The organism is Paludisphaera mucosa (genome assembly GCF_029589435.1).
GTDB classification, from domain to species: domain Bacteria; phylum Planctomycetota; class Planctomycetia; order Isosphaerales; family Isosphaeraceae; genus Paludisphaera; species Paludisphaera mucosa.
The window spans coordinates 1,493,501-1,608,843 of record NZ_JARRAG010000001.1 but is presented as its reverse complement, the minus strand read 5'-3'; the positions used below and the strand labels follow the sequence as shown (position 1 = coordinate 1,608,843).

93 protein-coding genes and 1 pseudogene (2 of these 94 running past the window's edge) are annotated in these 115,343 nt (G+C 68.4%); 48 read left to right on the top strand and 46 right to left on the bottom strand.

From position 1 onward, the window contains the following. From PZE19_RS06585 to PZE19_RS06570, 4 genes are all read left to right on the top strand, one after another. Positions 1 to 110, top strand: the end of a protein-coding gene (locus PZE19_RS06585) for an SDR family NAD(P)-dependent oxidoreductase (protein WP_277859777.1). The gene continues 652 nt to the left of window position 1, outside the view; 110 of the gene's 762 nt are visible here — the last part of the coding sequence; the start codon falls outside the window, past its left edge; it ends in the stop codon at positions 108 to 110. 116 nt (positions 111 to 226) lie between these two features. Further along, complete coding sequence (locus tag PZE19_RS06580) at positions 227 to 1,981, top strand: hypothetical protein (RefSeq protein ID WP_277859776.1); 1,755 nt, start codon at positions 227 to 229, stop codon at positions 1,979 to 1,981. Between the two features lie 324 nt (positions 1,982 to 2,305). After that, a complete protein-coding gene (locus tag PZE19_RS06575; protein WP_277859775.1) occupies positions 2,306 to 3,097 on the top strand; it encodes a LuxR C-terminal-related transcriptional regulator in 792 nt (263 codons plus the stop codon). Positions 3,098 to 3,210: 113 nt separating this feature from the next. Beyond that, entirely contained in the window at positions 3,211 to 4,017 is an 807-nt protein-coding gene (locus PZE19_RS06570) for a vWA domain-containing protein (RefSeq protein WP_277859774.1), read from the top strand. Between the two features lie 13 nt (positions 4,018 to 4,030). Here PZE19_RS06570 and PZE19_RS06565 read toward each other — a convergent pair whose 3' ends face one another. The 4 genes from PZE19_RS06565 to PZE19_RS06550 all read right to left on the bottom strand — a co-directional run bounded on the left by PZE19_RS06565 (position 4,031) and on the right by PZE19_RS06550 (position 9,144). Then, positions 4,031 to 5,101: a hypothetical protein gene (locus PZE19_RS06565; protein ID WP_277859773.1), complete on the bottom strand. Its 1,071-nt coding sequence runs from the start codon at positions 5,099 to 5,101 to the stop codon at positions 4,031 to 4,033. Continuing rightward, complete coding sequence (locus tag PZE19_RS06560) at positions 5,095 to 7,524, bottom strand: hypothetical protein (RefSeq protein WP_277859772.1); 2,430 nt, start codon at positions 7,522 to 7,524, stop codon at positions 5,095 to 5,097. Before PZE19_RS06560 ends, PZE19_RS06565 begins: the two co-directional genes overlap by 7 nt. A gap of 163 nt (positions 7,525 to 7,687) precedes the next feature. Beyond that, entirely contained in the window at positions 7,688 to 8,842 is a 1,155-nt protein-coding gene (locus PZE19_RS06555; protein ID WP_277859771.1) for an iron-containing alcohol dehydrogenase, read from the bottom strand. Further along, positions 8,839 to 9,144 carry a putative quinol monooxygenase gene (locus tag PZE19_RS06550; RefSeq protein ID WP_277859770.1) on the bottom strand — a complete coding sequence of 102 codons (306 nt, stop codon included), beginning with the start codon at positions 9,142 to 9,144 and terminating at the stop codon, positions 8,839 to 8,841. Before PZE19_RS06550 ends, PZE19_RS06555 begins: the two co-directional genes overlap by 4 nt. A 207-nt stretch (positions 9,145 to 9,351) precedes the next feature. Here PZE19_RS06550 and PZE19_RS06545 point away from each other — a divergent pair, with 207 nt between their 5' ends. Further along, positions 9,352 to 13,059, top strand: coding sequence for a hypothetical protein (locus PZE19_RS06545; protein WP_277859769.1), 3,708 nt, complete (start codon positions 9,352 to 9,354; stop codon positions 13,057 to 13,059). A 24-nt stretch (positions 13,060 to 13,083) separates the two neighbouring features. Here PZE19_RS06545 and PZE19_RS06540 read toward each other — a convergent pair whose 3' ends face one another. Continuing rightward, a complete protein-coding gene (locus PZE19_RS06540) occupies positions 13,084 to 13,479 on the bottom strand; it encodes a response regulator (protein ID WP_277859768.1) in 396 nt (131 codons plus the stop codon). A gap of 514 nt (positions 13,480 to 13,993) precedes the next feature. Here PZE19_RS06540 and PZE19_RS06535 point away from each other — a divergent pair. Continuing rightward, entirely contained in the window at positions 13,994 to 14,248 is a 255-nt protein-coding gene (locus PZE19_RS06535) for a hypothetical protein (protein ID WP_277859767.1), read from the top strand. 71 nt (positions 14,249 to 14,319) lie between these two features. Here PZE19_RS06535 and ggt read toward each other — a convergent pair whose 3' ends face one another. After that, positions 14,320 to 16,086 carry a gamma-glutamyltransferase gene (ggt, locus tag PZE19_RS06530; RefSeq protein ID WP_277859766.1) on the bottom strand — a complete coding sequence of 589 codons (1,767 nt, stop codon included), beginning with the start codon at positions 16,084 to 16,086 and terminating at the stop codon, positions 14,320 to 14,322. Between the two features lie 128 nt (positions 16,087 to 16,214). After that, a complete protein-coding gene (locus tag PZE19_RS06525) occupies positions 16,215 to 17,213 on the bottom strand; it encodes a DUF3500 domain-containing protein (protein WP_277859765.1) in 999 nt (332 codons plus the stop codon). Positions 17,214 to 17,470: 257 nt separating this feature from the next. On the opposite strand from PZE19_RS06525, the gene PZE19_RS06520 reads away from it, so the two are divergent. The 4 genes from PZE19_RS06520 (at position 17,471) to PZE19_RS06505 (ending at position 21,555) form a co-directional block, all read left to right on the top strand. Further along, entirely contained in the window at positions 17,471 to 18,826 is a 1,356-nt protein-coding gene (locus PZE19_RS06520; RefSeq protein ID WP_277859764.1) for a peptidylprolyl isomerase, read from the top strand. 101 nt (positions 18,827 to 18,927) lie between these two features. Then, positions 18,928 to 19,710 carry a DUF6655 family protein gene (locus tag PZE19_RS06515; RefSeq protein WP_277859763.1) on the top strand — a complete coding sequence of 261 codons (783 nt, stop codon included), beginning with the start codon at positions 18,928 to 18,930 and terminating at the stop codon, positions 19,708 to 19,710. A 146-nt stretch (positions 19,711 to 19,856) separates the two neighbouring features. Next, a complete protein-coding gene (locus PZE19_RS06510) occupies positions 19,857 to 20,387 on the top strand; it encodes an adenine phosphoribosyltransferase (RefSeq protein ID WP_277859762.1) in 531 nt (176 codons plus the stop codon). A 43-nt stretch (positions 20,388 to 20,430) separates the two neighbouring features. After that, complete coding sequence (locus PZE19_RS06505) at positions 20,431 to 21,555, top strand: pyridoxal phosphate-dependent aminotransferase (RefSeq protein WP_277859761.1); 1,125 nt, start codon at positions 20,431 to 20,433, stop codon at positions 21,553 to 21,555. Positions 21,556 to 21,567: 12 nt separating this feature from the next. Here PZE19_RS06505 and clpX read toward each other — a convergent pair whose 3' ends face one another. Beyond that, complete coding sequence (clpX, locus tag PZE19_RS06500; protein WP_277859760.1) at positions 21,568 to 22,929, bottom strand: ATP-dependent Clp protease ATP-binding subunit ClpX; 1,362 nt, start codon at positions 22,927 to 22,929, stop codon at positions 21,568 to 21,570. Between the two features lie 420 nt (positions 22,930 to 23,349). After that, a complete protein-coding gene (mutY, locus tag PZE19_RS06495) occupies positions 23,350 to 24,462 on the bottom strand; it encodes an A/G-specific adenine glycosylase (protein ID WP_277859759.1) in 1,113 nt (370 codons plus the stop codon). 437 nt (positions 24,463 to 24,899) lie between these two features. Between mutY and PZE19_RS06490 the strand changes: the two genes are divergently transcribed. Both PZE19_RS06490 and PZE19_RS06485 read left to right on the top strand, forming a co-directional pair. Continuing rightward, positions 24,900 to 25,307 carry a hypothetical protein gene (locus tag PZE19_RS06490; RefSeq protein WP_277859758.1) on the top strand — a complete coding sequence of 136 codons (408 nt, stop codon included), beginning with the start codon at positions 24,900 to 24,902 and terminating at the stop codon, positions 25,305 to 25,307. A gap of 56 nt (positions 25,308 to 25,363) precedes the next feature. Then, positions 25,364 to 26,143 (top strand): sigma-70 family RNA polymerase sigma factor, encoded by a 780-nt coding sequence (locus PZE19_RS06485; protein WP_277859757.1) that lies wholly within the window; start codon positions 25,364 to 25,366, stop codon positions 26,141 to 26,143. A gap of 95 nt (positions 26,144 to 26,238) precedes the next feature. Here PZE19_RS06485 and PZE19_RS06480 read toward each other — a convergent pair whose 3' ends face one another. Both PZE19_RS06480 and PZE19_RS06475 read right to left on the bottom strand, forming a co-directional pair. Continuing rightward, entirely contained in the window at positions 26,239 to 27,417 is a 1,179-nt protein-coding gene (locus PZE19_RS06480) for a DegT/DnrJ/EryC1/StrS family aminotransferase (RefSeq protein ID WP_277859756.1), read from the bottom strand. A 108-nt stretch (positions 27,418 to 27,525) separates the two neighbouring features. After that, the gene (locus PZE19_RS06475; RefSeq protein ID WP_277859755.1) at positions 27,526 to 28,053 is read right to left on the bottom strand and encodes a sirohydrochlorin chelatase; all 528 of its coding nucleotides are present in this window, start codon (positions 28,051 to 28,053) and stop codon (positions 27,526 to 27,528) included. A gap of 86 nt (positions 28,054 to 28,139) precedes the next feature. Here PZE19_RS06475 and PZE19_RS06470 point away from each other — a divergent pair, with 86 nt between their 5' ends. Both PZE19_RS06470 and PZE19_RS06465 read left to right on the top strand, forming a co-directional pair. Further along, a complete protein-coding gene (locus PZE19_RS06470) occupies positions 28,140 to 28,589 on the top strand; it encodes an EamA family transporter (RefSeq protein ID WP_277859754.1) in 450 nt (149 codons plus the stop codon). 870 nt (positions 28,590 to 29,459) lie between these two features. Further along, positions 29,460 to 30,497, top strand: coding sequence for an esterase/lipase family protein (locus tag PZE19_RS06465; protein ID WP_277859753.1), 1,038 nt, complete (start codon positions 29,460 to 29,462; stop codon positions 30,495 to 30,497). A 24-nt stretch (positions 30,498 to 30,521) separates the two neighbouring features. Here the strand turns inward: PZE19_RS06465 and PZE19_RS06460 are convergent, their stop codons facing one another. Further along, complete coding sequence (locus tag PZE19_RS06460) at positions 30,522 to 33,266, bottom strand: hybrid sensor histidine kinase/response regulator (RefSeq protein WP_277859752.1); 2,745 nt, start codon at positions 33,264 to 33,266, stop codon at positions 30,522 to 30,524. Between the two features lie 103 nt (positions 33,267 to 33,369). Beyond that, the gene (locus PZE19_RS06455; RefSeq protein WP_277859751.1) at positions 33,370 to 35,397 is read right to left on the bottom strand and encodes a polymorphic toxin-type HINT domain-containing protein; all 2,028 of its coding nucleotides are present in this window, start codon (positions 35,395 to 35,397) and stop codon (positions 33,370 to 33,372) included. 305 nt (positions 35,398 to 35,702) lie between these two features. Between PZE19_RS06455 and PZE19_RS06450 the strand changes: the two genes are divergently transcribed. From PZE19_RS06450 to PZE19_RS06435, 4 genes are all read left to right on the top strand, one after another. After that, positions 35,703 to 36,755 (top strand): tetratricopeptide repeat protein, encoded by a 1,053-nt coding sequence (locus PZE19_RS06450; RefSeq protein ID WP_277859750.1) that lies wholly within the window; start codon positions 35,703 to 35,705, stop codon positions 36,753 to 36,755. 72 nt (positions 36,756 to 36,827) lie between these two features. Further along, positions 36,828 to 37,853 (top strand): RluA family pseudouridine synthase, encoded by a 1,026-nt coding sequence (locus PZE19_RS06445; RefSeq protein ID WP_277859749.1) that lies wholly within the window; start codon positions 36,828 to 36,830, stop codon positions 37,851 to 37,853. 141 nt (positions 37,854 to 37,994) lie between these two features. Continuing rightward, positions 37,995 to 38,492, top strand: coding sequence for a TspO/MBR family protein (locus PZE19_RS06440; protein ID WP_277859748.1), 498 nt, complete (start codon positions 37,995 to 37,997; stop codon positions 38,490 to 38,492). Positions 38,493 to 38,586: 94 nt separating this feature from the next. Continuing rightward, a complete protein-coding gene (locus PZE19_RS06435; protein WP_277859747.1) occupies positions 38,587 to 39,750 on the top strand; it encodes a Gfo/Idh/MocA family protein in 1,164 nt (387 codons plus the stop codon). An 11-nt stretch (positions 39,751 to 39,761) separates the two neighbouring features. Here the strand turns inward: PZE19_RS06435 and PZE19_RS06430 are convergent, their stop codons facing one another. The 10 genes and pseudogenes from PZE19_RS06430 to nuoB all read right to left on the bottom strand — a co-directional run. Then, complete coding sequence (locus PZE19_RS06430; protein ID WP_277859746.1) at positions 39,762 to 40,166, bottom strand: HEPN domain-containing protein; 405 nt, start codon at positions 40,164 to 40,166, stop codon at positions 39,762 to 39,764. Positions 40,167 to 40,178: 12 nt separating this feature from the next. Next, positions 40,179 to 41,876 carry an NADH-quinone oxidoreductase subunit N gene (locus tag PZE19_RS06425; RefSeq protein ID WP_277859745.1) on the bottom strand — a complete coding sequence of 566 codons (1,698 nt, stop codon included), beginning with the start codon at positions 41,874 to 41,876 and terminating at the stop codon, positions 40,179 to 40,181. Between the two features lie 34 nt (positions 41,877 to 41,910). Continuing rightward, entirely contained in the window at positions 41,911 to 42,240 is a 330-nt protein-coding gene (nuoK, locus tag PZE19_RS06420; RefSeq protein WP_277859744.1) for an NADH-quinone oxidoreductase subunit NuoK, read from the bottom strand. 61 nt (positions 42,241 to 42,301) lie between these two features. After that, positions 42,302 to 42,958: an NADH-quinone oxidoreductase subunit J family protein gene (locus tag PZE19_RS06415; protein WP_277859743.1), complete on the bottom strand. Its 657-nt coding sequence runs from the start codon at positions 42,956 to 42,958 to the stop codon at positions 42,302 to 42,304. A 29-nt stretch (positions 42,959 to 42,987) separates the two neighbouring features. Next, positions 42,988 to 44,244, bottom strand: coding sequence for an NADH-quinone oxidoreductase subunit NuoH (nuoH, locus tag PZE19_RS06410; RefSeq protein ID WP_277859742.1), 1,257 nt, complete (start codon positions 44,242 to 44,244; stop codon positions 42,988 to 42,990). Positions 44,245 to 44,304: 60 nt separating this feature from the next. Beyond that, a complete protein-coding gene (locus PZE19_RS06405) occupies positions 44,305 to 44,664 on the bottom strand; it encodes an NADH-quinone oxidoreductase subunit A (RefSeq protein ID WP_303652521.1) in 360 nt (119 codons plus the stop codon). Positions 44,665 to 44,701: 37 nt separating this feature from the next. Then, positions 44,702 to 44,971, bottom strand: a complete 270-nt coding sequence (locus tag PZE19_RS06400; protein WP_277859740.1) for a hypothetical protein — start codon at positions 44,969 to 44,971, stop codon at positions 44,702 to 44,704. A gap of 166 nt (positions 44,972 to 45,137) precedes the next feature. Continuing rightward, positions 45,138 to 45,842, bottom strand: a complete 705-nt coding sequence (locus tag PZE19_RS06395) for a 4Fe-4S binding protein (RefSeq protein ID WP_277859739.1) — start codon at positions 45,840 to 45,842, stop codon at positions 45,138 to 45,140. Positions 45,843 to 45,858: 16 nt separating this feature from the next. Further along, positions 45,859 to 46,941, bottom strand: coding sequence for an NADH-quinone oxidoreductase subunit D (locus tag PZE19_RS32880; protein ID WP_368411278.1), 1,083 nt, complete (start codon positions 46,939 to 46,941; stop codon positions 45,859 to 45,861). Positions 46,942 to 47,184: 243 nt separating this feature from the next. Beyond that, positions 47,185 to 48,303: pseudogene (gene nuoB / locus PZE19_RS32875) on the bottom strand (NADH-quinone oxidoreductase subunit NuoB); the annotation flags it as partial. A 489-nt stretch (positions 48,304 to 48,792) separates the two neighbouring features. Here nuoB and PZE19_RS06380 point away from each other — a divergent pair. From PZE19_RS06380 to PZE19_RS06365, 4 genes are all read left to right on the top strand, one after another. Then, positions 48,793 to 50,712 carry an ABC-F family ATP-binding cassette domain-containing protein gene (locus tag PZE19_RS06380; RefSeq protein WP_277859738.1) on the top strand — a complete coding sequence of 640 codons (1,920 nt, stop codon included), beginning with the start codon at positions 48,793 to 48,795 and terminating at the stop codon, positions 50,710 to 50,712. Between the two features lie 49 nt (positions 50,713 to 50,761). Beyond that, entirely contained in the window at positions 50,762 to 51,319 is a 558-nt protein-coding gene (locus tag PZE19_RS06375; RefSeq protein ID WP_277859737.1) for a hypothetical protein, read from the top strand. 5 nt (positions 51,320 to 51,324) lie between these two features. Continuing rightward, the gene (locus tag PZE19_RS06370; protein ID WP_277859736.1) at positions 51,325 to 52,176 is read left to right on the top strand and encodes a metallophosphoesterase; all 852 of its coding nucleotides are present in this window, start codon (positions 51,325 to 51,327) and stop codon (positions 52,174 to 52,176) included. A gap of 136 nt (positions 52,177 to 52,312) precedes the next feature. Then, entirely contained in the window at positions 52,313 to 54,748 is a 2,436-nt protein-coding gene (locus tag PZE19_RS06365; RefSeq protein WP_277859735.1) for an alpha/beta hydrolase family protein, read from the top strand. A 7-nt stretch (positions 54,749 to 54,755) separates the two neighbouring features. On the opposite strand, the gene PZE19_RS06360 is transcribed toward PZE19_RS06365, so the two are convergent. The 4 genes from PZE19_RS06360 to PZE19_RS06345 form a co-directional block, all read right to left on the bottom strand. Further along, the gene (locus PZE19_RS06360; protein ID WP_277859734.1) at positions 54,756 to 55,418 is read right to left on the bottom strand and encodes an SdpI family protein; all 663 of its coding nucleotides are present in this window, start codon (positions 55,416 to 55,418) and stop codon (positions 54,756 to 54,758) included. Beyond that, entirely contained in the window at positions 55,415 to 55,696 is a 282-nt protein-coding gene (locus tag PZE19_RS06355) for an autorepressor SdpR family transcription factor (RefSeq protein ID WP_277859733.1), read from the bottom strand. The genes PZE19_RS06360 and PZE19_RS06355 overlap by 4 nt, the downstream gene beginning before the upstream one ends. A 101-nt stretch (positions 55,697 to 55,797) precedes the next feature. Further along, complete coding sequence (locus tag PZE19_RS06350; RefSeq protein ID WP_277859732.1) at positions 55,798 to 56,388, bottom strand: LOG family protein; 591 nt, start codon at positions 56,386 to 56,388, stop codon at positions 55,798 to 55,800. Positions 56,389 to 56,413: 25 nt separating this feature from the next. After that, positions 56,414 to 57,166 carry a hypothetical protein gene (locus PZE19_RS06345; RefSeq protein WP_277859731.1) on the bottom strand — a complete coding sequence of 251 codons (753 nt, stop codon included), beginning with the start codon at positions 57,164 to 57,166 and terminating at the stop codon, positions 56,414 to 56,416. 296 nt (positions 57,167 to 57,462) lie between these two features. Here PZE19_RS06345 and PZE19_RS06340 point away from each other — a divergent pair, with 296 nt between their 5' ends. Continuing rightward, positions 57,463 to 58,458 carry an NADPH:quinone reductase gene (locus PZE19_RS06340; protein WP_277859730.1) on the top strand — a complete coding sequence of 332 codons (996 nt, stop codon included), beginning with the start codon at positions 57,463 to 57,465 and terminating at the stop codon, positions 58,456 to 58,458. Between the two features lie 70 nt (positions 58,459 to 58,528). After that, positions 58,529 to 59,479, top strand: a complete 951-nt coding sequence (locus PZE19_RS06335; protein ID WP_277859729.1) for a 6-phosphogluconolactonase — start codon at positions 58,529 to 58,531, stop codon at positions 59,477 to 59,479. A gap of 50 nt (positions 59,480 to 59,529) precedes the next feature. Here PZE19_RS06335 and PZE19_RS06330 read toward each other — a convergent pair whose 3' ends face one another. The 6 genes from PZE19_RS06330 to PZE19_RS06305 all read right to left on the bottom strand — a co-directional run bounded on the left by PZE19_RS06330 (position 59,530) and on the right by PZE19_RS06305 (position 68,463). Continuing rightward, positions 59,530 to 61,425, bottom strand: coding sequence for a redoxin domain-containing protein (locus PZE19_RS06330; protein WP_277859728.1), 1,896 nt, complete (start codon positions 61,423 to 61,425; stop codon positions 59,530 to 59,532). Between the two features lie 139 nt (positions 61,426 to 61,564). Continuing rightward, positions 61,565 to 62,941 carry an OprO/OprP family phosphate-selective porin gene (locus PZE19_RS06325; protein ID WP_277859727.1) on the bottom strand — a complete coding sequence of 459 codons (1,377 nt, stop codon included), beginning with the start codon at positions 62,939 to 62,941 and terminating at the stop codon, positions 61,565 to 61,567. A 959-nt stretch (positions 62,942 to 63,900) separates the two neighbouring features. Continuing rightward, entirely contained in the window at positions 63,901 to 64,710 is an 810-nt protein-coding gene (locus tag PZE19_RS06320) for a ZIP family metal transporter (RefSeq protein WP_277859726.1), read from the bottom strand. Between the two features lie 103 nt (positions 64,711 to 64,813). Further along, positions 64,814 to 65,011 carry a small basic protein gene (locus tag PZE19_RS06315; RefSeq protein WP_277859725.1) on the bottom strand — a complete coding sequence of 66 codons (198 nt, stop codon included), beginning with the start codon at positions 65,009 to 65,011 and terminating at the stop codon, positions 64,814 to 64,816. Positions 65,012 to 65,100: 89 nt separating this feature from the next. Next, complete coding sequence (locus PZE19_RS06310) at positions 65,101 to 67,044, bottom strand: chloride channel protein (RefSeq protein ID WP_277859724.1); 1,944 nt, start codon at positions 67,042 to 67,044, stop codon at positions 65,101 to 65,103. A 12-nt stretch (positions 67,045 to 67,056) separates the two neighbouring features. After that, entirely contained in the window at positions 67,057 to 68,463 is a 1,407-nt protein-coding gene (locus PZE19_RS06305; RefSeq protein WP_277859723.1) for an APC family permease, read from the bottom strand. A 131-nt stretch (positions 68,464 to 68,594) separates the two neighbouring features. Between PZE19_RS06305 and PZE19_RS06300 the strand changes: the two genes are divergently transcribed. Together PZE19_RS06300 and PZE19_RS06295 are read left to right on the top strand one after the other, a co-directional pair. Then, positions 68,595 to 69,224, top strand: coding sequence for a cysteine hydrolase family protein (locus tag PZE19_RS06300; RefSeq protein ID WP_277859722.1), 630 nt, complete (start codon positions 68,595 to 68,597; stop codon positions 69,222 to 69,224). A gap of 77 nt (positions 69,225 to 69,301) precedes the next feature. Then, positions 69,302 to 70,081 carry a tetratricopeptide repeat protein gene (locus PZE19_RS06295; protein ID WP_277859721.1) on the top strand — a complete coding sequence of 260 codons (780 nt, stop codon included), beginning with the start codon at positions 69,302 to 69,304 and terminating at the stop codon, positions 70,079 to 70,081. Here the strand turns inward: PZE19_RS06295 and PZE19_RS06290 are convergent. Together PZE19_RS06290 and PZE19_RS06285 are read right to left on the bottom strand one after the other, a co-directional pair. Further along, positions 70,062 to 71,498, bottom strand: a complete 1,437-nt coding sequence (locus tag PZE19_RS06290; protein ID WP_277859720.1) for a DUF1501 domain-containing protein — start codon at positions 71,496 to 71,498, stop codon at positions 70,062 to 70,064. The two genes, PZE19_RS06295 and PZE19_RS06290, sit on opposite strands and share 20 nt — an antisense overlap. Positions 71,499 to 71,514: 16 nt before the next feature. Further along, entirely contained in the window at positions 71,515 to 74,661 is a 3,147-nt protein-coding gene (locus PZE19_RS06285; RefSeq protein ID WP_277859719.1) for a PSD1 and planctomycete cytochrome C domain-containing protein, read from the bottom strand. A gap of 420 nt (positions 74,662 to 75,081) precedes the next feature. On the opposite strand from PZE19_RS06285, the gene PZE19_RS06280 reads away from it, so the two are divergent. From PZE19_RS06280 to purQ, 6 genes are all read left to right on the top strand, one after another. Next, positions 75,082 to 76,695, top strand: a complete 1,614-nt coding sequence (locus PZE19_RS06280; protein ID WP_277860349.1) for an AMP-binding protein — start codon at positions 75,082 to 75,084, stop codon at positions 76,693 to 76,695. A 112-nt stretch (positions 76,696 to 76,807) separates the two neighbouring features. Continuing rightward, positions 76,808 to 78,148 (top strand): protein kinase domain-containing protein, encoded by a 1,341-nt coding sequence (locus PZE19_RS06275; RefSeq protein ID WP_277859718.1) that lies wholly within the window; start codon positions 76,808 to 76,810, stop codon positions 78,146 to 78,148. Between the two features lie 150 nt (positions 78,149 to 78,298). After that, positions 78,299 to 79,165 (top strand): prephenate dehydrogenase, encoded by an 867-nt coding sequence (locus PZE19_RS06270; RefSeq protein ID WP_277859717.1) that lies wholly within the window; start codon positions 78,299 to 78,301, stop codon positions 79,163 to 79,165. 105 nt (positions 79,166 to 79,270) lie between these two features. Then, entirely contained in the window at positions 79,271 to 82,126 is a 2,856-nt protein-coding gene (gene purL / locus PZE19_RS06265) for a phosphoribosylformylglycinamidine synthase subunit PurL (protein ID WP_277859716.1), read from the top strand. 83 nt (positions 82,127 to 82,209) lie between these two features. Next, on the top strand, positions 82,210 to 83,052 hold the full coding sequence (locus PZE19_RS06260) for an NYN domain-containing protein (protein WP_277859715.1): 843 nt from the start codon (positions 82,210 to 82,212) through the stop codon (positions 83,050 to 83,052). Positions 83,053 to 83,104: 52 nt separating this feature from the next. Further along, positions 83,105 to 83,881, top strand: coding sequence for a phosphoribosylformylglycinamidine synthase I (gene purQ, locus PZE19_RS06255; protein ID WP_277859714.1), 777 nt, complete (start codon positions 83,105 to 83,107; stop codon positions 83,879 to 83,881). 42 nt (positions 83,882 to 83,923) lie between these two features. Here purQ and PZE19_RS06250 read toward each other — a convergent pair whose 3' ends face one another. From PZE19_RS06250 to ispE, 3 genes are all read right to left on the bottom strand, one after another. After that, positions 83,924 to 84,859, bottom strand: coding sequence for an alpha/beta hydrolase (locus PZE19_RS06250; protein WP_277859713.1), 936 nt, complete (start codon positions 84,857 to 84,859; stop codon positions 83,924 to 83,926). 194 nt (positions 84,860 to 85,053) lie between these two features. Beyond that, positions 85,054 to 85,689: a septation protein SpoVG family protein gene (locus PZE19_RS06245; RefSeq protein WP_277859712.1), complete on the bottom strand. Its 636-nt coding sequence runs from the start codon at positions 85,687 to 85,689 to the stop codon at positions 85,054 to 85,056. 31 nt (positions 85,690 to 85,720) lie between these two features. After that, positions 85,721 to 86,599, bottom strand: a complete 879-nt coding sequence (gene ispE / locus PZE19_RS06240) for a 4-(cytidine 5'-diphospho)-2-C-methyl-D-erythritol kinase (RefSeq protein WP_277859711.1) — start codon at positions 86,597 to 86,599, stop codon at positions 85,721 to 85,723. A gap of 467 nt (positions 86,600 to 87,066) precedes the next feature. On the opposite strand from ispE, the gene PZE19_RS06235 reads away from it, so the two are divergent. Further along, on the top strand, positions 87,067 to 88,428 hold the full coding sequence (locus PZE19_RS06235) for a sn-glycerol-1-phosphate dehydrogenase (RefSeq protein WP_277859710.1): 1,362 nt from the start codon (positions 87,067 to 87,069) through the stop codon (positions 88,426 to 88,428). 68 nt (positions 88,429 to 88,496) lie between these two features. Here the strand turns inward: PZE19_RS06235 and PZE19_RS06230 are convergent, their stop codons facing one another. The 3 genes from PZE19_RS06230 to PZE19_RS06220 form a co-directional block, all read right to left on the bottom strand. Further along, positions 88,497 to 91,583, bottom strand: coding sequence for an efflux RND transporter permease subunit (locus PZE19_RS06230; RefSeq protein WP_277859709.1), 3,087 nt, complete (start codon positions 91,581 to 91,583; stop codon positions 88,497 to 88,499). A 58-nt stretch (positions 91,584 to 91,641) separates the two neighbouring features. Then, a complete protein-coding gene (locus PZE19_RS06225) occupies positions 91,642 to 93,201 on the bottom strand; it encodes an efflux RND transporter periplasmic adaptor subunit (RefSeq protein ID WP_277859708.1) in 1,560 nt (519 codons plus the stop codon). Positions 93,202 to 93,380: 179 nt separating this feature from the next. After that, positions 93,381 to 93,908: a hypothetical protein gene (locus PZE19_RS06220; RefSeq protein ID WP_277859707.1), complete on the bottom strand. Its 528-nt coding sequence runs from the start codon at positions 93,906 to 93,908 to the stop codon at positions 93,381 to 93,383. A gap of 133 nt (positions 93,909 to 94,041) precedes the next feature. Between PZE19_RS06220 and PZE19_RS06215 the strand changes: the two genes are divergently transcribed. From PZE19_RS06215 to PZE19_RS06200, 4 genes are all read left to right on the top strand, one after another. Further along, positions 94,042 to 94,734: an HAD-IB family phosphatase gene (locus PZE19_RS06215; protein ID WP_277859706.1), complete on the top strand. Its 693-nt coding sequence runs from the start codon at positions 94,042 to 94,044 to the stop codon at positions 94,732 to 94,734. After that, positions 94,731 to 95,777: an iron-containing alcohol dehydrogenase family protein gene (locus PZE19_RS06210; protein WP_277859705.1), complete on the top strand. Its 1,047-nt coding sequence runs from the start codon at positions 94,731 to 94,733 to the stop codon at positions 95,775 to 95,777. Before PZE19_RS06215 ends, PZE19_RS06210 begins: the two co-directional genes overlap by 4 nt. Positions 95,778 to 95,908: 131 nt before the next feature. Next, the gene (locus PZE19_RS06205; RefSeq protein WP_277859704.1) at positions 95,909 to 97,030 is read left to right on the top strand and encodes a dienelactone hydrolase family protein; all 1,122 of its coding nucleotides are present in this window, start codon (positions 95,909 to 95,911) and stop codon (positions 97,028 to 97,030) included. A 182-nt stretch (positions 97,031 to 97,212) separates the two neighbouring features. Continuing rightward, complete coding sequence (locus tag PZE19_RS06200; RefSeq protein WP_277859703.1) at positions 97,213 to 98,055, top strand: sensor histidine kinase; 843 nt, start codon at positions 97,213 to 97,215, stop codon at positions 98,053 to 98,055. A gap of 9 nt (positions 98,056 to 98,064) precedes the next feature. Here PZE19_RS06200 and PZE19_RS06195 read toward each other — a convergent pair whose 3' ends face one another. Both PZE19_RS06195 and thiS read right to left on the bottom strand, forming a co-directional pair. Further along, positions 98,065 to 100,056 carry an ATP-dependent DNA helicase gene (locus PZE19_RS06195; RefSeq protein ID WP_277859702.1) on the bottom strand — a complete coding sequence of 664 codons (1,992 nt, stop codon included), beginning with the start codon at positions 100,054 to 100,056 and terminating at the stop codon, positions 98,065 to 98,067. 56 nt (positions 100,057 to 100,112) lie between these two features. Further along, positions 100,113 to 101,144, bottom strand: a complete 1,032-nt coding sequence (thiS, locus tag PZE19_RS06190) for a sulfur carrier protein ThiS (RefSeq protein ID WP_277859701.1) — start codon at positions 101,142 to 101,144, stop codon at positions 100,113 to 100,115. Positions 101,145 to 101,806: 662 nt separating this feature from the next. Between thiS and PZE19_RS06185 the strand changes: the two genes are divergently transcribed. The 9 genes from PZE19_RS06185 to PZE19_RS06145 all read left to right on the top strand — a co-directional run bounded on the left by PZE19_RS06185 (position 101,807) and on the right by PZE19_RS06145 (position 109,426). Further along, a complete protein-coding gene (locus tag PZE19_RS06185; protein ID WP_277859700.1) occupies positions 101,807 to 102,868 on the top strand; it encodes a DUF1559 domain-containing protein in 1,062 nt (353 codons plus the stop codon). 53 nt (positions 102,869 to 102,921) lie between these two features. Further along, positions 102,922 to 103,149 carry a hypothetical protein gene (locus PZE19_RS06180; RefSeq protein ID WP_277859699.1) on the top strand — a complete coding sequence of 76 codons (228 nt, stop codon included), beginning with the start codon at positions 102,922 to 102,924 and terminating at the stop codon, positions 103,147 to 103,149. A gap of 153 nt (positions 103,150 to 103,302) precedes the next feature. Beyond that, the gene (locus tag PZE19_RS06175; protein ID WP_277859698.1) at positions 103,303 to 103,782 is read left to right on the top strand and encodes a DUF2780 domain-containing protein; all 480 of its coding nucleotides are present in this window, start codon (positions 103,303 to 103,305) and stop codon (positions 103,780 to 103,782) included. A gap of 413 nt (positions 103,783 to 104,195) precedes the next feature. Further along, the gene (locus tag PZE19_RS06170) at positions 104,196 to 104,573 is read left to right on the top strand and encodes a response regulator (protein ID WP_277859697.1); all 378 of its coding nucleotides are present in this window, start codon (positions 104,196 to 104,198) and stop codon (positions 104,571 to 104,573) included. A 60-nt stretch (positions 104,574 to 104,633) separates the two neighbouring features. Further along, positions 104,634 to 106,028, top strand: coding sequence for a bifunctional folylpolyglutamate synthase/dihydrofolate synthase (locus PZE19_RS06165; RefSeq protein WP_277859696.1), 1,395 nt, complete (start codon positions 104,634 to 104,636; stop codon positions 106,026 to 106,028). Between the two features lie 47 nt (positions 106,029 to 106,075). After that, positions 106,076 to 106,513 carry a DUF423 domain-containing protein gene (locus PZE19_RS06160; protein ID WP_277859695.1) on the top strand — a complete coding sequence of 146 codons (438 nt, stop codon included), beginning with the start codon at positions 106,076 to 106,078 and terminating at the stop codon, positions 106,511 to 106,513. A 23-nt stretch (positions 106,514 to 106,536) separates the two neighbouring features. Continuing rightward, complete coding sequence (locus PZE19_RS06155) at positions 106,537 to 107,136, top strand: glycine cleavage system transcriptional repressor (protein WP_277859694.1); 600 nt, start codon at positions 106,537 to 106,539, stop codon at positions 107,134 to 107,136. After that, positions 107,123 to 108,499, top strand: coding sequence for a PFL family protein (locus tag PZE19_RS06150; RefSeq protein WP_277859693.1), 1,377 nt, complete (start codon positions 107,123 to 107,125; stop codon positions 108,497 to 108,499). The genes PZE19_RS06155 and PZE19_RS06150 overlap by 14 nt, the downstream gene beginning before the upstream one ends. Before the next feature lie 147 nt (positions 108,500 to 108,646). Further along, entirely contained in the window at positions 108,647 to 109,426 is a 780-nt protein-coding gene (locus tag PZE19_RS06145) for a hypothetical protein (protein WP_277859692.1), read from the top strand. Positions 109,427 to 109,444: 18 nt separating this feature from the next. Here PZE19_RS06145 and PZE19_RS06140 read toward each other — a convergent pair whose 3' ends face one another. The 3 genes from PZE19_RS06140 to PZE19_RS06130 form a co-directional block, all read right to left on the bottom strand. Next, on the bottom strand, positions 109,445 to 110,191 hold the full coding sequence (locus tag PZE19_RS06140) for an amino acid ABC transporter ATP-binding protein (protein ID WP_277859691.1): 747 nt from the start codon (positions 110,189 to 110,191) through the stop codon (positions 109,445 to 109,447). Then, entirely contained in the window at positions 110,188 to 111,783 is a 1,596-nt protein-coding gene (locus PZE19_RS06135) for an ABC transporter substrate-binding protein/permease (protein WP_277859690.1), read from the bottom strand. Before PZE19_RS06135 ends, PZE19_RS06140 begins: the two co-directional genes overlap by 4 nt. 119 nt (positions 111,784 to 111,902) lie before the next feature. Next, a complete protein-coding gene (locus PZE19_RS06130; RefSeq protein WP_277859689.1) occupies positions 111,903 to 113,150 on the bottom strand; it encodes a glycosyltransferase in 1,248 nt (415 codons plus the stop codon). 343 nt (positions 113,151 to 113,493) lie between these two features. Between PZE19_RS06130 and PZE19_RS06125 the strand changes: the two genes are divergently transcribed. Next, positions 113,494 to 114,330 (top strand): protein-L-isoaspartate(D-aspartate) O-methyltransferase, encoded by an 837-nt coding sequence (locus PZE19_RS06125; protein WP_277859688.1) that lies wholly within the window; start codon positions 113,494 to 113,496, stop codon positions 114,328 to 114,330. Between the two features lie 32 nt (positions 114,331 to 114,362). Further along, positions 114,363 to 115,343 carry the start of a hypothetical protein gene (locus PZE19_RS06120; RefSeq protein ID WP_277859687.1) on the top strand. The gene runs 1,908 nt beyond the window's last position, so only the first 981 of its 2,889 coding nucleotides appear in the window; the start codon lies at positions 114,363 to 114,365; the stop codon falls past the right edge of the window.

The window sequence follows — 115,343 nt, the reverse complement described above, 5'->3', positions numbered from 1 at the left end:
GCTCGCCCGACGACGTCAATCGGCTGATCGCCTACTTGCTCGATGGGACGAACTTCGTCACGGGGGTCTGCTACCGGGTCGACGGCGGCCGCTTCCTCGGCGAGGGCTGAGCCCGACCGTTCCTCGGGCCTCTTCAGGCGGTTGTGGCGCGGGTTGGTACGGCGGTACACTGAAGGCCCACGAGACGCCTTCCACCCGCGCCCTCTTCTCCTGTCGAGGCCCACACATGATTCGAGTCCACTCGTCGAGATCCTGGCTCGCCCGCGCGACGGCCGGCCTCTGCCTTGCGGCGTTTTTGGCCGCGCCCGCTGCGGCGGCCGAGCCGGCGGGGATCTGGAAACTGGTCGTCCTGGCGTTCGGCGACGAGGATTTCGCGATCGTCGACCTCCACCGCCAGGACGGCGAGGCGAAGGGCGTCCTGGTCGACGGCCGGAAGGGACTGTTGGAAGGCGGCAAGGTCCTGGACCTCAAGCTCGAGGACGATCGGGCCTCCTTCGCCGTCAAGGGGCCGGCCATGACGATGAAATTCGCCGGCGGCCTGGCCAAAAACGGCCCCTATGCCGGCCAGGTCCTCGGGACGATCCAGCTGCAGAACAACATCTTCCCGGCCAAGCTGGAGAAGACCCGCGACGAGAAACTGGGCGCGGCCAAGCCGAACGCGATCGGTCAGGACTTCTTCAAGGCCCGCAACGAGCAGGACCCCAAGGCCCAGGTCGAGAAGTTCAAGGCGATCCTCGCCAAGAACGCCGGCGCCCCCGTCTGCCAGCTCGCCTACACGGGCATCCTCGGGGCCGCCGGTGCCGCGGGACTGCCGTCCGCCGAGGTCGAGAAACTGATCGCCGCATGGCGCAGCGAGGCCGAGCCGTTCGGCCCGGCCTGGGCGCAGGAGATCGCCATCCGGTCGTTCGGGCTGATCGCCCCGCAAAAGACTTATGCCGACACGGCGCTCCGGCTTGGCCAGGAGCTGGAAAAGTCGCTGACGCCCGAGGTCACGACCGAAAACCGGCACGCGATCGCGGGCCTGCTCGCCTTCGCCGCCCGCAACGCGGGCAAGGCGGACCTCGCCGCCGACGCCGAGGCCCGCGCCGCCAAGCTCGACGCCCAGCTCGACGAGGAGTATCAGAAGAAGGTCCCCCCCTTCTCGTTCACCCCGTTCGAGGGCCGCAAGAAGTCCGACGCGGGCCAGACCGTCGTCTTCGAGCTGTTCACCGGCGCGCAGTGCCCCCCCTGCGTCGCCGCCGACGTCGCTTTCGACGCCCTGCTGAAAACGTACAAGCCGACCGAGTTCATCGGCCTCCAGTACCACCTGCACGTCCCAGGCCCCGACCCGCTCACGAACCCCGACTCGGAGGCTCGCCAGAAATACTACGGGGACCAGGTCCGCGGCACACCCTCGACCTTCTTCAACGGCCGCCCCGAGGCCCCCGGCGGCGGCCCGATGGCCGCCTCCGAGGATAAGTACAACGAGTACCGCGGGCTCATCGACGGGATGCTCGAGAAGAAGCGAACGGCCGACGTGACCGTCTCGGCGAAGCGGACGGGCGACGAGATCGCCATCCTCGCCGAGGCGACGACGCCGGCACCCTCGGACGCGGCCAAGGCCGACGCCGCGAAGCCGAAGGCCGGCGACAAGGCCGCCTCGACGATCAAGCTCCGGTTGGCGCTCACCGAGGAATCGATCCGCTACGTCGGCGGCAACAAGTTGCGGTTCCACCATCACGTCGTGCGGGCCCTGCCGGGCGGCGCCGAGGGGGCTACGATCGTCGGCGGTAAGGGGAAGGTCGAGATCAAACTTGATCTCGCCGACGTCCGCAAGCGGATCGACGAATATGTCAGCGACTTCGCCAAGCAGCAGCCCTTCCACGCTCCCCCGCCCGCTGTCGCCCTCAAGGACCTCAGCGTCGTGGCATTCGTCCAGGACGACCTGGACAAGACGATCCTGGGCGCGGTCTCCGTGCCGGTCGCCGAAGCGACGCCCTGAAGCCGTTCCGATCGGGCGGCGTGGGCCCCATGCGCCGCCGCGTTGGGGCGGAATCCGGCTATCTTTGTAAGGTTTTCCTGGTGGTGAACGTATTCTACTTGGACGACCATTTACATGCATGATATCATTTCAGTGGGTGGCGAGAATTGGCCTCGAAGGGGTCTCGGGATTCGATTAAGTTGAGCGCCCGCCAGAGGTCACATGGCGGGCCAAACATCCTATGGTCCTGATATCGGGCCTCGACGTGATGCGACGCGTGGAGGAGACCGACTGACGGCAAAGGAGGGGACGGGCGTGGCGGGCGGCACGAGGCGAGAACGTCGGGTGCATCGGTCTTATAAACCGGCCGTCGAGGCGATGGAGGTGCTGCGCCTGCTCTCGGGCGCCGCCCACGCCGCGGCGATGCCCGTGCTGACGATCGAACATTCGGCGCTGCTGGACGCCCCTCCTTCGGCTTCGACGCTCGCCGACCTCCCCGGCCTCTCGGGCGACGCGTGGGACGCCGCCCTCCTCGACGCACGGCTCGACGGCCTGCTGTCGAGCTTGCGGACGACGACCGCCGAGCCCGAGGTCATCGCGCCGGTCGATTCGCAGGCGATGGCCTCGGGCCTGAATCAGCTCGACCGCTACCTGAGTCGCTCCTGGCAACGCGCGGGGCTCCCCGCGCAAGCGTTCGAGGATTCCTCGCAGGCCGTCTACACGACCTTGCTCGAACAGCTCGGCCGCAGCCGGTTCGACGCCATGTTGAACGACGTCGGCCGCTGGGGCGTCAAGGAGGTCTTCACCAAGGAGACGTCCGAGGGCGTCGACTTCTTCCGCGCTGTGGACATGGTCAAGAAGCGCGTCCAGCGCGAGCGGACCTACCAGCCTCTGGACGACGTCGCCGCCGTCGGCTTCGACGACGCCGAGACCCAGGGCCGCCGCGACGCCCTCCGCGAGGCCATCGACCGCTCGCTCACCCCCCGCGAGGCCAGCCTCATCCAGGAATCCCTGATGGGCCGCACCCCCGCCGAGATCGCCCTCCACTGGGGCGTCGCCCCCAAGACCGTCAGCAACGAGAAGACCCGCGTCCTCAACAAGCTTCGCGAGGTTCTCCAGACTCAGGTCGCCGACTGACGGAATCGTCTGGCCGTGGGATGGCGGTTCTCGTAGTCTCGGCTGACGGGTCTTGTTTCCGAGGGACTTCCACCCTCGTGTCACGTCGGCCGTCTCGAAGCCGGGGGCCTCGGATGCGAGCGACACGTCGAACCACCGTCGCCTTGCTCGGTCTGGTCCTATTCGGCATGACGCTGCGCGCGTCCGCGCAGCAAGCCCCGCCGGCCGACGCTTCCAAGGTCGAGAAGCCGAAGCCCGAAGCGAAACCTCGCCGCGAGCGTGACCAAGCGCCGAAGGTTCGTACGCCCGAGGAAGACGAGGCCCGCAAGCGCAGCCCCTTCCTACAAGGACCCGGCGGGTCGGAGAAGGATGCGAAGTACGACGGCGAGAACCTTCGCGACTTGCCGCCGTGGAGCCGGGCCAGCTTCTTCGGGATCGCGGTCCGCGGGCGGTTCGTCGTGTACGTACTGGACCAGTCCGGCAGCATGATCGACGACGACCGGATGAGCCGGGCCACGATCGAATTGCGAAAGAGCGTCGCGGCGCTCCAGAGCCCACAGCAGTTCGAAGTCTTCTTCTACAACGAAGAAGCGACGACCATGCCCGGCGGCCCCATCCCCCGCTCGGCCGACCAGCGGAACAAAGACCTCCTACGGACCTGGCTCCGGATGATCGAGCCCGACGGCGGCACCAGCCCCCGCGAGGCGGTCGTGCAGGCGCTCTCGCTGCGGCCCGACGCGGTCTTCCTCCTGTCCGACGGCGACTTCCCCGACGGGACCGTCGAGGCCGTCGCCAGGGCGAACGGCCGCAAGATCCCCATCCACTGCGTCGACATGGCCGGCGGACTGGCCGGAGACGCCCTCCAGCGGATCGCGCGCGACAGCGGCGGGCGCTACGCCTCGCGTCCCGGGAACCTGCACGACGTAGGCTCGGGGCGCTGAGCCGTATGGCGTCTCACTGGCTCGCCGAGAGCGAGCCGAGCGGGCTGCCGCGGATCGTCATCCCCTCGGGCAACGGTCGCGCCGCGACGCTGTAGCCGCGGTCGTTCAACTCGTCGCGGAGCCTGCGGAAGAGCCCGAAGCTGTCGGGATAGACCCACATCGTCACCACCACCCGCCCGGGACTGAGGCGGTTGATGGCGCGGGCGTATTCGGAGATCGGGTTGCGGGTCGCGTCGTAGGTCTCGCCGCGCGATTCAACGGTCGGCACGACCTCCCAGCCTCGCAGGTCGAAGCGGATGCTGTGTCGCTCCAACAGCTCCTCGATGCTCGACTGAGCCCGGCCCAGGACGTAGCTGAGCGAGAACCAGCCGACCGGCCCGACCTGGGACGAGAGCACGCCCGTCCGGTCGGCCATGCGGAGCTTGACCTGTGCATCGGACTTGGCCAGCTCCAGGAGCCGGTCCAGGTCGATGAAGCTGATCCGATCGTGACGCAGCTCGAAGTGGAACTCGTCGGCCTTCGCGGGCCGGGCGACCGGGTTCTTGGACAGGATCGAAGTCGCCTTGGGCAGCGGCAGGCTGCGGAGGGCGGCGACCTCGCTCGCCAGCTTGTCGCGATCGGCCTTGAGGAACCCGCCCTTCGCCGACACGCGGGCGATCTGCGCCGAGGGGTCGCGGACCCGGAAGGCCAGCTTGCGCGCCTTGGACGCCTCCAGCGCCGCCTGGTTGGCCGACGCCGCCAGGGCCCGCTTCGCCTCGGCCGCGCGAGCCTCGGCGCGGGCCCGGTCGCGGCTGGCGGAATCGAGGTCGGCCTCGGCCTTCGCGACCGCCGCGCGATCCAGCACCGGCGGCGGGGACGGCGACTCGACGGCCGGCTCGGGTGCCGGCTCAGCCGCGGCTTCCGCAACTTCCGTCGCCGCGGGGGCCAGCGGAGCCGGCTGCGGGGCGGCCGCCGGGATCGGCGTCGGCGTGACCGAGACCGGCCTGGCGACCCGCGACCGATCGACGAGGAAGATCAGAAGGAGGATCCCGGCGAGCACGCTGGGGATCGGCAGCGCCTGTCGAAATTTCGACGTCATCACCATGTCCCCCGTTCCAGGGGCCGGGGATTCTGGACCCCCGCGACCTGGAGCGTCATCGGCCAGTTGAGGCCCGAGAACAGGACCTGCCGACGCGCCTCCCAGAAGTTCGGCGCGCCGTCGTCCTCCACCAGGAACTTGACCCGCGGCCTGGGCCGGATGAGGGGATCGACCTCGGCTCGCTTCAAGGCGACGGCCTCCAGGTTGCGGACCAGCAGGTCCTCGCCCTTGCGGTCTTTAAGCGCCTGGCTGGTGATCCGGTAACCCCCCGGCTGAATCGTCACCCCGTCGGCGCCGCAGGCCAGGACGATCTCGAACGGGACCTCGATCGCCGTCGGACGTTTCTTGTCCGGGTCCTTGATCAGCGGCTCCATCTCCACCTTGTCCGAGGGCGACTTCGGGGCCGCGCCGCCCGACCCCGAACCGCCGCCATGGCTCCCCGCGTCCGGGTCCGCCCCCAGCATCAGGCCTGGCGAAGCCGCCCCGTTCGTCGTGGAGGCCGAAGATGACGAAGACGAGCCGATCCCCAATCTCGCGGCGGCCTTCGCCGCGGCGATCGCTGCGGGTGACGACGGCACTATCCCCTTCGCTCCCGTCGGTTTCCCGGCCGGGCCGTCACCGGTCGCCCTCGTCTCCGCGCCACCCGCGGCCGATGCGTCGTTCACGCCCGACACGGAGGCCTCCTGAGGCGTTCGCGGACCGGTTGGAGCGTCGCCGCCACTGCCGCCCCACATCAGGCCCCCGGCCCCTCCCGCCCCTGTCGCAGGGGCCGCAGCCAGTGGCGCGGGCTGGAGATCCGTCGGGAGCGAGCCCGCCCCGCCTGTCGACCTCCTTCCGGTGCCGTCAGACTTCCAGGATCGTCCCGGGACGGTCCCGCCCGAAATCGGAGAGCCGCCCGTCGCATCTGTCGATCGGATCGGCCTGCGGCCGCCGCTGGCGTCGCCGAGCAGGTTGCCGGTGCCGGCCCCCTCGCCTAGCTCGTTGGCACCGGGCTTGGCTCCAATGACGTCACCCGTATCGGCTCCGCCACCGGATCGCTCGAAATCCGGCAGTCGGTCGAGGACCGAGCCCAACGCGGCCCCGTCGCCATTCGGCGCGGATCCCCCTGATCCCGTACCGGATCCTGGGCGACGACCTGGGTTCAACGACCCCCGCCCACCGCTTGCAGAGCCTAGAGCGGCCCTGCCACGCCCTCCGCCGCCCGCCGACCCGCCGCCGTGCTCGGGAGACCCGGCAGGGCCGGCCCCTGGGCGACCCGACGGCCAGACGAACTCATCGGGCGACCCGCCTTCACCGCCTACTCCATCTCCGCCGCCATCCCCTGCTCCCTGACCTCGGCGCAGGTCGAATGCGCCCGCAAGCACCCCGCCTCGGTCGTTCCCACCTTGCCCGGGGCTCGTGCCGCTACCCGGCCATGACAACCCGCCACTCGCAAGCGGAGAGCCTCCGGGCTTATCGTTCCCCCCGCCAGTTGGTCCGGCACCAGCGCCGACCAGCCCGGACGGCTTGACGCCGATCGAGGGCGAGCCGTCCCAGGTGTCCACGTCGTCGAAGTTGGGGACGTGGATTTTGAGGTCCTTCTCGACCAGTTCGTAGCCGAAGGCGATCCCCAGGGGTTCCAGCCGGGCGCGCGCCTCGTAGTAGGCGCGGATGCCGTCGGGCCGGACGAGGAAGACGAAGTAAGGCGTAACGGGCGATCCGTCCGGGGATGCGGACGTCTGGATCTTCAGCAGCTCGCGAGCGATCGCCACGACGACCGGGCTCGACCGGGGATTGATGAGACCCGAGAGGTCGAGCAGGCTGAACGTCGGGCCGTCGGGGCGGATCGTGACGGAGCCGGCGTTGCACTCGATCACGATCGGCCGTTTCCAGGTGCCGTTTTCCCCCTGATAGGGCAAGACGGCGTAGCTCCCCTCCCCCGGGGCGTTGGCGACCGCCGCCTTGAGGGCGTCGCGTTCGCGGGCCAAGACGTCGCGCTGGGCCGCGTAGGCGTCGACGTCGCGGGCGATCTTCTGGGCCTGCCTGTCGAGCAAGGCGACCTGCTGCTTGACCAGCATCTCCCGCCGCCGCCACTTCTCGGCCTCGGCGGACGCCGCCAGCCGAGCCTGTTCCAGGCTGCCGACCTCGCGATCCAGTCGCCGGGCCTCCTCGGCCTCGTGGGCCGCCGCCTCGTTGAGCTGCGCCAGGGCCTTCGGCGTCGGATCTTCCGCCGGTGCCTGAGGAGGCGGGGGCTTCGGTTTTTCCACCGCCTTCAGCGTCGCCGCGACGACTTTCGGCGGCTCTGGAGCCGGCGCGGGGGCCGTCTCGACGACAGGCCGCGCCGCAACCTCCAGCGCCTTCGCCAGTCGCGCCGCACTCAGGCTGCGCCGATGGATGACGACCACGAGGTGCAGGGTCCCGCCCAGGCTCGCCACGATGAGGGCGACCATTGCGAGTTCCGCCCCGATCCTGCGCTTCCCACTCGCCAACGCCCACCTCCGCATCCATGCGCACCGCGCAGGGTTGGGGATCCAGCGCTTTTATGCAACGTAAGCTCTAGATCGGATGCAGGGGGCGTAAGCCTTGAATCGGCCGCCGGCGCGGTCCGATCCGTTAGTCGGCGGATCGGAGGATCGCCCGTAGGTCGTCGTCCGACAGGGCGACCGGGTTCCCCTTCATGCTGCTCGCTCGCTGGGCGCCGGCGATCACGGAGTCGAGATCCGCTTCGGCCGCGTCTTCCAGGGCAAGACGCGGAATGGCTAGCTCCGCGCAAAGACTTCGCACCCATTCGACTCCGTCCCGAGGTCCGGCCCCAGAGTCGCCGGTGAGCATTCGCGCCACTTCGCGGTAACGCTCCAGCGTCGTCGTATCGGTTGATCCCCGTTCGAGTTGCGTGATGTTCGCGTCCATGACGAACGGCAAAAGCCGGGCGCAGATGGCCCCGTGTGGGAGGCCGAAGGTTCCGCCCAGAACCCCCGCCAGGCCGTGAACGGCCCCGAGCTTGGCGTTGGCGAGCGCCAGGCCCCCCAGCAGCGAGGCCGCCGCCATGTCTTCACGCGCATCACGATTCGAGCCGTCGTGGTAGGCGACGACCAGCGACCGCGCCGCACGGGCGATCCCCTCGCGACAGAAGCCGTCGGTCATCGGATTGGCGGCGAGGCCGACGAAAGGTTCGATGAGCTGCGTCAGCGCGTCCATCCCGGTGAACGCGGTGATCTCGGGCGGAAGGGTCAGCGTCAGGGCCGGGTCGACGACCGCGACGCGGGGGAGCAGGCTCGGGTGCCGGAGACTCACTTTCACACGGCGCTCAGGGACGTCGAGGACGGCGTTGCGCGTCACCTCGGCCCCGGTGCCGGCCGTCGTGGGGACGGCGATGAACGGCAACGCAGGGGCGGTCAGGGGATGTCCGTCGCCGACGACCTCCAGGTATTCGAGGACGTTCCCGGGCTGCATCGCCATTCCGGCCGCGGCCTTGCCGGCATCGATGACGCTGCCGCCGCCGACGGCGACGACCAGGTCGCAGCCTTCGGCCCGGGCCAGGCCCACCGCGGTCTCGACGGTCCGCACCTTGGGCTCGCCGTCGACGTGGAAGCTGAAGCTGCGGACGCCTCGCCCCGCGAGCAGGCCGGCCAGGGCTTCGCCGTGCCGGCCCTCTCGACCCAGGACGAGCAGAGCCGTGCGGCCGAGTGACCTCGCCAGGGCGGGCGTCTGTTCGAACGCCCCCCATCCGAAAAGGATCCGGCCGGCTGTCGCGAACTCGAAGTTCATAAGGCGGCGTTGACGGGGAAGACCTTGTGGAATTTCGCAGAGGATCGCGAGCCTGCCTGCATCGCGGCGGCCTTCTCGGCCCACGCGGCGTAGTGCGACGTTTCTTTGTGAGCGGCGAAATCGTCGGGCCCACGGTAGATCTCGAACAGGGCGAACTTCGTGGGGTCGTCCTGCTGTTGCAGGACGTCGAACTGCAGGCAGCCCGGCTCCTGGATGCTCCCTCGCGAGTTCTCGACGCACGCCTCGCGGAAGGCCTCGATGGATTCGGGCTTCACCTGGATGTTGGCGATCACGACGAACATGGACGGCGCTCCCGAGACATCAAGGATCAGGCGGATATCTTAGGCTGGGCCTCCGTTACGCATCAAGCGCAGGAAGTCGGCTAGGCTCGCGTGAGCCGGGACACGCTTGCCCCGCCCCCCGGCCGGACTTACGATGCGGGCCGCGGGGCGTGGCTCGAGCCTCCTCGATAAGGGTGCCGCGACCGCCGGATCGCTAAGGATCTCGTCGTGCGGACCAAGCGCCTCGTGGCGGTCCTCGCCCTGTCTCTGTTCTCGACCGCTTCTCGGGCCGAAGAGCCCGTCGCTACTCCCGTCGACGCCTCGACCATCCGGGGCAAGGTCTTCTGCGGTTATCAGGGATGGTTCCGCTGTCCAGGCGACGCCGACGGTGGCGGTTGGGTTCATTGGAGTCGTCGGGTCGACCGGCTCGACGAGCAGGATCTGACCTTCGAGATGTGGCCCGACGTCGCCGAACTCGGCGGCGAGGCGACCTCTGCGGCGCCCGGCTTCGTCCTTCCCGACGGCAAGCCGTCTAGGCTTTTCAGCGCTGCGACCCCTCGGACCGTGCTACGACATTTCGAGTGGATGCGGACCTACGGGATCGATGGCGCGTTTCTCCAACATTTCTTCGTCGACCTGCCTGGCGGTCCCTTCGCCGACCGAGAAGCGTCGCGACGACGGGTGCTGGAGTCGGTCGCGAAAGCCGCCGAGAAAACAGGTCGCGGCTGGGCCATTTCCTTCGACCTCGCCGGCATGCCCGCCGACGCAATCTTCGACTTGCTGACGACCGAATGGAGGCGGCTCGTCGCCGAGCGCGTCGTCGAACGCCCGGGTTACCTGCATGAAGCCGGGAAGCCGGTCGTCCAGGTCTGGGGCTTCTACCGCGACAACGCGAGCAACCGTATGACGCCCTCGTGGGCCGACCGCCTGATCGACTTCTTCAAGGCCGAGGGCCCTCTTCAGGCCTATCTTATGGGAGGCGGCGACTGGAACTGGCGCGAAGCGCCGGCCGACTGGCGGGCTTTCGTTCTGCGGTTCGACGCCTATTCGCCCTGGAACATCGGAAACTGGAGCCGGGACGAGGACGGCCTGGTGCACGCCTCCACCGGCTGGTGGCGGGACGACAAGGCATTGTGCGAGGCCCACGGCGTTTTCTGGCTTCCTGTCGTCTACCCTGGATTCGGCTGGGACAACCTGACGCGTCGGCCCTCGGGCTCGTCGTCGATCCCCGGCCGCGGCGGGGCGTTCTACTGGAAGCAATTCCACCAGCTTGCAGGCCTCGGTGCGTCGAGTGCTTGCGTTGCAATGTTCGACGAGGTGGACGAGGGGACGGCTGTCTACAAGGTGACCAACGAACCGCCCCGCCCAGGCCGTTTCCTGACGTTCGAAGGCCTCCCTTCCGACTGGTATAACCGCCTGACCGGTGAGGGAGCGAAGGTCGTCCGTGGCGAGCGAACTTCGCAAGCCGCCATCCCGATCCCGCCTCGAAGAACGAGGACCTCGCTTCACCTCCCCGCTCGCTCCTTCAACCCCCGAGACGCCATGACCTTCCTCCTCCTGATGTCGACGGCCCTCCTTGCGGTTCCCCTCGAAGCCCCCTCGCTGGAACCGGTCGCCCCGAGCACCTTCCACGTCGCGCCCGATGCGCCGGCGACCCTCGAATGGAAACGATCGGGAACGCTCGCCGGGGAGCCTCTGGATTACCGGGTCCGCGATTATCGGGGCTCCGAGGAGACGGAAGGGAAGGCCGTGGCCGCGGCGGGGGGCGTCCGCATCGAGCGGGCCTTCCCACAGGGGTATCACGAGATCGAATTTCCGTCGACCTCGCAGCGGTTCGGGGTGCTCGCGCTTCCGAAGCCCGACGGGACGCCCGACCCATTCTTCGCGATGGACGCCGGACTGTCGTGGCTCGTCCAGGACGATGAGGCCCGCGATGAGCTGGTCGCGTTCGCAAAGGGAGCCGGCTTCGCCATGATGCGCGAGCGCCTGACGTGGGGGGCGATCGAGCCCGCCGTCGATCGCTGGGATTGGCAATCGGGCGCGCGGTTCGAGAGGCTCCGCGAGTCGTATCATCGCGCCGGAATTCCGATCCTGGAGATCAGCCACGACGCCCCCGCGTGGGCGGGGCGCGTCGGCAAGTATCCCCGCGACCTGCCGGCGACGGCCGCCGCCTGGCAGGCGGTCGGCCGCCGCTGGGACCGGTTTTGGGGCGGGGTCGAGATCTGGAATGAGCCGGAGATCAGCTTCGGTGCGGATATGCCGGGCGACCAGTACACGGCCTATGGCAAGGCGGTCTCGTTCGGCCTCCGCAGGGCCGGGACGCACGCGCCGATCGTGGGCGGCGTAATGTCGCACTACACTCCGGAATTCCTGCGGACTTGCGTCGAGTCCGGCATGCTGGAGCGCGTCGACGCTTTCAGCTTCCACGACTACGGCCCTGCGCTGGCCTTCGAGGACGTCAACGCTCGCTTCCGGGAGTGGCTTCGGGCCTCGGGACACGGCGACATGCCGCTCTGGATCACGGAATGCGGCTGGCCCTGGAAGCGCGGACCGGAACGTCCGCCGGCCGACCAGGACCGCGGGAGCGCCTCGCAGATCGTCATGAAGGCCGTCGAGGCGCGAGCCTGCGGCGTCGAGCGGTTCTTCACGTTCGTCTACCCGTTTTACGAGGAGAACACGAGCAACTTCAGCGTCATGGACCGCTGCGCGACCCCTCTGCGCAGCGTGGCCGCCTACGCCCAGGCGATCCACGCACTCAAGGGCCTGTCCTACCGCGGCGACCTCCGCCGCGACGACCCGCGCCTCACCCGCGCCCGGGTCTTCGCCGACAACGCGCGGGCCGTCGCGGTCCTCTACTCCACCGCCCCTGAAGCCGAGCTGCGCGAGCCGATCCGGCTGGATGCGGTCCCGAGCCGCGTCGAGGCCGCCGACGGCCGCGCCACGCCGATCCGCGACGGGCGTTTCTCGCTCGATGACGGCCTTGCTTTCGCCTGGTTCGACGCCGCGACGATCGCCCCCCTGATCGAACCGCAGTCCCGGGCGAAGGGGCTCAACCCGGGGCTCGTCAGGGTGGCCAGGGCCGAGCCTTCGCCGATCGTGCTCCGCCACCGGTTCGACCCAGCGGTCGCAACGCCGACTTCGATGGGTTATCACCTCAAGGCGGGCGTTACGGTGCTGCCGGTGGTCGTCGAGGTGATCAACCTGGGCGACGCGACCGAGACGCTCGACGTCAGCCTGAAGATCGGGCGTCCTAAGAACTCCGGAGATCCAATCCGCCGTGTCCAGGTCGGACCTCGCTCGGAGGTCGATGTGGAATGGAAGGTCGACGCGGCGGGGGCGTTCGCCGATTTCGCGCCCCTACGCGTCTTCGTGACGGCCCGAAGCGAGAAGTCCGAACGCGACCGGCTCTCGCTTGCGTTCCTCGGCGAGCCCAAGCTCGAACAAGCGCTCGCCCATCTCGGCCGCTCGGAGAGGCTTCCGATCGAGGATCTCGACCGCTGGTCCGACAATATCGGCCAGGGGGGCAAGATGCGAATGGAGGCCGCAAAGCCCGCCGGCTGGCACCTGGTCTGCGAGCACGCACCGAAGGCCGATCGGTGGGTCTATCCCTATTTCCGCCTGCCCAATTCGGTCGACCTGATCGGGGCCCAGGCGCTCGTCGTCCGCGCCCGCAGCAAACGCCCGGGCGACGTTCGCTTCTTCCTATGGGAGGGCGAAACGGGCGTCGGCTACATCAACGGGACGAGCCTGATCCCCGCGGACGGCGAGTGGCACGTCACCCGACTGGACCTCGACGCCCTCGATCGCAGCAACGCCAACGCCCCCGATCCGAACAGCAAGCTGGACCGGGGCCTGGTGCGGAAGATCAGCGTCGGCCTGAACAGCGACGTCGACGCCGGCGACCTGGAAGTGAGCGACCTCTACGTCGCCTGGTGACGCGCCCGGGCGTCGTCAGAAGGCTCAGCGCGAGCAGGACTTCTCGACCTGGACCCGCGCGAGCAGCGAGACCAGGGCGTCCTTGCCCACCGGCTTGACCAGGTGGTCCGAGAAGCAGGTGTTAGCCCAGGCCTCCTCGTCGGGCGCGTGACCGGAGACCGCGATGAAGGAGGCGCGGTCGAGGCCCTCTTTCCGCAGGCTCTCGGCCACGGCGTAGCCGTCGATATCGGGCAGCGAGAGGTCGAGGAGCACGACGTCGGGGTCGTAGCCCTTGGCCGTCCTGAGCGCCGTCTTCCCGTCGTACGCGACCGCAACGTCGAAGCCGTGCATACGAAGGAGCATGGCCGTGGTGTCGGCGGTGTCGCGGTTATCCTCGACGATCAGGACGCGCGAAACTCCGGTGGGCTCTAGGCTCTTCATGGGCGGAACTCCTACCGACTTCGGAGGGACCCCCAAAACGAATCCGCTCACTGGACCTCGGCTTGCAAATCCGGAGCCGCGGCCGAGCTCGACCGTTTCGCGCCTCGACGCGCGACCTTGACGCTCGATTCTTCGAGGGCCCGGGCGGGCCAGATCCGACGACACCTGTCGATCTTCGGCCCCTGATGCCGTCACGGGTCGTCACACGGGCGGAATCGTGCATACTAAGGAATGGCCGCGGGCCGTTATTCAGCGCCCACGTCTTAATGGGTGTACCAAGGATATCATTTTCCTGCAACGATCAAACACAAAATTCGATCTGGAATCCTCACAAGGGCATGAATGAGGGACGATCGCTAGGAATCCGCGACGACGTTCGTCAGAATCGTGGAGTAGCGGGCCCGCGGCCGATTTCCGCGAATCCGGGGCGGCCCACGACGAATACCCCCTGCCACGACGGGACGGCGGAGCAAATCGCGTCCCATCGATCGGCGACGAGACTCGGGAGCCTGACATGAGACCCATGTTCATCGAAGTTCGATCCGGAGTGAAGTACATCCTCTGGGCCAAGTTCATCCTCTTCGCGACGGGCGTGATCCTGCTGCTCGCCCTGCTGGGCGAAGCCGTAGCCTATCTGGCGATGGGCCGGTTCGGCCTGGCGGCGCCCGCGGCTGGGGCGATCCTGGGTTTCTTGGGCGTGACCCGCCAACTCCTTTCGATCCTGGCGTACCAGCCCACCGAGAGGGACGACGTCGTCACCACTCCCTGATCCCTCGATCGTTCGGACTGCCCCCGACGAACGCCGAGGGCCCGGTCCGAGATAAGCGGCCGAGCGGCGGCTCAGTCGCCAGAGGCCTTGACCGTCGCACGGCGCGCGTCGGGGGCTCCGAACAGCCGACCGTCGGCCAGGTCGACGACGACCGAGTTCGCATCCCCCTGGCGGTCGGCGATCCGCCACTTGTGGCCCATGTCGGAGAGCGCCTTCAAGGTTTCCACGGGCCAGTCCCGTCCTTCAAGGACGAGGACGTCCGGGAACCACTGATGGTGCGTGCGGGGGGCGTCGACGGCGGCCTGGGGCTCGAGGCCGAACTCCAGCACGTTGAGCACGACCCAGAGCGTCGTATTGGGGATCGTCCGCCCGCCCGGGGACCCGGTGACCAACCGGACCTTCCCGTCTTTGAGGACGAGCGTCGGGCACTGCGAGCTGAGCATCCGCTTGCCGGGGGCGATCTGGTTGGGATACGTGCCGATCGACCCCGCGTCGTCGGTCCGGCCCGGCCGCAGGTTGAAGTCGCCCATCTCGTTGTTGAGCAGGAAGCCCGCGCCCTTGACCACGGCCTTGGCTCCGTAGCTGTCCTCCAGCGTGTAGGTCATCGCCACCGCGCCGCCGTCGCCGTCGACCACCGAGAAATGCGTCGTGTGATCGGGCTCGGTCGCCATGATCGGGAACGGCGCCAGCTCGGCGCTCGGGGTCGCGCGCGAGTCGTCGATCGACTTCGCCAGCTCGTCGGCCGTCGCCTTGGAAGCCAGCTCGGCGAAGGGGACGTCGACGAAGTCGGGGTCGCCGATCCGGGTCGACCGGGTGTAATACGCCCGTCGCATGGCCTCGGTCACGCGATGCAGGGTCCGGGGCGATTTGGGGCCGTCGGCCTTGAGGTCGTAACGCTCCAGGATGTTGAGCATCTGGCAGAGGACGATCCCCCCCGAGGACGCCGGACCGATGCCGTAGACGTCGCAGCCGCGGAAGGTCGTATGGACCGGAGACCGCTCCTTTGCGCCGTAATCGGCCAGGTCCTTGTGGGTCACGCTGCCGCCGTTCTCGAACATGTAGCCGGCGATCAGGTCGGCGGTCCGCCCGGTATAGAATTCGTCGGCCCCGTTCGCGGCGATCCGATCGAGGGTCGCCGCCAGATCCGCCTGGACGAGTCGCTCGCCGCCCTTCCAGGGTTGACCGTCGGGCTTGCCGTAGGCGGCGACCGATTCGGGGAAATCGACGAGACGGTTCTGGAACGCCGGCCGGCCCGGCGTCCCGGTGGGGGCGTCAGGGTTGCGCGGTCGGAGCTGGCCGTTGAGCGCCGAAGCCAGCTCCTCGGAGAGCGGGAAGCCCTCGCGGGCCAGCCTCGCGGCGGGCTTCACGAGGTCGCGCCAGGGGAGCTTGCCCCATTTCGCATGCGCGTCGCCCAGGCCGCGAACGGTCCCGGGGACTCCGGCCGCCCAGGCTCCCGCGCGATGGCGAGGCCGAAGTTTGCCCTCGGGATCGAGGTACATGCGGGGCGTCGCGGACCCCGGCGCGGTCTCGCGGAAGTCGAGGGTGACGACCTCGCGAGAACCCGGCAGGTAGGCGACGATGAACCCGCCGCCGCCGAGGTTGCCGGCCTCGGGCAGGGTCACGGCCAGGGCGAACGCCGTGGCCACCGCCGCGTCGATCGCGTTGCCGCCGGCGCGCAGGGCGTCGCGGCCGACGTCGGCCGCGTGCGCCTCCTGGGCGGATACGACATACTTGGAGAACGTCCCGCCCTGTCCGAAAGCCGCGGCCGGGAGGGCCGTCAGCAAGAGCCAGCCCGTCGCGCGTGCGACGGGGCGGCAACGATTCCCGAGATTCACCATCGGCTCGTCCGTCTCGCCCTGAGGGTGCCGTTCGTCATCAGGCGTCGTCGACCGTCGCGGCCGGCCGGCCGCGACGGTTATGCTCCCAGGGGAGACAGCTTAACAACTTCGGATTCGGGCCGGCACCCTCACTTGGCGGCGGGCAGGCCGAAATCTCCGCTCGCCGTCCGGAAGAACGTGTGGATGTGGTTCGCGCCGTTCTGCTTATCGTTGAAGTCGATCAACACGGTCGGCCCCTGGATCCGGAAGGCGTGGGCCTTCGAGGGATCGATGGGGCCGTACCAGGCCAGGTGGGCCTCAGGCTTGCCGCCCGCGTGGAGCTGCTCCATGATCAGCCCGCCGATCTCCGCGGGGAAAGTTTCGAGATAGGCCTTCAGCGCCTCGCCGAGGAGCTTGTGCTGTTCGGGGTTGAGCCGGCCGATGTCGATGCCGAGCGCTTCAGGGGCCGGTGGCTTGGGCGCGTTCGGCGTGGTGGTGACGTCGGGGACCTCCTCCGAGACGATGGCCGCCTTGCGCTGGCCCTCGTCGAGCGAGGCGACGAGGGCGTAGATCGGATCCTGGATGGCGGCCAGGTTCCGCAGCCCCTTCCTCGGCCCCGAGGCGACCTTGGCGGGGTTGGCCCCGAGCATGAACGGCGTCGCCGAGACGACCTTGTCCCCGCTGAGCGTGAAGTTCAGCGCCAGGTGATGGCCCTCCCACCGCCAGCCCCACGAACCCTCTCCGGGGGTGCCGAAGACGCTGATGAAATACAACTCGGGGTTGCGGACCGTGCCGTTCTCGTGCTCCTCCTCGCGGATGATCTCTTCGTAGCTCATCGTCGTGGCGGCCGTGACCATGCCGCGGTTCGAAAGGCCGGTGTTGAGCAGGGCGAAGGCCAGGACGCGCTGGTCGGAGGCCAACTCCTTGATCGGCAGGCCCTTGCGGGGCCGGGGGATCCAGTGCCAGTTCAGGCGTTCGGGGTCGTCAAAACCGAAGGTCGCCTTGTCGCGCTGGGCGTCGTCGAGCGAGCCCAGGAAGCGGCGGGCCGTCTCGGCCATGAGCGTCCCGGTCTCCTCGCCGCGGGCCGGGGCGTTCAGCGACGAGGACGCGAGCAGGATCGCCACAAGGGCAGGAAGCAACCGCTTCATGGTTCGTTCTCCGGGGTGACTTCGTCGGGCGTGCGCGTGAGTGTCGCACAATTCTTGAATAACCAGACGTAGCCGACCGGAGGGGGCCCGCCAAGGGGGGATCGAAGGAAACCGCGGGAGGCGTCGAATTCGCGTGGCGAGTCGGCGCGGGATCTGAGGTTGACCGATCAGGGGGTAACTAATAGATTCTCGGCCGTTTCGTCCGGGGACTTGAGTCGATCTCGCAAACGAACCTACGGAATGGGAGACGCAACACGATGATCGCAAAGGATGGCGGTCGGACCGCCCACGCTTGGGTGGTGGGCCTGACGCTTCTGGGGGCCGCGACGACCGCCCCCGCCTTCGGTCAGCAAGCCCCACGCGGCAAGTCCGCGGCGTCAGCCGCCAAGGCCCCGGCCGGCAAGGCGACGGTCGGCAAGGACGACGCCCCCTCGGTCCGTCGGGACCAGATCGAAGTCCCGCCGATGAAGGAGACGGCGATCCCGGTCAACCCGACCGACGCCATCGCCATCGTCAACGACCAGGTCATCTCCCGTCAGCAGCTCGCCGACGAGTGCGTCGCGCGGAAGGGTAAGGAGATCCTCGAGACGCTGATCAACCGGTCGCTGATCGAGCAGGCCCTCAAGGCCCAGAAGAAGGAAGTGACCGCCGCCGAGATCGACCAGGAGATCGACACCGTCGCCGTCCGCTTCGGCATCGGCCGCGAGGCCTGGCTCCGCACGCTCGACAAGGAGCGCGGGATCAGCCCGTTCCAGTACGCCCGCGACGTCATCTACCCCGCCCTGGCCATGCGCAAGCTCTGCGAGGGCCGGGTGCAAGTGACCGACGAAGACCTTAAGCAGGCGTTCGACGCCCAGTACGGCGACAAGCTCCGCTGCCGCCTGATCATGGTCGACAAGCTGGCGAAGGCCCAGGACATCTGGGAGGCGCTCCGCAAGAACCCGGGCGGGTTCGAGAAGATGGCCCAGGAGCAGTCGATGGACCTGGCCTCGCGATCGCTGGGCGGCCTGATCGGCGAGCCGATCACCCGCAACTTCCAGCCGGCCAACGTCGCGTCGTCGGCGTTCAGCCAGCTCCTCGACGGCGATCCCGCCGACAAGGACCCCGCGCACAAGCCCAAGGACGGCGACATCACCGGGCCGATCCAGGCCACCGAGGGGGCCTGGCTGATCCTCCGCCGCGAAGGGGTCATCCCGGCCATGCCGAACGTCTCGATCAAGGACGAGGCGATCCGCAAGCGGCTCCAGGAGATCGTCTACGAGGTCAAGCTCAAGGAGACCATGGGCGTGGTCTTCGAGGAGATGATGAAGAAGTCGGCCATCGAGAACAAGCTCGTCGGCACCATGAAGATGGCCAACGAGGAGCAGCAGCCCGACTTCCGGGTCGACGACAAGGTCAAGCTGATGAGCAACCCCGAGTCGAACACGCCCGAGACCTCGGGCCAGGCGGCCGGCAATGGTTCCGGATCCGCCCCGACGGCCCGCAAGTCGGTGACCCCCGCCGGCGTCTCGGCCGAGGCCGCCGCGCAATTCGAGAAGCTCAAGGAGACGAAGAAGGTGCAGACGCCGACCGCGCCTTCGCCGGTCACGCCGACGCCCGGCTCGCCCCGCTGACCCGACCGATTCGCACCGACCCCGCTCCCCGGCCCCGCGCCGGGGGCGGGCGTCGCGCCGTCGGACTTTCCTGATCGCTTACCTCGCGGTGATCGAAGCGAATGACGAAGTCCGCCCGGCCATACCCGTCCTCGCCCCGCACCTTGGGCCTCTTCGGCCTCGGCCTCGCCCTCGCGGCGACGCTCGCGGGCTGCGGGACCGTCAAGACGACGAATACGGCGCGTACCGGCACGGAGCAGCTCCTGCTGACCGACGCCTGGGACGCCGCCCTCGCGCGCATCGACTTCCGACCCCTGACCGGAGTTCCCTGCTACCTCGACACGACCAACGTCACGGCCGTCGACCTGGGCTGGGTCGTCTCGAGCCTCAAGCAGGCCATGCTCCAGCAGGGCGTGCTGCTCCGCACCAAGGCCGAACAGGCCCAGTGGGTCGTCGAGGCTCGAGTCGGGGCCTACGGCACGGACCAGTACGAGCTGCTCTTCGGCATCCCCCAGACCACCATCCCGATGACCATCACCGGGCTCCCCGCCGGTACGATCCCCGAGATGTCGCTGGCCAAACGGACCGACCAGCACGGGGTCGTGAAGATGGCGCTCTTCGCCTACGACCGCGCCTCGGGTCAGCTCGTTTGGACGTCGGGCACCTCGCAGACCAAGTCGAACGCCAAGGACGTCTACGTCGGCGGCGTCGGCCCGATTCAGAGCGGCACGATCCGCAAGAGCACCGAGTTCAGCGGCATGAAGATCCCCGTCGCCCACGACCTGACCGGCGGCCTCGTCGGTCAGCCCGCTCCCGACTCCGACGGCACACGGGGCACCGAGGCCGTGCCGCCCCCCCTCCCCCCTTCGGCGACGACCACCGACATCGACTCGTTCTCGCCCTGAGCCCGGCCGCCGTGTGCCGCACCCGCGTCTGGACAACGGCGGGGCCGATGCCGCATAGTGGTCGTGGTCCGGCCGGATCCGCGGCCCCCCCTGCGCGGACCGCGACCGCCAGCCCCGCCCTCCGTCGAGCCTGGAGCACGCGTATCATGTCAGCGTCCGCGCCCGTGGACCTTCGGAACTGGATCCGCGATATCCCCGACTTCCCGAAGCCGGGTATCCAGTTCAAGGACATCACCCCCCTGCTCGGGCACGCGGAAGCCTTCCGGACGTCCATCGACCTTCTGGAGGCCGAATTCCGGCACAAGGGGATCGAGGTGATCGCCGCCGCCGAGGCTCGCGGGTTCATCTTCGGCGCGCCGCTGGCCATGAAAATGAACGCCGGCTTCGTGCCGATCCGAAAGCCGGGCAAGCTCCCCTACGCGACGATCGCCCAGGAGTACGCTCTCGAGTACGGCAACGACCGGCTCGAAGTGCATTCCGATGCACTGGCGCCCGGCCGTCGCGTTTTGTTGATCGACGATGTCTTGGCGACCGGCGGCACGATGTGCGCCTGCCGCGACCTCGTCCGGTCGACGGGCGCCGACCTCGTCGCCTGCGCCTTCGTGATCGAGTTGTCGTTCCTCGGCGGCCGGTCGAAGCTGGAGCCCTGCGAGATCTTCAGCCTCGTCACGTACTGACCGCACCCGTCCGCAATTCTCACCCCCTCCACGGAATTCGATCGTGAACGAGCGCTGGATCGCCGAACGGATGAGTCGCATCGACGCCTCGGGCATCCGCAAGGCCTTCGAGATGGCCAAGGCGATGAAGGACCCGATCAACCTGTCGATCGGGATGCCCCACTTCGACGTCGACCCGTCAATCAAGCAGGCCGTCCGCGAGGCCGTCGACGAGGGGTTGAACCAGTACTCCGTCACCCAGGGCGTCCCCGAGCTTCGCGACGCGATCCGGGAGTCGTTGCAGGATTACGGCCACGCCGACCGCGAGGTGCTGGTGACCTCGGGGACGGCCGGCGGCCTGATGCTGGCGCTGAGCGCGGTGGTGAACCCCGGCGACCAGGTGATCGTCTTCGACCCCTACTTCGTCATGTACAACCACCAGGTCACCCTGGCGGGGGGCGAGACGTTCCTGATCGACACCTATCCCGACTTCCGCATCGACGTCGCCAAGGTCGCCGCCGCGATCACCCCGCGCACCAAGGCGGTGATCGTGAACAGCCCGAACAACCCGACGGGCGTCGTCGCCTCGGCCGAAGAGTTGAAAGACCTCGCCCTCCTCTGCCGCGAGAGAGGCGTCTTGCTCATCAGCGACGAGGTCTACAACGCTTTCGCCTTCGACGGCGAGTTCCATTCGCCCGCCGAGTGGAGCGAGGACGTCCTGGTGGTCGACGGCTTCAGCAAGTCGTTCGGCATGACCGGCTGGCGGCTCGGTTTCGCGCACGGGCCGGGCCGGCTCATCCAGGAGATGACCAAGCTCCAGCAGTTCACCTTCGTCTGCGCGCCGACCCCCCTGCAAGTCGGGCTCGCCCGCGTGCTCGCGAAGCACACGATCGACCTCAGCGGGCAGATGGCGGAATATGAGCGAAAGCGTGACCGCGTCGTCGAGGCGCTCGACGGCCTCTACGACCTGCCCCGTCCCGAGGGGGCGTTCTACGCCTTCCCCCGGGCTCCGTGGGGGACGGCCTCCCAGTTCGTCGCCGCGGCGATCGCGCGCGAGCTGCTGATCATCCCCGGCAACGTCTTCAGCCGCCGCGACACCCACTTCCGGGTCTCGTACGCGGTGGCCGACGACGTGCTGGATCGGGGCCTCGAGATCCTCCGCGGCCTGGCGATCCGCGGCTGCGCCTGAGCGAGCAGACGCTCAGGCGCTCTCCTTCTTCCGCTCGGCCTTGGTCATCGGCGTCGGCTGGACCTCGAAGAGGTTCTTTTCCTTGCGGACGATCTCGGGGGTGACGACGTATTTCCCCTTATCCTTGCCGACCCGATCGGGGAGCTCGTACATCACGTCGAGCATGATCTCCTCGACGATTGAACGCAGGCCGCGGGCGCCGGTGTCCTTCGTCTTGGCCAGCTTGGCGACCTCGACGAGGGCCTCGTTGGTGAACTCTACGTCGGAGCCTTCCATCTCGAAGAACCGCTTGTACTGCTTGACCAGCGCGTTGCGGGGCTCGGTCATGATCCGGACGAGGGTGCTCTCGTCGAGCGGCATGAGCGGACAGAGAACGGGCAGGCGTCCGATGAACTCGGGGATCATGCCGAATTCGAGCAGGTCGTCGGAGGTGGCCCTCGAAAGCAACTCGCCGAGGTCGGTGTGCTGCTCCGCCTGCGACTGGCTGCCGAAGCCGATCGTCTTGCGGCCCACCCGCTTGGCGATGATGTTCTCCAGGCCGACGAACGTGCCGCCGCAGATGAACAGGATGTTGCTGGTGTCCATCTGGATGTACTGCTGTTCCGGATGCTTGCGGCCCCCCTGGGGCGGGACGTTGGCCACCGTCCCTTCCAGCATCTTCAGCAGGGCCTGCTGGACCCCCTCGCCCGAAACGTCCCGGGTGATCGAGACGTTGTGGGTCGTCTTGCCGATCTTGTCGATTTCGTCGATGTAGATGATGCCCCGCTGCGCCGCCTCAAGGTCGAAATCGGCCGCGTGCAAGAGCTTCAGCAGGATGTTCTCGACGTCCTCGCCGACGTATCCGGCCTCGGTCAGGGTCGTGGCGTCGCCGATCGCGAACGGAACGTTGAGGATCCGGGCGAGCGTCCGCGCCAGCAGGGTTTTGCCGCACCCGGTCGGGCCGATCAGCAGGATGTTCGACTTGTCGAGCTCGACTTCCTGCTCAGGGTCCTCGCCGTGGACGAGTCGCTTGTAGTGGTTGTGCAGCGCGACCGAGAGCACCTTCTTGGCACGGTCCTGGCCGATGACGTAGTCGTCGAGCTGCGTCTTGATCTCGCGAGGGGTGGGGATGTCGGTGAAGAGCGTCTTGGGGACGCCTCGCCGCCGCCGTTCCTGGTCGAGGATCGACTGGCAGAGCTCGATGCACTCGCCGCAGATGTAGACGTCGCCGGGGCCTTCGACGAGCGGGCCGACGTCGCGATAGCTCTTCCGGCAGAAGGAACAGTAGGCGTTCTTCTTGGTGCTGCCCGCCGTGCCGGAGGAGAGGCCTCCGCCGCCGGTCCGCTTGCCACCGCCCCCAGAGCCCCCGCCCGTGACGTCCTTACCTGACGGCATACCAAGCCCTTTCATCCCTAGTCGAGGGATCAAGCCGCATCCACACCGCGACCGTCGCCGACGCTGAACCGAGAGCCGAGTACGCCCCACCGACTTCCGTGATCGACGTCGCCGTCGTCCGCGAGGTATTTTCCAGAAGAGGAGAGAGAGCCCGCGGCCGCGACCGGCCAGGGGCCGTCAAGCCGTCGGCGACGATCGACATCATCACCGACGAAAGAACGGGAGGAACGGAACGTGGGAGGAACCAGATGCTCATCGCCCGCCCTTCCCTGTGGCGGACCGCCCCCAGCTTCCCTATTTTAGAGCGCCCTTCCGGTCCAAGCAAGTCCGCTCGCGAAACCCTCGCTCCCGCGACTCCCTGCACACAGATCCTAGCGGTTGGATCAATCCGCCCGCCGCATACAGGCCCACGAATCTCGGTCAGCCCGGGGAGCGGCCCCACGACGCCGGCTCGGCGAGGATCGCCGCGGCCAGTCGCCGTCCCGCCGCGCTCAGGGTGAGATCGCCCAGTTGCGTCGCCTCCACCCAGGCCGCCTCCGACATCCCCGGCCCAGGCTTCGGCTTGGCCCGCGACTTCTTTGATCGCGGCGCCGCGGCGAAGGCGTCGAGTCTCACGCGGTAGCGAGTCACTCCGTAAGTGAGCGACCTGATCAGGCCGACGGCCGTGATCGGCACCCCGGCGAGCCGCTTCACCCCCTCCTCGAGCCCCACCGGGACGCCGAACGACCGTCCCGCCGGGTCTGGGCCTTCAAGGTGGATCGTCGGGAATTCCCAAAATCCCGACCAGAGGCCGGGGGAGCCTCGCCGCACCAGGAGGAGTCGGCGTCCGCAGGCCACAACGGCGCAGGCTTCCACCACGGCGAGCGGCGCGGCTTTGGGAGTTGCCCGGGGGATCTGGTCCTGCACCCCGAGGCGCCGGGCCTCGCATATTGCGGCGAGCGGGCAGATGAGACAACGCGGCGTCCGCGGCGAGCATACTAAGGCGCCAAGTTCCATCATCGCCTGGTTGAAATCGCCAGCCTGACGAGGAGGAACCAGGCGGGCCGCGGCATTCCAGAGACGCCCCTGGGCGTCCCTTGACGTTAGGTCGTCGGTGCAAGCGAGCAAACGGGCCAAGACGCGACGGGAGTTGGCCTCGACGATCGGCTCGGGCCGATCGAACGCCTGAGAAAGGATCGCTCCCGCCATATAACGGCCAACCCCCGGGAGAGCCCGCACGGCGTCGGCGTCGTCTGGCATCATGCCGCCATGCTGCACCACGATCGTTTTCGCCGCCGCGTGCAGCTGCCGAGCACGCCTATAATAGCCGAGCCCCTCCCAGGCCTTGAGGACGCGATCCTCGTTCGCCGCCGCCAGGGACGCAAAGTCGGGGAACGCGTCCAGAAAACGCTCGAAGAACGGCACCACGGCCGCGACCGTGGTCTGCACCAACATCATCTCCGACACCAGGATGCGGTAGGGATCGCGATCCGTCCGCCAGGGCAGCGAGCGTTTCTCGGAGTCGAACCAGTCCAGCAGCCGCTCTCGGATCATCTCCGTGCACTCTGGATCCAAAACGCGACTCATAATCCCCGCTCCCGACAAGCTCGATCAGCCCCAGGTTTAATTACGACTTACGGCCGGATCAGGAAACTTCTCGGCTCACTCACGACTGTCGTTCGAAAACGAGCGAGTTGTCCCATTGTTGAAAATAGACGGGGAGGGAAACCATAAGCCGCCAAGCCTGGAAAAGCCACTGAATGTCGCCAAATTTTTCCTTTCAACTGTTGACATCCACTATGTGCTTGCTAAATTTGCATTGGCGGGATGATTGCTCCCAAGAAATCCCGCAAACGCAACGCCCTCCAAGCCTCGACGGCATCGGTCAGACTCATCGAGCGGACGACCCTTTGAGGATTTCGCCTCGAATCCGAGTCGACTCGCCGCCACGAACTTCATCTACACATTCACGACCTATCAGGATGGATGTCATGAATCCGATGATCATGCCGGCGCGCCGCCTTGCGCCGGCCTCCGTGGGTTCTCCCTCCGAACGCGACTCCCACCAGGCGACGTCGCCGACACCGGATGAGCTTCAGGCTCTATCCTATTTTGAGCTGGCCGATCGGCTCGTCCAGGCCTGGACCCGGAATGCGAAGCGACTCCAGACGCTGGACGCGCTTCGCGACGCGATCGCGTCGGCGCGGCGTCAACTGGCGAGCTTACCGGCTCGCCCCCAGCTTGCCGAGGCGCACCTGGCCGGGCTCCTCGAGAAACGAGACGCGTGCATCATCGCCGCGCAGGTCGACCAGGAGTTGGCCCTCGCCCTCGCCCACGAGTGCGAGGAGCGGACTCGGGTCGCATCGGAGCGACCCTTCCGTCGCGCCGTCGGCGGCTGACGAGCCGTCCCCTTCCCGCACACTTCCGAGCCGGCAACCAGGATAGAGCGAGGTGGATGACCATGGACACGATCCCGATGCGCCGAAATTTCTCGGCCGACCGTACTCGCCAGGCCCCGTCGTTCCCGAGCCGCACCAACCCCATGCGGCCGCCGGCCGCCCCGGGCTCCGCCTCCGCACCGATGCCGCGCCGTGGTGAGGCGTGCTACCCGGCGAAGTGCAACCCGAACCCGCCGAAGCCTCCGTTGAGCGACCCCCAGCGAGAACTGGCGGCCCGGTACGTGCCACTGGCCCGTTCCATGGCGCAGGGCTTCGCCAAATCCTGGCCCGCCGGCGGCGACGACTACCGGGCGACCGCTTGCCTGGCCCTGGTCGAGGCGGCGCAGTCATTCGACGAGTCGAAGGGGGTCGATTTTGCGACCTTCGCCCGCCATCGGATCCGCGGGGCCTTGATCAACGCCCAGCGCGGGTTTTTCTCGGACGGCTGGAGGGGATCGGCCGAATTCGCCCCCAAGTTCCAACCGCTGGCGCCCGATTCCGAGGTCCGAGGCCGCGTCGTCGGCACCCACCCCGACCAGCCCGTCGGGGCCCGCCTGGAAGAGCAGGACTCCCTCGAACATTGCCTCCGCAGGCTCCCCTCGCGCCACGCCGCCGCCTTCCGCCACATCTACCTCGACGGAAAGACGCAGGAGGAAGCCGCCGAGCTTCTGGGATGCTCGAAGGCCTCGATGTGCCGCCTTCACCGCGAAACCCTCGACCGCATCGACCAGACCCGCGAGGGAGGCCGACGCGTCGTCAAGCCTCGCGAGAGGAGACGCCTGCTCGTCGCGATTTGATCAGCCCTGTCGCTTTGGCGACGACGGGCCCGGCGGATGCGACCTTGATCGCTTCCGCCGGGCCCGTCGAATTGGCAGCCAGGTTGATCGCGAGATCAGGCCGCGCGGTCCGTGAAAAGCGACGGATACGCGCGATCGTGGAGGAACTGATTCATCGAGCCGACGACGAACCGCTGCTCGGCCTCGGAAAGCTCGGGGTAGATCGGCAGCGCGACGGTCTCGCGGGCGGCCGACTCGGACTGGGGGAAGTCGCCGTACTTGTAGCCGAGCGAGGCGAAGCAGGGCTGGAGGTGGAGCGGGATCGGATAGTAGATCTCGGTCCCGATCTTGCGGTCCATCATGTGCTGCCGAAGCTCGTCGCGGATCGTCCCGGGGACCCGGACGACGAACTGGTTGTAGACGTGGAAGTTGCCGGGTCGCTCGATCGGCAGCTGCACCATCTCGTCGAGCCCGTGCGAGGCGAAGAGATCGCGGTAGCGGTCGGCCACGTCGCGGCGGGCGGCGGTCCAGTCGTCCAAATGCCGGAGCTTGACTCGCAGGACGGCCGCCTGCAGGGCGTCGAGTCGCGAGTTGAGCCCGACCTCGTGGTGGTGGTACTTGGGCTCCATACCGTGGACGCGGATCCGGGCGATGCGGCGGGCCAGGACCGGATCGTCGGTGGTCACCATGCCGCCGTCGCCGAAGCCGCCCAGATTTTTCGAAGGATAGAAGCTGAAGGCCGAGGCGGTCCCCAGAGTGCCGGCCCGGGCGCCCTGGTAGGCCGCGCCGATGGCCTGGGCCGCGTCCTCCAGGACCATGAGGCCGTGGCGCTCGGCGATCTCGCGGATCGGGGCCATGTCCGCGGTCTGGCCGTAGAGATGGACGGGGATGATCGCCCGGGTGGCCGGCGTGATCGCGGCCTCGATCTTGGCCGGGTCGATGTTGTAGGTGTCGGGCTCGATGTCGACGAAGACCGGCTTCGCTCCGGTCCGCCAGATCGACCCGCCGGTGGCGAAGAACGTGTATGGGCTGGTGATCACCTCGTCGCCGGCGCCGAGGTCGATCGCCATCAAGGGGAGCAGCAGAGCGTCGGTCCCCGAGGCGCAGCCGATCGCGTGCGAGGCCCCGCAGTACTCGGCGATCTCGGCCTCCAGGCTGCCGACCTCGGGCCCCATCACGAACCCCTGGCTTTCCAGGACTTCGCGGACGACCGGCTCGATCTCGTCGCGGATCGTTCGGTACTGGGCGCGCAGGTTGAGCGCAGGAACCCCCATCGGTTCGTAGGCAACGGCCATCACTAGTCACTCCTTCAACGCCCTGTGCGTTCGCGCCCTGGGGGCACGCGCGTGCGAAATGCACTCGAGGGGGCGTCTCCCTCCTTGGAGTAGATCGGCGGAAGTCTTCTATCCCTTCCCTGAATTTTCGTCAAGCCGTTCCGCCGCCTCCCGGCGAACGCCCTGACCTCCCGATCTGGCGCGACCGGCCCAGTTTTCCATCGGGCGAAAGCGGTCCGCCGCCTCCGCGGAGGCAACCTCCACGGCGCCGACGCCGCTCCACAGCTCCTGGACGCGGGCGTCGACCAGGAGATCCAGCAGCGGGTGCGGGCCCAGGGGCGGGCCGAGAACGAAGACGATCCCGGGATGTCGCGATGCAAGGTCGTCGCGAGCCGCCGTGAGGTCTCGCAGCAGGTGAACTCCCGCCGACAGGAAATAGGGGATCAGGAAGACACGCATCGCGCCTCGGGCCACGCACCGGGCCCCGCCCGACGAGATGTCGGGCTCCGCCAGTTCCAGGAAGCAGGCTTCGACGATGCAGTGCCGGCCTCCGGCCGCGAGCCGCTCGGCCAGGTCGCGGAGGTCGGCGTTGGCCTCCTCCCTCCGGCTGCCGTGCGCGATGAGGAGGACGGCCGTCGTGTCGCGGGGGTCGTTCAATGCGGTATCCTCGGGCGGGTGTGAGCTGACGACGACCATTCTAGCGAACGATCCCGATCGAACGAACGGCGGCGGGGGCGAACCTCATGACCTGGGTCCACTACGCCTTGTTCTCGGCCTTCTTTGCGGGCCTGACGGCGATCCTGGCGAAGATCGGAGTGGCCGACGTATCCTCGAACCTGGCGACGCTGATCCGGACGATCGTCGTGGTCGCCTTCGCGTCGGCGATCGTGGCCTCGACAGGCGAGATCCGCGGCCTCAGGTCGCTGGCCGGCCGCGACTGGCTGGCGCTGGTCGCCTCGGGTCTCGCGACGGGCGCGTCGTGGCTTTTCTATTTTGCGGCGCTCAAGAGTGGGCCGATCTCGGGCGTGGCTCCGATCGACAAGCTGAGCTTCCTCATTGCCATGTTCCTCGGATTCGTCATCTTGAAGGAGCCGGTCAGGCCCTTGACCCTGCTGGGGGCGGGATTGATCGGAACCGGCGTCGCATTGACGCTCCCCTCGGTCCAGGAATCGCTGCGCCGCCTGTTCTCCTGAAACGGTCGCAACGGTCGTTCAGACTGGGCCCGGACGCCTCGAAAATGGGGCTCATGCTCGCGACGTCGCCGGCCGATGGGAGAAGTGAACCATCGTATCGACCGACTCGACGCACCCCCCAGACGAGCACCGAGGTCCACCTTGATCGGCATCCCTGGAGCTTCCCGGCTCCAGTCGCCCATGCCCGTTCCGCGCATCGGCCGACGATTCCTCGTCGTCGCCGTCCTGTTCGTCTGCGGTTGCCGCGCGGTCGACGTGGGGCCGATGATCACGCCATCGGCCAGTTCGATCCCAACGGGCGAGTCGCTCGTCCCCCGCGCCTGCAAGGCCCGCCGAGAGGGACGGAAGCTCGAGCGAAAGGGAGATGACGCCAGCGTCGACCGCTTTTATGAGGCGACCGTCTACGCGGCGGCGGCCCTCGCTGCGACGTCGGCGGTGGGTTCGGTCGACACCGAAGAATTCACACGGATCCGAGATCTCTACAACGGCTGCCTCGGCGACTGTCTGCGGGCCGGGCAGAAGTTCGGCCGACTCGACCCCAAGACGTCGCTGGTCGTCAATACGCCGGCGGGCTCCCAGTCCATCCCGATCAGGCACAGCGGCTTCGTCTGGAAGGTGGATGATTTCGGCCAGGTCGTGGATCCCGCCGCGGTTCCACCGAATCCGAATGCTCACGCTCCGGCCGATTTCCCAGGCCTCGGAGCGAATCTAGCCGTCGAGCGCCCCAATCCGAAGCGAGACAGGCCGGACGACTTTTTGCCACGGATCGCGGTCTTCAACACCACGGCCATCTTGCGACCCGATTTGGACACCTGGTTAATGGGACCGACTCGGCGGGCCCCATCGGACGTTCTGGAATTTCATGACCCCTTGCGAACCCGGTCCGTCGCCTTCGGCGCGGACCCCGCCCTTCCGTTGCGGGCGGACCTGGGCGTCGCCAGCGCCCAGGCGAGGGCGATCCAGGAGGAGCGTGGGCCGTTCGCCCTCGCCGGCTTCGCCCGGCCCGAGTTGATGCTCGACAAGGCCGACATCCGGATGCTGGAGCCCTACCAGAAAGGCAGATCGCCGATCCTGTTGATCCACGGACTGCTCGACGACCCGTTCCTGTTCAACGACATGATCGTGGCCTTGCAGCGGACGCCGGGGTTTCTCGACCGCCACCAGATCTGGGTCTTCCGCTATCCGACAGGCGTCACCTTCATTCGCAGCGCGTCGATCCTCCGGGCAAAGATCGAAGAGATTTCCGCTGCGGTCGACCCGGGGGCCGCGGATCCAGCCATGTCCGACTGGACGCTGCTCGGCTACAGCATGGGTGGGCTCCTGACAAGGCTCCAGATCTCGTGGAGCGACGACGCCGTGTGGAACGTGGTGTCGAACCGGCCCGTCGACGGCCTGACGATGTCCGACGACGCGCGGAAGACGGTCCGCAACCTGTTCTTCTTCGAGCCTTCGCCGCGTGTCAAAAGAGCCGTCTTCATCGCCACGCCCCACGACGGCGCCTCGCCGGAGATCGCGGTGGCGAGCTGGCTGGCGACCCGGATCATCCAGCGGCCGGCCGACACGCGCCAGCTCGTCACCGAGATCGAAAACGCCAACCCCGGCGCACTCAAGCCCGGCCTTCGCGACCTCCCCAGCAGCGTCGATACGCTGGCGTCTTATAGCCCGCTGCTGCCGGCGATCCGCCGGCTGACCATCAACCCCGAAGTGACGATCCACACGATCGCCGGCACCGGACTGCACTCCCCCGAATCCGGTCGGGGTCGCGGCGACCTGGTCGTGCCCCTAACCAGCGCCCATCTTGATGAGGCCGTCTCCGAGCATCACGTCCGAGCGACGCATTCCGACATCTACTACAACCGGGACACGATCGACGAGGTCCGGCGGATCCTCGGCTTCGCTGATCCCTGATTTCTCAGAGGCCGGGCGGAAGGCTCACGCGTCGGCCGAGGCGGATTCGATCGCGGCCAGGATCGCCTGAAAGTCCACGGGCTTGATCATGTGGCGATCGAACCCTGCGTCGAAGGCGCGGCGGCGATCGACTTCGCGTCCATACCCGGTCAGGGCGACGATCAAGGCGGCGCGGCCCTCGGGGAAGCCGCGAAGTCGGGTCGCGACCTCGTAACCGTCCAAGCCGGGGAGGCCCAAGTCGAGGAACACGACGTCGGGCCGGAATTCGGCCACGGCGTCGAGGGCCCCGGGCCCGTTAGAGGCCGTCCGGACCTCGTGACCCGCCAGGCGCAGCATCCGGCCGAGCGACTCGACCGCGTCGACGTTGTCGTCCACGACGACGACCCGGCGCGGCTTCACCGACGATACGGTCGGCTGCCACGACGCGTTCGACATCGGATGAGGCCGGTCGAACGCCGGCAGGCGGACGGTGAAGACGCTGCCGCGGCCGGGCCCGGGGCTGGTGGCGGCGATCGACCCGCCGTGCATCTCGACGAGAGACTTGCAGATCGTCAGGCCGATCCCGAGCCCCCCCTGAGAGCGGTCGATCGAGCTCTCGGCCTGGGCGTACATGTCGAAAACCCGGGCGAGCACCTCGGGCGTCATGCCGACTCCCTGATCCTCGACGCGGACCATGGCTTCGCCGCCTTCGCGGCCGACGACGATCGCGATCGTCCGACCTTCTTCGCTGTACTTGGCCGCGTTTCCGAGGAGGTTCACGACCACCTGCTCCATGCGCGCAGGGTCGGCGACGACCGCCAGCGGATCGTCCGGGAGGCGGACCTCCACGCGATGCCGCTTCTCCTCCACCATCGGCCGGGTCGTCTCAACGGCCCGCTCGACGACGCCGCGAAGGTCGACCGGCTCACGCCGCAGGACGATCTTGCCCCGCGAGATCCGCGATACGTCGAGCAGGTCGTCCAGAAGTCGGGCCAGCCTGCGAGTCTGGCGCTGGATGACCTCGCTGCACCAGAGGACGTCGGGATCCTCCTGCCCCTTCATCAGGAGGATCTGGGCGGCGTTGCCGGCCGCGGAGAGCGGGCTTCGCAACTCGTGGGCCAGCATCGCCAGGAACTCGTCCTTGCGGCGGTCGGCGTCGCGTAAGTCCATCAGCAACCGCTCTCGCTCCTGCTCGGCGAGCCGGCGCTCGGTGACGTCGAGGAAGGCCCCGACGCTGCCGCGCGGGTTCCCCCGCTCGTCGAACAGGGGGGCGACGTGCTCCAGCAGGTGGACCACCCGGCCGTCGTCGAAGCGTACGTCGATTCCAACGTTGCGGAGGTTGGCCCCGTCCCGGGCCGAGACCTGCATGGGCAGCTCGTCGGTCGTCAGCTCGCGGCCGTCGCGGAAGAGCCGGAACGAGGTGGGGCGCTCGGGCTCAGGCGCCGACATCGAGACGTTCGCGCCCGTCGGCCGACGCAGCATCTCCGAGAGGGTGGGATTGGCGCGGATCGAGCGACATTCGGGATCGTCGGCGATGCCGATGCCGATGGGCAGAACCTCGAACACCGTCTGCAACTCGGCGGCCTGACGTTCGAGCGAACGGTTAAGGCGGAGGATCTCCTCCTCGGCCCGCTTCCGTTCGGTGATGTCCTCGGCGATGTAGCAGAACCGCTCGCGGCCCCCGGCGCCCGGGCCCACGTGCGACACGACGACCCCCAGCCAGCGGGGCCCGCCTCCCTGGTCGTGGCAGTCCTCGAAGTGGACAGCGTGTCCCAGCCGCTGGCTGGCGCGGTAGGCGGCGATCCACGTGTCCAGGGTCGACCGCGAGACGCCGAAATCGGCGCCGTCCCAACGGCCGGCGGTGGCGCCCAGGTCGAGTTCGAGCGAACGGCAGGTCGCGGGATTGTCGAGGACGTGAAGGACGTCGCGGTCGTCCGTCGCCAGCTCGACGATCCCCATCGGCAGCGGGGCGCAATGGAGGATCTGCCGGACCAGGGCGTCGTGACGGGCCTTGTCCTCGGCCGCCTTCCGCAAGGGTGTGACGTCCTGCCAGATCGATTGCACGACGCTCCGGCCCTCGGAGCGGATTCGACGCGAGTGCACCGTGACCTGGCGGACCTCGCCTTGCTTCGTGCGGTGTCGGGCCTCGAATCGCCCCTGCCCCTGCTCCATGACGAGGTCGATCCGCATCCGGATCGCATCGCCCTCTCCCGCGGCGTAGACGTCGGTGAGGCACAAACCGGCGAACTCCGGCCGCGTGTACCCCAGCGCATCGCAGGCGGCGTCGTTGAAATCGAGGAACGTCTCCGTCTGTGGGTCGACCACGACGACGCTCAGCGGCGACTGCCCCATCAGGGCGCGATAACGGGCGGCCTCGTCGGCCTCCTCGCTTCGGTCGGCGATCGGCAGGACCACGGAGGCCCGCCAGGGCTCGGCCTCGCCTCGGTCGACGAGCGAGACGTCGATCTCGACACGGAACCATCGGCCGTCGTTGCGGAGGAGCCTTTTCTGCATCCCGTAGTGCGACGACTCGCCGTCGAGCACGCGCCGGAACAGCACCCGATCGGCCTCGGCGTCGTCGGGATGACTGAAGTCCTCGACGAGCCGCCCCACCAGCTGTTCGCGGGGCATCCCCAGCAGTTCGCAGAGCCGGCCGTTGACGTCGACCCAGCGGCCTTCGGCGTCTACGAGGTCCGCGCCGATGAGCCGGTTGTCGAAGAGGGCGCGGAGATGAGCGGCGGCGATCGCGGGGCGTGCGATCGCCTCGCCGTTCGGCTCGGTACTCTGCATCGATGCCTCGGTCTTCATCTCGATGGGCCCCGGGGGCTCTCCCGCGCCCGGACTGCCGCGACTCCAATGTCGACGGCGTCCGCCTCGTCAATTTCACCGTCCCTCAGCGCCCGCTGGCGACCTCAAGTCCCGTCGCGCCGACCGCGTCGAACGGGCGGGTGGGCTCGCGGACGATGCTGAAGTCGTGGACGAGGAAACCGTTGCGGCCGACGAAGAAATCGAGGTTGTCGGCGACGTCCAGATTGTAGACCGGCCTTGCCAAGCCGGGTTCGATCGCCGCGACGAGCTGCGTTCCCCCCATCACCCGCACCACGTCCCCGACCCTGAGGTCGCGCGCCATGGTCCAGCCCCAGCTCGCACGCCAGAAACGGTGGATGCCGGTCGCCGTGACGGTCTCGGCCCCGATCGTCAGCTTCACCGTCGCCGCCGGCGGATTGTGGTGCGTGACCAGGACCGGCTTGTAGGTCACTGCGCCAGTCCGGACGTCCTGAGAGAGCACGAGGTCGCCCACCCGGACGGCCTCGATCGGGACCAGACCGGCCATCGTGTGGACGGGCGTTCCGGCGACGAAGCAGGATCCCGTCTGGACCGTCAGCCTCGGCACTTCGTAAGCGATCACCTCGGTGTAGGTCGGCTTCGTCTCGGACTGCGACGAACGGTATGCGTAGCCGAGCTGGTCGGACCACCACCCCTTCCACGAGTCGCCGGCGTCCCCGAAGTCCTGACCCGTGGCCTTTTTCACCAGCGGGAGGATGCGATCGTTGAGGTCCACGATGGCCCGGTTGCGCCGCTCGATCGACGCGACGTCTTCGCTGAGTCGCTGTCGGGCCTGCTCGACACGGGCGCGATCCTCCTCCAGCGCGATCGCGATTTGCTGGTCTTGCTGAACGGCCGACTGGACCAGCGGATCAGCCAGCGGCGAGGGCTTGGGGACGAGGGCGGGGGCCAAGAGTCCGGCGGCGGGGCCGGAGAGTCCCGGTATGGCAGGCAGGGCCGGCGGTGGCGTGGGGGCCTGAACCGCCGACGCCCAGGAAAGAGCCTCCGGGAGGAACGGCAGGGCGGCCGCTTGCAGCGGGATGTCATCCGTGAAGATGCGCCGCGGCATCCGCGCGGGGTCGATCGCGGGAAGGTTGTAGATGCGTTCGATGTTAAAGCTCTCGCCCTCCGCGAAAAGCCCTCCCCGCGTACCGCTCCCGACGATCGGGTTGACCGTATACTTGAATGGCTTGTGGATCAGGTCCAGCAGCGGGTCGAGGTAATCGCGGGGGTCGCGGCGGTCGAGCAGTTGGGCCGCCAGGCCGCGAACCTCGGCGATGGGGCTGAAGACGGCCAGCTCGGCGAGGGCGAGCGAGGCCGAACGGCCGTCGATCCGAGCGAGGGTCTCGGCGAGGCGACGCTGAAGGCGGGCGTCGTCGCGGACGAACACGGCCCAGAGCGTCGGCACGGCGGACGCTTCGGCGATCGCGTCGAGGGCCGAAGCGGCCTTCGCACGAGTTTGCGGATCCTTGGCCGTGCACTGGTCGCGGAGCTTCTCCAGGATCGGCTTCCAGCGGCGGACGGCGAGGCGGCGAGCCTCGGCCTCGGCCTTCTCAACCCTCAAGTCTTCCGGACGCGCCCAACGCCCGTCGGATCGTCGGTAGCCGAGTTTCTTCCAGACCGATTCGCGCGTGGGCTCCAGCCGCACCACCGCCTGGTAGTGCGCCGAGGCCTGGGCGTCGAGCCCGTTCTGGTTGCACCATCGGGCCAAACGGTGGTGGGCTTCGGCCGTATCGGGGGAAGAAGTCCGGCGTTCCAGGTATTCTCGCAGCAACGCTTGGGCGCGGGGGTCGTTTTCCAGTTTAGATCGGACGTCCTCGGGGCGCACCCATTTCCCGTCGCGGGCGATCATCCCCAGAAGGCCGCGGGCGGCCTGGTTCTCGGGATCGATCAGCACGGCCCTGGTCAGGTGCTTGAGCCGCTCGGCGGCGAGGCCGCGGGACTCGCACCAGAGGGCCAGCCTCACATGGGCGTCGGCGTCGCGGCCTAGTTCGGCGGCGGATTCGCGGTAGTCCTGGAGATCCCCGGCGGTGGGACCATGGCCGTCGGTCGGCTGCAGGACCACAGCTGCGCTGAAGAGTATCGCGACGATCATGGCCGCCCTCGGCGCAAGGGGTGGGAGAAGACGCTGGGCACGCCCGGTTCGACTAATCATAGAGGCGTCTCCCGGGGATTCGAAGCGGAAGCCCGAATTTTCACGTTTCCGGCGGTTCCTGCACGATCTCCGACGCGGCCTCGAACCCGGTTCGGCTCCTTCCCGCACGACCGACGGACTTGCGCGCCAGGTCGCAGTCCGCTTGACCGCCCGGCCGGCGAAACACTAAGATTCTGTTTGATTTAAGGTCCGAACGAGGGAGTCCGTCTCGCGGGGACCGCGAGCCGTGGCGCGAGGTGAGCAGGATGAAGAACGAACCGACCCCGCATCATAATCCCGGCGCCGCGTCGCCCGCCCGCCACCAATTCGAGCACGCGACGCCGACGGTCATCCACGACCCGGAACAGGACATGATGCTCCTGGCCCGCTGGGTGCACCGGGCGATGCAGGACCCGGCCCGCTTCTGGGGATGGGTCGGCGGCGTGACGGCCGCGGTCCTCGCCCTTGTGGTCGTCGTGAACCTCTTCGCGGCTCGGACCGGCGTGCAGAACAACGTCTGGGGCAAGCTCGACGAGGCCCGGACCGCCGACGACGAGATCGAGGTCGCCAAGGCGAACCCCCAGTCGCCGGCCGCCCCCTGGGCCCTGCTCCAGGCCGCTTCGCGACTCTATACGTCGGGCGTCTCGGACCTCCCCAGCAACTCCGACGCGGCGCTGCCGACGCTGAAGAAGGCGCTGGATCTATTCGATCAGCTCGGCAAGAGCGAGCCGAAGGATTCGCCGATCGCCGTCGCCGCCGCCTTCGGCAAGGCCCGCGCCCTGGAAGCTCGCAACGAGCTCCCCAAGGCCGTCGACCAGTACAAGTTCGTCGCTGACACCTGGCCCGACTCCGCTGAAGCCGTCGAGGCGAAGAAGCTCGCCGCCGCCCTCCAGAAGCCCGACGCGGCCGACTTCTACAAGCAATTGTACGCATACAAGCCCACAAAGGTATCTTTGCCGCCCGGCGGGTCCGAGTCGCTCGACTTCCCGGCCGTCGTCCCGGCTCCCCCCACCGACGCCGTGTCTCCCGGCTCGCTGGTGATCCCCCCGCCGCCGTCGGACGCCGCCAAGCCCGAGGCCCCCAAGGCGGACGCGCCGAAGCCCGAGGAGCCGAAAGCCGCGCCGAAGGTCGAGGAGCCCAAGGCCGAGCCCGCAAAGCCCGAGGAACCCAAGTCGGAAGCCCCCAAGCCGGAACCGGCGGCCCCGGCCGAGGCTCCCAAGCCGGAAACGACCCCAGCGCCGTCCGAAGCGCCCAAGGCCGAAGCGGCTCCGGCCCCCGCGCCGGCCGAAGCGCCCAAGCCCGAGGCTCCGAAGTCCTGAGCCCTTCCCGCCCGCCCACGCTTCGCGTGATCCCTCCGACGTCGCCTCTTTCGAGTGATCCACGGCCCGACCATGACGGAGACGCCGCTTTCGGAGACGCCCCAGGAGTTCGAGGTCAAGCCGCGCACCGACGGCAAGCGGATCGACGCCTACCTGGCCAGCCGATTCATCGACTACTCCCGGAGCGTCTTGCAGCGGATCATCGAGGCGGGGGCGGTCGAGGTCAACGGCCGCGTCGTGCGGGCCTCTTACAAGATCCGGGCCGGCGATCGCGTCAAGCTCTCGCTGCCGCCGTTGCATGACACGACCCCGACGGCCGAAGAAATCCCGATCGAGGTCGTCTATGAGGACGAGCACCTGACGGTCGTCAACAAGCCGGCCGACATGGTGACCCATCCCTCGCGCGGCAATTGGCGGGGCACGCTGGTCAACGCGATCCAGTTCCACTTCGACCAGCTCTCGACCGTCGCCGGTGAGGATCGGCCGGGCATCGTCCACCGCCTCGATCGCGACACCACCGGTCTGCTCGTCGTTGTCAAGAACGACCTGGCCCATCGCCGGCTGGCTCTCCAGTTCGAGCATCGCACCGTCAACAAGGAATACCTGGCGATCGTCTACGGCGTCCCCGAACGCGACAGCGATTACATCGAGCGCCCCATCGGCTTCCACCCCATCGTCCGCGAGAGGATGGCCGTCCGCACGATCGAAGACGGCGGTCGCGAGGCCGCTACGTTCTATGAGGTCGTCGAACGGTTCCGGGGTTACGCCCTGGTGCGCTGTAAGCCGAGGACCGGACGCACTCACCAGATCCGCGTCCACCTGGCCAGCATCGGCCACCCGATCGTCGCCGACAAGCCGTATTCGGGCCGCGACCGTCTCACCCTGGCCGACCTGGAAGTTGCCGGCGCCGTCGCCGACGACCCGGCCTCGCTACTGATCGACCGACAGGCCCTCCACGCCCACGCCCTCCGATTCGCCCATCCGATGACCGAAGCCGCCGTCGAACTGTGCGCTCCCCTACCCCCCGACATGGCCCGGACCCTCGACGCACTTCGCCTCCACCGGCAGCCGGAAATCCCGACGAGGCGACTGCGCTGAGATCGTCGCCGACTTCCAGGACCCGTGGCGAGGAGGACCTGGGCTTCGTCTGGCTTGACGCCGCGTGACGGGCGACCGATGATCGCCCATCGGCGAGGCGGGCGATGGCGGCCCGGATACGCAAAAACGGGGAGACGAGTCGTGTCGGGGAAACGATCGCTGGTCGTCCAATTCCTAGGACTGCTGGGCTTCCTGGCCCTCACGGCCGCGGCGGCGGGGATCGGTTCGTGGGCGACGATCCCGAACATTGATTCCTGGTACGCCCAAGTCCGCAAACCCTCCTGGACCCCGCCCAACTGGGTCTTCGGGCCGGCCTGGACGACCCTCTACCTGCTGATGTCGGTCGCGGCCTGGCGGGTGTGGAGACGAGTCGACGCCGATCCCGAAGCGCGGAAGAACGCACTGGGCTGCTGGCTCTTCCAACTCCTGCTCAACGCGGCCTGGTCCTGGCTCTTCTTCGGGATGCACGACACCGGCCTGGCGTTCGTCGAGTTGATCTCGATGTGGCTCGTGATCCTCGCCACGCTCGTCGCCTTCGTGAGGATCGACCGGGTTGCCGCCGTTCTGATGGCCCCTTACCTACTCTGGGTGACGTACGCCGGCAGCCTGAACGGGGCGATCTTCTGGTTGAACCGCTGAGCCGAAAGCGGGAATGGTTCGCGGATACGGCGTGCGAGGGATAGAATGAGCTGAGTCGCTTCAAGTCCCCGATCCCGACCGGAGTTTGCGCCTCATGCCCCCGATCGCCCTCAATCGGCGCCGATTCCTCGGCTGCTCGGCGGCCAGCCTGGCCCTGACTCAGGGGCCGGCGGCGCAGGCCGCGGCCGCGGGCTCAGCGGTCGGGCCGATCCGCGTGGGGCTGATCGGCGTCGGAGGCCGCGGAACGACCCTGCTGCGTACGCTCCTCGAACTCCCAGGGGTTGTCGTGCCGGTCGTCTGCGATCCCGAGTCCCGTCACCGGGCTCGCGGCGAGGGCGTCGTCGAAAAAGCCTCGGGCCGCCGACCGGAATCCGTCGCCGACCCCGCGCGGGTCCTGGAGCGAGGCGACGTCGATGCGATCGTCGTGGCCGTGCCGTGCGACCTCCACGAGAGAATCTCGACCGAGGCCATCAAGGCCAACAAGCATCTCTACGCCGAAAAGCCGCTGGCGATCACCGTGGAGGGCTGCGATCGCCTGATCGCGGAATCCGGCCGGGCTACGGGCGTCGTCGTGCATGTCGGCTTTCAGCGACGGTCGAACCCACGGTTTCAAGAAGGCGTCGCCCTGATCCGGTCCGGCGGACTAGGACCCTTGATCGAGGCCCGAGCCTCCTGGACGAGCAGCAACGGCCCGCTCACCGGCCACGACGGCTGGCTCGGCAGCCGCCGCCGCTCGGGCGACTTCATGGTCGAGCAGGCCGTCCACATCTGGGACGTCTTGAACTGGATCCACGGCTCGCCCCCGGTCTCGGCCTCCGGCTGGGGCCGACGCGGGCTTTTCGCCAGACAAGACCCCGGGCGCGACGTCACCGACCATTACGGGGTCGAACTCGCATGGGCCGACGGCTTCCGGGCCTCGTTCGTGCAGAGCTACATCGCCCCGGCCGACGAGAACTTCACCGGCTCCCACCTCCGCGTGCTGGGCGTCGACGGCGGCTTCGACTTCGGTTCCGGCGCGCTCACTTATCGTGATCGCGACCGCCCTCGCCGGGCCATCCAGCCCGGCGCTCGCAACGACACGAGGCTTGCCATCGAGGCCTTCCTGGCCGCCGTCCGCTCCGATGGCCCCACTCCGCCGCCGGTCACGCTCCAGGAGGCCCGCGCCGCCACGCTCACCGGGCTGCTCGTCCGAAAGGCCGTCGACGAAGGTCGGCTCGTGACGATCGACGAAACGGCCGGTCATACGCCGGTTTCCTGAGCAATCCCAGCTCAGCCTATCAGTTCGAGGACGCGCTTCACGAAGGCCGATGCGTACGCCACGGCCTCGGCGGGCGTCGGCTTCAGCCGCTGGGCCTGTTCGAACCGCCGCAGATGCTCGGCGTCCAGGTCGCCCGACTCGACGTAGAGCGACTCGCACGCCAGCAGCAGGCAGCGCAGGCCCATCTCGCGATACCCCCTGGCATAGACCAAGGCGCGCAGACAGCAGAACATGGACTCATAACTGAAGAAGAGCACGTCGGCCGGATCGCCCTGCCCCGATTCGTGGATGTTCGCCGCGGCTTCGAGTCGGTCGGCGGCCTTGGCCAGCAGCTCGCCGATTCGCGCCGAGGCCTCGGGATCCGCAACGAGGTAAGGACTCTCCAGGCATTTCTGGAACGTGTTGATGATGGCCATGGCCGCGACGTCTCATTCGGTTCGTGATGGGGGGGCCCAGGCGACGGGTCGTGGTCGGACGTCGGCGGCCGCCGCGGCCGGGGTCTCAAGTCTCGCCGCGGTCAGCATCGGCTGGGCGATCGATTTCATGACGTCGACCAGCGGCCCAGGCGCGACTCCCAACGCGGTCACGACGACGGCCGACAGCGCGATCGGCCAGGCCAGTGCTGCTTCAGCCGGTTGGAGGGGCTTGCCCTTCGGCTCACGCAGATAGATCGCTTTCAGCACCCGGACGTAATAAAAGGCCGAGACCACCGAGTTGAACAGGCCCAGGGCGACCAGCCAGGTCAGCACGATCCGGCTGCCGGACGGCCCCTGGCGGAGCGCCTCCATGAAGATGTAGAGCTTGCCGAAGAACCCTCCGAACGGCGGCACTCCGATAAGCGAGAGCATCAGCACCACGATGCAAAGCGCCAGGATGGGCGACCGACGACTCAATCCGTCGAGGTCGCCGATCGTATCGTCGCCGCGATCGCGGGCCAGCCAGGCCGCGACCGCGAACGCGCCGACGTTCGCGAAGGCGTAGACCACCAGGTAGTAAAGGACGGCCCCGGCCGCCGAGGGCCCTTCGGCCGAGACGCTCGCCGCCGCGACGCCCACGAGCAGGTATCCGGCGTGCGCGATCGACGAGTAGGCGAGCATCCTTTTGAAGTTCTTCTGTGCGAGGGCCGCGAAGTTGCCGTAGGTCATCGTCGCCGCGGCCATCACGATCACGACCCCCAGCCAGCCGGGACCCATCACTTCCTTCGACGGGTGCGACCAGCCGCCCAGGGCGTGGAGGAAGACCTTCAACAGGGCGACGAAGCTGGCGATCTTCGAGCCCGTGGCGATCCAGGCCGCCACCGGTGCCGGCGCCCCTTCATAGACGTCCGGGGCCCACGAGTGGAACGGCACGGCCGCAATCTTGAAGCCGAAGCCGACCAGCATCAGTAGCAGCGCCGCCCCGCCGACCAGGTTCCCCGCCAGGCCCGCGGGGCTGGGGCCGGACATCAAAACACGGCCGACGGCGTCGAAATAGGTCGTCCCGGTCAGGCCGTAGACGAAGCTCAAACCGTAGAGGAAGAGGGCCGAGGAGACCGAGCCGTACACGAAATACTTGAGCCCCGCTTCGGGCGAGCGTCGCCTCGTCTTCTCGAAGCCGGCCATGAGATAGAGGCAGATCGTCATCGTCTCGAGCGCGATGAACAGGGTCGCCAACTCCTCCGAGGCGGCCAGCAGCATCATGCCGACCGTGGCCCAGAGCAGGAGCGCGAAGTATTCGCCCAGGTCGTCCGTGAACGCGTAAGCGGTCGACATCCAGACGACCATCCCCAGCAGGACCAGGAACAGGACGTTGAGGACGTCGGTGGGCAGCCCCCGCGCCAGGGTTCCCACGAAGATCAACCCGTCCGTCCGGGCGAAATACGTCCCGAGCGAAGGCCCGAAGATCCACTCGAGTCGAGGGGAGTCCGACTGGGCCAGCGAGTCGATCCCGAGGAGGATCGACGCGAACCCCAGCGCGATTCCGACGCCCGTCAGCGTCAATCGGCCGAGGGCGAGCCGTCGGGCCGCTGCGTCGAGACGATGGAATCGGGCCAGGTCGGCGGCGACGACGACGAAGCCCCAGAAGGCCAACGCGAGGGCCGGGGCGACGCACCAGAAGTCTCGGTAATCCAGGAGGTAAACGTTCACGGTCGTCCTTCGAGCGTCCAGGGGGCGGGTCGCTTCAGCCCGACATCGAGTCGTAGCGGTCGACGTCCACCGCCCGCCAGCGGCGATAGCAGAGCAAGATGAGGCCGAGTCCGACGGCCACCTCGGCGGCGGCGATGGTGATGACGAGCAGGGCGATGATCACCCCGGGCAAGGGGCCCGAGCCGGCGGCGGGCGTGCCGTAGCGCCAGAAGGCCACGAGGTTGACGTTCGCGGCGTTCAGCATGATCTCGATCGCCATCAGCACGGCGATCGCATTGCGGCGCAGCAGCACGCCGACCAGCCCGGTCGCGAAAGCGGCCGCCGCGAAATAGAGGAACCAGCTCAGGGGGATGTCGTTCGCCATGTCGCCTTCAGGGTCGTCTCACAGGCTTCGTCGTAATGGATTCGGACGGATCGCTTCACGCTCACGAAGGGGCCGAACCGACGGGTTCCTCGACGGTCTCCTCGCGAGAATCGTCCTCCGAGCCGCTCGCCGACGGATGCTCGTCGCGATGAGCCAGGGCCACGGCGCCGACGAGGGCGGCCGTGAGCAACAAGCCGGCCAGCTCGAACGCCATCGCATAGCGGGTCATGAATTCCACGCCCACCACCCGCGCCATGTCGTCGATCGCCCGTCGCCGCTCTGATTCCCAGGCCGGTTCATCGTCTCGCGGGACGAGGGCCGGTCGAGTGGTGGTCTCGACCCAGAGGCCCTTCCCCGCCGGCGAGACGGCGTTGTTGATCCCGAAGACGAGTACGGCGAAGACGCAAAGGCCGGCCAGCAGTCCCGGCGTCCGCCAGGGGCCCGAGAGGCTGCTCGCGTCGTCGCCCCTCGTGTTCCGCGTGAGCATGATCCCGAACATCAGCAGGATCGCCACGGCGCCGACGTAGACCAGCACCTGCACGGCGGCCAGGAACTCGGCTTCGAGCATCACGAAGAGGCCGGCGACGCACAGGAAGAAGCCGACCAGGTGGATCGCGGCGTGGACCAGGTTGCGGGAGAGGACCGTCCCCAGCGCGGCGAGAAGTCCCAGGGCGGCGATCGCCAGAAACAGGATCCGGGCCACGACGGCGACTCCCATGCGGCGATTTCGCCGCGACGAATTCCACTTCAGCGGGCGGCTTCGGCCGCGCCGAGTTTCGGCCAGTCGGCGTCGATCGGGCCGGCGGCGGCGAGCCTGCGATTCGACCAGAAGACGAGTTGCACGGCGGCGACCACGAGCACGCCGGTCGCCGTCATCCCCAGCGCCCAGTTCGTCGCAGTCGGCCCGCCGGGACGCACGACCAGCTCATACCAGACGGCCGCGAACACGACGTTGAGAACGCTGAGCGGGACGAGGTATTTCCATGCGAAGTTCATCAGCCGGTCGATCCGGAGCCGCGGCAAGGTCGCCCGCACCCAGAACATCGTGGTGATGAACATCAGGACCTTGAGCAGGAACACGGCCAGGAGGATCGCGTCGACGAACAGGTACGAGGCGACCGAACCGGTGAGGAGATTCACCGGGAACGAGGAGAACGGCAAGGGCGTCCCGCCCCCCAGGAAGAGAACGGTCCCCACGCAGCTGATGGAGAAGAGGCTCAGGTATTCGGCCAGGAAGAAGAGCCCGAAGCGCATGCCCGAATACTCGGTGTGGTAGCCGGCGACGATCTCCGACTCGGCCTCGGGCAGGTCGAACGGCGCGCGGTTGACCTCGGCGAGGCTCGCGATGAAGTAGATCATCAAGGCCAGCAGGCCGGGCGGATTGAAGGCGTTCCAGCCGAACCTCGTCTGATGGTCGAAGATCGAGACGAGACTCAGACTCCCCGCCCAGAGCACGATCGGGATGGTGGACAGCACCTGCGGGATCTCGTACGAGACGAGCTGGGCGACCGACCGCATCGCTCCCAGGAGCGAGTACTTGTTGCGACTCGACCAGCCGGCCAGGAAGAGGCCCAGCGGGCTGATGCTCGAAACCGCGATCAGGTATATCAGGGCCGAGGGCGGGTCGATGGGGACGAGCCCGACCGCGAAGGGGACGACCGCCAGCGTGAGGAAAGCCGAGACCAGGACCATGACGGGAGCCAGTAGGTGGACGACCTTGTCGGCCGATCGCGGGACTAGGCTCTCCTTGATGATCAGCTTGATGGCGTCGGCGATCGGCTGCAGGAGGCCCAGCGGGCCGACGCGATTGGGGCCGATCCGGTCCTGGAACCGCGCGGCGACCTTGCGCTCGAGCCAGACCATGTAGGCCACGATTCCCGGGAAGACCGCGACGAAGCCGATCAGCAGCCAGGCCGTCCAGATCAATGCGGTACTCAGGCTCAGGTCGACGCGATGCGACTGGGCGATCAAGGCCGTCCCGTCCCCGAGCTTCCCGACGTCCACGCCCGCCCTTCCTTTCCTGCCGTCCTCGTCGACGGCGACCCCTCGCGCGATCCGCGCGGCTCAGACCCAGCGAAGCGCGCCCTTGGCCCAGGCGTAAGCCAGGCCCGCGAACAGCAGGGCGAGGAAGACCGCCATCTCCACCAGGGCGAACGGGCCCAGCGACCCGTATGCGACCGCCCAGGGGTATAGGAACACCGTCTCTACGTCGAAGACGACGAACATGATGGCGTAGATGTAATACTGGATCCGAAAGCGGACCCAGGTCTCGCCGTGCGTCCGCACGCCGCACTCGTACGTGTCCGCCTTGGTCAACGACCGCTTACGCGGCGCGACCAGGGCGACGATCGCCAGCGGGGCCGTCGCGAACCCGGTCGCAACCAGCAGCAGGAGCCCGACGAAGACGTAGTTGGTGGCGACCATGCTCGACGCGACCTTTCGCCCGATCACGGACTTCCGCTCAGACGGCGCCCGGGGAGAGCACGTCGACTTCAGTGTTCTCGTCGAGGGCGACGACGGTGATCTCGCCGTCGGCCCGGCGGATTTGGAGGGTCCCCTGATGGCAGGCCGACGCCTTGCCACCCATCTCGATGCCGCCGACGGGGCGGCGGCCTTCGCGCTCGACGACCCCTTCGAACTGCGTCTTCCAGCGGCGATGGCCGACCCGGACGAACTGGACCACGCGGACCGACGCGCCGGGCGTGTACTTGGGGGTGCGGATGGGGATCATGTCGGGATGTCGCTTGCGATGGCGGCTCGCGCCGCGGAGGGAGGTGCGGGTGCGAGGAATCGGCCGGCCCCCGCGATGCCGACGTGACGGGGCCTCGTGATGCGCCCGTCGCCTGATCTTAAGGGAGAGGACTCGTCGCGACAAGGCCCTCCCGCGCGTCGATCGGTCACGCCTCGACGGCTTGCGGGGACGCCTTGGCCGCCGTCCTGGCGACGCCTCCGAGGGCCTTCTGCAGCCGCTGGTCCTTCTTCTTCGCGACCTTGGCGCGCTCGGCCGTCTCCTCGGCCCCGGACCACGCTTCGGGATGCGTCTTGGAGTAATAGGCGCTCGAGACGAGGAGGTCCTGGAGGCTGAAAATGTGGGTCTGATGCCGCTCGTAGTTGGCCAGCTCGAAATTCTGATCCATCTTGATCGCGTCGAACGGGCAATACTCGGCGCACAGGCCGCAGTTCATGCAGACGTCCATGTCGATGAAAAAGTCCTCGGGGAGCGGGACGACGGTCCCCTTGGGGCTCTTCGCCTGCGACATCCAGATGCACTGGGGCGGGCAGACCTTCGCGCAGATGTTGCACGACGTGCAGCGGACGTTGCCGTCCTCGTCGTCGTACACGAGTACGGGCAGCATCCGGAACCGCTCGTAGACGGGGAGACGCTCCTCCGGATACTCGACGGTGAACAGGCCGTCGGTCGCCGCGTCCTGTCGGACGACCCTCTCCTCGCCCCGCGCCGGGGCCTGGAAGAAGTCGACGAGCAGGCTCCCGCCCGCCCGACGCTTGAAGGCGAAGCCGTCGCGGAAGTCCCTCGTGAACGTGAGTATGAATCGACTGAGGGTGACCCAGTGGCCCCGGAGCACCCCTTGACCTATGGACATGGAACTCCGCCCTTCCCTACCGATCGACCTCGCCCAGGACGATGTCGAGGCTGCCCAGGATGCCGACGACGTCCGCGATCGTGTGGCCCAGGCACATGCGCTCCAGGGCCGTCAGGTTGATGAAGCTCGGGCTGCGGACGTGATAGCGGTAGGCCGTGCTGGTCCCGTCCGACACGACGTAGAACCCCAGCTCGCCCTTGGGGTTCTCGACGCGGCCGTAGGCCTCGCCCGCGGGCACCTTGATCTGGTAGCTCTTCTTGCCGGCCATGATCGGCCCCTCGGGGATCTGTCGCACCGCCTGCTTGAGGATCTTGACGCTCTCGCGCATCTCCAGGATGCGGATGTAATACCGATCGTAAAGGTCGCCCCGGCGACCCGTCGGGATCGCGAACTCGAAACGGTCGTAGATGCCGTAGGGCGCCGCCCGGCGGACGTCATAGGGGACGTTCGACGCGCGCAGGACGGGTCCGGACGTCGAGTAGTTCACGGCGTCTTCCGGGCTCAGGATCCCGACCCCCTTGGTCCGATCCAGGAGGATCTCGTTCCCCGAGAGGTAGCGATCGAGCTCGTCGATCCGGCGGTCGATGCGGTCCTCGACGATCGCCCGACAGCGCTCGATCCAGCCCGGCGGGAGGTCGGCAGCGAGGCCGCCGAACCGGAAGTAGTTGCACATCATCCGGCTGCCGGAGGCCCACTCGAAGAGGTCGAGGATCAGCTCGCGCTCCTCGATCGCGTAGAGCGCCGGGGTGAAGAAGGCGCCGAGGTCGTTGAGCAGGAATCCGACCGACCACATGTGGCTGGCGACGCGTGTCAACTCGGCCATGATGACCCGGATGTACTCGGCGCGTTCCGGGGGCTTCGCCTCGTCGCCCATGAGCTGTTCGACGGCCAGGGCGTAGCCGAAGTTGTTGCCCATGCTGGTCAAGTAGTCGAGCCGGTCGGTGAACGGCATGTTCATCAGGAACGTGTTCCGCTCGCCGATCTTCTCGTGGTTCCGATGCAGGTAGCCCATCACCGGCTTGAGGCCGACGATCGTCTCGCCGTCGACCCGGACGTTCATCCGGAAGACGCCGTGGGTGCTGGGATGCTGCGGGCCCATGCTGACGACGAACTGGTCGGACTCCAACTCCTCGACCTGCACGCCCCCCGGCGGGACGGCCTCGCCCTTGGGATCGTAGCTACTCGACAGGCTCGCCCAGTCCGTGAAGGCTTGCGGGACCTTGAAGTTCGTGCCGTGGGGGTTGATCTCCTCGGACCGGAAATGTCGGCCGAAACCCTCGTCGACGCGGCTGGGGAAGACCTTCGTGGGAGCCTCGTAATACGGCTCCAGGTAGTCTTTTCGGAGCGGGTAGTAGGCGAAGCCGTCCCACATCAGGATCCGCTTCAGCTCGGGGTGGCCGGCGAACCGGACGCCCATCATGTCGTAGACTTCCCGCTCCTGGAAGTCGGCCCCGCGGTAGACCTGGTAGAGCGAGGGGACCTCGCCAACCCCCTCGGCCTCGGCGATGCGGACGCGGAGCAGGACCAGCGAGCCGGGCCTGCCCGTGCAGTCGAGGTGGTAGTTGACCTCGATGCAGTCCTCGTAATGGACGCTTTGGAGGCTCACCAAGTAGTCGAAGCGGATGGCGTTCCGGTCGCGAAGGAAAAGGGCCGCGGCAACGATCCTGTCGGCCGGGATCAGAAGGCCGGCCTGGACGATCTCGGCCGTCCCCGCGCCGATCTCGGCGTTCAGGCGATCGGCCAACTCGGCCAGCAGGCCGTCGCCGAGCCAGACGGCGCTGGGCCGGGCGATCGCCTGTTTGACCTTCTTGGCAGGCTTGGCGCCGGGTGCGGGGGCGGGTTCCGCGACTCCGACGCCGCCTCGGAGGGCGGGGATTTTCGAGGGTTTGGGGAGCCCCGCCTCACGCTTCTCCATCAGACCCTGGGCGGTGCGTTCGGCCGCCAGCTCGACGGTCCGGAGGTCGACGAGGTCCGGCCCCAGAGCCGGGATCGGCATGTCGCGCTCGACGTCGCCGCGATACCAGGGCGCCTGGACGATGGTCTCGCCGTCGATCTTCTTCTGGAGGGCGATGATGCCGTTGATGAGCGCCTGGGGCGTCGGCGGGCAGCCCGGCACGTAGACGTTGACGGGCAGGAACTTGTCCACGCCCGAGACGACGTTGTACCCCTCCTTGAACGGGCCCCCGCCCGAGGCGCAAGCGCCCATCGCCATGACGTATTTGGGCTCGGGCATCTGGTCGTAGAGCCGGACGATCTGGGGCATCATCGTCTTGGTGACGGTCCCCGAGACGATCATCAGGTCGGCCTGGCGGGGCGAGCCCCGGAAGACCTCGGCGCCGAACCGGGCGAGGTCGAATCGGCTCGACGCCGTGCAGATCATCTCGATGGCGCAGCAGGCCAGGCCGAAGCCCAGCGGCCAGAGGCTCGAACGCCGGCCCCAGTTGTAGACCGTGTCGACCATCCCCAGCAGGCCGTCCCAGTTGGTCACGAGGACGTAACGCTCCAGCTCTTTCTGGAGGATCGGATCGATGGTCGACGTCCACTCGGGGCGGACGATGGGCGAATTCGTCATGGCGGGGGTCTGCAGCGAATCGGCCCGGTCGTCCGGGCCCGGTGCGAATGGGACCGGCCGAGCGGCCGGTCGCGTCGCGCCCGCATCTTCGCGACGGGACGACGACGTGGGAGCGATCGCGGCGCGGGCCTTTTGGCCGGCGTCGAAGATCGATGGTCATCGTAAACGGCTCACCCCGCCGACGCCAGGGGGAGCCCGCTCCGCGTCCCGGCTCCGGCCCGCGTTCCGACTGGTCATCTCGGCCGTCGCCGGGGTATGATCGAGCCTGTCGCGGAGCCGAATCGTCTCGGCGGCGACCCTCTCGACGCCGGCCCCCCGCGCCGGCCCGCCGACGCCCTGAACGGGGTCTCGCGGCGTTCCTCCCACACGATCGATGACATGATCCTGATCTCCGCCCAGGGCCTGGGTCGACAGTACGCCGGCGACCCGATCTTCACCGACCTCGCGTTCGAGGTCCGCGCGGGCGAGCGCATCGGCCTGGTCGGCCCCAACGGCGCGGGCAAGACGACGCTCATGAAGTTGCTCGACCGCACCGAGCAGCCGGAGTACGGCCAGGTCCACACTCGGGCGGGCGTCCGGGTCAGCCTGCTCCGCCAGCAGCCCGATTTCGCCCCGGATCAGACCTTGATGGACGTCGCACGCCAGGGCCTGGCCTCGCTGCTGGACCTCCAGCGCGAACTGGAAGAGGCCGCCCAGGAGATGGCCGAGGCCGAGGACGAGGCCGACCGCCAGCGGGCCGGCCTCCGCTACGACCAGATCCACGAGCAGATCATCCACCAGGACGCCTACGACGTCGACTACCGGGTCGAGGAGATCCTCTCGGGCCTGGGATTCGTAGCGGCCGACCACGATCGGCCCGCATTGACCTTCTCCGGCGGCCAGCAATCGCGGCTCATGCTCGCCAAGCTATTGCTGGAGAGCCCCGACCTGATGCTCCTGGACGAGCCGTCTAACCACCTCGACATCGAAACCACCGAGTGGCTCGAGAACTACCTCTCGCGCCAGCCCGTCGCGATGATCGTGGTCAGCCACGACCGGTACTTCCTCGACAAGATCGTCACCAAGATCTGGGAGCTGAACGAGGGTACGCTCGAGAGCTATCCGGGCAACTACACGCAGTACTGGAACCTGCGGGCCGAGCGGGCCAAGGTCCTCGAACGCCAGGCCGAGCGATTCGAGGAGAAGACCGAGAAGCTCGAAGCCTACATCCGCAAATACGGGGCGGGCCAGCGCGCCAAGCAGGCCCACGACCGCGAGCGGAAGCTCGACAAGCTCCAGGCCGAGAAGGTCGAGACCATCCGCGACATCGTCGGCCCGGTGATGAAATTCGAGGAGGTCGACCGCTCGGGCGACATCGTCATCCAGGCCCGCGAGCTGTCCAAGGCTTACGACAAGCCCCTGTTCTCGGGCCTCAACCTGTCGGTCGAGCGTGGCCAGTGCGTGGGCGTCATCGGGCCCAACGGCGCCGGCAAGACGACGCTTTTGAAGACCTTGATCGGCCGCGAGCTGCCCGACTCGGGCGAGGTCAAGCTCGGCCACCGCGTCTCGGTCGGCTATCACGACCAAGGGCTGCAGTCGCTGGATTACGACACGACGGTCATCCGCGCGGTCTGGCCGGAAGACGACACCGACTGGGTCGAGGGCGACGTCCGGTCGCTCCTGGCCCGTTTCGGCCTCACCGGCGATCAGGCCTTCCGCAAGGTCGGCAAGCTCTCGGGCGGCGAGAAGGCCAAGGCCGCGCTCGCCCGCCTGTGCGCGACCGGCGCGAACCTGCTCGTCATGGACGAGCCGACGAACCACCTCGACATCTGGTCGTGCGACGCCCTCGAACGCTCGATCCGCGATTTCGAGGGAACGGTCCTGGTGGTCAGCCACGACCGTTATTTCCTGAACAAGGTGGCGGATCGGATCCTCGTCGTGGCCGACGGCAAGGTGAAGGTGATCGAGGGCGACTACGAGGCTTATCAGGCCCTCATGCAGCGGGGCAAGGAGGCCGAGAAGGCCAAGCCCGCGGCGGCCGCCCCGCCCCCGCCGCCGACTCCGCGGCCCGCGCCGGCCGCCGCCAACGGCAAGTCGAAGAACAAGAAGAAGTTCTCCTACCGGCCGGCGGTCGAGCTGGAGAAGGAGATCGCCCAGACCGAGGCCGAGGTCGCCGATCTTGAGGACAAGCTGGGCCAGCCGGCCACCTGGCGCGACCCGGGCACGGCGGTGCGCGTGCAGGACCGCCACGTCGAGCTGAAGGAGAAGCTGGAAACCCTCTTCCAGCACTGGGAGTTCGCGATCGAGTCGGAATGGTGAGGTCTCTGGAGGTCGCCGACAGAGTCGAACCGTCGACGGGAGGCGGGCCATGAGCGTCGACGTATCTCATTCCCGTCACTTCGGTTTAATCGCAGCCGCCGCCTCGATCCTGCTTCCCGGATGCCTGGCGGCCCAGCTTTTCGAGGGTCGTCTGCTGATCGTCAACACCTCGGGCGGGCCGCTGAAGTCGCTCAGGTTGTTCCACGGTCCGCCCGGAATCGACCAGAGCATCGCACTGAATGACATGGATGAAGCAGACGTGCAGATTCTTGATTGTCGGGTGGGTCGCCATGCGCTCTCCGATACAGGAATCTTCAAACTCTCGTTCATCGACCGAAGCGGCGTCGACCAAATCAGACCGATCCCTCTGGCTGAGGAAATCGCCGGTCATTCCGATGACGATTTCGTCGTCGAGGTGGAGTCCAGCAACGGAGTGCTGCTGAGACGCGTCGCGTCTCAAGAACCCTGGACGGTCTGGTATAAAGAAGTCGGTTCCTTCGCCGCGGCGGTCGGCGTCGGTATGCTCCTCGGACGATTCGCCTGGCCACGACGCCGATCGGGGCGGGAACCGCGCTGCGAGATCCGATCAGCCACTTTCCATCCTTGATTTTTATGGCCGACCCCAACAAGATCCTCGCCACCGTCCATAAGGCCGCCGACCTGTCGAGGCGTACGCCCGGCCGCGCCGGCTCGGTCGTAAGACTCGACGCCGATGAGGTGATGGTCGTCGGCGACCTGCACGGCAACCTCAGGACCTTCAAATGGGTCCTGGCCGAGTCGGCCCTCGACCGCAACCCGGGCCGGCACCTGGTGCTCCAGGAACTGGTCCACGAGATCATCAAGGACGACGACGACCGCCCCGACCTTTCGCACAGGTTGGTCGACGTGGTCAGCGCGCTCAAGTGCCAGTATCCCGATCGCGTCCACGTCATCCTGGGCAACCATGAGCTTTCCGAGTTGACCGGCCGGGTGATCGGCAAGGACGGGCGGACGCTGAACGAGCGGTTCCGCCAGGGAATCCGCCGCTCCTACGGCGAGGCGGCCGACGAGATCTACGACGCCTATCTGCGGCTCTTCGCCGACATGCCGCTCGCCGTCCGCACCCCGAATCGCGTGTTCGTCTGCCACACGATCCCGGACGGCGACTGGCTCGACGACCTCGACCTCGGCGTCCTCGACGCCGAAGCCTGGCCTCCGGAGGCGCTCAAGCGCCGGGGCGCGGTTTACGCCCTGACCTGGGGCCGCGACACCGCGGACGAGACCGCCGACCGTTTCGCCGAGATGGTCGACGCCGACCTGTTCGTCACCGGCCACCAGCCATGCGACGATGGTTACCGGCAGGCGAACCGCCGCCAGCTCATCATCGACGGCACGGAACCTTATCCGACCTACTGCCGCTTTCCGGCGCGCTCGCCGATCGGCATCGATGACCTCGTGAACGGGGTGAAGGTGCTGGGCCGCTAGCCAGGCCGGCCTCTCCGGGAAACGCGAACCGCCGCACGCGTCGGCATCTTGAGTCGGCCGACCTGCCCGATACGATGGGGCTCTCCCGGGCGTCGCTCGACGGCTCGGTCCCCGTCCCTGGTGCGGAGTGGTCTCCATGAAGCGTCTCGCACTCGCGTCCGCGTCCTACGCCCTCGCGTTCCTGGCGATCGGCCCCCAACCGCCGGCCCTTTGTGCGGATACCCCAAACGCAACGGACGCGATGGTCTACTCGGCGAGCGACATGCCGCGACTGGCCGACGGCATCGCGCTCGCGGCCGGGGACGAGAGGACGCTGCGCGTCTGGGCGCCGTCGAATCAGGCCTGGACGCTGTCTCGCGAGGACGATCTGGCAACCTTGAAGTCCTCCCCCGCCGCCGGCGACGCGACCCCGCGCTGGTTGGACCTCGGGAGGGTCCAGGGAACGATCAAGCTCGTCGTGGCCGGTCCGGTCTCCGCGGACGCGAAGCCCAAGGAGGGCGAGACGCCCCCGCCACCGCCGGCGCCCGCGCTGATCGTTTTCGAACCCGATCCCAAGGGCGACCCGGCGCGGTTGCTCGAGATCGCACGCGGCGTCGTCGATTCGACGGCCCCCTCCCCCGACCGTCGCCGGGAACAGTCACGCACGAATAAGGAGGGCGCCAATTTCCACGCACCCGCGACGGTCGAGGAGTGGCGCGAGCGGGGCCGTCACCTGCGCGAACAGATGAAGGTGTCGCTCGGGCTTTGGCCCGAGCCCCCGAAGACCCCGCTCAACCCGCAAGTCTACGGCCGCCTCGAACGCGACGGCTACACGATCGAGAAGGTCGTCCTGGAGACGCTCCCCGGCTTCACGCTCAGCGGCAACCTCTACCGGCCCAAATCGGTCGCGGCCGGCGGCAGTCTCCCTGCCATCCTCTGCCCGCACGGCCACTGGGAAGACGGCCGGCTGCGCGACGACGTCCAGCACCGCTGCATCCGCTGGGCCAAGCTCGGCGCCGTCGTCTTCATGTACGACATGGTCGGCTACAACGACTCGAGGCCGTTCACGCATGAATTCCTGAACGAGCGACTCCGTCGCTGGGGCCTCAGCCTCTTCGCGCTCCAGACCTGGAACAGCATCCGGGCCCTCGACTGGATCGCCAGCCTGCCGGACGTCGACCCGGCCCGGATCGGCTGCACGGGCGAGTCGGGCGGGGGAACGCAGACCTTCATCCTCACGGCGCTCGACGATCGAATCAAGGTCGCCGCACCCGTCGTCATGGTCTCCGAGTGGTTCCAGGGGGGCTGCGTCTGCGAGAACGCCGCGGGGCTGCGGATCGGCACCGACAACATCGAGTTCGCCGCGCTCTGCGCCCCCCGACCGATGGTCCTCGTCGGCGCGACAGGCGACTGGACGGCGAAGACGATGACGCGCGCCTTCCCCGCCATCCGCGGGGCCTATTCGCTGGTGGGCTCGCCCGATCGCGTCGAAGCCTCGGTGTTCGACTTCCCCCACAACTACAACCAGACGACGCGCAACGCCGTCTACGCGTTCATGGGTCGCTGGCTCCTGGGGCTCGATCCCTCGGTCGACACCCGAGAGGGCGAGCAGACCGTCGAGAAGCCGGAGGCCATCCTCACCTTCGACGCCCAGCACCCCGCGTCGCCCGACCGCAAGAACCCGCAGCAGCTCGAAGACCACCTGATTCACACGATCAGGGCTCAGCTCGAAGCCCTATCTCCGGAGCGCGGGCCGACGGTATGGCAAGCGGCCCGCCCCTTCCTGGCGACGAGCCACAGGGTGCGAGTCGGCGTCGCGATCCCGAGCCCGGAGAAAACCTTCGGTCGCGAAGTCCGGCGCATCAGCCGCGAAGGGCTGACGATCGTCCACGCCCAGGTCGGCAGGCGGGGCGAGGGCGACGCGATCCCCGTCGTCCGCATAACCCCAGCCCACACGAACGGCCGACTGACCATGATCGCCGACGACCGCGGCAAGCTCGCGCTCGTCAAGAAGTCGGGAGAACTCTCCGACCTGGTCCGCGCCCTGCTCGACCGGGGGCAGTCCGTCGTGGGCTTCGACCCTCTCTTCGTGGGCGAATCGCTCGACGCCGATCGGCCGGTCGGCCACCGCCCTTTGGTCGCCCACGGCCTGACTTACAATCCGGCCGTGGCCGCCGACCAGATGCAGGACCTGGCCACGGTTTTGACCTGGGCCGGCTCCCAACCCGACGTTCGTGAGGTCTCCCTGGTAGCCTCGGGCCTCTCAGGACGCCAGGCGCTGCTGGCCAGGCCGTTGCTCGGCAACCTGGCCCGAACCGTCGTCGACCTGGACGGCGGCGGAGACGACGACTACTACTCGGATAACGTCCCGGCGGCGATTGACCTGCCGGGTGTGCATCAGTTCGGCGGCCTCCGCGCCGCGGCGGCCCTGTCCGCCCCCACCCCTTTGCGGATCGTTCGCCCGGGTGAGGAGTTCGCCCAGGAGTGGCCGCAAGCCGCCTACGAACTCGCGGGCAGTCCTGGCGCCTTGAAGTTCGACACCGACCCGATCCCGGCCGTCGACCTCGCCCGCTGGATCGATGCGGGCGAATGAGCCGGATTTACAGGGTTCCTCGCCGTTCCAGGGCCTTGTAGTGGAAGAACGAGTAGACGACCGGGATGAAGACCGAGACGAGGAGCACGGCGAACGCGAATGGCAGCGGTGCTCCGCTCGCGACGATCGCCAGCCCCACAACCGCGCCGGCGACCATCAGCCAGGCCGCCAGCCGGTGGGTGTCGTTCCAGACGCGGTCGCTGGCGAGCGTCCAGGGGACGCGGATGCCGATGTAGAAGTTCTTGCGTACCTTGCCCATCACGTTCCCCATCAGGCCGAAGAAGACGAACATCCCCGCCATCAGGGCGCGGCCGAGGTCGATCCGCTTCGGTCCGCCCCCCAGGTCCTGGAACGTCGTGGCCAGGATGATGATCTGGAGATAGGCGAACAAGCCCGCCATCGCGGCCAGGATGAAGAGATAGGTGGATCGGAACGAGTCGACCTCGAACGGCTTGGGCGACAGGGCCGGGAGCACCGCGAAGAAGGCGAGGAGGGCCGTCGCCACGCCTGGAATGAGGAAGACGGTCGCCCGGCCGCCGTATCCGTCGACCTCGCCGTGGATGTTCCAGTGCGTCGGGATGGAGGCGGGCAGGCTGGGGTAATACCAGGCCGAGAGCCCCCAGGTCATGGCCGTCAGGCCGATCGCGATGATCCAGTAGCCCCGCGTCATCGTCCGCTCTCCTTCGAGTCGTCGCCGCCGAACAGGTCCCAGATCCGGGCCATCACGTCCTGGAGGACCGTCGTGTTGAGCGCGTAATAGATCTGCTGCCCGTCCCGCCGGCTCGTCACCAGGTCGGCGTCCTTCAGGACCGCGAAATGGTGCGACATCGACGGCTTCGACATGTCGAAATGCGTCGCCAGTTCGCCCGCCGTCATCTCGCCCCGGCCCAGGAGCTGGAGGATGCGCCTCCGCGACGGGTCGGACAGCGCCTTGAATACCTCGTTCATCTCATCCCCATCCGTGTCTTCGTCGCCGACGGGCGGGTATTTAGAACAACGTCTAATTCTCCGGCGTCCGGCGGCGGACGTCAAGTCGGCCGTGTGAAGGCTCAGGCCTCGTCGGCTGAGATCTTCGGCGGCATGGCCGGCGGGCTGTACGCGAGGAGGTCGGACACGAGCGCCTCGGGATCGGTCGAGACCAGCAGCGGGTCGAGAAAACGGCGGCGGATGAATCCGGCGTCGGCCCCGAATTCGAGGAGGGCGAGGAGCGGGTCGAAATAGCCCTCGACGTTGAGCAGTCCCATGGGCTTGTGGTGGATGCCCAGGCCGGCCCAGCTCAGGATCTCGAAGAATTCCTCATACGTCCCGATGCCCCCGGGCAGGGTCAGGAACGCCTGGGACAGGGCGGCCATGAGCGCCTTTCGCTCGTGCATCCCGGGGACGACGTGCAGCTCGGTCAGGCCGTGGTGGGCGATCTCGTGCGTCGCCAGCCCCTCGGGGATCACCCCGATGACCTCCGCCCCGGCCGCGAGCGCCGCGTCGGCCACGACGCCCATCAGACCGACCCGACCGCCCCCGTAGACGAGGCCGATCTTCTGGCGACCGAGGGCCTCGCCGACCCGGACGGCCTGTTCCCGGAAGGCCGGCGAATGCCCGAACGAGGAGCCGCAGTAGACGCAGATGCGTGGACGTTCCGACATGGGTCGAGCGGATTCCTTTGGCGATCTACGAGCGGGCCGCGGTCATCTTGGCGTCGGTCGTGTTGCGGAGGACGGTGCTGTAATAGAGCGCCAGCAAACCGATGACGTAGATCAGCGCGACGCCGATCCCGACGCCCAGCGGCACCGCGACCTCGGGTCCGCCCTCGCCCGGGTTGAGGGAGTCGGGCGAGCCGGTGGGCAGCGTCGAGGCCGTCGATACGGCGAGCCGACCGTAGGCGAACATTGCGGCCGCGAGCCCCGCCGAGGCCCCGCCGAGGACGACCACGAGCAGGTGCATGATGTAGAAGATCGAGAGCGGATTGACGCGCTCGACGCGCTTCGCCGGCAGCCCCAGCAGGGCGTTGAGCTTCGTAACTTCGTAGATCAGGCCGATCCGGGCCCGGATCAGCAGGAAGCTGATGAACACGGCCAGGATCGCCAGCGTCGTGAACGTGACGGGAAGGCACCAGTACTGGACCACGCGGAGCGGGATGATCGGGGCGACGTCGGTCTTGACGTTCAGGAGCCCCGTGGCCGCCGCGACGAGGATGGACGCCACCGCCAGGAAGATCCCCACCGACCGATTTCGATCGGTGACGAGCTGGTGGATCGTCCGCGAGATGTGAAGGAAGCGGACCTCGGGCGCGAGCGGCACGTGCGTCGCGGGCTTCCATCCGATCGCGGCTTCCTCGCCCAGCATCTCGATGTCGGCCAGGCGACGATCGATGGCCTCCTCGCCGGCGATTTCGTTGTTCAGGCCCTCCACGTGGTCGCGCACGCTACCGTCGATCGTCGCCCCCGTCACCGCCCGCGAAGTCGACGCCGGGATCGGTGACGGAGAGGCCGTCGTAGGTCCGCCGGCCTCGTGATCTTCGGGAGGGATGCTCATGGCGTCGATCTCGCTAGGCGGAGAGGAAGGAGGCGACGGAAACGCCTCCTCGATATCATGCGGCGGCCGACACTCCCCTGCAAGACTAGGCGGGGCGGCCGCGGGTACTCCCGCCCCGAGTCAGCCGCTATCATGGTGGCCTGTCGGTCGAGAAGGTTCGCGCCCAGGAACGAGGTCGACGCGTCATGCGGGCTGCATTCATCGAGAAGACAGGGACGCCCGACGTCATCCAGGTCGGCGATCTGCCGAACCCCGAGCCCGGCCCCGGCCAGGTCCTCGTGCGCGTCCGGGCCGTGGCGATCAACCCGTTCGACCTCTACCTGCGCGGGGGAGTCGTGGCCATGCCCATGACGTTCCCTTACGTGATCGCCAGCGACTTCGCGGGCGTCGTCGAGGATATGGGGCCGGGGACGACGGGCCATCAGGTCGGCGACCGCGTCTGGGGCTCGAACCAGGGTCTCATGGGTCGGCAAGGCGTCGCGGCCGAGTTCGCCGCCATCGATGAGGAATGGCTCAACCCCATCCCCGCCCGGCTCCCCGACGCCGACGCCGCGGCGATGGCGATGGCTGGGATCACGGCCCACCTCGGGCTCTTCGAACGCGGTCGACTGAAGCCGGGCGAGTCGGTCTACGTGCCGGGAGGTTCCGGAGGCGTGGGCTCGATGGTCGTCCAGATGGCGAAGGCCGCGGGGGCGCGGGTCGCCACCTCGGCGGGCGGCCCGGAGAAGATCGATCTCTGCAAGCAACTCGGCGCCGACCTCGTCCTGAACTACAAGACCGACGACCTGGTCGCAGGCCTTCGCGACTTCGCGCCCGAGGGGATCGACGTCTGGTACGAGACTCAGCGCGAACCGAAGCTCGAAACGAGCGTCCCACTCCTCCGCAAGCGAGGGCGGATGATCCTCATGGCGGGACGCTCGGCGACGCCGGCGCTGCCGCTCGGTTCGTTCTACCCGCGCGACGGCTCGCTCCTCGGCTTCGCGATGTTCAACGCCTCCGCCGAGGAGCAGAAATCGGCCACCTCGGACATGGTCCGCTGGATCGAGGAAGGCAGGCTCAGGCCGCTGGTCGGCCGCGTCTTCCCCCTCGACCAGGCCGCCGACGCCCACCGCTTCCTCGAATCCAACACCCTGGGAGGGGCCGGTACGCTCACCGGGAAAGTCGTCCTTCAGATCGATTGAGCCCTCCCGCACCAGCCGCGACGACGCCGTTCGACACGCCCTGCGAATCCCTACCGAGGTGCAAAGCCCGATGAACCTGCTGACGACGTACGCCGGCTCCCTGATGGAGGGGTTCCTCCCGGCCGGCTGGGACCTCGCGAAGATCGACGCCTGCTGCTCGCAACCCGCCGCCTCGATCGCCGACCGTCAGCCCTGGTGGCATCCTCGGTTCGAGCCGATCTCGTGCCGCGACGTGGCCGATTTCGACGTGATGATGGGCCACGAGATCGCCTCGACGATTCGCGACGCCCGCGAACGCGGCAAGCCCGCCGCGTTCATCCTCCCGGTCGGGCCCATGGGCATGTACCGCTGGGCCGTGTACTTCCTGAAGGAGTGGAAGGTCTCGTGCGACCACGTCCACGGCTTCAACATGGATGAATGGAGCGACAAGGACGGCCGGACGCTGCCGGCCGACGATCCCGGGGCGTTCCAGAACGCGATGCAATCCGCGTTCTACGGCCCGCTGGGAGAGCTGACGGTGCCGACCTCGCAACGCTGGTTCGCCACGCCCGACAGCCTGCCGCACTTCGCCGAGCGCATCGCCGCGCTGAAGGCGAAGGGCGCCGAGCTGACCGTGGTCTTCGGCATCGGCCGCGTGTGTCACATCGCCTTCTGGGAGCCTCACTTCGCGGCCGAATACGCCTCCGTCGAGGACTGGAAGGCCGCCACCCACCGGCTGGGCGCTCGGCTGCACCCGCTCACCATCGAGCAGAACGCGATCACCAGCTTCAAGAGCCGGACGACGCTCGTGCCGGCCTTCGCCAACACGATCGGCCCGGGCCTGTTCCTCCAGGCCGACCGGATCATCGGCGGCGCCGAGGGGATCTGCGGCCGCGGGATGCAGTGGCAGGGGGCGAGCCTCTGGATGACCCTGCGTTACGGGCCCGATCCCTGGATCCCCAGCACGTTCATGCCCACCCTGCCGGGCCGCCTGTTCTACGTCCAGGAACTCGCCGGCCCGCTCGTGCCCGAGATGAACTGAGACGCGCGGCGTGCGACAGGATCAACCGCGTCGCACGCCGCCTCGGTCGCTCAGCGGCCGGCCTTCTCGCGGGCCGCCTTGATCTTCGCGATCGCTTCCTCGCGCTGCTTCGTGAAGATGTCGTGCAGGTCGTCCTTCTCGCCGGGCCGGGTCAGGTCCTGGCCCTTCTTGGTGACGGCGATGAAGCCGATGCACATCTCGTCGGTGGTCGCCTCGCCCCACGTGACGCGCTGGGGATCTTTGGCGTTCGGGTTGTGGGGGTTCGACGCCGAGTTGTCGTAGTGGGCCACGGCCTGCACGACCGATCCCCTGGGCAGGTCGATGGGCTCGTCGAAGTAGTACTGCGACTGCCAGTTGAAGTCCCAACCGTCGATGCGGATGAGGTCGCGAGTACGGCCGTCGGGGAAGGTCACGAACATGTGCATGTCCTTCCCGAGCAGGTGCATGTGCGGCGCGACCGCGCGGGCCTCGGCGTCGACGGGGACGGTCCACTTGGCGCGGACCTCGATATTGGATTCGCCGGGCGGCAGGTCGAGGCCGTAGTTGAACGCCCCGTTCCAGTGGAGCGTCTGCTTGACCGGCTTGCGGGCGAACTTGAGGCCGAGCCGGCTGCGGTCGGTCTCCGGCTTGCCGCAGGGATGATAATGGATCTGGACGATGACGTCGGCCTTCTTCGGCAGCGCGCGGCCGACGCCCTCGGCGAGGATGCTCGGGGCAGCGCCGGGGGCCCAGCCGCCCAGGTCGCCGATGATCTCGACGCCGGGGCCGGAGAAGCTGGTGTAGCCCGGCCCCTCTTCGGCCTCGTCGCGCTTGCGGGCCTCCCCGGAGACGTCGACGTAGCCCAGGATGTGGTGGACGACGCGGGCGTTGCCCGGCTTGTACTCGACTCCCGACACATAGACGTCCTCGGGCAGGTCGGTGCGGAGCACGAAGCAGCGATAAACGTCGTCACCCGAGGCGGCGATCGGGAAGTCGCCGCCGATGTCGAGGACCAGGTCGGGCCCACCTTCCATCGCCCACTCCTCCGGGAACGCCCGCGGGGCGGGGAGATCTTTGGGGTCGCCCTCGGGTGCGCCGGCCTCGGCCCAGGCGGAGATGGTCTCCACGTCGGCCGTCGAGAGGGAGCGGTCGTGCTGGAATTTCGGCCCGACCCCGGGCGCAGCCTTCCAGGGCGGCATGGATCGGTCCTCGACGACGTTCGCCAGGTCGCCCGCTCGTTTGCGGGCCTGTTCATACGTGTCGAGCGCGAAGGGGCCGAGCTGACCCTTGCGATGGCATTCGCGGCAGCTGTTCTGCAGGATCGCGGCGACGTCCTTCGAGTAGGTCGGCGCCTCGGCCGCTTCGGGCAAAGGGCAGCCGACCGCCTCGACGAACGGAGCCTTGACCTCGCCGCCGGCCAGGACCGCGGCCAGGGCCGGTCGTAGCTCGCCTTCGCCCGGGGCGGCCTTGCGGACGCCGCGCGCGGCGAACTGGTCGTCGATCCGCCCGTGGTAGCGAAGCCGGCCCCCACCGTCCACGACGAACGTCTCGGGCGTGATCTTCGCGCCGAGCCGCCGCGCCAGCCGACCCTTCCGGTCGACGGCGATCGTGGCCTTCAGGCCGAATTCCTTGGCGTGGGCCGCGAGGTCCGCCGCGCTCACGTCGGGGTCGACGCACACGGCGAACCACTTGACGCGAGGCGGGCCGAATTCGCCGTAGAGCCGGTTAAGCGCCGGATTGATCGCATTGGCGATCGGGCATTCGGTCGAGTAGAAGACCAACACCGTCGCACCGTCGGCCGGCGGGGTCGGGTCGAGGGAGGCCCCGTCGAGCCCCTGGAGCCGTCCGATTCTCGCCAGGACGTCCGTCGAGGCGTCGTCACCCGCAGCCGCGGCGGCGGTCGCCGCAAGCAACAGCACGGCCGACGCCATGAACCGGTCTCGCCATCGTCTCGATCGAGCGTTCAACCTACGTCTCCTGGAGATGTGGTCGCGTGTCCCCGGCCACATGCCAGCGTAGCGCCCGACGCCCGTGGTGACAAGCTTGAGTTTGCTGATCGAAACCAGGCCGCCCCGTCCGTTCATGAGGACGGGGCCGCGGCGGCGACTAGAAGTAGAGCTGGATGCGTGCCAGGAACAGGTCGTTCGTCTTGCTGGACTGGCCGACGTTCGTGAAGACCGGGTTGTTGAACTCCGAGTGCTCCCAGTCGAACATGAACTTCACGTACTGGTTGACGTGCCAGTTGAAGCCGAGGTCGGTGATGAACAGCCGGTTGGCCCAGAGGTTCGGGTCGGAGAGGCCCTGGCTGAAGACCTGCTGGCCGATGTCGAGATGCTGGTAGCGACCGGTGAGCTCCCAGGCGCCCAGGCCGAACTTGTCCGGATTGAGGTTGAACGGATGCAGGGGTTTGACGATGCCCAGGCCGCTGCGGGTCTCGCCGGTGAGCAGATACCCCGCCTGCACGTAAAACGCATCGATCGGCAGGCTCGTGCGATAGCTCAGGCGGTTGTTGAGGGCGTAGTCTTGCGTGCCGCTCGCCCACTCGCCGATCACCGCGAGCCGGCGATAGAACCAGGCCGCGTGCAGGTCCCAGAAGGTCATCGGGCCGACCTCGCGGACGTTGTTGTTGAACGCGAGGAACGGAACGCCCGCGACCGAGTTGCCCGAGGTCGGCACGATCGTCCGCAAGACCTGGGGGAACGGCAGGTTGTCGTTCGTCCCGCCGAACACCGAGCCGCCGACGTTGAAGTTCTCGAGGGCCGATCCCTCGGCGTTGTTGAACGGCTTCCAGTTGATGAAGGCCGAGACGAACTTCGAGTCGGTGTTGGCCACGTAGCCGTTGCGATTGCCGTTGAAGACGCCGGCCGCGTAGTCGACCGTCTTGTTGAAGAGGCGGCCGAAGCCCATCACGCCTTCGTCGCGGTTCTGGCCGAAGTTGTTGAAGAAGACCGAGCGTTCGGGCTGGATCAGGCCCTGGATCGGGTCGACGAGGAACTCATAGGTGAACGGCGTCTTGAAACGACCGGCCCGGACGCGGAATCTCGGATCGAAGTCGAAGTCGAGGAAGACGTCGAGCATGCTAATCGTGTCGAAGCCGTTGGCGAACGACAGGAAGTAGCCGATCGGCTTGGTCATTCGACCGCTGAACATCCACCACTGGCGAGGGATCAGGAAGCTGTCGCGCTCGGTCTGGTGGCCGCCCTGTTCGTAGCCGCGATACTCGAACTGGGTGAGGTTGTGGAACTGGAGGATGTACTCGTCGTCGTCGCTCCGCAACTCGAAACCCGGGCCGAACTTGACGTTGACCTTCTTGCTCTCGAGCGTCGCCGGGACGTCGAATCGTGACGAGGGGGGCGGGTTCGGCGGCAGCGACTGGCCCGGGGCCGAGACGCCGCCGGAGGCCGACGGGGCCGTCACGGTCGCGGGCACGCCCGTGTCCGGGGCCGCCGTGCCCGGCCTGCTGCTGACCCCGGCCGGTTCCATCGCGCCACCAGCGACGCCGACACCCGACGCCGTTGCTCCGGAAGCGGGCGCAGAAGCCGGTAAGGTCTGCATCCGGGTGGATAGGCGTTCCACCATCTGTTCAAGCTGGCGGACACGCTCTTCGAGGGCGGCTTCGCGAGGGGTGCCCACGGCGGCCTCCGGCCCCGACGGGTCGGGCGCGGGCGCCGTGGGAATCGAGGCCGCCGCGTCGACGGCCTCCTGAGTCGGGGCCTGCCGGGCCATGGCGTTCGAGGCGAAGAAGAGCCCGAGCGACGTCACGCACGCCGGGATTACACCCGAATTCCTCCCCTTTTGAAGACGGGGCATCATCCTCGTGTCCTCCACGGAGACCGCTCTCAAGACGTTCCTGGCACCAGGAAATCGCAACGGCGGATGTGTTCTCCTTCAGATCGGCGGTTGAATAGACGGTCTGTAGCGATAATTCCGATTCCTCCGGGCCGTCTCGGCCGAAACCCTTGAATCCCTTCCACTTCTCTCGATTCGCAACTCACGAGAAAAGTGATAGACTCTTCATAAATCGAGAGAAGCTCAGACGCGTCATAGCGCCAATCCACTGGGTTTGACTTCTCAAGCCACCACACCTCGGACGCTGATGTCCGATCCTTGTCGCGGAGCGACTCCCACAAGATCCACGCCGAGCGAGGTCGCCGGCGCGACCGTACCGGGGGGGAGGTCGCGGAGATCGCGGCCGATCGTGGTCCCCTTGGCGGCGGGGGCCCTGCTGGAGGCGGAGCGTGCGGCGCAACCCGTCGATGCCATCATGATGCATCCCAAAATGAAGATATGGGCGGCACCCGGCCTACAAGCGGGACGAACTGCGGATTTCATGACTCGATGCTCGCATGAGGAAAGAATCGGGCCCGAGACCGTGATCATGAGATCGACGGGCCTTACGCTCGGCTTGACGACGAAGCCGAAGCCGTCATGATCCTTCTCGTTCAAAGCATCTCGAGCGTCGACGTCCCGGCCATCAGGAGGAAGCCTGAGAGGAGGGCCGCGGAGAGCTTCAGCCGGTCGTGCGAGTGGAATTGCAGCTCGGGGAGCAGGTCGCTCAGCGAGATGCAGAGGAAGGTCCCCGCGGAGAACGCCAGGGCGATGGCCGTCAGCGCCTCGGCGTTGGAAGGGGCGAGTCGGTCGACGCCCACGAAGAAGAGTCCCGCTCCCAGCGGGATCATGAGCGCGAAGCCCAGATTCACGAGATGGGCGAGCCGGACCGGCACCCCGGCGCGGATCATCAGGGCGACGACGGTCATGGCGTCGGCCGGCTTGTGCAGGACCGTGGCGAGGAAGACGCCCCAGGCCATCCCCCCGACGCGACCCTGTTCCTTGTAGTCCGCGACGACGGCGCTGGCCAGCGCCACGCCGCCCACCAGCGAATGGACCGCCAGCCCGAACGTCGCCGTCCCCCACGAGAGGGTCTGGCCGACGACCTCGTCATGATCGTGGTGTGAATGATCGTGCCCGTCGACCTCGGCGGACTCGTGCTGGTGATACGAGAAGAACCGCTCCAGCAGGAAGAGGGCGAGCAGGCCGACGGCCGCCCAGCGGACGGTCCCCGGGCCCCCCATCTCGACCGATTCGGGGAGCATGTGGAAGAAGGCCGCACCCAGCATGGTGCCGGCCGAGAAGCTCAGGTAGGTCTGGAGCCGGGTGTGGGTCAGGACCAGGGCCAGCGGCGCCAGCCCCCCGAGCAAGCTCACCGCGACGATCAGGGCGCAATACGCCGTGAGGATGATGGGCATGGCCATCGGGGGCTCGAGCCTCGGGGAGAGGGCGCAGGATCAAACAAAATCCCCGACCAGAGGGCCGGGGATCGCCTGAACGCAGGGGACGAACGAAGGGGACGTCCGCTTACTTGGCCGCCGGACGCTTCGGGCCCGACTGGCCGGGGGCGAGGCGGCGCGACTTCGTCTTCGGCAGGTTGTACACCGCGCCGCCAGGAGCCCAACGCTCGTCTTCCTGCAGGAGGGCCAGGCGCTCGGCGCGGGTCAAGACGTTGCGCTGACCGGCCAGCCCGCTCGCCTTCTTGAGACTCTTGTCCATCGACATACGAACGACTCCAACAGCATTGCCGTCCCGTTTCCGTTTCCCGGGATTTTGAATCTCGAATCTTACCGCCCCCGCCCTCCCGACGCAAGTCAAGCTCGCGAGGCCGCATCGGCCGACGCGTCCGTCCCGGCCGGCCCCGTCGGATCGGTTCGGAGCGTCTCGATCAGCGACGAGTAGGCCGAGGTCAGCTCGCGGCGGCTCAGCAGGCCCACGAGGCGCGAGGGGTCCGCCGGGTCGACCACCGGGATCTCGTCCAGGTTCGATTCGGTCATCCGTCGGAGCGCCGTGTGCAGGTCGTCCTCGATCGTCACGGTGGCGATCGGCCGGGAAGCCAGGTCGTCGGCGATGACCAGCGGGCCCCATGATTTCGAACCGAGCAAAGCCAGTCGCAAGTCGCGGAGTGTGAAGACCCCGGTCAGCCGACCCTGGTCGTCGATGACCGGGAAGAGGCTCTCCGTGGACCCCGCCACCTTCCGGGCCACCTTTTCGAAAGGGAGCGAGGCGACCATAGGTTCAACTCCCACCGTCCGGACGCCGGCCGCGCCGACCTTGATCCGCGAGAGGACGTCGACCAGGAAATCGCCCTGGTGCGCCGGGCTGTCGATCGGCGTGGGCACCTGCTCCTCGTACAGTGTCCATCTCCGGGAGATCGCCATGTTCAGACCGCAGGCGAGCATCAGCGGGACCAGCAGGCTGTACGATCCGGTCATCTCGCTGACCATGACGATCGACGTGAGCGGCGTCTTCGAAACGCCCGCGAAGAAACCTCCCATGCCGACGAGCACGAAGGCCGACGGCTCGGTCGCCAGGCCGATGCCCAGGCTGTGCATCAACTGGCCGTAAGCGCCGCCGAGCATGCCGCCGATCAACATGGACGGACCGAACACGCCGCCGCTGCCCCCGGAGCTGATCGTGAAGCCTGTCGCCGCGATCTTCGCGACCGCCACGGCGAGCAACAGGCCCATCGACATGTTGGGGACGAAGGGCGACTCGCCCCGTCCCAGCAGATTCGGCGGCTCGCCGATCGCCCCCCACTGGACCCAGCCGTAGCCGCCCGCCATGACCTGAGGGAAGGCCAGGGCCAGCAGGCCGAGCATCGCGCCGCCGACGGCCGGCTTGAGCTGACGGGGGATCGGCAAGGGCTTGAAGGCTCGATCGCGTAGGCCGTAGAACGACCTCGTGTAGAGCCAGCCGACCGCCGCACAGAGGATCGTCAATCCCACGTACATCGGCAGGTCGGCCAGGCCCTGGAAATCCAAAGGAGGCATGGCGAAGACGGGCCGCGGCGTCACGAACAGGGCGAACGTCGAATAGGCCACGATGGCGCTCGCCAGGCAGGGCAGAAGCGCGGCGGATTCGAAGGCCGTCGAGGAATACAGGACCTCGCCCGCGAACAGGGCTCCGCCCAGCGGCGCGCGGACGATGGCCCCGACGCCGCCCGCCGCTCCGGCGAGCATCAGGATGCGTCGCTCGTCCGTGGGCAGGCGGAGCACCCGAGCCAGGAACGACCCGAATCCCGAGCCGATCTGGGCGATGGGCCCTTCCTGCCCCGCCGACCCTCCGGTGCCGATCGTCACGATCGACGCGATGGCCTTGATGAACGGCACCCGCGTTCGGATGAGCCCGCCGCCCTCGTGGAACGCCCGAATCATCGCGTCGGTCCCGTGGCCCTCGGCCTCGGGCGCGAACGTGAAGACCAGCCATCCGGAAATCAGGCCGCCGATCGTCGGGATCAGGATCACCATCCACCAGGGCCAGGGATAAGCGACGGCGTGCGCCTCCCCTTCCGGCGTCGGCGGCATCGCGAGATGCATCATGCCGCCGAGCACGTGCGTGTACATGAACTGCAGGGCGAGCAAAAACCCCACCGCACCCAGCCCCGCGACGAAGCCCACGGCAGGGCTGCAAAGGCCGGCCCGGCCGACGCCGGGCGTCGCCCAGAACGTCGCGAGCCGCCGCAGGGCCGCAGTGACCCTGGAAGGGCGACCCTGCGGGGCGGATGGAAGTGGAGAGACCGGCTCGGCGTCACGCATCGCGGATTCTCGTCAGCCTCGGGCCGCGGCCGGCTCGTCGCGAGACCGATGATCGCCGTCGTCGCGGCGAAAGGCGTCCCAGATCATGAAGACGACGACGCCCAGGACGAGCGACCCCAGGCCGTAAGCGATGATCATCCATTTGGAAGTCCCGAAGACGAACAGCCAGCCCACGAGCGCCACGATCGCCGGGATCGGGAAGAAGGGCATCCGGAACCGGAGCCGGGCCATGACCTCGGGGTTGCGCCGAAGCCAGAAGACGGTGGCGATCTGGCCGACGAACTGCACGAGGATCCGCGAGGTCAGGAGCGCCGCGATCACCGTCCCCAGGTCGGCCAGGCAGGCCAGCATCCCCAGGCCGCCGATCAGCATCAGCGAGCGGTGGGGGAAGTCGCCCTCGGCGTGCGTGGCCGCGAAGAAGCGTGGAAAGTGCCCGGCCTTGGCCGACGCGTAAGGGACCCGGCTGTACCCGAGCAGCGCGGCGAAAGTCGAGGCGAGCGCCGTCCAGATGATCATGACCGTCAGGAAGCCCGCGGCGCGGGAGCCCAGGACGCGTTCCATCATGTCGCTGGCGACGTGCGTCGACCTCATGGCGTCCTGCCAGGGGAGCACGCCGAGGATGCACACGTTCATCGTCAGGTAGATGGCGGCGATGGCCAGGACCGAGATCAGGATCGCCCGCGGGATCGTCCGCGAAGGGTCCTCGACCTCGTCCCCCAGGTAGCAGATCTGGTAGTAGCCCAGGAAGTCGTACATCGCGATCGCGAGCGCCATGCCCAGTCCGGTCGCGTTGGCGCTCGTCGCGTCCCACGCGTGTTCGGGGAACGAGAAAGCCAGCCGGGCGTCGAAGTGGGAGAGGCCCGTGGCGATCACCCAGCCCACGGTGAAGAGCATGCCGACCCAGAGGACGACCAGGAGCCGGCCCGCGACCTCGATCCGGCGGTAGGCCAGGAACGTCACCAGCCCCATCACGGCGACGCCCAGGACGTTGAACCAGGGCACCGGCGAATCGAGGCCGGGGATGATCACGCCCCAGTTCCAGGCGGGCTGCTGGAGCTGGGGGAAGAAAAAGCTGACGTACTGCGCCAGGCCGATCGCTCCGGTGGCGACTTCGAGCGGCCCGCTGAACAGGAACTGCCACACGAACAGGAACTTGAGGGACCGCCCCAGGAGCGACTCGCCGTACGCGGCGTCGAAGAAGTGGTACGTCCCCCCCGACCCCGGGAACGCCGACGCCAGCTCGCACCAGACGAACCCGTCGGCGAGCGCCACCACGGCGCCCAGGATCCAGCCCAGCATCGCCTGGGGTCCGCCCATGGTCGCGATGATGGCCGGGATGGTGATGAACGGGCCCACGCCCACCATCATCGACATGTTCAAGCTGACCGCCTGGAGCAGGCGCAAGCGACGTTGCAGCATCGATACGTCCCGGTCGTCCTGGTTCCCCTGGCGTCTTCGAGCTTCCCATCTTGGGGCGGCATGGCCTTTGCCGCAATCCCCGGTCGACGGACGTTCGCCGAGGCGACGATTTCGACACCAGGATCACACCCATGTCAGGCAAGATTTCCGACCTCCACGGCTTCGTCCCCGACAAGGCCGACGGGGCGCTGCTGCTCATCGACGTCGTCAACCGGTTCGACTTCCCGGACGCCGAGGAACTGCTGTCCCAGGCCCTACCGATGGCGGATTCGCTGGCGACGCTCGCCGATCGCGCCCGCGCCGCGGGCGTGCCCGTGATCTACGTCAACGACAACTTCGGCCGCTGGCGGTCGGACTTCGCGAGCCTCGTCGAACACTGCCTGGAGGCCGACGCACCGGGCCGGGAATTCGTGTCTCGGCTCAAGCCGGAGGAGTCGGATTACCAGGTGCTGAAGCCCAAGCACTCTGGGTTCTTCTCGACGACACTCGGGACCCTGCTCGAATACCTGGGGACGAGGACCCTGATCCTCGCCGGCGTGACGGCCGACATCTGCGTGCTCTTCACGGCCAACGACGCCTACATGCGCGACTACCACCTGATCATCGCCGAGGACTGCGTCGCGGCCGTCGACGAGGAGGACGCCCGCGTCGCGCTGAAGCTGATGCGACGCGTCCTCAAGGCCGACGTGAAGCCTTCGGCCGAGATCGACCTGGAAAGCCTGGCCCATTTCGGAAAAAACGGCGCGCAGGTGCGATATTGAAAACGTACAATCAAGAACGCGGGCGGCCATCGAGTGCCGTCGTCGCCGTCTCTGTCGTGTCGTTGCGGAGTTCTACGATGAAGATGCTCCTGCGGACCGGACTCGGGCTCTTCCTGGCGGCGACGCCGCTGGCCTCGTGGGCGGGCGACTTCCTGGCCGAATCGGACGCCGCCGGCGCCTGGCAGTATTACAACAACATGGGGTGGCACGCCTTCTACGACGGGGACATGGACCTGGCGCGCGACCGCTTCGCCAAGGCGATCGAGACGGTCCGGCCCTACGAGAAGAAATTCCCGAGGCTCATGTCGCGCAGTTGCCACGACCTGACTCGCGTGCTGTGCGCGAAGAAGCGTTACGCCGACGCCGAGCCGATGGCGAAGTGGGTGATCGAGGCGCGTGAGCACGATGCATGGACCCGCGACGACGTCATGTTCGACAGCCTCTACCTGCTGGCCGTCATCCATCGCGAGCAGCATCACGAGGCCGACGCGGTCCCGGTGCTCCGCAAGGCGATGGCGATCGAGGAGAAGCACGTCGGCCCTTCCGACGCCCGGCTGGCCCTGACCATCAAGGAACTCGCCGACCTGGAAGCGAAGATCGGCGACTATCAGGAAGCCGAGGCCCACTACCGCCGCGCGATCCACATCCACAAGCGACACGCCGCGACGAACCTGGACCTCGCCGAGGCGATCGGCGGCCGGGCCGACGTCCTTGAACGGCTAGGTCGGGTCGCCGACGCCCGGGCCGCGCAGGCCGAGGCCGAGACGATCCGGGACGAATGCGCAGGCGAGCCCAGGTTGGCCGATCACCTGACGACGCCCCTGGCCGCGCGGGTCGTCAGGCCAGCAACTCGTTGACGACCTTGCCGTGGACGTCCGTCAGGCGGAAGTCGCGGCCCTGGAAGCGGTACGTCAGCTTCGTGTGATCGAAACCGAGCAGGTGCAGGATCGTCGCGTGCAGGTCGTGGACGTGGACCTTGTCCGTGGCGACGCCGAAGCCCAGGTCGTCGGTCTCGCCGAAGCTGACGCCCGGCTTCGCTCCGCCGCCGGCCATCCACATCGTGAAGGCGTTGGGGTGGTGGTCGCGGCCGTCGGAGCCCCCCTGCACCATCGGCGTGCGGCCGAACTCGCCGCCCCACACGACCAGGGTGTCTTCCAGCATCCCGCGTTGCTTCAGGTCCCGGATCAACGCGGCGCAGGCCTTGTCGGTGTCGGCGCAGTTGTGCTTGAGGTCGGCGACGAGGTTGCCGTGCTGGTCCCAGGCCTCGTGGAAGATCTCTACGAACCGCACGCCACGTTCAAGCAGGCGGCGGGCCATCAGGCAGGTGCCGGCGAACGACCCCTTGCCGGGCTCGACGCCGTACATGTCCAGGATATGCTGCGGCTCCCGCGTCAGGTCCATGACGTCGGGGGCCGACATCTGCATCTTGAAGGCCGTCTCGTACGAGTTGATCCGCGTGGCGATCTCGGGGTCGCCCATCGCGTCCAGACGCATGGCGTCGAGCTTGTGGACGGCGTCGAGCGAGTCGCGCTGGATCTCCTGATCGACGCCTTCGGGGTTCGAGAGGTAGAGGACCGGGTCGCCGCCCGTCCGGAACTGGACGCCCTGGTAGACGGTCGGCAGGAAGCCGCTGCCCCAGTTCGAGTTGCCGCCGCTGGGCCCCTTCTTGCCCGTGCTGAAGACCACGAAGCCGGGCAGGTCGTTCGCCTCGCTGCCGAGTCCGTAGCAGGTCCAGGCGCCCACGCTGGGGCGGCCGAAGATCATCGAGCCGGTGCTCATCATGATCTGCCCCGGCGCGTGGTTGAACGCGTCGGTCGACATTCCCTTGATCACGGTCAGGTCGTCGACGACTTTGGCGAGATTCGGCAGCAACTCCGAGACCTCGATACCCGACCGGCCGTGTTTCGCGAACTTGAACTTGGGGCCGAGCAGCTTGGCGTCGGGATTGATGAACGCCGCGCGATAGCCCTTCAGCAGCTCGGGCGGCGGCAGCGTGCCGTCGAACTTGGCGAGCTGGGGCTTGTTGTCGAACATCTCCAGGTGCGACGGCCCGCCGGCCATGAACAGGAAGATCACGCGCTTCGCCTTGGGGGCGAAATGGGGCGATCGCGCCGCCATGGGGTTCGCGCCCGCCGGCGACGTCGCGCCGGCCGATCCCGCGATCAGCTCGCGGAGCGCCATCGCGCCCAGGCCCACGCCGCACTGGCCGAGAAACCATCGCCGCGAGACGTTCAGGGGATCGATCCCCCGATGCTGACGATCCTGGCAGTTCATGGGAGGGCTCCCGGGCTCATTCCTTGGTGATCGTCTCGTCGAGATTGAGGAGGACCCGCGCGACGACCGTCCAGCTCGCGTGCTCGGCGGGCGAGCCCCCCCCCGCGCCCGAGAGCTTGGCGGGGTCGATCGCGCCGGAGGCGAACCGTGCGGCCTGCCTGTGCAAGAGGTCGGTGAGGACCTGAACCTCCTGCTCGGTGGGCTTCCGGGAAAGACACCGGCGGAAGGCGTAGGCCAGACGCTCCGCGTCGTTCGCCCCGCCCTCCTTGAGGGTGAGGGCCGCCAGCGAGCGGGCCGCGTCGAGCGAGACGGGCTCGTTGAGCATGGCGAGGGCCTGCAGCGGCGTGTTCGAACGGGTGCGGCGGACGCAGGCGAAGTCGCCGTTGGGGGCGTCGAACGCCTGGAGGATCGGATAGGGGATCGACCTGTACCGGAACGTGTAAAGCGCCCGACGATACTTCGCCTGGCCGGTCGCCTCGGGCCACGGCTTGGGGCCGTAGCTCGCGGGCGGCAGGAACAGGAATGCGGGGGCCGGCGGATTCACGCTGGGGCCGCCGATCGTCGGGTCGAGCAGGCCGCCCGCCGCCAGGACCACGTCGCGCACGACCTCGGCGTCGGCCCGGACGCGGGCGCCGCGGGCGAGCAGTCGGTTATACGGGTCCTTCGCCGTCAGCTCGGGCGTCGAACGCGAGGTCTGCCGGTAGGCGTTCGACTCGACGATCAGGCGGTGCAGCTGCTTCAGGCTCCAGCCCCGATCCATGAACTCGACGGCAAGCCAGTCGAGCAACTCGGGATGAGACGGCGGATCGCATTGAGATCCCAGGTCCTCGCTCGTCGACGTCAGGCCGGTGCCGAAGTACGCCTGCCAGATCCGGTTGACGATCGAGCGAGCGGTGGTCGGAGCCTTGCGATCGACGAGCCACTCCGCGAACGTCAGTCGCGACGGCGAGGCATCGGACGGCGGCGGGTTCAGGAAGGTCGGCATGCCCGGCTGGACGACCTCGGCCGGCTTGAGGAAGTCCCCGCGCTCGAGGCGATGGGTCTCGCGCGGGCGATCGCGAAGCACGAGCTGCGACGATCCCTCGGGGTGCTGCTTCCAGAGGGCCTCGATGCGGTCGTTCGCCTCCTTCCATTCCGGCACGGTCGTGCGGAAGTGGCGGAAGACGGCGGCGGTTTGTTCGGGAGTCCGCTTTTCGGGAACGATCGCCAGGATTTCGCGGACCGGGGCGGGGGTCGGGTCGGCCTGGGCGTCGGCCGCCTCGGTCACGGAGAAGCGGAAGCGGCCGAGGTTGTTGTTCTGGTTGTCGTCGCTGTTCCACCCGCCGTGCTGCTGGGCCAGCCGGAACGTCAGGATCACGCCGGCGGGGAATGCGACCGGCTTGTCGAGGACGAAGACCGCCTTGCGCGGGACGTTGCGACGGCCCTGCCCCACGTCGATCCCCCAGGCCGTCTCCACCTTCCGATCGAAGGCGAAGGCGATGGGACCGGTGACGCGTTTCTTGCCGCTCTTGTCGTCGAAGATCGGATCCAGGACGGCCTCGGGGGGCGCGACGTCGGCTGTGGCCCGGACGATGGCGATCTCTTTCCGCTCGTTCGGCCTGTCGGCCGGCGCAGCTTCGACATGGAACTCGGTGAGGGCGAGCAGGCCCTTGGTCGAGCGGCCCGGCCCGGAGAGCGGCAGGCTCGGGTCGTTCAGCAATTCGAGCTGGACGGCCGCAACGGCCGGGACCGGCTTGAGCGCCGTGAAGCCGTCGGTGTGGATCGTCGGGGCGTAGCCCGAGGCCAGGATCGAGCCGTCTTCCAGGAGCGTATGTTTCTGGCCCGTGCCGTTGTTGGCGTCGACGTCGGTCCGGACGACGCTCCACTTCGGCCCCGGGTCGCGGACCGAGTCTTCCCACGAACGCATCCGCTCGGCCCAGTCCGGGTGGGACTTGCGGAGGTCGTCTTCGACCTGCGCGACCGTCGCGACGATTTCATCGCGCTTCTTCCGTTCCTCGGGCGTGTAGACCGCGACGGCGGACTCGTCCACGTTGTTGAGGAAGGCGAGCATGCGATAATAATCGGTCTGCTTGATGGGGTCGTACTTGTGGGTGTGGCACTGGGCGCACTGGATCGTCAGGCCCAGGACGGCCTTGCCGACGGCGTCCATGCGGTCGAACATCGCCTCGACCCGGAATTGCTCGGGATCGACGCCCCCCTCCTCGTTGATCATCGAGTTGCGGAGGAAGCCGGTGGCGACGAGCTGATCCTGGTCGGGGTTGGGCAGGAGGTCGCCGGCGAGCTGCTCCACGATGAAACGATCGTACGGCAGGTCGCGATTGAGCGCCTGGACGACCCAATCGCGGTAGAAGTGGACGATGCGGGGCTTGTCCTTCTCGTAGCCGTCGGAGTCGGCGTAACGCGCGGCGTCGAGCCAGACGCGTCCCCAGCGCTCGCCGTAATGGGGGGAATCCAGCAGCCGGTCGACGAGGCGGTCGTAGGCGTCGGCCCGGTCGTCGGCGAGGAATGCGTCGACCTCGGCGATCGTCGGCGGCAGGCCGATCAGGTCCAGGCTCAGCCGCCTCAGGAGCGTCACCTTGTCGGCCTCGGGGGACGGGGCCAGGCCTTCCCCGTCCAACCGCTTGAGGATCCACGCGTCGATCGGATTTCGGACCCACCCGGGCCGCGAGACCTGGGGCGACTCGGGCCGGGCGGGGGGGATGAACGCCCAGTGGCCCTCGTACTCGGCCCCCTCGGAGATCCATTTCTGGAGCGTCTGCGTCTCATCGGCCGTGAGCGGCTTGCCGGTCTTGGCCGGAGGCATCCGCTCCTCGGGATCGTCGGTGGTCGCGCGGCGGATCAGCTCGCTCTTGTCGGCGTCGCCGGGGATGATGGCGGGATCTCCGCTCGACGCGGGGGCCGTGGCGAATTGGAACGTGTCCAGCCGGAGCTTCCCCTTGCGCTGGGATTCGTCCGGGCCGTGGCACTGGAAACACTTGTCCGAGAGGATCGCCCGCACGTCGCGGTTGAAGCCGACGGTCTTGGTCGCGGGCGAGGTCCCGCCCGGCTCGCCGGCCTCGATCGGCCTCGGATGCGCGGCGACGAGGACCGCGACGGCGATCCCGAGTGACGGCCCGAACCGGCGACGCCCGAGTCCCACGATCCGCCCGAATACCTTCATCATCGTCCGTCCTCGCCACGGTCACGAACGGGAAAGCCCACGCATCGGCGGGATGACGACCGGACCTCCCGACGCGGGTGATTGTACCCGCTTCGCCCGGGGGTTGCGAACGTGTTGATTATCGCCCTGGACCGCGAGCCTCGGCGCGTCCCATGGATAAGGATCGGGCTCCGTCTCTCGGGACCGAGGCGCTGCCGGCCCGCGACTCCGTATTCGCTCGGATTGGGCCGGAAGGTACAAGCATGTTTCGCGCCAGGGCGAGGTTGTCGGGACGCCGTCGTTCGCGTAAAGTGGGCGGTCCCGTCACATCGCCGGAAGTAAGGGTCATGGGTCGTGTTAGAGATCGTTCCGGGAGCCCCGTCCATGAGCGTTAGCGATCCCGTCGCAGGTCACGTTTCGGGCCCGGGCGAGCATGGCCACGGAATATTCCGGCCGCTTTCGCCGCTTCCGACCGCGTGGCGCTCGCTTTTGCACGCGTTCGTCATCCAGGCTCGTCGGATCCCCGGCCGAATCGCCATGCGCGACAGCACGGGGGCCAAGCTGACCTATAGCGAGACGCTGATGCGTGCGGCGGCCCTCAGCCGGGTCTTCGCCCGCGAGCTTGGTGAAGAGGAATACGTCGGCCTGATGCTGCCGCCGATGGTCCCGTCCGCGGTGGCGAACCTGGCGCTCGGGCTCCTCGGCAAGGTCGCGGTCAACCTGAACTACACGACGAACCAGGCGATGGTCGACTCGGCCGTCGAGCAGTGCGGCATCCGCAAGGTCATCACGTCGGCGCGGGTCCTGGAGAAATGCCACATCCGACCGAAGGTCGACCTGGTGATGCTGGAGGACGTGCCGGCCAAGGTGCGGACGACCGACAAGATGTTCGCGGCCTTCACGGGCAAGCTCGCGCCGATGGCCCTGCTCGAGCGCCTCATGCCGGGCCTGGGGACGCGGAAGCTGGACGACCTGGCGACGGTGATCTTCACCTCGGGCTCGACCGGCGACCCCAAGGGGGTGATGCTCACCCATCGCAACATCCTGAGCAACGTCCACCAGGTCGAGGAGCAGATCCACCTCGACGACCAGGAGGTGATCCTGGGGATCCTGCCGTTCTTCCATTCGTTCGGGTACACCATCGGCCTGTGGACGGGCCTCGTCCTGGGCAAGACGGTGGTCTACCACTTCAACCCGCTCGACGCCCGGACGATCGGCAAGCTCTGCGACGAGCACGACGTCACGCTGGTCGCGGGGACGCCCTCGTTCACCAGGATGTACCTCAAGAGCTGCAGCCCGCAGCAGTTCCACGCCTTGAAGCACCTGCTCTTGGGCGCCGAAAAGCTCAAGGACGAGACCTATCGCGAGATCAAGGAGATCCTCAAGATCGAGCCCATGCAGGGCTACGGCACGACCGAACTCTCTCCCGTGGTCGCGGTCAACGTGCCGGCCCCGGCGAAGCTCCCCGACGGCCGGACGATCTATGCGAATCGGCCGGGCACGGTCGGGCTTCCCGTCCCCGGGACGGCCGTGAAGACCGTCGATCCCGAGTCCGGAGCCGACCTGCCGCCGGGCGCGACCGGCTTGATCTGCGTGAAGGGCCCCCAGGTCATGCCGGGATACCTGAACAAGCCCGAGGCCACCGCCAAGGTGCTCATCGACGGCTGGTATTCCACGGGCGACCTGGGCTTCGTGGATCAGGACGGCTTTTTGACGATCACGGACCGAATCAGCCGGTTCTCGAAGATCGCCGGCGAGATGGTCCCTCACGTGGGCGTCGAGACCGCGATCATGGCCGCCGCGGGCGTCGACGAGCACGCGGTGGCCGTGACGGCGATCCCGGACCCCAAGCACGGCGAGCGGCTGTGCGTCCTCTACACCAACCTGAACGCCACCCCCGACGAGATCCATCGCCGGCTCGTGGCCGCGGGCGTCCCCCGGCTCTGGATCCCCTCCGTCCGCGACTTCGTGTCGATCGAGGAGGTCCCCATCACCGGGACCGGCAAGATCGACCTTCGCGCCCTCCGCGAACTGGCCGTCAGGCAGCCCGTCGCCTGATCCGAAGGTGCCGGAAAGGGGCGGCCCTCCGCGTCGAAGGATACATCTCGGGGCCCGAATCTGGTAGAAAGGATGACGGCGGTGAGGTTGAGGTGCCGCGTCGGAGAGCCGCATGGACCTGCTGCTGCGCGTGACGTCCGGGCCGCATTCGGGTGAGGAGCAGCGGATCGATCGGTCCGACCCCTTCATCGTCGGCCGCTCCTCGCGTGCCGCCTTCCCCATGGTTCGCGACCTGCTCCTCTCCCGCGACCACTTCCGCATCGAGAAAAAGGAACAGGTCTACCACCTGATCGACCTGGGCAGCACCAATGGCACCAAGGTCAACGGCCTCCGAGTCGAGCGCGTCATGCTCCGCGAGGGGGACGTGATCACCGCCGGCCAGAGCGCGCTCGAAGTCCTGGTCTTCGGGTCCAACCCCGGCGGGACCGTTGCGGCGTCCTGCGTCGGCTGCGGGGCCCGGATCTCCCCGCCGCTCCTCCCGGCCGAATCCGGCTCGGGCGAATCGACTGGCGTCATTCCCCCCGGGGACATCGACGCCCTCGACGCCAACCTCTGCTCGGCCTGCCGGGCCATGCGGCGGAGGTTCCCCGAGACGGACCCCGACTTCCTGATCGACGAGCTGATCGGCGAAGGGGGCATGGGCGAGGTCTATCGCGCCACCCAGCTCTCCACCGGCCGCCGCGTGGCGATCAAGATGATGCTGGCCAACGCGACGGCCGACGACAAGGCCTTCAACTACTTCCGGCGCGAGATCCACGTCCTCAAGAATCTGCTGACCCCCGGCGGCAAGGGGCATCCGGGGATCGTCGAATTCTACGACTTGTTCGAGGTGGACGGACACTACCAGCTGATCATGGAGTTCGTGGACGGCCGGAACGCCCTGGAGTGGGCCCGTCTGTTCCAGCCGCTCCCCGTCGCGACGGTGGCGCTGATCGGCCGTCAGCTCCTGTCGGCCCTGGCCTATTCCCACGGCAAGGGTTTCGTCCATCGCGACGTCAAGCCGTCGAATCTGCTGGTGATGGGCCCGGTCCACCGGCCGCGCGTCAAGTTGTCGGACTTCGGGCTCGCCAAGAGCTTCGCCGAAGGCAACCTCTTCTCGACGATGACGCGGCAGGGGGACGTGGGCGGCTCGACCGGGTTTCTCTCGCCCGACCACATCCGCGAGTTCCGCGACGTCAAGGAGCCGGCCGACGTCTACAGCGCGGGGGCGACGCTCTACTACTTGCTCACGAACGAATACCCCTATTACGGCTTCAACCCCCGACAGGCCAATTCGTACGAGCTGATCCTCGAATCGCCGCCGATCCCGCTGCGGGCGTTCCGCCCCGACGCCCCCGAGGAGCTGGAGAACATCCTCCAGAAAGCCCTCCAGAAGCAGCCCAGGGCCCGCTGGAAGTCGGCCCAGGCGATGAGCGACGCCTTGCAGGAGCTGGTGCTGATCGGCCAGTCCTGAGGCTGCGCGCGCAGGCCGGCCCCTGCGAATCTCTCTCGTTTCGCGCCGGCGATGTCGCTAAGATGGACGGACCGAATCGCGGGGCCGCATGGCTTTCCGAACGATCGAGCCGGTCGTGCGGCGTAGGAATCCTGGGGCGGGGGTCGAGTCTTGGATCGTCTGGGAACTGTGGCCGTCGTGGGGGTCGGTCTGATCGGCGGTTCGATCGGCCTGGCCCTGCGCGCCCGCGGACTGGCGGCCGAGGTGGTCGGCGTGGGCCGCGACCTGGCGAGTCTTCAGCAGGCCAGAGAACGAGGAGTGATCGACCGGGCGACGACCGATCTCTCCCGCGGCGTGGCCGAGGCCGACGTCGTCGTCGTCTGCACCCCCGTGGGCCGCATCGCCGAGGACGTCCGACACGCCGCCGAACTTGCACCGAGATCGGCGCTCATCACCGACGCCGGCAGCACGAAACGCGGCATCGTCGAGGCCGTCGAGCGCTCCTCCCCCCGTGCGGCCGAGATGTACGTCGCCGCGCATCCCCTCGCGGGCTCCGAGCGTTCGGGATCGGCCTTCGCCCGGGCCGACCTGTACCAGGACCGCGTCTGCGTCCTCACCCCGACCGCCCGGACCGCGTCCGATCGCTTGCGGCGGGCGCGCGAGTTCTGGGCGGGCCTGGGCTGCCGGATCGTCGAGATGGGCCCCGCCGAGCACGACGAGGTGGTGGCCTACACCAGCCACCTGCCCCACGCGCTGGCGGCGTCGCTGGCCGCCGCCGTGCCGGCCGACTGGCATCCGCTGGCCGCGGGCGCGTTCCGCGACGGGACCCGCGTGGCCGGGGCCGACACCGAACTCTGGACCGCGATCTTCCGGGACAACCGCGGCCCCCTGATGAACGCCGTGGCCAAGCTCCAGGACCGGCTGTCGTCGCTCAAATACGCCCTCATGAACGACGACGAAGAGTCGATCCGGCGCTGGTGGAGCGACGCCCGGGCCCGTCGCCTCCTGTTCGAAGCCCAGCAGCCGCCCGAAGCCTAGTCGCGCCGAATTCGACAGGAGGTCGGACGACCGCCTCGGCGGCGAGCCCGACGAAGCCTTCGCAGCCGACCCTCTGAAAAACCTTTTCAATTGTTGAAATTAAGCATGCTCTGGCATCTCGACATCGCCCCCGCGTCCGATCGGCCCGACTCGACCGGCCTCCGCATCGCGCAGGACGCCCTGGAATCGGGCCTGGCCGGCCCGTGGCGCATCGCCGCCAGCCGAGGGTTCCTCGTCGAGGGGCCGCTCACGGCCGCCGAACTCGGCGACGCGGCGCGGCAGGTCCTCGTCGACCCCGTGGTGGAATCCTTCCGCGTCGAGCCCTGCCCGGCCGCCGATGGGCTGGCCGCGACCATCGTCCACGTCTTCCCCAAGGCGGGCGTGACCGATCCCGAGGGCGAGAGCGCCCTGGCCCTGTTGCGAGACCTCGGGTATGCGGTCGACGGGGCGCGGAGCATCCGCAGCTACCGCGTGGAAGGTCCGGCGGACCTGGTGCCGCGGCTGATCCAGCGCGTGCTGGCCAACGACGCCGTCGAGCAGGCGGTCGTCGGCCCCCTTCACCTCGATCATCTGGGGGAGGGTCGCCCCTACGACTTCGCCCTGATCGTCGTCCCGATCCGGGCGATGGACGACGCGACGCTCGTGAAGACCAGCAAGGACGGCCAGCTCTCGCTGAGCCTGGCTGAGATGCACACGATCCAGGCCCACTTCCGTGAACTGGGACGCGACCCCACCGACTGCGAGTTGGAGACGCTTGCGCAGACCTGGAGCGAGCACTGCTCCCACAAGACGCTGCGCGGCCGGATCGACTTCGACGGCGCGCCGATCGCGAACCTGCTCAAGCGGACGATCTTCTCGGCGACCCAGGAGCTGGACCTCGACTGGCTCGTGAGCGTCTTCTCGGACAACGCCGGCGTGGTCCGGTTCGACGACGAGTACGACGTCTGCTTCAAGGTCGAGACGCACAACCATCCCTCGGCCATCGATCCCTACGGGGGATCGAACACCGGCATCGGCGGCGTGATCCGCGACGCCCTGGGCACCGGCCTGGGTGCCAAGCCGATCTGCAACACCGACGTCTTCTGCGTCGCCCCGCCCGACATGTCGCCCGACCGGCTGCCGGCGGGCGTCCTGCACCCCAAGCGCGTCCTGAAGGGCGTCGTCGCCGGGGTCCGCGACTACGGCAACCGGATGGGGATCCCCACGGTCAACGGCGCCCTCGCGGTCGACCCGGCCTACCTGGGCAACCCGCTGGTCTTCTGCGGGACCGTCGGCGTCCTGCCGCGCGGGAAGGCGTTCAAGAGCGTCGAGCCCGGCGACCGCATCGTCGCGCTCGGCGGCCGGACCGGTCGCGACGGGATCCACGGGGCGACGTTCAGCTCGGTCGAGCTGACGAGCGAGAGCGAGTCGATCTCGGGCGGCGCCGTGCAGATCGGCAACGCGATCACCGAGAAGATGGTGCTCGACGTCATCGTCCGGGCCCGCGACCTGGGCCTCTTCCGCGCCCTCACCGACTGCGGCGCCGGCGGCTTCAGCTCGGCGGTGGGCGAGATGGGCGCCGACACCGGCGCGGTCGTCGACCTGGAGAAGGCCCCGCTCAAGTATCAGGGCCTATCCTACACCGAGATCTGGATCTCCGAGGCCCAGGAGCGGATGGTCCTCGCCGTCCCCCCGGAATCGTGGCCCGAGTTCCGCGACCTCTGCGAGCTGGAAGGCGTCGAGGCCACCGACCTCGGCGAATTCGTGGACACCGGCCGCCTCACCCTCCGCTACCACGGCCAGGTGGTCGGCGACCTGGCGATGGACTTCCTCCACGAGGGTCGGCCCGACGTCGTCCGCTCCGCGACGTACAAGGCTCCGGAGCCCCGGGCGATCGACGCCCCGGCCTCCGCCGACTTCACGGCCGATCTGCTGGCGATCCTGGGCCACTGGGACGTCTGCAGCAAGGAATGGATCGTCCGCCAGTACGATCACGAGGTCCAGTCGCGCACCGTGGTCAAACCCCTGGTCGGCGAGCGCGAGAACGGGCCCGGCGACGCGTCGGTGATCCTGCCCGTCGTCGGCTCGAATCGCGGGCTCGCGGTCTCGTGCGGGATCAATCCCCGGTACGGGCGGCTCGACCCCTACGCGATGGCCGCCTGCGTCATCGACGAGGCCGTCCGCAACTGCGTCGCGGTGGGGGCCGACCCGGATCGCATCGCGCTCCTCGACAACTTCTGCTGGGGGAATCCGGAACGTCCCGAAACCCTGGGGACACTCGTCAGGGCCGCGCAGGCCTGTCGCGACCTGGCGCTCGCCTATCGGACGCCGTTCATCTCGGGCAAGGACAGCCTGTACAACGAGTACGCCCACGAGGGCAAGAGCCTCGCGATCCCCCCCACGCTCCTCATCAGCGCCATCGGCCAGGTGCCCGACGTCCGCCGTTGCACGACGATGGACTTCAAGGCCGCCGGCAACCTGATCGTCCTGCTGGGGACGACCCGGCTCGAATTCGGCGGTTCGTTGTTCGCGGAAGCCCGTCGTCTCGAAGGCGGCGTCGTGCCGGCGGTCGACGCCAAGCTCGGGCTGGCCATCTTCAAGGCCCTCCATCGGGCGATCTCGCAGGGACTGGTTCGAAGCTGCCACGACCTCAGCGAGGGCGGCCTGGCCGTCGCGCTCGCCGAATCGGCCTTCGCCGGCCGGATCGGCGCCGAGGTCTCCCTGCGGGACGCGCCCCGGGACGCCGGGGCGTCCTCCGACGCCGCCCTGCTCTTCTCGGAGTCGCCCTCGCGATTCCTGCTGGAAGTCGAACCCGCCCGCTTCGAAGCGCTCGCCGAGGCGCTCGCCGGGCTGCCGTTCGCGAAGCTCGGCTCGACCGTCGCGGCGCCCCGCCTCGTGGTCGACGGCCTCGAGGGGGGCCGCGTCCTCGACGCCTCGCTCGACGACATGGAAGCGGCCTGGCGCCGCCCCCTGGACTGGTAGCCGAACATGGAGCGCCCGCCCCGGGGGCGCATCGTTATGGATGAATCTTTAAATGATATAGTCGATATGTTGAGGGGATTGGGATGATGTTGAGGTTCGTCACCTTCGTGGACGGTTCGAATCTGGACGGCGTGTTGAAGCATCTGAATCTGAGGGTCGACGACTACGGCGCATTCTATCGGCACGTGTTCGAACAGAGCGTCCACTACTGGGGCCGGACGTTCGCCGAGGGCTCGAACTGGCCCACCGCCCAGCACTCGCGGATCTACTGGTACGTGGTCGGCAAGATGGACGAGTGGGACCTCAACGATCCCAAGGCCGAGGCCCGGCTCCGGGCCCGCTTCGAGGTCAACCCCCGGCTTCGCGACGCGTACGTCGAGGACGTGGTCCGGCGCCATCCGGACCTGTCGCCGGAACGGCGGATGGAGGAGGCCTGGGGCCTCTGCTTCGCCGAGACCCGCGAGTGGTACGACGGCAAGCGGCGGGCTCTCGAACGCAAGAAGCGGTTCTACCACGGCGTCCAGTCGGCCACCGACTTCGTCGAGATCCGCCAGGAAGGCCACTGGAAGGTCGACCTGCTGCATCACACGGTCAACGAGAAGGGGCTCGACACCAGCCTCGCCGTCGACATGGTGGCGCTCCAGGACACGTACGACATCGCCCTCCTGATCTCGGGCGACGCCGACGGCATCCCGGGGATCAACTACGTCAAGAGCCGCGCCAAGCACGTCGGCGTCGCCGAGTTCCGCAAGGGGTCGCCGGCCGATTTCCCCGCCAAGGGGACCTCGTCGCGGCTGAAGATCGCGGCCGACTTCGTCGTCCAGGTCTACGAATCCGAACTGCTCCGACGCAACCTCGCCTATCGCGCCGCCGAGCCCGACTACCAATCGTCGTCCTCCTACGGGTCGGCCGATCCTTCCTACTGACCCGACATCCTCCGACCGTTCGACGGCGACATCGAAAGGGATCCAGACCGTTATGGCCACGCCTCGCGTGATCGTGCTGAGGGCGCCCGGGACGAACTGCGACGAGGAGACGGCCGAGGCCTGGAGCCGCGCCGGGGCCCGGCCCGAGACCTGGCACGTCGGCCGCCTGCTGGAAGAGCCGCATGCGCTCGACCTGTTCCAGATCCTGACCATCCCGGGAGGCTTCTCCTACGGCGACGACCTGGGCGCCGGCCGCATCCTGGCCACGCATTTGGCTCGCGGGCTGGGCGACGCCTTGCGCCGGTTCCACGACCGCGGCGGCCTGATCCTGGGGATCTGCAACGGCTTCCAGGTGCTGGTCCGATGCGGACTGCTCCCCGGCGGCGAGGCCCCCTGCCCCGCGACTCTCGCCCACAACGAGTCGGGCCGCTTCGAGGCGCGCTGGATCACTCTCTTGCCCCGGCCGGGCCTTTCGCCGTTCGTGTCGTTCACCGAGCCGCTCGACCTCCCGGTCGCGCACGGCGAGGGACGCTTCCTGCTCGCCGATCCGGCGGTTATGGGAAAGCTCGACGACGCCGGCCGGATCGTCCTGAAATACGCCGACGCCCGACGCGAGCCGACCCAGGATTATCCGGCGAACCCGAATGGCTCTCCTTTTGCGGCCGCGGGAGTCTGCGACGAGACCGGCCGCATCTTCGGCCTCATGCCCCATCCCGAGCGCTTCGTCTCCCCGCTGCACCACCCCCGCTGGACACGCCTGGGCGACGCCCTGGGCCCGGAAGGACATGGCCTGAAGATCTTCCGCGGGGCCGTCGCCGCCTTGAGTTGAGGACGAGACGCGTCGGCCAGGGTTCGAATCGCCGAGGAGGCCTCAGCGATCCGTCTTCGCCGCCAGATCGAGGATCGCCTGATCCATGCGCCGGCCGGCCAGGTCGAGGAAATCGTTGTGCTCGGCCTGGTCGATCACGAGCCTCGCCGGCGGTGACTTCGCCGCGGCGGCGAGGCGCTCGAACATGCGGAACGGGACGAGGGGATCGCGGCGTCCGTGCCCCAGGAGGATTGGGCAGGTCAGCTTGGGGATTTTTGACAGGCTGTCGAACTTGTCGATGAACAGGAAGGCGGGCGGCGGCAGCGGGAAGAAGGTCCGGGACATGCCCCGGACGCTGGTGAACGTGCTGAACGCGAAGAGCCCGCCGACGGTCCGCCGCGAGGCCAGGTCGATCGCCACCGCGCCCCCGAGCGACCAGCCGCCGACGACGATCCGTTCGGCCGGGAACCCGCGTGACCGGAGGAATTCGTAGCAAGCCTCGGCGGTCTGGCGACAGCCGACCTCCGACGGCTTGCCGCCGCTCATCCCGTAGCCAAGGTAATCCGGGATGATCACGTTCAATCCCAGCCGCCGGAAACGGTCGAGCTCGAGCGACGAGTAGGCCAGGCACATCGCATTGCCGTAGAAGAAGACGAGCGCGGGCCGCGACGCGGCGTCCGCCAGCGGCATGCCGTCGGGATCCTGGGCCGGGCTGAACAGGGCGACGACCTGGCCGCCGGGCGTGGGCAGCTTGACCAGTTCCTCGCCGACCCCGGCGCGGACGACGGACTCGGGCTTTCCCTGGGATGATGAGCCGGGGAAGATCAGGCTCGCCTGGAAGGCGTACAGGGCGGCGAAGAAACCCAAGAGGATCAGCCCCGTCAGGAGTAGGAACCGTTTCGCCAGGCGAAAGAGCCGCACGACGGTGGTCGGCGCGGGCGGCGAGGCGGACGGATCGCCGAGGTTCTCTTGGACGGTGAGCGTCGAATCCGTCGCCATGTGGGTGCCTCCGCGCCAGCGGACGAGCCGGGCTCGATGACGCGTGCGACGTTCGTCGTCGCCAGCCATCGAATTATGGGCTTCCGGGACCAGGCGACGCCATCGAAAACGAAAAAAGCCGGGGCCGACGCCAGCCTCGACGAGGCTGAGGTCGGACCCGGCTTGGGGGCTTCGATCGCGGTCGGTGGGTCGACTCAGAGGCCGTTGCCGAACGTGCCGTCGCGGTGCTGCTCGGAAGCGATGCCTTCGGGCGTCCCTTCCTTGCGATGGGCGACGTGGGGGCCGCGGAGGATCGACTGGCCGGCCCGCGAGTGCTGGGTGTGGCCGCGGAGCGGGCCGCGACGGAGCGGGGGCTCGCCGGCGTGGGCGGCCGGGGCGTGGCCGTCGAACGGCATCTCGAAGTCGTCGGTCTCGTAGTCGTCGTAGCGCGAGACGTAGCCCGGCATCTTGGCTCGTTCGAGCTCCTCGGCGTAGGAGGCGAGCACGGCGGCCTGGATCTTCTCGCGGCACATGGAGTTGATCGGGTGGGCGATGTCGGCGTGGAGCTTGGCGCGCCCGTCCGCGTCGCGCAGGGCGCGGTTCTCGTCGAGTCGGCATCCGCACTGGTTGCAGAAGCGGCTCCGGAGGTGGTTCTTGGTGCTGCAGTTGTGGCAGCGGTCGGTGAGCTTCCGCGAGGGCATGGCGACGAAGAAGCCCTTGGCGCCCTCGATGATCTTGAGGTCCCGGATGACGAACATGTCGTCGAACGTGATGCTGCAGAAGGCCTGCAGCCGCTCGTTGCTCCCCGAGTTGTCTTCCATGAGCTTGATGCGAACTTCGGTGATCTCCACAGCCGGTACTCCTTTACGAGGCGTTCTCTGCTCAGGGGCCGCAGGTCACGGCCCGGACCCATCCTAGTCCGAGCGGCTTGAGGACTTCCGCGGCGCGTTCCGCCGCTTCGCGATCTCGGCCGAGGCCGAAATAGGCGGAACCGCTGCCGCTCATCAACGACCCGCACAGGTGCGGATCCAGACCCGCCAGGGCGTCCCGCACGCGGGCGAGCTCCGGACGGATCGACTCGGCGACTCCCTGGAGCCGGTTGAACAGGCCGCGACCCAGCTCGGACGGGGACCCGAGGGCCAGCGCGTCCAAAATCGGTCCGATCGACCTGGGCTCTTGGGGCGGTTTCAGGCGACGGTAGACGTCGGCCGTGCTGAGGCCGACGGTGGGGGCGACCAGGACGAAATGCAGGGGGATCGGGAGGGACACGTCTTCCACCAGCTCGCCCCGACCGCGGCAGACCGCCGCCGGACCGTGCAGGAAGAAGGCCACGTCGCTGCCGATCCGTCCCGCCATCTCGGCGAGCCGTCCCGGGGGCGTCTTCAAATCCCAGAGGCGATCCAGCGCCGCCAGCGTCGCCGCCGCGTCGCTCGACCCGCCGGCCAGGCCCGCCTGGGCCGGGATCGCCTTCTTCAAGGCGATCCGCACCCCCGACCGATGACCCGACTCCGACTTCAGAAGCTCGGCCGCACGCACCACCAGGTTCCGGCCGTCGACCGGCAGGCTCGGGTCGTCGCACTCCAGCGCGACGCCGTCCCCCTCCTCCTCGCGGAAGGTCAGCTCGTCGAACATGTCGACGGCCACCATCAGCGATTCGACCTCGTGGTAGCCGTCGGGCCGACGCCCCGGCACCTCCAGGAACAGGTTCAACTTCGCCGGCGCGAGGACCTCCACGCCCCCGGCGATCGAACGGACGATCATCGGCCGAGCACTCCTTCATCCATCGCCCGCCCCAGGGCGGACGAGCCGGATTCGCGAGCCTCGCCGCGAACGACGGATGCCGGGAAGACCCGCGTCGAGGCCGCCTCGCTTACGTTCCAGTATGGTCGGCGGGCGTCGGCGTTCAAGGCGGTCTTCCTCGGCTTATCGTAGCCCTTTCGGGCCCCGTTCTGCGGAGTTTCTATCCCCTCGTCCGGATCCCGGCAAGATCGAAAAACCGCTTAAGTCGAAATCGCGTCGGCATTCGCGACGCGAGACTTTTACTTTTTTTCAAAGCCATCCGATCGACCCCGGTCGAGCCTTGAAATCCCGCGCCGGAGGCGATCTCGCGACGGTCTGGACTCGCGCCACCCGTTGTCGTCGTCGGCCGCGCCGTGGCAGAATGGCGGCTCGCCCGACGCCGCCACGTCCCTGCGCCTCGCCGACGTTCGCTGAACCCGGAGGCAGGCATGATCACGGTCGCCTCGCCCGACGCCCCGCTGCTGGAGAAGGCCCTTCGCGCGGCCCGCGACACGCGACATCTCGCGGTCGGCGAGGGCCTCCGCCACATCGCGGCCGAGAGCTTCGCCTCGGCGTTCGGGTCGGCCGCCGCCGTGATCGTGGCCGACGCCAACACGTTCGAGGCCGCGGGCCGCGACGTGCTGGCCGCCTTCCAGCGCGAGGGCGTCTCCTATGAAACGCCCTTCCTCTTCGGGACGGACGTGCGCGCAGACTTCGAGGACGTCGAGCGGCTGGAGGCCGCGCTGAGGGAACTGGAGGCCGTCCCCGTCGCCGTCGGCTCGGGGACGATCAACGACCTGACCAAGCTGGTCGCGCATCGTCTGAGGCGACCCTACATGACCGTCGCCACCGCGGCCTCGATGGACGGATACACGGCCTTCGGGGCGTCGATCACGCATCACGGCTCGAAACAGACCTTCGACTGCCCCGGCCCCCGCGCCGTCGTCGCCGATCTCGAAGTCATCGCCGGGGCCCCCGACGGCATGAACGCCTCGGGCTACGCCGACCTGCTGGCGAAGAACGTCGCCGGTGCCGACTGGACCCTCGCCGAGGCCGCCGGAGTCGAGCCGATCGATCCCGACGTCTGGCAGACGGTCCAGGGCCGGCTCAGGTCCTGGATCGGCTCGCCGGCGGGAGTGGCGTCCCACGATCCGGACGCCCTGCGCGGGCTGGTCTCCGGGTTGCTGATATGCGGCTTCGCGATGCAGGCCCATCAGACCAGCCGCCCGGCCTCGGGGGCCGAGCACCAGTTCAGCCACCTTTGGGACATGCAGGATCACATCTTCCGCGGCGTCGCGCCGTCGCACGGCTTCAAGGTCGGCATCGGCACGCTGGCGTCCCTGGCGTTGTATCAGGACCTGCTCGCTCGCGAGTTGGAAACAATCGACGTCGGCCGCGCCGTGGCCGCCTGGCCCACCTTCGAGCAGGACGATCGGCGCATCGCGAGACTCTTCGTCTCGGACGCGCTCGCCGGCAAGGCGGCCAAGGAGACGAGGGCCAAGCATCCCTCGCCCGACGAACTCGCCGATCAGCTCCTCCGCCTTCAGCGCGAGTGGCCCGCCCTGCGAGAGCGTCTGGCCCGGCACCTGATCCCCTTCGCCGAGGCTCGCGACCTCCTTCGCGCGGCCGGCTGCCCCGATCGGCCGGAGGCGATCGGGATCTCGTCTCGTCGGCTTCGCGATTCATTCGAGCAGGCGTACTTCATCCGCCGCCGGTTCACGATCCTGGACGTCTTCCGTAGGTTCGGGATCCTCGAAGACGCCCTCGAATCCATCTGGGCTCCGACAGGTCCATTCGGTGACGCACCTTAAATTGAAAGCGTAGTGAGGGTCTTAGGCGATCGCCGGGCCGCGGGGCGTCGTCGGCTCCGGCCCCGCCTTCACTCGCCGGCGTGCGTGTACTCCGTGGGGGCGAACCAGGGGTAGATGGAGGGGAGCACCAGCGAAGTCAGCAGTGTCGACGTGAAGAGGCCGCCGATCACGACGGTGGCCAGGGGCCTCTGAATCTCGGCGCCGGGCGTGGTCGCGAGCGCCATCGGGATGAACCCCAGGCCGGCGACGAGGGCCGTCATCAGGATCGGCCGCAGCCGCACGATCGAGGCCTCTCGGGCCGCCTCGTGCGCCTCCAGCCCGTCGGCCCTCAGGTGTTCCACCGCGCTCACCCAGACGAGTCCGTTGAGGACGGCCACGCCGAAGAGGGCGATGAAGCCGACCGCCGCCGAGATCGAGAACGGCAGCCCGCGCATCGCCAGTGCGAAGATCCCCCCCGTGGCGGCCGTGGGCACCGCCGTGAAGATCAGGAGCGACAGCCGGACCGAGTGGAACGAGCTGTAGAGCAGCAGGAACAGCAGGACCAGGGCGACCGACGCGACGATCAGGAGGCGCTTCTCGGCCGACTCCAGGTGCTCGAACTGCCCGCCCCAGCGGACGAGGTAGCCGGGGGGGAACGTCACCTGCGTGGCGACCGCGCGCTGGGCCTCGTGCACGAAGCCGGCGAGGTCGCGGCCGCGGACGTTGACGCCGACGTAGGCCCGGCGCTCGATGTTGTCGCGCTCCACCTCGCTCGGCCCCTCTTCCATGGCGATGTCGGCCAGGTCCTTCAGCGGGATCGGCCGGCCCATCGCGTCGACGATCCGGATCGAGCCGATCCGCTCGGCGTCGTCGCGCCAGGCGAGCGGCAGGCGGATCTGCAAGGGGCGGCGGATCTGGCCCTCGAATACGGTCCCGACCGTCGTGCCGCCGAGGGCCGAGACGACGTCGAGCACGTCCGAACCCTTGATCCCGTAGCGCGCGAGCTGGTCGCGGCGGACGGCGATCTTGAGCAGGGGCAGGCGGCCCGCCGAGGGCACCTTGACGTCGTGCGCGCCGGGGATCTTCGCCAGCACGCGCTCGACCTCGGCCGCCTTGCGGCGGAGGACGTCGAGGTCGGGGCCGTAGATGAGCGCGGCGACGTCGCTCTTGACGCCCGCGACCAGCTCGTTGACGCGCATCTCGATCGGCTGGCTGAAGCCGAACTTCACGCCCGGGACGTTCTCGCCCAGCAGGGCGTCCATCTCCTCGATCAGCTCGTCCCGAGTCAGGCCCGCGCGCCACTCCTCGCGCGGCTTGAGCATCGTCCAGACGTCGGTCTGATGCACGCCCATCACGTCGTTGGCGATCTCGGGCCGGCCGGTCTTGCAGTAGACGGTCCTCACTTCGGGGAACGTCCTCAAGAGGTTCTCGATCTGCGTCGAGATCGTCACCGACCGTTCGAGGGGGGCCGACGGGATCTGGACGGCCTCGATCAGCAGGTCGCCCTCGTTGAGCTTGGGCATGAATTCGGCGCCCAGGTTGCTGGCGACCGGCAGGCTCGCGATCACGAGCGCCAGCGCCGTCCCGAGCGCGAACCAGGGGTGCGCGAGGAAGCGATCCAGGACGGGGGCGTAGGCTCGCTTGAGCCAACGGACCAGCCAGATCTCCTTCTCCTGCGGCTTCGAGCCGAGCCCGAGGGCGGCCATCACGGGCATGAACGTCAGCGAGAGGACCAGCGAGCCCGCCAGCGCGAAGACGACCGTCAGCGCCATGGGGCGGAACAGCTTGCCCTCCTGGCCCTGCAGGGCCAGGATCGGCAGGTAGACGGTGGTGATGATCAGCTCGCCGTACATCGTCGGCTTGCGCACCTCGACGGCGGCGTCGCGGACGATGTCCTCCTTGGGACGCGTCCCCCCTTCGTGGGCGAGCCGCCGCACGCAGTTCTCGACCATGATGACGCTGGAATCGACGATCAGGCCGAAGTCGATCGCGCCCAGGCTCATCAGGCTGGCCGACACGCCCGTCAGGTACATCACGTCGGCGGCGAAGAGCATCGAGAGCGGGATCGCCATCGCCACGATCAGCCCCCCTCGCAGGTTCCCCAGCATCGCCAGGAGCACGACGATGACCAGGACGCCTCCCGCGGCCAGGTTGTGCAAGACGGTGTCGAGCGTGTCGCGGATCAGGTGGGTGCGATCGTAGAGGGGCTCGATCGTCACGCCCTTGGGGAGGGCTTTCTGGATCTCGGCGACCTCGGCCTTCACGTCCTGGACGACCCTGCGGCCGTTCTGGCCGATGAGCATCATCACGAGGCCGACCACGATCTCGCCCTGGCCGTCGCGGGTCGCCAGGCCGGAGCGGATCATGGGCGCCGGATGCACCGAGGCGACGCTGCCGACCGTCACCGGCACGCCGTCGCGCTCGTCGACGACGATCGCCGCGATGTCCTCGGCCGATCGAGCCTGGCTCACGCCGCGGATGTATCGCGCCTCGCCTTCGTGGACGAGGTAGCCGCCGCCCGCGTTGGCGTTGTTGTCGCGAAGGGCTGCGAACAGGTCGGTGATCGAGAGCCGGTACTCGCCCAGCTTGTCGGGGTCGACCTCCACCTGGTACGTCTTCAGCTCGCCGCCGTGGGCGTTGATCTCGGTGACGCCCGGCACCTTGCGGAGCTGGTAGGAGACGAACCAGTCGAGGATGGACCGCAGCTCCATGGCCGAGATCGACGAGCCGGCCTCGGCCTTGACCTGGAACTGGAAGACCTCGCCGAGCGCCGTGGCGATCGGCCCCAGGCTGGGCGTGCCGTAGTTCGTCGGGATCGACTGGGCGGCCCGGGGGATGCGCTCGCTGACGAGCTGTCGCGCCCGGAGGATGTCCGTCCCTTCGTGGAACACGATCGTCACGACCGAGATGCCGAACTTGGAGACCGAGCGGATCTGCTCGACGTCGGGCAGGCCGCTCATGGCCGATTCGACGGGGAAGGAGAGCAGCGACTCGACCTCCAGCGGCGAGAGCGCGGGGGCCTCGGTGATGACCTGCACCTGGACGTTGGTCAGGTCGGGGATGGCGTCGATCGGCAGGTTGAGCGCGGCGTAGACGCCCATCGCGGCGACGAGCGCGGTCCCGACCAGGACGAAGAATTTGTTCTTGAGCGACCACTCGATGACGGCGTTGAGCATGACCTTGCAGGAGCCTCCAGGCGGGGGTGAGGGCGGATGCGACGACGACGGCGGTCCGTCAGTCCTCGTCGCCCTCGTTCTGGAGGATCAGCTCGCTCTTGAGGACGAAGGCCCCTTTGGCGACCACGGCGTCGCCCTCCTTCAGGCCGGACTTGACGACGATGCGGTCGCCGAGCTGACGTCCGATCTCGATGTGATGCAAGGCGAACGACGGCGCTTCGGATGCCGATCCCGTCGGCCGGAAGACGGCCGGACGGCCTTCGATCTCGACGAGCGCGCCGGCCGGGATCGTCAGGGCCGCCTCGTTGACCGGGCCGTCGAAGAGGATGCGCGCGAACATGCCGGGCCGGAGCAGGCCTTCGAGATTCTCCGTCCGCGCCAGCAGGGGGACCGTCCGCGTCGTGGGGTCGAGGATCGCGCCGACGGAGAGGAGCCTGGCCTCGAACACGCGGTCGGGGTAGGCGGTGGCGGTGAGCCGGACGGGCCCGCCCTCGATGGTGGGGATCTTGGCGAGGTCCGACTCGGGGATGTTGGCCGTGACCCAGACGTCGCCGAGGTCGGCCACCGTGAAGAGCAGGTCGATGGTGTCGGCGCGCTGGCTGGGCACCGCCGACTTGGTGATGATCGTGCCGTCGAAGGGGGCGTTGATGCGATAGGCGGTGACGTCCTCGTCCTTGGCCGCCTTCTGGGCGTCCTCGGCGTGGTCCAGGAGCGCCTGGATGTCCTCGTCGACGCCGAGGATTCGCAGCCGCTGGCCGGCGTCGACGACCGCCGACTCGGCGAGCTGTCGGGCCTGCTCGGCCAGCCGCCGCTGCTGCGCGGCGTCGAACTTGGCCTGCTCGATCGTCGAGAAGAGCTTGGCCTGCAGGCCCTGCCGGGTGTGCTTCGCCACGACCGCGGGATGCTCGCCGATGACCTGCTCGCTGCGGAGCTTGAGCGTCTTCTCCTCCTCGTGGCTGGCGATGTCGAACTCGGAATAGGTCTGGAGCAGGAGGCCGCGGAAACTCCCCAGGGGCTTGTCGGCGTACTCCCTCTCCAGGACTTCGGGATCGACCCCTTTGCTGATCTCGGGGATGAGCTGCGCGACGGTGCCGGCGATCTGATCCTTCCAGCCGGCCTCGATGCGCGCGGTGAGCAGCTCGCGCTGGCGGGCGCGCAGGTTCAGCCGGGCGGTGCCGATGTCGGGGCTGTCGAGGGTCGCCAGGAGCTGGCCCTTCTTGACTTTCTGCCCCAGGAGCGCGTGGACCTCGCGGACGATCCCCGGGGCGCGGGAGCGGACCTCGACGCGGCGGTCGGCGTTGACCTCGATCTTGCCGGCGACGCCCAGCTCCGTGGGCAAGTGATCGGCGCGAACCTTGTCCGTCGTCACGCCGGCCGCCTTCAACTTCACGTCCGACAAGCTCACCGTCCCGGGCGATGGCGAGGCCTCCGGTGGACTCGCGGCTGCGCCGGCCGCGACCGCGTTCGGTGCGGCGCCGATCCTGGTGAGATGTCCGGGCAAGTCGATGGTGAGATGGAGCACCAGGACGATCAGCAACACCACGGCGACGCACCAGGGGACCAGGTACGGCCGGGGACGCCTACCGGTCGCGAGACGTTGCGAGAGCGCAAGGGACATTGAAAGGGACTCCGCAGGGATCGCCGAGGTGACCTCAACCACATCCAGTCGTCGACGGGCGCACGGATCGGGACCGATCCCGCGCGCCGGATGGGCCGGCCGCTCGCGAGAGCCTCGTCGCGCCGTCGATCGCGTTCAGCGAACGATGCGCGCACGCGCCGTCGCGGGGCCGAGAGGGGTCAGCAATTCCAGCGGACGAGCCGCGAGAGGGCCGTCACGCACGGTCTTCCGTCCGCGGGCCCGCCGCGTCGAGATGACGAGGCCGATGGATGAGGCGGGTCGTGGCCGATCCAGGCGAGGTCGGCCGATAAGGAGGCGATCCCCGAATCGAGGTCGCAGCGGCCGACGTCTCGACCGCGATCCTCGCCGACGATCATGGGCGCGGCGGCTCGATCGGGGGAAGCGGTCTCGCCGTCGTGGGCGTGGAGCGCCGGCAGGGCGCGGCCATCGGCGTCGAGCGCGGAAGGGTCGAGATACTTCGGCAAGAGCCAGTGCCAGTGCAAGACCGCGACGGCCTCGCCGTCGCCGGCCTGGGGATGCCACCGCAGGAGGTGGTCGTGCTGGGCGCAGACCTCGCCCATGCCGTGGCGGTGTCGGACGATGTGGAAATCGGCCTGGGGGAGCGGAACCTGGAGCAGGCCCGGGATCAGTAGGATGATCCCCAGCACTCGGGCTACCAGGATTCTCGGCCGATGTCCCCGCGTCACGACCAGGCCCCTCCCAATTCGGGAAAACTCCCGAGACTTTCAACTTAGAAGGTATTATGGAAGGCCCAGGAATTCCGGTCAAGTCGACGAGCCGAAGCTCGGCGGCGAGTGGTCCCAGCGCCGAGTTCGCAACATGCCCGATGCCCCGACGCCCGCTCCGCCCGACCGGTCGCTGCTGGTCAGCGACTTCGACGGCACCCTGACGCGCGAGGATTTCTATCAGCTCGCCATCAAGGAGCTGCTGCCGGCCGGCCTGCCGGATTACTGGGGAGACTATCGCGCGGGTCGATTGACCCATTTCGAGGCGCTCCGGGCGTACTTCGCCCACATCCGCGAGGACGAGGAGACCGTGCTCGACGTCGTCCATCGGATGGGCCTGGAGCCCCGGCTCGCCGAATGCCTCGGGGAGCTGGATCGGGCCGGCTGGGACGTCGTCGTGACGTCGGCGGGCTGCGCGTGGTACATCCAGATTCTGCTCGGCGAGGCGGGCGTCGACATCCCCGTCTACTCCAACCCGGGCCGCTTCGTGGCCGGTCGAGGCCTGCTGATGGAGCTGCCCCCACCCGGGCCGTTCTTCTCGCGCGAGCTGGGCGTCGACAAGGCGGGCGTCGTCCGCCAGGGCCTCTCCGAAGGCCGTCGAGTCGCGTTCGCCGGCGACGGCTTCCCGGATCAGGAGGCGGCCCGGCTCGTCCCCGAGGACCTCCGCTTCGCCCGCGGCGACCTGGCGAGGGTGTTGAAGGAGGAGGGGCTCGGGTTCGTGCGGTACGAGCGCTGGTCGGACGTGGCACGAGCCCTATGCCGGCCGGCGGGGAGCCCGCGACCGTGAGGACGCAGATCGCCATCCCGTCGCTGGTGCGCGTCAAGTCGGGGGCCCTGGATCGGCTGGGACTCTACCTCAAACGGAACGACCACCTCCGCACGATCGTGCTCGTGAGCCAGGGAATGGTCCCGGCGTACGTGGAGCGCGTGCGGGCGAGCCTCGTCGAGAACGGCGTGGCTTGCGACGACTGGATCGAGGTCGACGACGCCTCGTTCGAGCGGGCGGCCGAGTTGTTCCAGGCCGTCCGCAAGGAGACCAAGGCCGTCATCGGCCTGGGCGGCGGCAAGGCGCTCGACGTGGCCAAGTACGTCGCCTTCCTGGCTCGGCTCCCCTACTACGCCACGCCGACCTCGCTTTCGAACGATGGCTTCTGCAGCCCGCAGTCGAGCCTGACGGTCCAGGGTCGCCGGAAGTCCCTGGCGGCCGCCCTCCCCTTCGGGGTGATCGTCGACCTGGACGTCTGCAAGGACGCGCCCAGGCCGCTCTGGCTGTCGGGCGTCGGCGACCTGGCGTCGAAGATCACCGCGATCCACGACTGGAAGCTGGCCTTCCACGCCGTCGGCGAGCCGGTGGACGACTTCGCCGCCCTGCTCTCCGACGCCACCGTCTACCAGTACCTCGGCCAGCCCTCGTTCGACATCCAGGGCGCGCGGCTGCTGAGCACGTCGCTGATGTTCAACGGGATCGCGATGGAGATCTGCGGGTCGTCGCGGCCGGCCAGCGGCAGCGAACACCTCATCTCGCACGCCCTCGATTCCCTCTCCAAACGACCCCGCCTTCATGGCCTCCAGGTGGGCGTGGCCACGTACCTGATGAGTTTGGTCCAGGTCAACGAAAGCTCGAAGATCGACGAGCTGTTCGAGCGAACCGGCTTCTGGACCCTGATCCGCTCCGACCCTTTCTCGCGCGACGAGTGGATCCAGGCCATCCGCATGGCACCCTCCATCAAGGACGAGTTTTACACCGTTTTGTCTCAAGAGCGGGCCGTCGAGAGGGCGATCACACTCCTTGACGAGGACGGGCCGCTCCGGGGTTGCTTCCTCTCCTGATCCCGGCCGAGCGATTGGACCGCCCACTGAGATTGACAGCCGGCGCAAGTTAGGCAGACTGTCCCGTCATTCGACCAGGGATGGATCGGCCAGCCGGACGGGACGTCCGGCGGAGAAAGCCAGGGACGGCCATGAATCAAGCGTTGCGAAGCGTTTTCGCGGGCGCGTTCGCGCTCGCCCTGATGTCTCACGCCCCGGCCCTCGCCGGGGACGAACTTTCGGGCATGACGCGAGGGGCTTCCGAGGCCCCGGCCTCGCACGCGCGGGTCGCACGTTTCGAGATCGGCACCGGCCCTCGATCCTACTGGATGTACGAGCCGGCCGAGCCGAAGCCTGCGCGCGCGCCTGTGGTCGTCTTCCTGCACGGCTGGTTCTCGGTGAACCCGGCGATCTACGGGGCCTGGATCGATCACCTGGTCCGCAACGGCTCGATCGTCATCTTCCCGCGCTATCAGAACGACGTGGGAACCCTGCCCCGCGACTTCCTGCCCAACGCGTTGTACGCCATCCAGGACGCGCTCGCCGTCCTGGAATCCGGCAAGGGCCACGTCCGCCCCGACCTCGATCGCTTCGCGTTGATCGGCCATTCCGCCGGCGGCAACCTCGCCGCGCAGTTGACGGCGCTCTCGGCGAATCCGAGAAACCTCCTGCCGCCGATCAAGGCGACCATGGTCTTCTTCCCGGGCGAGGTGCTGCCCACCCGGGAGCCCTCGTTCAGTCGGATCCCGGCGTCGACGCTTTTGATCGTCGCCGTCGGCGAGGAAGACGTCCTCGTCGGCGATTTCCGCGGCCGCCAGATCTTCTCGCAGGCCACGGCCGTGCCGCGTTCGCGGAAACGGTTCCTCCTCTTCCGCTCGGACCGACACGGGTTCCCGCCGCTGATCGCCGAGCACACCGCGCCTTCGGGGGCGAACCCCAAGATGGACAACGGCGAGGGCATCCTGCGGTCCTTCCAGATGAGCAAAGGGGAGGTCAACGCGCTCGACCGCGCAGGCTTCTGGCGGGTCGCCGACGCCACCCTCGCCGCCGCGTTCGCCGGCGAGACGCTCGACGAGGCCGCGGCCGACGCCGAGGCGTTCACCCACCTCGGCTACTGGAGCGACGGCCGCAAGGTCAACCCGCCCGTCATGAGCGCCGACCTCGACGCCGTCCCCCGCGTCCTCCTGACCAACGGCATCCGCCTCATCCCCTGGGACTGGAACGTCAAGACCGTGGCGCACGACTCGGACGCCGAAACCGCTCGGCTTAAATAATCCATGCCGCCCGGTTTGTCGCGTCCGCGCCACGGCGCCGAGCCGTCGCGACGTGCCCAGCTTTCCCTGTCCTTTCGCGGTCCTCGACGATCGCTCCGGACGCGTCGACAAAGTGATTTCGACGCGAAAACGAGCCGATACGAAAGGTGATCGTCAACCCAGGACAGGAGGTCGCCGGGCCCATGCCGCGCAAGACGAAGAACCCATCGGAAACCGGCGTCGAGACGGCGACCCCCGAGGCCGACGCCCCGATCTCGACGCTCGACCAGATCGAGGCGCTCCGCCGCCAGGTGACCGCGCTCCAGCGGATCAGCAGCCTGGGGATCCTCGCCGGCGGCGTGTTCCACGAGCTGAACAACGCCCTGACCCCGATCCTCAACTACGCCAAGCTCGGGCTCCGCAACCCCGACCCCGAGTATCGCGAACGGGCGCTCAAGCGGATCCTGGAGGCCGCCCAGCGGGCGACGACGATCACGGGGAGCATGCTCGGGCTGTCTCGGCCGGGTCGCGACCCGAACCATCGCGAGCCCGTCGACCTGGGCCGGCTGTTGGACGACGTCGTGATGCTGATCGGCAAGGACCTCAACCGCCACAACGTGCGCCTGGACTTGCGGGCGGCGGACCGGCCCTTCGCCAAGGTCAACGCGACTCAGATCCAGCAGGTCCTGATCAACCTGCTCATCAACGCCCGCCAGGCGATGCCCGACGGCGGCGTGGTGCGGCTCAAGCTCGAACTCGACCCTTCGGGCCGGATGGCCGAGCTGAGCGTCACCGACCAGGGGGTCGGCATCGCGCCCGAGCATCTGAGGCGGATTTTCGAGCCGTTCTTCTCGACCAAGAGCGGTCCCGACGCCGCCGGCCTGGGCGGGACCGGGCTCGGGCTTTCGGTCTGCCGCGACATCGTCGAGGCGCATCACGGCCGCATCCGCGCCGAGAGCCGGCAGGGCCGCGGCTCGACGTTCACCCTCCTGCTCCCCGCGTGCGCCCCCGGCGCCGAGGCCGCGACGCACGTCGGGGCCGCTTGATCGCCTCCCTCATCCCGCCCGGCCGCCCGGCCTTTTGACGAAGTCGTTCTGGTCGACGATCCTCGGGCACGGGGGGAGCGAGTTCAGGAACGTCTTGCCGTAGGGCTTCGTCAGGACGCGGGGGTCGAGGATCGCGACGATCCCCCGGTCGGACTTGCTGCGGATGAGCCGGCCGAAGCCCTGCTTGAGCTTGATGACCGCCTCGGGAATCTGATACTCGACGAACGGGTTGCCCCCGCGTCGTCGGATGTCTTCCAGCCGCGCCTCCAGCAAGGGGTGGCTTGGCACCGAGAACGGCAGTCGGACGATGATGACGTTCGACAGGCTCTCTCCCGGCACGTCGACGCCCTGCCAGAAGCTGTCCGCGCCGAAGATGACGCTGTTGAGGTCGCTCTTGAACGCCTCGACCATCTTCGACCGCGGCATGCCGTCGCCCTGGGCGAACAGGGCGATGTCGCGCTCGGCGAGCCAGGGCGTGAGCGCCCGCGCGGCGGCCTCGAGCATCTTGTACGAGGTGAACAGGACGAACGCCTTTCCCTGCGTCTGCTCCAGGTAATGGGCGATCGCCCCGATGACGTCGCGCTCGAAGTCCTGGGGCTGCACCGAGGGATCCGGCAGGTTCCGGGCCAGGTGGATCTTGACCTGATTCCGATAGTCGAACGGGCTGCCGAGGGCCAGCGTCTCGGCGCGAGTGAGGCCCAGTCGCGACTTGAGGAAGTCGAATCGCGGCGGCGAGCCCACGCAGAGCGTCGCCGAGGTCAAAATGCACGTCGACGTCTTCTCGAAGAGCATCTTCCGGAGGGTCGGCCCGACGTCCAGGGGGGCCGACGCCAGCCGCACCCGGCGTCGGGGGCCGGCCTCGGATTCGACCCAGTAGACCTGATCTTCGATGCCCTGGCGGACCCACCCCTGGACCTGGTCGGCCAGGGCCTCGCAGCGCTCGCCGGCCGCGGACAGCTCGACGTGATGCTCGGCCGACTCGATCCCCTCGGCCCCGCGGTCGATGGCCGTCGAGAGCTTGCGCAGCTCTTCCGGGAGCGCGTCCGAGACCTCGATCGGCCGACGGACGCGGGCCGTCGCGGTCCCCTGCCGCGCATGCCACTGCGAGACGGCCTCGAAGAAGTCCTCGGCCGCCGTCCGCGCCCGCCGGACCTGGGCGACGGCGTCCGTCATGCCGTAGAACGCCAGCGTCCCCTTCTTGGTCCGCTCGTTGTAGAGCCGCGCCAGCGTGTAGTCGACGCCGACGTTCGAAAGCTGGATGCCGAGGTGCTCGCCGGCGACCGCTTCCAGCGTGTGCGCCTCGTCGAAGATCGCCACGTCGTAGTCGGGCAGCAGGCCGTAGCCGGCCGAGCGCATCGCCAGGTCGCTGACGAACAGGGCGTGGTTGACGATCAGGATGTTGGCCGTCCAGACGCGACGGCGGGCCTGGAAGTAGAAGCACTCCTTGTGGCGCGGGCATTCGCGGCCCAGGCAGTTGCCGTTCTCGCTCTGGACGGCGTCCCAGACCGAGGGGAGCGGCTTGAAGTCGAGATCGGACCGGGTGCCGTCCTGGGTCCTCGCAGCCCAGAGCCGCATCTCGGCGAGCTGGTCGAACTCCTCCGGCTTGTGGAAGGTCGACCCGGCGCGAGAGGCCGCGACGTCCATCCGCCGCAGGCTGACGTAGTTCCCCCGGCCCTTGACCAGGACGGCCGAGAATTCCTGAGGCATCACCGAGCGCAGGAACGGCACGTCCTTGCTCAGGAGTTGTTCCTGGAGCGCGATCGTGTGGGTCGAGACGACCACCTTCTTCTTCATCTCGACGGCCGCCAGGATCGACGGCACGAGGTAGGCGAAGCTCTTGCCGACGCCCGTCCCGGCCTCGACCATCAGGTGGCCGCCGCCTTCGATCGCGCGCGCCACCGCGTCGGCCATCTGGAGCTGTTCGTCTCGGACTTCGTAATGCGGGAGCCGCCGGGCCACGGCGCCGTCGGGTCCGAGGATCGAGGCGGGGTCCAGTGCCATGCGGCGCGTCGTCCGTGCTAGGGGAGCGGCCCAGGAGGGCGAGGCTCGAAACGAACTCAGTTCCGCCCGATCAATCCCTGGGTCGGGCTCGACGCGGTCGCATACAACTTCTTGGGGATCCGGCCGGCGCCCGCCGCCAGCCGACCGGCCTCGACGGCCAGCCTCATGGCGCGGGCCATCCGCAGCGGGTCGGCCGCGCCGGCGATCCCGGTATTGAGCAGGACGCCGTCGCAGCCGAGCTCCATGGCGAAGGCGACGTCGCTGGCCGTCCCGACGCCGGCGTCGATGATCACCGGGTAGCTGGGGTCGTCGCCCTTGAGGTCTTCCAGGATGATCCGGATGTTGTTGGGGTTGAGCACGCCCTGGCCGCTGCCGATCGGGCTCCCGGCGGGCATGACCGACGCGGCCCCCGCCTCCTTCAGGCGACGGGCCATGATCGGGTCGTCGCTGGTGTAGCAGAGGACCTGGAAGCCCTCCGCGACGAGGACCTTGGTGGCTTCGAGCGTCGCCACGGGATCCGGGAGCAGGGTCCGCGGATCGGCGAGCACTTCCAGCTTCACCCAGTCGGCCCCGGGATTGCCGAGCCCCTGAAGCAACTCGCGGCCGAGGCGGGCGGTGCGGAGGGAGTCCTCGGCGTTGAAGCAGCCGGCGGTGTTGGGCAGGATCGTGAACCGCTTCGGATCCAGGAAATCGAGCAGGCTGCGGCCCTCGCGGTCGACGAGCCGCTCGCGGCGGACGGCGACCGTCACGACGTCGGCGCCGCTGGCCTCGAGGCACTCGCGCATGAGTTCCAGCGTGGCGTATTTGCCGGTCCCCACGAACAGGCGGCTGCGGACCGTGTGGGAGCCGATCGTCAGCGGGGACGAACCGGGTTCGTCGGCCTCGGCCGAGCCGCCGCCGACGAGCGTGACGATCTCCACCGCGTCGCCGGCCGAGATCGGCGTGCCGGCGTGTCGCGAACGCGTCACGAGGTCGCGGTTCAGCTCGACCGCGACGTGTTCGGGCTTGAGTTCCAGGAGTCCGAGGAGTCGGGCGACCGTCAAGGCGTCCGGCACGTCGCGCTTCTGGCCGTTGAGCGAGATCTCCACGATCGATCCACCGCCTTGCGACCCGCCGCCCGTCGACGAAACCCTGAGAATCTCCGCTCTCAAGCCCCCCGCGCCGGCGGCCCGCCCCTGATTGTCGAAGGAAGACCGGCCCCCCGCCCATGTCGACTTCGGTCTCGGGGGGCGACCGATCCATCGTATCCCCGGGGGCGCGGGAGGGTCAAGCGCATCCGCCGGGGAGGGCGCGGCCCCGCAGCCGCGTCATAATGCCGGCACGGCGGCCGAATCCAGACGTGAAAATCTCGGTCGGATCGAAGATTGCTCGATATTTTCATCAAGAATTCGTCGAAGTGACATCCTTTACTTTGGCTTGAAATCACGGGTGAATGGTAAAATTAAACTTCGCATTTGGCGTCCAGAGCAGCTTGCGGCCTTGATCTCATGAAATTTCGCGTGCGTGCGGCCCTTTTCGATCAGTCATGGTGACCTCTTACCCGAGGGATTCGGGCTCGCCCGCTCCCGGCCCGTAAGGTTCCGGGAGTCGCGGCGTTGTTAGTTGTCGTCCGGTCGTGCCGGCTCGAACCTTCGATCACGATCTCGGGTCGATGAGGCGTCGCCGCCCGGTGGCGGAAGCGGCCGAGGTTGGCGCGACGCCGCGTGCGATCGCAGACAGTGCGGGTGGACTCTCCATGGGAACTCCGATCATGCAACGCCATCGAATGCCTCGGCCGGGATTCACCCTGATCGAACTGCTCGTGGTGATCGCGATCATCGCGGTCCTGATCGCCCTGTTGCTCCCGGCCGTCCAGGCGGCCCGCGAGGCCGCCCGACGTTCGCAGTGCGCCAACAACCTGAAGCAGCTCGCACTCGGGGCGATCAACTACGAATCCGCCGCCGGCAGCCTGCCGTTCGGCCGCCGGTCGATATCGAGGACCCCCTACTCGCCGGCGATCCCGGAGCCCTGCGACTTCCAGGCGCAGCTGGCCCACACGACCTTCTGCTACATCCTGCCGTTCCTGGAAGGGGCGAACGGCTACAACGCCTTCAACCTGACCCGGGTCTACAACAACCGGGTGAACATCACGGCCGGCTCGATCGTCGTCGCGAGCTATCTCTGCCCGTCCGACTCGACGTACACGCGGCCGGGCGAAACCTTGTTCCCCTATCCCCAGGCCTCGTACGCCACCAGCAACGGGCTGGAGGATCAGTACCTGACGAGCTGGGCCAACACCTCGACGCTGCCCGACCCGACCGGCCAGTTCCCGCAGATCTGCAACCAGGTCCCGGGCGACGGCGCCTTCGGCACGAACTGGACCTTCCCGATCTCGGCCTTCGCCGACGGGACGAGCAACACGTTCCTCTTCGGCGAGTCCTCGCGGTTCCGCGACGAGCCGGGGGGGTCGTCGTTCTACACCAATTTCGTGGGCGGCTGGTGGGACGGCCCAGGCCAGGTCGCCGGTTCGCTCTACGACTTGCGCATCACCGGCGGGGCGACGGCGGTGCCGCGGCTGAACGGCAAGCACGACCGGGGGATCGACGGCCTGATCGACTGCCTGGGGACGGCCTTCTACCCCAACGACTGGATCAACGTCCCGGCCTGCGTCGACTACGGCAACATGGGCTTCCGAAGCATGCACCCCGGCGGGGCCCAGTTCGCTATGGTCGACGGGTCCGTCCGCTATATCCGCGACCAGATCGACAAGGCCGCGTATCGCGCCCTGGCCACGCGGGCGGGGGGCGAAGTGGTGGGCGCCGACTCTTACTGATTGCGGCCGCCCCGTCCGCCCGACCGCCCGATTCACGGAAAGGAATTCGATCGATGAGACCGCGTTCGCTCGCCATGTTCGCCGCGACGCTCCTCGGCGCATCGCTGTCTTCAGGCTGCCTCGAAAGCACGCCCTCCGAGCCGACCTCCGGCGCGACGAGGATCCTGGCGACCTCCGGACCCGCCAAGTCCAAGCTCGGGAGACGCACGAAGACGACCAGGAACCCGCGCCAGCCGTTCAAGGCGTCGGCGTCGGCGTCGGCGACCGTCATCGACGATTGAGGCCCCTTCGGCCTGAGGCGAAGGCCGGAACGGGACTTCCGGGCCCATCCCCTTGATTCCCGCGCGGCCGGTCGGGGATCATCGCAGAGCGATCCGACGCTCGCGCGACGTCCGCGCCGGCCGGCCGACTCGCGACGTCGAGGGGGTGTCACGATGAGCGAGATCTTGCAGAGCCTGGCCAGGGCGGCCGGGGTCGACTCGGGCTCCGTCGAGAAGATCTTGGGGGGCGTGCTCGCCCTCCTCAAGGACAAGGTCGACCCCGAGGCCTATGCGGCCGTCGAGTCGAAGATCCCCGACGCCCAGCGGCTCGCGAGCGAGGCCTCCGGCCCCTCGGCCTCCGGCGGCATCCTGGGCCAGTTCGCCGAGATGGCGGGCAAGGTCCTGGGCTCGGGTTCGGGCGGCGGGGAATCGGCCGACCTGCTGGGCCGGTTCCTCAAGCTCGGGATCCCGGTCAGCACGCTGACGGCGGTCCTGCCGCAGATCCTCAAGTTCCTCTCGACCCATCTCCCGGCCGACATCCTCAGCCAGGTCGCCAAGGCCTTGCCGGCGATCCCCGGGGTGGATGTGAGCGCGTTGCTCGGCGTGCCCGACGTGAAGCCCCCGACCGATACGGACGCCGATCTCGAGGCCTGAGCCGGCCGTCCGCTTCAGGGCCGCGTCGCCAATCGCGTAAAGCATCCCATATTAGAGGGTGGGAGGTCTCGCCGCGCGCGGAAGCCCACCTAAGGATTTCGGAAGACGTTAAAAACCTGTCGAGACTCCCGGTCAGGCTCCGAAAACAAAAAAAATTCGACGACCGAAGCCAATTTTTCGAGCCCTCTTTTCGACTTAAGTCTTGATTCTACAATAATTTCCAGACCATTGGCTTCCATGGCGCCGGGAGCGAAAGAAGCCGATTTCCGGAGGCCGTCTCGTCCTGAGCCGAGGGGTGTGCGGCAGCGTCTGAGCCATGGCGGAGGGAGGCGGCGAGAGGTTATGCTGAGGTCGTCGGCCGGGAGGACGGGCGACCGGCCGATCCCCGATCCTGGAGAGCCATAGGTGACGCCGTGGGCGCGAGCATCGTGCTGGCCGAGGACGAGCCCGACCTGCGGGCCATCTACGCCGAATGCCTCCGCCGGTGCGGATACGTCGTGTGGGAGGCGGCCGACGGCGCCGAGGCGGCGACCCTGGTCCGCTCGCATCGGCCCGACCTGCTCCTGCTGGACCACTGGATGCCGGTCCTCAACGGCCTGGAAGTCCTCGAACAACTCCGCGACGCCCGCGAGGCGATCGGCCTGAAGGTCGTGATGCTGACCCATCAGCGCGACGCCGAGACCCGGCTGGAGGGCTTCGCCCTGGGGGTCGCCGCCTACTGGACGAAGGACCTCTCGCTGGCCGACCTGGGCTCGAAGATCCAGACCCTCCTGGATCATCCTGCGAATTGAACCGACCTCGACCCGGCCCCCGACGCCGGCCGAGGCGAACTCGACCCCATCGGACCCGCCATGCCCGACGCTTACCAGGACTGTCTCGACTACCTGTATAGTCGGCTGAACTACGAGCGCGAGGGGATGCCCAAGGGGCTCGCCGACCTCCGCCTGGGCCGCATGCGTCGGCTCATGGCCAGGCTGGGCGACCCCCAGCAAGGGCTGCGGATCGTGCACGTCGCGGGGACCAAGGGCAAGGGCTCGACGGCCGTGATGATGGCCGCCGCGCTCACGGCGTCGGGCGTCTCCACGGGCCTTTACACGTCGCCCCACCTGAATCGGCTCGAAGAACGCTACCTGATCGACGGCCGTCCGGTCCCGCCCGACGCGCTGGTCGCCCTCGTCGACGAGGTCCGCGGCGTGGTCGACGAGATGGAGGCCGACGAGCGTTGCTCGCGGCGATTCGGCGCCACCTTCTTCGAGATCACGACCGCGGCCGCGCTCCTGCACTTCGCCCGTCGCCAGGTCGGCGCGGTCGTGCTGGAGGTCGGGATGGGGGGGCGGCTGGACTCGACCAACGTGGTGCGGCCCCTGGTCTCGATCGTCACCAGCATCGCCCTCGATCACACGCGGCAGCTCGGCGACACCCTCGGGGCGATCGCCGGCGAGAAGGCCGGCGTCTTCAAGCGGGGGACTCCGGCCGTGAGCGGGGTCCAGGAGCGTGAGCCGCGCGAGGCCATCCGCCGGGTCGCCCGCCAGCGGCGATGTCTGCTCCGGGAGATCGACGTCGACTTCCGGTACGAGGATTTCCAGCCCGTCCCTCCCCTCGAACGACCGACGCCTGGCCGGGCCGTCGTGAGGACGTGGCGGACCGACTGGGGGATGCTCGACGTGCCGCTGCTCGGCCCCCATCAGGCGCACAACATGACCGTGGCCCTCGCGGGGCTCGACTGCCTGGCGGAAGCCGATGCGTCGCTCGCGGTCGAACGTTCGGCGGTGGTGCGAGGTTTCGCGGGCCTGGAATGGCCGGCGCGCGTGGAGGTCATGGGGGCGAGGCCCTGGCTCGTGGTCGACGGCGCCCACAACGTCGCCTCGGCGATCGCGCTGGCCGACGCCCTCCGCATCAACTTCCCGAAGGTCCCGCGCACCCTGGTCTTCGGGACGACCCGCGAGAAGGACGTCGAGGGCCAGCTCCGGGCCCTGCTGCCGCTGTTCGAGACCCGGATCGCCACGAGGTACGTCCACAACCCCCGGGCCGTCATGCCCGAGGAGGTCGCCGAGACGGCCGAGGCGATCGACGGCCGGCCGATGATTATCGCGCCGGATCCCGAGGAGGCCCTGGCGACCGCCCGGAAGCTGACCGGGGCCGAAGGGCTGATCTGCGTGACCGGCTCGCTGTTCCTGGCCGCCGAGGTCCGCGCGATCGTCCTGGGCCGCCGGCCGACGTCGGCCGTCGGCCCCGCCTCGGCCTGAACGGCGCATCCATGATCCAGCAACGACCGACCGGAAAGGGAATCGCGATGAACGAGGGATTCTGGCTGAGGATCGGCGCCGTCTGGGGCTTCCTGGCCGTGGCGATGGGGGCCTTCGGGGCGCACGGGCTCAAGGACCGGCTCGATACGCTGGGGCAGTCCGCCAACTTCCACACGGCGGCCCAGTACCACATGTACCTCGCCCTGGCGCTCGTCGCGGTGGGCCTGATCCAGCTTCTGGGCCGCTCGTCGGCGTCGCTCCAGGTCGCGGGCTGGACGTTCCTGCTCGGCTCCGCGGTCTTCTCGGGTACACTTTACGTCCTGAGCCTGACGGGGCTGAGGTGGTTGGGGGCGATCACGCCCATCGGCGGCGTCCTGATCCTGGTCGGCTGGGCGGCCCTGGCCGTCGCGGCCGGATCGGGAGGTTCCCGGTCCGCCAGGACCCCCGGCGAGCCCGTCGCGGCCGCCTCCCTCGAAGAATTTTGATGAAAGGCGATCGAAATCCGGCCATGAGCAGTTACATGATTTCCGTCACCGCCGCCGACCGCGTCGGCATCGTCTACTCGGTGACGGGGGCCTTGCTCGACCTGGGCGGCAACGTCCTGGAGCTGAGCCAGACGGTCATGCGGGGTTACTTCACGATCATCCTCGAGGCCGACTTCCCCACCCCGCGGACGCGCGACCAGATCGTCGAGGCGATCCACGAGCGGGGCCGGCGGTTCGACCTCCAGGTGCAGGTCACCGAGATCAAGGAACCTCTGACGGAGCCCCTCGTCCCCGCGGGCGAGCGGTTCATCCTGACCGTCCTGGGAGACGACAGCCCGGGGATCGTCCACAACATCGCCGGGTCGCTCGCGGCCCACGGGGCGAACATCGTCGACCTCCACGCCCGCGTCGAGGGATCGCGATTCTCCCTGGTGATGGAGGCCCTCATCCCCCACGACCTGACCCCGGCCGCGATCCGCTCGGAGCTGGAGCGCTACGGCCGGGCTCACAAGCTGGAGGCGTTCGTCCAGCACGAGAACATCTTCGCCGCCACGACCGAGCCCAGCCCCGTCCGCCTCGGCGCGGCGCTTCGCAGCCAAGGAGACAGCCTTGCATCGCACTGAAGACGTCCTGGCCACGCTCAGCATGATCCGCCAGCACAAGCTGGACGTCCGGACGGTCACGATGGGCATCGACCTGGCCCCCTGCGCCTCGCCCGACGTGACGGTCCTCTGCGACCGCATCCGGACGCGACTGATCCACTACGCCGGCCGCCTGCGGGCCGTCTGCCGCGACGTGGAGAGCCGCTACGGCATCCCGATCGTCAACCGCCGGATCGCCGTCAGCCCCATCGGCCGCGTCGCCGCCGGCCAGAAGTCCGAGGGGCTGATCGCCGTCGCACGGACGCTCGACGAGGTCGCCGCCGAGGTCGAGGTCGACCTGGTGGGGGGCTTCACCGCCCTGGTCCAGAAGGGCTGGACCGACAGCGAGCGGCGGCTCATCGCCGCGCTCCCGGAGGTGCTCTCGACGACCAAGCGGGTCTGCTCCTCGGTCAACGTCGGGACGACCGCGGCCGGGATCAACATGGACGCCGTGGCGGCCCTGGGCCACGTCCTGCTCGACACCGCCGAGCGGACCCGCGACCACGACGGCTTCGGCTGCGCCAAGCTCGTGATCTTCGGCAACGCCCCCAACGACAACCCGTTCATGGCCGGAGCCTTCCACGGCGCGGGCGAGACCGACTGCGTCATCAACATCGGCGTGAGCGGGCCGGGGGTCGTCAAGGCGGCCGTCGAGGACCTCGTCGCGCATTCTCCCACCAAGCCGACCCTGGGCGACATCGCGGAGGAGATCAAGAGCACCGCCTTCCGCGTCACCCGCGTCGGCGAGCTGATCGGTCGCGAGGTGGCCGCCCGGCTGGGCGTCGCCTTCGGCATCGTCGACCTCTCGCTCGCGCCGACTCCCCAGGTCGGCGACAGCGTCGGCGAGATCCTCCAGGCGATGGGGGTCTCGCGTCTCGGCGGGCCGGGCTCGACCGCCGCGCTCGCGCTGCTCAACGACGCGGTCAAGAAGGGCGGGAGCTTCGCCAGCTCCAGCGTCGGCGGGCTCTCGGGCGCGTTCGTCGCCGTCAGCGAGGATTCGGCCCTCGCCCGCGCTGTCGAGGTCGGCGACCTGACGCTCGCCAAGCTCGAGGCCATGACGGCCGTCTGCTCGGTGGGCCTCGACATGATCGCCGTCCCCGGCGACACCGACGCCGAGACGCTCTCGGCCCTGATCGCCGACGAGGTGGCCATCGGCGTCATCAACCACAAGACGACGGCCGTCCGGGTCATCCCCGTCCCGGGTAAAAAGGCCGGCGAACGCGCCGTGTTCGGCGGACTCTTCGGCGAGATGGACATCCTGGCCATCCACGCCCCGGGGGGCTCGACCGAGTTCGTGCGCCACGGCGGACGCATCCCCGCCCCGCTGTCCAGCCTCCGGAACTGATTCCGGCGAGGGGCGGCGGGGCCGAGTTTCCCGCCGCTTCCCTCTTGGCAGGCCGGACCTCCGGAGCTAGACTCCCGGACGATGAAAATCGGGCCGGTGAGGCGGTCCGGCAGGGACGGCATGCACGCACCAAGGAAGGATCCTAACATGATTACGCCGACGGGCATCGCTCGTGGTCTGGGAGTCCTCGGGGTCATCGGCTTCATGGCCCTCGCGACGACGTCGTCGTCGATCGCCACCCCCGGCCTCCGCCAGGAGCCCGGCGCGACTCCCGCGCCCGCCCACGACGAGCCGGCGAAGATTCCGGCTCCGACGTCCCCCTCGCCGGCCGACGCCGCGCCCGTGCCCCTCGAGCCCGAGCCGATCAAGGAGCTTCCCCCGGCTCCCGACGAGCCGGCCCTCGAGCCGGTGGTCCCGCAGGCCTCGTCGGAGGTCGCCCCTTCGACGCCGAAGCCGACGGCGGCGCCGGCCCTGATCGTCGCGCCGGCGGAGGAGCCGGCCAACCCGCTCCCCCCGGCTCGCCAGCTGGAGCCCAAGCCGATCGTCGCGCCCGCGGCGCCGAGCGAGCCGGCCGCCGCGGCTCCGGCCCCGATCGACGATCCCGACGCCCGGGCGCGGTCCTTCGTGGAGCGGAACCGCAAGGAGGCCGAGGGCCAGCTCAAGGCCCTCCGCGAGGAGTCGGCCCAGCTTCGCTCCCGGCTGGCCCGCGTCGAGGCCGGCATCCGCCGCTGGGAGGCCCTGTCCGAGGCGCTCGACCGCAGCCAGGAGAAGGCCGTCGTCCGGCCCCAGGACGGCCTCGAGCCGGCGGCCCGGCCCCGAGTTCGCGGCGACATCCAGTACATGATCCCGGGCCGGACGTCCGGCGTGGTCATCCAGTCGCAGCCGGTTACCCGCGCGGATTTCGTCCCCGCCCCCCTGCCCCGCTGACCGACACCCGCTCGACGATCAGGCGGCCTGGGCCTCCGCGAGGAGGCTCCGGGTCGCTTCATGCGCCGGGGCTTCGAACACCTGAAGCGGCGGACCGGACTCGACCACCCGGCCGTCGCCGAAGACGTGGACGACGGTCGCGACCTTGCGGGCGAAGGCCATCGCGTGCGTCACGACGATCATCGTCTGACCTTCGCGGGCCAGGTCGGTCATCACGGCGAGCACCTCGCCGGTCATCCTCGGGTCGAGCGCGCTCGTGGGCTCGTCGAAGAGCATGATCTCGGGCTCCATCGCCAGCGCCCGGGCGATGGCCACCCGCTGCTGCTGGCCCCCGGACAGCTCGCGAGGCCGGGCGTCCAGTCGATCCGCCATCCCGACGCGGTCCAGCAGCCGTCGCGCCCGCTCGACCGCCTCGTCCCGTCGCAGGCCCAAGACGTGGATCGGCGCCTCGATCACATTTTGAAGGACCGTCTGGTGGGGGAACAGGTTGAAGCCCTGGAAGACCATCCCCATGCGGCGGCAAACCCCTCGGACCGCCGTCGCGTGCTGGGCCGGCGACTGGACCGCATTGAGCACCAGGTCGCCGATCGCGACCCGACCGCCCTGAAAACGCTCAAGCCCGTTGAGGCAGCGCAGGAAGGTGCTCTTGCCGCTGCCGGAAGGCCCGATGAGGCACGCGACCTCGCCCTTCGCGATCATCAGGTCGACCCCGCGCAGGACGGCGACTTCGCCGAACCGCTTGACCAGCCCGTCGACTGCGATCATGCCAACGCCCCTTTCACGCCTTCGGCGCCCAGACGTCGCTCCGACCATCGCGAGAACCACGACAGAGGCAGGCTCATCGCCAGGTAGATCGCGGCCGTCGCCGCGGCGAATTCGAGGACCGCGCGCGTGCTGTTGGCCAGGATCGAATACTCCTTGGTCAGCTCGACGAGCGTGATGACCGAGCAGACCGACGTGTCCTTGAACAGCGCGATGAAGTCGTTGGAGACCGGCGGAATGACGATCCGGACCGCCTGCGGGATCACCACCCGCCGCAGCGCCATCCACTTCGACATCCCCAGCGCCAGTGCGGCCTCCATCTGTCCTCGCGGCACCGCCTGGAGCCCGGCGCGGTAGATCTCGGCCTCGTAAGCCGAGTAATTCAGGGCCAGGCCGGCGATCCCCGCCACCCAGGGGGGGAGCTTGAACAGGAAGAAGAGGACGTAGAGCTGCAGCATCAGCGGCGTGCCGCGGATCAGCTCCACATAGCCCGCCAGCACGCCGCGGAGCCAGCCGGGGCCGTACATCCGGCCGAGCGCCACCATGAGGCCGACGGCCATCGCCAGCGGCATCGAGCCGAACGACAGACCGATCGTCACCCGGGCCGCATCGAAAAGCCTTCCTCGGAACCGGGCCACGGCGGCCCAGCCCCGAGCGTCGCGCGGGCCCGCCGCGGCGGCGATCGGACCCTGGAAGCTCGTCAGCTCGCCTTGCAGGTCGTTCCAGATCCGGTACTTCTCGTAGACGCGTCGGAGCCCGCCCGACGCGGCCAGCCGGCCGATGCCCGCGTCGAGGGCGTCGCGGAGGGCGACGTCGGTCTTCCGCGCATAGATGACGTAGTAGCCGCGGGCGACGGGAGGGCCGACGGTCGCGAGGCCGGGGAAGCCGTCGATGTAGAACGAGGCCGCGGGCCCGTCCTGCAGGGTGAAATCGTACTGGCCGTTCTGGACCGCGAGCATGGCGTCGGTCGCGCCGTCGAATCGGACGACCTCGATCGATGCGCCGGCGTGCTCTTGCGCGTAGTCGTCGGCCGCCGACGCGGTCAGGACGCCGACGCGCCATCGCCGGCCGTCGGGCCTGGGTCGCTCCAGCTCGGCCCAGGAGCGGATCGAGCCCCCCTTCGGTCCCATAAGCTGAAGCTGATAGATGTAATAAGGCCGGGTCGCCAGGTACTCCTCGGCGCGGGCGTCGGTCCATTCGTAACCGTTCACGACGACGTCGAAGCGGCCGGCGTCGAGGACCGAGAGCAGCTTGTCCCACTGCCCCTGAGAGAATTCCGCCGTCGCGCCCAGGTCGCGGGCGAGGAGCTGCATGAGCTCGACTTCGAAGCCCGTGACCGACCGCGGCGCGGCCGGATCGGGATAGGCGTAGGGCCCGCCACCCTCCATGTCGCTGCCATAGCGGAGCACTTTGCGGGCGCGTACCTCGTCCAGCGCATCGCCCCGAGCGGGCGTCGCGAGGAGCGGCGGGAGCAGGATCGCCAGGACGGCCGCCAGGAAGGGTCTGGGGGTGGCGAGAGGCGGCCTGGCGAGGCGGCGGGACGACGGGCGGACCATGACGGCATCGGATTCCGATGCGTCGGGCTCTTCCTCCATCAAGGAGATCCTCTCCGACCCGAGGGCCGCAAAGTACGCGGGGCGTGCAACCTTGTTAAGACGATGTTCCAGAACGCATTCTTACAGAATGATCCCAGGGTGGGAACCCGCGGGACGGCTCATTCCGGCGCGTGCGAATCCTCGGACGGGAGCCGAGGAGGGATCGTCGCGTCGGGTGGCGGAGTCGCGGACTCGCCGCGAGCCCGCGGGGGGCGAGCGCCGCGGGGCGTCGCGTCCGGGAGCAGGCGGGTCAATCGGCCCACGTAGAAGCGATGCCCGCGCCACTGGACGTGGCTGTTGAGGAGGGCGTCGAACCAGAGCGGCAGGATCATCAGATCCTTGATCGGGCTGTAGATCAGGTGGCGGAGCTTCGGGAACGTGCCGCGGAGTCGACGCGTCTGGACGGCGTCGCGGGCCATCCCCAGGCCGACCAGGCAGAGCAAGCCGCCCCAGGCGATCCCGGACTCTCCCGAAAAGGCCCAGACCAGGCCGATCGTCGACAGGTTCGCCAGCGGCTCGGCCGCGAACGCGGGCAGGGCCAGGCGGCGACGGATCTTGAACCACCGGGAATGGCGGTTGAGGAACCAGATGAAGCCGCGGCGGCGATTGACGTTCTCGATGACGTGGTGGCTGAGCCGGATCGAGTACCCGGCCTTCCTCACCCGCATCCCCATCACCTGGTCCTCGGCCAGCAGGTTGCGGACCGACGCGAAGCCGCCGATCGCCTCCAGCACCGAGCCCCGGAGCATCATCGACTTGCCGACCACGCAGGTGACGCCGAGCATCGAGGCCAGCGCCATGCCGCCGGCGATATAGCCGTTGATCTGGAGGTTCTCCAGGACGGCGCCGGGATAGACCTCGCCCCGACCGACGAACAGGTTCGTCACCATGCCCACGCTCGGCTCCGCCAGGTAGCCGGCGGTCTCCCGGAGGTACGAGGGACGGGCGCGGACGTTGGAATCGCTGATCAGGAGGACGTCGTGACGGCGATACGGCTCCATCGCCGCCAGGCTCTCGACCTTCGGATTGAGGCCGAACGGCGGACAGCCGACGACCAGCCGGGCGTCACGCTCGGGATGCCCTTCCATGAGCTTGCGGACCACGACCGCGGCGGGGTCGGCCGCATCCGCGACGCAGAAGATCAACTGGTAGGTCGGGTAGTCGATCTCGAAGAAGCTCGCCAGGTTCTCTTCAAGCTCCTCGTCGAGGCCCTTGAGCGGCTTGAAGATGGTGACCGGGGGCGTGTGGTCCGGCAGGCTCCGTCGCCGAAGCACCCAGAACAGGCAGCAAGTGGACGCCAGCGTCGTCGTCACGGCGGCGACGGCAACGAGCCCGAGCAACAGGTCGGCGGTCTGGGAGGACGTCATCCTGTCTCCCCGAGTGCGACGACGGGTCCGGCCGTCGTCCGCAAATCCAGATGGGATCGGGGTCGGCCCGTTCGTCCTACGCACCGACGAGGTCGTCGGCGGGCGTCGGCGTCGACGAGTCGCCCGCGGGTCGAACCGGCACAGCTTTCACTCCCATCATAACCGCGCGGGCCATTTCCTCCAATCCGGGTTGTGCTGAGGCGCCGGGACGCCGAAGCGATCGCCGTCGCCTATCCTCAAAAAGCCGCATCGACTCCGCCCGGCCGGAGTGAAGCCCGGATTCCCCTCGTGGTAGACTTGGGCTTTGGCCCCGAGGCGGGCCGTTCGAGGAAAGGAGACTTCGATGAAACGACGCCCCCGCGCGGTCGCGCCGCCGAGCCTGATCCGGATCCTGACGGCCCTCCTCTTGGTCTACGCCGGGATCGCTATTCGAGCGCAGGACGCGGCCAAGGCCAAACCGGCGGCGACCGAGGATCCGACCGCCAGGCCCAGGGCCCGCATGGTCCAGCGCCACCTCGCCGAGAACGGCATCAAGGATCCCCGCGTCCTCGACGCCTTCCGCACCGTCCCCCGCCACAAGTTCCTGCCCCCCGGCAGCAACCGCCAGGCGTACGACGACGAGTCGATCCCCATCGGCGAGGGCCAGACGATCACCCCACCCTACGACGTCGCCTTCATGACCGAGGTCCTCGACCCCAAGCCCACCGACAAGATCTACGAGGTCGGGACCGGCTCGGGCTACCAGTCGGCGATCCTCTCGCGGCTGGCCAAGGAGGTCTATTCGGTCGAGATCCACGCCCCGCTCGGCGAACGCGCCGCCAGGGTCCACAAGGAACTCGGATACACGAACATCCACACCAAGGTCGGCGACGGCTACGAAGGCTGGCCCGACGCCGCCCCGTTCGACGCGATCATCGTGACGTGCGCCCCCCAGCTCATCCCCCAGCCGCTGGTCGACCAGCTCAAGGAAGGCGGCCGCATGGTCATCCCCCTGGGCGACCGCTTCACCCAGAGCGTCCACCTGGTCGTCAAGCGGAACGGCAAGCTGATCGACAAGGAGCTGAAGCCCACCCTCTTCGTCCCGATGACCGGCAAGGCCCTCAAGGAGACTGCCGCGCCGAGGGCGAAGGCCGACGCATCCGCCCCCGCCGCCGCCCCGGCCCCCAAGGCGAATCGATGATGGAACGTCAGGCCACGCGACGGAGATCCCTCGTGACCAAGCTCGCGACCCTTTCCCTGACGCTCGCCCTGGGCGTCGCCGCCTGTTGGGTCGGCCCTTCAGCGTCCGCCCAGGCTCCGAACGGCGAGATCCTCCGGCCGCCCCCTCCCCCCCGCGACGACCTTGAAACGGACGCCAACGCCGACGGCGTCCCGGACGGCTGGTACAACGCCCGCGACGCCGCCATCGAGCCCGACGGCGGCGCGGCCGGCCCCCGTTTCGTCCGGATCGCCTGCGCCCGCCGGGGCCGTCCCGCCCGGATCAGCCGGGCCTTCGGCATCGACGGCCGCAAGTACGAGGCCGTGGTGATGGGGCTCTGGGTCCGCCTGAAGGACGTCGAGTACGGCGAGCGGAGCGGCGAAGAGCCGAGCCTGCTGATCGACTTCCTCGGCGACGAGCTCCGCCACCTGTCCCGCGGGACCATGGGGCCCTGGACTCGCACCGTGGGCGACCGCTGGACCCGGATCGCCAAGCGGATTCCGGTCCCCCCCGGCGCACGCGACGCCATCATGTCCGTGGGCCTGATGGGCGCGGCCGGCCGGCTCGACGTCGACGGCCTGACCTTCGACCTCGTCCCCCGCGAGACGGTCGAGACGACGAACCTGGTCGTCAACGGAACCTTCGAGCTGGGCGACCCCGCGCCGGCCTCGTGGATCGTCAACAACGACGCCGCCCGCGTCGCCCCCGGGCACCTGTCAGACTCGGCCGTCGAGCTGTCGCGGTCCGGGTCGAAGGTCCTTGCCGGCCTGGCCCTGCCGATCGAGGCGTTCGACGGGCTGGAGGTCACGCTCTACGCCAAGGCGCAGAGCCTGCGAGGCTCGGGCGGGGCCGGGGCGAGCTTCTACTTCCTTGACGAGTCCGGGGAGCCGCTCGCCGGGAGGCGGGGGGGCGTCCAGGCCTTCCAGTGGTCCGGGACGTTCGACTGGACGCCGCAACGCACCGTCGTCCCCGTCCCCCGGGGGGCGGTGCGGGCC

Excerpts from the sequence above, each read along its gene's own strand:
- PZE19_RS06415 (WP_277859743.1), bottom strand. The coding sequence starts at position 42,958 with ATGGGAGTCGCCGTCGTGGCCCGGATCCTGTTTCTGGCGATCGCCGCC.
- PZE19_RS06335 (WP_277859729.1), top strand. The coding sequence starts at position 58,529 with ATGAACCTGCTGACGACGTACGCCGGCTCCCTGATGGAGGGGTTCCTC.
- PZE19_RS06515 (WP_277859763.1), top strand. The coding sequence starts at position 18,928 with ATGACGAAGTCCGCCCGGCCATACCCGTCCTCGCCCCGCACCTTGGGC.
- PZE19_RS06315 (WP_277859725.1), bottom strand. The coding sequence starts at position 65,011 with ATGTCGATGGACAAGAGTCTCAAGAAGGCGAGCGGGCTGGCCGGTCAG.
- PZE19_RS06260 (WP_277859715.1), top strand. The coding sequence starts at position 82,210 with ATGATGTTGAGGTTCGTCACCTTCGTGGACGGTTCGAATCTGGACGGC.
- PZE19_RS06580 (WP_277859776.1), top strand. The coding sequence starts at position 227 with ATGATTCGAGTCCACTCGTCGAGATCCTGGCTCGCCCGCGCGACGGCC.
- PZE19_RS06480 (WP_277859756.1), bottom strand. The coding sequence starts at position 27,417 with ATGGCCGTTGCCTACGAACCGATGGGGGTTCCTGCGCTCAACCTGCGC.
- PZE19_RS06230 (WP_277859709.1), bottom strand. The coding sequence starts at position 91,583 with ATGCTCAACGCCGTCATCGAGTGGTCGCTCAAGAACAAATTCTTCGTC.
- PZE19_RS06375 (WP_277859737.1), top strand. The coding sequence starts at position 50,762 with ATGAGCGTCGACGTATCTCATTCCCGTCACTTCGGTTTAATCGCAGCC.
- PZE19_RS06470 (WP_277859754.1), top strand. The coding sequence starts at position 28,140 with ATGACCTGGGTCCACTACGCCTTGTTCTCGGCCTTCTTTGCGGGCCTG.
- mutY (WP_277859759.1), bottom strand. The coding sequence starts at position 24,462 with ATGATCCGAGAGCGGCTGCTGGACTGGTTCGACTCCGAGAAACGCTCG.
- PZE19_RS06155 (WP_277859694.1), top strand. The coding sequence starts at position 106,537 with ATGAGCAGTTACATGATTTCCGTCACCGCCGCCGACCGCGTCGGCATC.
- PZE19_RS06305 (WP_277859723.1), bottom strand. The coding sequence starts at position 68,463 with ATGCTGCAACGTCGCTTGCGCCTGCTCCAGGCGGTCAGCTTGAACATG.
- nuoK (WP_277859744.1), bottom strand. The coding sequence starts at position 42,240 with ATGGCGAACGACATCCCCCTGAGCTGGTTCCTCTATTTCGCGGCGGCC.
- PZE19_RS06485 (WP_277859757.1), top strand. The coding sequence starts at position 25,364 with ATGACCATGGACACGATCCCGATGCGCCGAAATTTCTCGGCCGACCGT.
- PZE19_RS06535 (WP_277859767.1), top strand. The coding sequence starts at position 13,994 with ATGAGACCCATGTTCATCGAAGTTCGATCCGGAGTGAAGTACATCCTC.
- PZE19_RS06225 (WP_277859708.1), bottom strand. The coding sequence starts at position 93,201 with ATGTCCCTTGCGCTCTCGCAACGTCTCGCGACCGGTAGGCGTCCCCGG.
- PZE19_RS06290 (WP_277859720.1), bottom strand. The coding sequence starts at position 71,498 with ATGAACTGCCAGGATCGTCAGCATCGGGGGATCGATCCCCTGAACGTC.
- PZE19_RS06560 (WP_277859772.1), bottom strand. The coding sequence starts at position 7,524 with ATGGTCGCCCTCATCGTGGCGAGCCTGGGCGGGACCCTGCACCTCGTG.
- PZE19_RS06360 (WP_277859734.1), bottom strand. The coding sequence starts at position 55,418 with ATGACGCGGGGCTACTGGATCATCGCGATCGGCCTGACGGCCATGACC.
- clpX (WP_277859760.1), bottom strand. The coding sequence starts at position 22,929 with ATGCCGTCAGGTAAGGACGTCACGGGCGGGGGCTCTGGGGGCGGTGGC.
- PZE19_RS06445 (WP_277859749.1), top strand. The coding sequence starts at position 36,828 with ATGACGGAGACGCCGCTTTCGGAGACGCCCCAGGAGTTCGAGGTCAAG.
- PZE19_RS06380 (WP_277859738.1), top strand. The coding sequence starts at position 48,793 with ATGATCCTGATCTCCGCCCAGGGCCTGGGTCGACAGTACGCCGGCGAC.
- PZE19_RS06235 (WP_277859710.1), top strand. The coding sequence starts at position 87,067 with ATGATCACGGTCGCCTCGCCCGACGCCCCGCTGCTGGAGAAGGCCCTT.
- PZE19_RS06160 (WP_277859695.1), top strand. The coding sequence starts at position 106,076 with ATGAACGAGGGATTCTGGCTGAGGATCGGCGCCGTCTGGGGCTTCCTG.
- PZE19_RS06520 (WP_277859764.1), top strand. The coding sequence starts at position 17,471 with ATGATCGCAAAGGATGGCGGTCGGACCGCCCACGCTTGGGTGGTGGGC.
- PZE19_RS06145 (WP_277859692.1), top strand. The coding sequence starts at position 108,647 with ATGATTACGCCGACGGGCATCGCTCGTGGTCTGGGAGTCCTCGGGGTC.
- PZE19_RS06450 (WP_277859750.1), top strand. The coding sequence starts at position 35,703 with ATGAAGAACGAACCGACCCCGCATCATAATCCCGGCGCCGCGTCGCCC.
- PZE19_RS06250 (WP_277859713.1), bottom strand. The coding sequence starts at position 84,859 with ATGGCGACGGATTCGACGCTCACCGTCCAAGAGAACCTCGGCGATCCG.
- PZE19_RS06555 (WP_277859771.1), bottom strand. The coding sequence starts at position 8,842 with ATGAACTTCGAGTTCGCGACAGCCGGCCGGATCCTTTTCGGATGGGGG.
- PZE19_RS06200 (WP_277859703.1), top strand. The coding sequence starts at position 97,213 with ATGCCGCGCAAGACGAAGAACCCATCGGAAACCGGCGTCGAGACGGCG.
- PZE19_RS06370 (WP_277859736.1), top strand. The coding sequence starts at position 51,325 with ATGGCCGACCCCAACAAGATCCTCGCCACCGTCCATAAGGCCGCCGAC.
- PZE19_RS06510 (WP_277859762.1), top strand. The coding sequence starts at position 19,857 with ATGTCAGCGTCCGCGCCCGTGGACCTTCGGAACTGGATCCGCGATATC.
- PZE19_RS06365 (WP_277859735.1), top strand. The coding sequence starts at position 52,313 with ATGAAGCGTCTCGCACTCGCGTCCGCGTCCTACGCCCTCGCGTTCCTG.
- PZE19_RS06435 (WP_277859747.1), top strand. The coding sequence starts at position 38,587 with ATGCCCCCGATCGCCCTCAATCGGCGCCGATTCCTCGGCTGCTCGGCG.
- purL (WP_277859716.1), top strand. The coding sequence starts at position 79,271 with ATGCTCTGGCATCTCGACATCGCCCCCGCGTCCGATCGGCCCGACTCG.
- PZE19_RS06525 (WP_277859765.1), bottom strand. The coding sequence starts at position 17,213 with ATGAAGCGGTTGCTTCCTGCCCTTGTGGCGATCCTGCTCGCGTCCTCG.
- PZE19_RS06215 (WP_277859706.1), top strand. The coding sequence starts at position 94,042 with ATGCCCGATGCCCCGACGCCCGCTCCGCCCGACCGGTCGCTGCTGGTC.
- PZE19_RS06310 (WP_277859724.1), bottom strand. The coding sequence starts at position 67,044 with ATGCGTGACGCCGAGCCGGTCTCTCCACTTCCATCCGCCCCGCAGGGT.
- PZE19_RS06430 (WP_277859746.1), bottom strand. The coding sequence starts at position 40,166 with ATGGCCATCATCAACACGTTCCAGAAATGCCTGGAGAGTCCTTACCTC.
- PZE19_RS06140 (WP_277859691.1), bottom strand. The coding sequence starts at position 110,191 with ATGATCGCAGTCGACGGGCTGGTCAAGCGGTTCGGCGAAGTCGCCGTC.
- PZE19_RS06135 (WP_277859690.1), bottom strand. The coding sequence starts at position 111,783 with ATGGAGGAAGAGCCCGACGCATCGGAATCCGATGCCGTCATGGTCCGC.
- PZE19_RS06350 (WP_277859732.1), bottom strand. The coding sequence starts at position 56,388 with ATGTCGGAACGTCCACGCATCTGCGTCTACTGCGGCTCCTCGTTCGGG.
- PZE19_RS06300 (WP_277859722.1), top strand. The coding sequence starts at position 68,595 with ATGTCAGGCAAGATTTCCGACCTCCACGGCTTCGTCCCCGACAAGGCC.
- PZE19_RS06565 (WP_277859773.1), bottom strand. The coding sequence starts at position 5,101 with ATGGTGATGACGTCGAAATTTCGACAGGCGCTGCCGATCCCCAGCGTG.
- PZE19_RS06550 (WP_277859770.1), bottom strand. The coding sequence starts at position 9,144 with ATGTTCGTCGTGATCGCCAACATCCAGGTGAAGCCCGAATCCATCGAG.
- PZE19_RS06295 (WP_277859721.1), top strand. The coding sequence starts at position 69,302 with ATGAAGATGCTCCTGCGGACCGGACTCGGGCTCTTCCTGGCGGCGACG.
- PZE19_RS06180 (WP_277859699.1), top strand. The coding sequence starts at position 102,922 with ATGAGACCGCGTTCGCTCGCCATGTTCGCCGCGACGCTCCTCGGCGCA.
- PZE19_RS06130 (WP_277859689.1), bottom strand. The coding sequence starts at position 113,150 with ATGACGTCCTCCCAGACCGCCGACCTGTTGCTCGGGCTCGTTGCCGTC.
- PZE19_RS06405 (WP_303652521.1), bottom strand. The coding sequence starts at position 44,664 with ATGGTCGCCACCAACTACGTCTTCGTCGGGCTCCTGCTGCTGGTTGCG.
- PZE19_RS06540 (WP_277859768.1), bottom strand. The coding sequence starts at position 13,479 with ATGAAGAGCCTAGAGCCCACCGGAGTTTCGCGCGTCCTGATCGTCGAG.
- PZE19_RS32880 (WP_368411278.1), bottom strand. The coding sequence starts at position 46,941 with ATGGGCCCGCAGCATCCCAGCACCCACGGCGTCTTCCGGATGAACGTC.
- PZE19_RS06460 (WP_277859752.1), bottom strand. The coding sequence starts at position 33,266 with ATGCAGAGTACCGAGCCGAACGGCGAGGCGATCGCACGCCCCGCGATC.
- PZE19_RS06355 (WP_277859733.1), bottom strand. The coding sequence starts at position 55,696 with ATGAACGAGGTATTCAAGGCGCTGTCCGACCCGTCGCGGAGGCGCATC.
- PZE19_RS06455 (WP_277859751.1), bottom strand. The coding sequence starts at position 35,397 with ATGATCGTCGCGATACTCTTCAGCGCAGCTGTGGTCCTGCAGCCGACC.
- PZE19_RS06490 (WP_277859758.1), top strand. The coding sequence starts at position 24,900 with ATGAATCCGATGATCATGCCGGCGCGCCGCCTTGCGCCGGCCTCCGTG.
- PZE19_RS06275 (WP_277859718.1), top strand. The coding sequence starts at position 76,808 with ATGGACCTGCTGCTGCGCGTGACGTCCGGGCCGCATTCGGGTGAGGAG.
- PZE19_RS06340 (WP_277859730.1), top strand. The coding sequence starts at position 57,463 with ATGCGGGCTGCATTCATCGAGAAGACAGGGACGCCCGACGTCATCCAG.
- purQ (WP_277859714.1), top strand. The coding sequence starts at position 83,105 with ATGGCCACGCCTCGCGTGATCGTGCTGAGGGCGCCCGGGACGAACTGC.
- PZE19_RS06400 (WP_277859740.1), bottom strand. The coding sequence starts at position 44,971 with ATGATCCCCATCCGCACCCCCAAGTACACGCCCGGCGCGTCGGTCCGC.
- PZE19_RS06320 (WP_277859726.1), bottom strand. The coding sequence starts at position 64,710 with ATGGCCATGCCCATCATCCTCACGGCGTATTGCGCCCTGATCGTCGCG.
- PZE19_RS06395 (WP_277859739.1), bottom strand. The coding sequence starts at position 45,842 with ATGTCCATAGGTCAAGGGGTGCTCCGGGGCCACTGGGTCACCCTCAGT.
- PZE19_RS06165 (WP_277859696.1), top strand. The coding sequence starts at position 104,634 with ATGCCCGACGCTTACCAGGACTGTCTCGACTACCTGTATAGTCGGCTG.
- PZE19_RS06195 (WP_277859702.1), bottom strand. The coding sequence starts at position 100,056 with ATGGCACTGGACCCCGCCTCGATCCTCGGACCCGACGGCGCCGTGGCC.
- ispE (WP_277859711.1), bottom strand. The coding sequence starts at position 86,599 with ATGATCGTCCGTTCGATCGCCGGGGGCGTGGAGGTCCTCGCGCCGGCG.
- PZE19_RS06325 (WP_277859727.1), bottom strand. The coding sequence starts at position 62,941 with ATGGAACCGGCCGGGGTCAGCAGCAGGCCGGGCACGGCGGCCCCGGAC.
- PZE19_RS06175 (WP_277859698.1), top strand. The coding sequence starts at position 103,303 with ATGAGCGAGATCTTGCAGAGCCTGGCCAGGGCGGCCGGGGTCGACTCG.
- PZE19_RS06285 (WP_277859719.1), bottom strand. The coding sequence starts at position 74,661 with ATGATGAAGGTATTCGGGCGGATCGTGGGACTCGGGCGTCGCCGGTTC.
- PZE19_RS06185 (WP_277859700.1), top strand. The coding sequence starts at position 101,807 with ATGCAACGCCATCGAATGCCTCGGCCGGGATTCACCCTGATCGAACTG.
- PZE19_RS06570 (WP_277859774.1), top strand. The coding sequence starts at position 3,211 with ATGCGAGCGACACGTCGAACCACCGTCGCCTTGCTCGGTCTGGTCCTA.
- PZE19_RS06205 (WP_277859704.1), top strand. The coding sequence starts at position 95,909 with ATGAATCAAGCGTTGCGAAGCGTTTTCGCGGGCGCGTTCGCGCTCGCC.
- PZE19_RS06125 (WP_277859688.1), top strand. The coding sequence starts at position 113,494 with ATGAAACGACGCCCCCGCGCGGTCGCGCCGCCGAGCCTGATCCGGATC.
- ggt (WP_277859766.1), bottom strand. The coding sequence starts at position 16,086 with ATGGTGAATCTCGGGAATCGTTGCCGCCCCGTCGCACGCGCGACGGGC.